Origin of the sequence: Stenotrophomonas nematodicola, assembly GCF_009467805.1 — a bacterium.
Classification (GTDB): Bacteria; Pseudomonadota; Gammaproteobacteria; order Xanthomonadales; family Xanthomonadaceae; genus Stenotrophomonas; species Stenotrophomonas nematodicola.
In genome coordinates this window covers 1-112,899 of the sequence record NZ_WIAY01000007.1, presented here as the reverse complement: position 1 = coordinate 112,899, position 112,899 = coordinate 1, and the positions used below count along the sequence as shown (strand labels likewise).

105 protein-coding genes and 2 pseudogenes (1 of these 107 only partly in view) are annotated in these 112,899 nt (G+C 66.6%); 52 read left to right on the top strand and 55 right to left on the bottom strand.

Translation table 11 applies throughout. The features are described from left to right. The 5 genes from GDJ08_RS17530 to lpdA form a co-directional block, all read left to right on the top strand. Window positions 1-508, top strand: the 3' portion of a protein-coding gene (locus tag GDJ08_RS17530) for a ribosomal protein uL16 3-hydroxylase (protein WP_153165381.1). The gene continues 935 nt to the left of window position 1, outside the view; 508 of the gene's 1,443 nt are visible here — the last part of the coding sequence; the start codon falls outside the window, past its left edge; the stop codon is at window positions 506-508. Between the two features lie 2 nt (window positions 509-510). Further along, window positions 511-1,419 (top strand): GNAT family N-acetyltransferase, encoded by a 909-nt coding sequence (locus GDJ08_RS17525; protein WP_153165380.1) that lies wholly within the window; start codon window positions 511-513, stop codon window positions 1,417-1,419. 186 nt (window positions 1,420-1,605) lie between these two features. After that, the gene (locus GDJ08_RS17520) at window positions 1,606-4,437 is read left to right on the top strand and encodes a 2-oxoglutarate dehydrogenase E1 component (RefSeq protein WP_136003364.1); all 2,832 of its coding nucleotides are present in this window, start codon (window positions 1,606-1,608) and stop codon (window positions 4,435-4,437) included. 43 nt (window positions 4,438-4,480) lie between these two features. Continuing rightward, window positions 4,481-5,686, top strand: a complete 1,206-nt coding sequence (sucB, locus tag GDJ08_RS17515) for a dihydrolipoyllysine-residue succinyltransferase (RefSeq protein WP_153165379.1) — start codon at window positions 4,481-4,483, stop codon at window positions 5,684-5,686. A gap of 61 nt (window positions 5,687-5,747) precedes the next feature. Beyond that, complete coding sequence (gene lpdA / locus GDJ08_RS17510; RefSeq protein ID WP_136003360.1) at window positions 5,748-7,184, top strand: dihydrolipoyl dehydrogenase; 1,437 nt, start codon at window positions 5,748-5,750, stop codon at window positions 7,182-7,184. 89 nt (window positions 7,185-7,273) lie between these two features. Here the strand turns inward: lpdA and GDJ08_RS17505 are convergent, their stop codons facing one another. The 9 genes from GDJ08_RS17505 to GDJ08_RS17465 form a co-directional block, all read right to left on the bottom strand. Continuing rightward, window positions 7,274-8,152 carry a YwqG family protein gene (locus GDJ08_RS17505; protein WP_153165378.1) on the bottom strand — a complete coding sequence of 293 codons (879 nt, stop codon included), beginning with the start codon at window positions 8,150-8,152 and terminating at the stop codon, window positions 7,274-7,276. Between the two features lie 78 nt (window positions 8,153-8,230). Beyond that, window positions 8,231-8,443, bottom strand: a complete 213-nt coding sequence (locus GDJ08_RS17500; RefSeq protein ID WP_017357568.1) for a hypothetical protein — start codon at window positions 8,441-8,443, stop codon at window positions 8,231-8,233. A gap of 256 nt (window positions 8,444-8,699) precedes the next feature. After that, a complete protein-coding gene (locus GDJ08_RS17495; protein WP_017357569.1) occupies window positions 8,700-10,124 on the bottom strand; it encodes a replicative DNA helicase in 1,425 nt (474 codons plus the stop codon). Between the two features lie 208 nt (window positions 10,125-10,332). Further along, window positions 10,333-10,893 carry an NADPH-dependent FMN reductase gene (locus GDJ08_RS17490; protein WP_017357570.1) on the bottom strand — a complete coding sequence of 187 codons (561 nt, stop codon included), beginning with the start codon at window positions 10,891-10,893 and terminating at the stop codon, window positions 10,333-10,335. Window positions 10,894-10,983: 90 nt separating this feature from the next. Next, on the bottom strand, window positions 10,984-12,927 hold the full coding sequence (gene asnB / locus GDJ08_RS17485; protein WP_153165377.1) for an asparagine synthase (glutamine-hydrolyzing): 1,944 nt from the start codon (window positions 12,925-12,927) through the stop codon (window positions 10,984-10,986). 3 nt (window positions 12,928-12,930) lie between these two features. Further along, the gene (locus tag GDJ08_RS17480; protein ID WP_153165376.1) at window positions 12,931-15,213 is read right to left on the bottom strand and encodes a thiamine pyrophosphate-dependent enzyme; all 2,283 of its coding nucleotides are present in this window, start codon (window positions 15,211-15,213) and stop codon (window positions 12,931-12,933) included. A 45-nt stretch (window positions 15,214-15,258) separates the two neighbouring features. After that, window positions 15,259-15,918: a glutathione S-transferase family protein gene (locus tag GDJ08_RS17475; protein ID WP_017356643.1), complete on the bottom strand. Its 660-nt coding sequence runs from the start codon at window positions 15,916-15,918 to the stop codon at window positions 15,259-15,261. Between the two features lie 95 nt (window positions 15,919-16,013). Next, entirely contained in the window at window positions 16,014-16,559 is a 546-nt protein-coding gene (locus tag GDJ08_RS17470; RefSeq protein WP_153165375.1) for a GNAT family N-acetyltransferase, read from the bottom strand. 122 nt (window positions 16,560-16,681) lie between these two features. Then, a complete protein-coding gene (locus GDJ08_RS17465) occupies window positions 16,682-17,512 on the bottom strand; it encodes a glycine zipper 2TM domain-containing protein (protein WP_153165374.1) in 831 nt (276 codons plus the stop codon). Window positions 17,513-17,672: 160 nt separating this feature from the next. On the opposite strand from GDJ08_RS17465, the gene GDJ08_RS17460 reads away from it, so the two are divergent. Both GDJ08_RS17460 and GDJ08_RS17455 read left to right on the top strand, forming a co-directional pair. Then, window positions 17,673-17,897 (top strand): DUF6116 family protein, encoded by a 225-nt coding sequence (locus tag GDJ08_RS17460; RefSeq protein WP_017356640.1) that lies wholly within the window; start codon window positions 17,673-17,675, stop codon window positions 17,895-17,897. Beyond that, window positions 17,894-18,655: a TatD family hydrolase gene (locus GDJ08_RS17455; RefSeq protein ID WP_153165373.1), complete on the top strand. Its 762-nt coding sequence runs from the start codon at window positions 17,894-17,896 to the stop codon at window positions 18,653-18,655. Before GDJ08_RS17460 ends, GDJ08_RS17455 begins: the two co-directional genes overlap by 4 nt. Window positions 18,656-19,007: 352 nt before the next feature. Here the strand turns inward: GDJ08_RS17455 and GDJ08_RS17450 are convergent, their stop codons facing one another. Further along, on the bottom strand, window positions 19,008-19,805 hold the full coding sequence (locus tag GDJ08_RS17450) for a tRNA threonylcarbamoyladenosine dehydratase (RefSeq protein ID WP_136003352.1): 798 nt from the start codon (window positions 19,803-19,805) through the stop codon (window positions 19,008-19,010). 95 nt (window positions 19,806-19,900) lie between these two features. On the opposite strand from GDJ08_RS17450, the gene GDJ08_RS17445 reads away from it, so the two are divergent. Beyond that, window positions 19,901-20,341 carry a cytochrome c gene (locus GDJ08_RS17445; protein WP_136003351.1) on the top strand — a complete coding sequence of 147 codons (441 nt, stop codon included), beginning with the start codon at window positions 19,901-19,903 and terminating at the stop codon, window positions 20,339-20,341. A gap of 118 nt (window positions 20,342-20,459) precedes the next feature. Beyond that, window positions 20,460-20,945: a glycine zipper 2TM domain-containing protein gene (locus GDJ08_RS17440; protein ID WP_136003349.1), complete on the top strand. Its 486-nt coding sequence runs from the start codon at window positions 20,460-20,462 to the stop codon at window positions 20,943-20,945. A 73-nt stretch (window positions 20,946-21,018) separates the two neighbouring features. Here the strand turns inward: GDJ08_RS17440 and GDJ08_RS17435 are convergent, their stop codons facing one another. Beyond that, window positions 21,019-21,228, bottom strand: a complete 210-nt coding sequence (locus tag GDJ08_RS17435) for a cold-shock protein (protein WP_136003348.1) — start codon at window positions 21,226-21,228, stop codon at window positions 21,019-21,021. Window positions 21,229-21,465: 237 nt separating this feature from the next. On the opposite strand from GDJ08_RS17435, the gene GDJ08_RS17430 reads away from it, so the two are divergent. The 3 genes from GDJ08_RS17430 (at window position 21,466) to arsC (ending at window position 23,610) form a co-directional block, all read left to right on the top strand. Continuing rightward, entirely contained in the window at window positions 21,466-21,951 is a 486-nt protein-coding gene (locus tag GDJ08_RS17430) for a DUF456 domain-containing protein (RefSeq protein ID WP_136003346.1), read from the top strand. A 142-nt stretch (window positions 21,952-22,093) separates the two neighbouring features. After that, the gene (locus tag GDJ08_RS17425) at window positions 22,094-23,260 is read left to right on the top strand and encodes a phospholipase A (protein WP_136003344.1); all 1,167 of its coding nucleotides are present in this window, start codon (window positions 22,094-22,096) and stop codon (window positions 23,258-23,260) included. Then, window positions 23,260-23,610, top strand: coding sequence for an arsenate reductase (glutaredoxin) (gene arsC / locus GDJ08_RS17420; protein WP_153165372.1), 351 nt, complete (start codon window positions 23,260-23,262; stop codon window positions 23,608-23,610). The genes GDJ08_RS17425 and arsC overlap by 1 nt, the downstream gene beginning before the upstream one ends. Window positions 23,611-23,637: 27 nt before the next feature. Here arsC and GDJ08_RS17415 read toward each other — a convergent pair whose 3' ends face one another. From GDJ08_RS17415 to GDJ08_RS17405, 3 genes are read right to left on the bottom strand one after another with little or no spacing between them, the layout of a single operon-like run. Continuing rightward, on the bottom strand, window positions 23,638-23,970 hold the full coding sequence (locus GDJ08_RS17415; protein ID WP_165699835.1) for a hypothetical protein: 333 nt from the start codon (window positions 23,968-23,970) through the stop codon (window positions 23,638-23,640). Between the two features lie 32 nt (window positions 23,971-24,002). Further along, window positions 24,003-24,365, bottom strand: a complete 363-nt coding sequence (locus GDJ08_RS17410; RefSeq protein ID WP_136003340.1) for a hypothetical protein — start codon at window positions 24,363-24,365, stop codon at window positions 24,003-24,005. 57 nt (window positions 24,366-24,422) lie between these two features. Beyond that, on the bottom strand, window positions 24,423-25,058 hold the full coding sequence (locus tag GDJ08_RS17405) for a glutathione S-transferase family protein (protein ID WP_136003339.1): 636 nt from the start codon (window positions 25,056-25,058) through the stop codon (window positions 24,423-24,425). Between the two features lie 174 nt (window positions 25,059-25,232). Here GDJ08_RS17405 and GDJ08_RS17400 point away from each other — a divergent pair, with 174 nt between their 5' ends. Continuing rightward, window positions 25,233-25,868 carry a LysE family translocator gene (locus tag GDJ08_RS17400; RefSeq protein ID WP_153165371.1) on the top strand — a complete coding sequence of 212 codons (636 nt, stop codon included), beginning with the start codon at window positions 25,233-25,235 and terminating at the stop codon, window positions 25,866-25,868. A gap of 21 nt (window positions 25,869-25,889) precedes the next feature. On the opposite strand, the gene GDJ08_RS17395 is transcribed toward GDJ08_RS17400, so the two are convergent. Then, window positions 25,890-26,465 carry a TetR/AcrR family transcriptional regulator gene (locus GDJ08_RS17395; RefSeq protein WP_153165370.1) on the bottom strand — a complete coding sequence of 192 codons (576 nt, stop codon included), beginning with the start codon at window positions 26,463-26,465 and terminating at the stop codon, window positions 25,890-25,892. Window positions 26,466-26,583: 118 nt separating this feature from the next. Between GDJ08_RS17395 and GDJ08_RS17390 the strand changes: the two genes are divergently transcribed. Next, window positions 26,584-27,132: an acyl-CoA thioesterase gene (locus GDJ08_RS17390; RefSeq protein WP_136003334.1), complete on the top strand. Its 549-nt coding sequence runs from the start codon at window positions 26,584-26,586 to the stop codon at window positions 27,130-27,132. 34 nt (window positions 27,133-27,166) lie between these two features. Here GDJ08_RS17390 and GDJ08_RS17385 read toward each other — a convergent pair whose 3' ends face one another. After that, window positions 27,167-28,684, bottom strand: a complete 1,518-nt coding sequence (locus GDJ08_RS17385; protein WP_017356363.1) for a fumarate hydratase — start codon at window positions 28,682-28,684, stop codon at window positions 27,167-27,169. Window positions 28,685-28,871: 187 nt separating this feature from the next. On the opposite strand from GDJ08_RS17385, the gene GDJ08_RS17380 reads away from it, so the two are divergent. The 5 genes from GDJ08_RS17380 (at window position 28,872) to GDJ08_RS17360 (ending at window position 33,689) form a co-directional block, all read left to right on the top strand. After that, window positions 28,872-29,768, top strand: a complete 897-nt coding sequence (locus GDJ08_RS17380) for an RNA polymerase sigma-70 factor (protein ID WP_153165369.1) — start codon at window positions 28,872-28,874, stop codon at window positions 29,766-29,768. A 35-nt stretch (window positions 29,769-29,803) separates the two neighbouring features. Continuing rightward, a complete protein-coding gene (locus tag GDJ08_RS17375; RefSeq protein ID WP_136003330.1) occupies window positions 29,804-30,247 on the top strand; it encodes a carboxymuconolactone decarboxylase family protein in 444 nt (147 codons plus the stop codon). Window positions 30,248-30,378: 131 nt separating this feature from the next. Continuing rightward, window positions 30,379-32,250: an ABC transporter ATP-binding protein gene (locus GDJ08_RS17370; protein ID WP_153165368.1), complete on the top strand. Its 1,872-nt coding sequence runs from the start codon at window positions 30,379-30,381 to the stop codon at window positions 32,248-32,250. A gap of 92 nt (window positions 32,251-32,342) precedes the next feature. Continuing rightward, the gene (locus tag GDJ08_RS17365; RefSeq protein ID WP_017355364.1) at window positions 32,343-33,122 is read left to right on the top strand and encodes a ferredoxin--NADP reductase; all 780 of its coding nucleotides are present in this window, start codon (window positions 32,343-32,345) and stop codon (window positions 33,120-33,122) included. Window positions 33,123-33,149: 27 nt separating this feature from the next. Further along, a complete protein-coding gene (locus GDJ08_RS17360; protein WP_153165367.1) occupies window positions 33,150-33,689 on the top strand; it encodes a TlpA family protein disulfide reductase in 540 nt (179 codons plus the stop codon). 4 nt (window positions 33,690-33,693) lie between these two features. Here GDJ08_RS17360 and GDJ08_RS17355 read toward each other — a convergent pair whose 3' ends face one another. Continuing rightward, window positions 33,694-34,176 (bottom strand): glutathione peroxidase, encoded by a 483-nt coding sequence (locus GDJ08_RS17355; protein ID WP_017355362.1) that lies wholly within the window; start codon window positions 34,174-34,176, stop codon window positions 33,694-33,696. A gap of 188 nt (window positions 34,177-34,364) precedes the next feature. Here GDJ08_RS17355 and GDJ08_RS17350 point away from each other — a divergent pair, with 188 nt between their 5' ends. Next, a complete protein-coding gene (locus tag GDJ08_RS17350; RefSeq protein WP_153165366.1) occupies window positions 34,365-36,536 on the top strand; it encodes a M3 family metallopeptidase in 2,172 nt (723 codons plus the stop codon). A 69-nt stretch (window positions 36,537-36,605) separates the two neighbouring features. Here the strand turns inward: GDJ08_RS17350 and cfa are convergent, their stop codons facing one another. From cfa to GDJ08_RS17335, 3 genes are all read right to left on the bottom strand, one after another. Beyond that, window positions 36,606-37,724: a cyclopropane fatty acyl phospholipid synthase gene (cfa, locus tag GDJ08_RS17345; protein ID WP_017355360.1), complete on the bottom strand. Its 1,119-nt coding sequence runs from the start codon at window positions 37,722-37,724 to the stop codon at window positions 36,606-36,608. Between the two features lie 10 nt (window positions 37,725-37,734). Beyond that, entirely contained in the window at window positions 37,735-38,589 is an 855-nt protein-coding gene (locus tag GDJ08_RS17340) for a DUF3298 and DUF4163 domain-containing protein (RefSeq protein ID WP_136003325.1), read from the bottom strand. 63 nt (window positions 38,590-38,652) lie between these two features. Next, on the bottom strand, window positions 38,653-38,967 hold the full coding sequence (locus tag GDJ08_RS17335; protein ID WP_017355358.1) for a GNAT family N-acetyltransferase: 315 nt from the start codon (window positions 38,965-38,967) through the stop codon (window positions 38,653-38,655). 266 nt (window positions 38,968-39,233) lie between these two features. Between GDJ08_RS17335 and GDJ08_RS17330 the strand changes: the two genes are divergently transcribed. Continuing rightward, window positions 39,234-39,413 (top strand): hypothetical protein, encoded by a 180-nt coding sequence (locus tag GDJ08_RS17330; RefSeq protein WP_037590960.1) that lies wholly within the window; start codon window positions 39,234-39,236, stop codon window positions 39,411-39,413. Between the two features lie 119 nt (window positions 39,414-39,532). On the opposite strand, the gene GDJ08_RS17325 is transcribed toward GDJ08_RS17330, so the two are convergent. Then, window positions 39,533-40,156 carry a rhomboid family intramembrane serine protease gene (locus GDJ08_RS17325; protein WP_017355356.1) on the bottom strand — a complete coding sequence of 208 codons (624 nt, stop codon included), beginning with the start codon at window positions 40,154-40,156 and terminating at the stop codon, window positions 39,533-39,535. 8 nt (window positions 40,157-40,164) lie between these two features. After that, window positions 40,165-41,727: a POT-type proton-dependent oligopeptide transporter gene (locus GDJ08_RS17320; RefSeq protein ID WP_017355355.1), complete on the bottom strand. Its 1,563-nt coding sequence runs from the start codon at window positions 41,725-41,727 to the stop codon at window positions 40,165-40,167. Window positions 41,728-41,901: 174 nt separating this feature from the next. Between GDJ08_RS17320 and GDJ08_RS17315 the strand changes: the two genes are divergently transcribed. Then, on the top strand, window positions 41,902-42,735 hold the full coding sequence (locus GDJ08_RS17315; RefSeq protein ID WP_051008579.1) for an endonuclease/exonuclease/phosphatase family protein: 834 nt from the start codon (window positions 41,902-41,904) through the stop codon (window positions 42,733-42,735). Window positions 42,736-42,803: 68 nt separating this feature from the next. Here GDJ08_RS17315 and GDJ08_RS17310 read toward each other — a convergent pair whose 3' ends face one another. Continuing rightward, a complete protein-coding gene (locus GDJ08_RS17310; protein WP_026070662.1) occupies window positions 42,804-43,415 on the bottom strand; it encodes a superoxide dismutase in 612 nt (203 codons plus the stop codon). Window positions 43,416-43,648: 233 nt separating this feature from the next. Here GDJ08_RS17310 and GDJ08_RS17305 point away from each other — a divergent pair, with 233 nt between their 5' ends. Further along, window positions 43,649-44,104, top strand: coding sequence for a guanyl-specific ribonuclease (locus GDJ08_RS17305; RefSeq protein WP_017355352.1), 456 nt, complete (start codon window positions 43,649-43,651; stop codon window positions 44,102-44,104). Next, window positions 44,101-44,529, top strand: a complete 429-nt coding sequence (locus tag GDJ08_RS17300; RefSeq protein WP_153165364.1) for a barstar family protein — start codon at window positions 44,101-44,103, stop codon at window positions 44,527-44,529. The genes GDJ08_RS17305 and GDJ08_RS17300 overlap by 4 nt, the downstream gene beginning before the upstream one ends. A gap of 25 nt (window positions 44,530-44,554) precedes the next feature. Here the strand turns inward: GDJ08_RS17300 and GDJ08_RS17295 are convergent, their stop codons facing one another. Next, complete coding sequence (locus GDJ08_RS17295; RefSeq protein ID WP_153165363.1) at window positions 44,555-46,327, bottom strand: hypothetical protein; 1,773 nt, start codon at window positions 46,325-46,327, stop codon at window positions 44,555-44,557. Between the two features lie 9 nt (window positions 46,328-46,336). Next, a complete protein-coding gene (locus GDJ08_RS17290) occupies window positions 46,337-46,936 on the bottom strand; it encodes an NfuA family Fe-S biogenesis protein (protein WP_017357208.1) in 600 nt (199 codons plus the stop codon). Between the two features lie 90 nt (window positions 46,937-47,026). On the opposite strand from GDJ08_RS17290, the gene GDJ08_RS17285 reads away from it, so the two are divergent. The 3 genes from GDJ08_RS17285 (at window position 47,027) to zupT (ending at window position 48,743) form a co-directional block, all read left to right on the top strand. After that, window positions 47,027-47,368 carry a 4a-hydroxytetrahydrobiopterin dehydratase gene (locus tag GDJ08_RS17285; RefSeq protein ID WP_017357207.1) on the top strand — a complete coding sequence of 114 codons (342 nt, stop codon included), beginning with the start codon at window positions 47,027-47,029 and terminating at the stop codon, window positions 47,366-47,368. Between the two features lie 4 nt (window positions 47,369-47,372). Further along, window positions 47,373-47,789, top strand: coding sequence for an energy transducer TonB (locus tag GDJ08_RS17280; protein ID WP_017357206.1), 417 nt, complete (start codon window positions 47,373-47,375; stop codon window positions 47,787-47,789). A 144-nt stretch (window positions 47,790-47,933) separates the two neighbouring features. Then, window positions 47,934-48,743 carry a zinc transporter ZupT gene (gene zupT / locus GDJ08_RS17275; RefSeq protein WP_136003318.1) on the top strand — a complete coding sequence of 270 codons (810 nt, stop codon included), beginning with the start codon at window positions 47,934-47,936 and terminating at the stop codon, window positions 48,741-48,743. A gap of 102 nt (window positions 48,744-48,845) precedes the next feature. Here the strand turns inward: zupT and GDJ08_RS17270 are convergent, their stop codons facing one another. Next, window positions 48,846-49,823 (bottom strand): RluA family pseudouridine synthase, encoded by a 978-nt coding sequence (locus tag GDJ08_RS17270; protein ID WP_423666301.1) that lies wholly within the window; start codon window positions 49,821-49,823, stop codon window positions 48,846-48,848. Window positions 49,824-50,226: 403 nt separating this feature from the next. On the opposite strand from GDJ08_RS17270, the gene rne reads away from it, so the two are divergent. Together rne and GDJ08_RS17260 are read left to right on the top strand one after the other, a co-directional pair. Further along, window positions 50,227-53,619 (top strand): ribonuclease E, encoded by a 3,393-nt coding sequence (gene rne, locus GDJ08_RS17265; RefSeq protein ID WP_153165362.1) that lies wholly within the window; start codon window positions 50,227-50,229, stop codon window positions 53,617-53,619. A 92-nt stretch (window positions 53,620-53,711) separates the two neighbouring features. Next, window positions 53,712-54,128 carry a hypothetical protein gene (locus GDJ08_RS17260; protein ID WP_136003311.1) on the top strand — a complete coding sequence of 139 codons (417 nt, stop codon included), beginning with the start codon at window positions 53,712-53,714 and terminating at the stop codon, window positions 54,126-54,128. Window positions 54,129-54,150: 22 nt separating this feature from the next. Here the strand turns inward: GDJ08_RS17260 and GDJ08_RS17255 are convergent, their stop codons facing one another. The 10 genes from GDJ08_RS17255 to GDJ08_RS17210 form a co-directional block, all read right to left on the bottom strand. After that, window positions 54,151-55,047, bottom strand: a complete 897-nt coding sequence (locus GDJ08_RS17255) for an endonuclease/exonuclease/phosphatase family protein (RefSeq protein WP_136003310.1) — start codon at window positions 55,045-55,047, stop codon at window positions 54,151-54,153. Next, complete coding sequence (locus GDJ08_RS17250) at window positions 55,047-58,223, bottom strand: discoidin domain-containing protein (protein ID WP_153165361.1); 3,177 nt, start codon at window positions 58,221-58,223, stop codon at window positions 55,047-55,049. Before GDJ08_RS17250 ends, GDJ08_RS17255 begins: the two co-directional genes overlap by 1 nt. Further along, entirely contained in the window at window positions 58,220-59,056 is an 837-nt protein-coding gene (locus GDJ08_RS17245; protein ID WP_017357393.1) for a carbohydrate ABC transporter permease, read from the bottom strand. Before GDJ08_RS17245 ends, GDJ08_RS17250 begins: the two co-directional genes overlap by 4 nt. After that, window positions 59,053-59,934, bottom strand: a complete 882-nt coding sequence (locus tag GDJ08_RS17240) for a carbohydrate ABC transporter permease (RefSeq protein ID WP_017357394.1) — start codon at window positions 59,932-59,934, stop codon at window positions 59,053-59,055. The genes GDJ08_RS17245 and GDJ08_RS17240 overlap by 4 nt, the downstream gene beginning before the upstream one ends. Beyond that, complete coding sequence (locus GDJ08_RS17235) at window positions 59,931-61,196, bottom strand: sugar ABC transporter substrate-binding protein (protein WP_136003442.1); 1,266 nt, start codon at window positions 61,194-61,196, stop codon at window positions 59,931-59,933. The genes GDJ08_RS17240 and GDJ08_RS17235 overlap by 4 nt, the downstream gene beginning before the upstream one ends. Window positions 61,197-61,229: 33 nt before the next feature. After that, window positions 61,230-62,834 carry a glucoamylase family protein gene (locus GDJ08_RS17230; RefSeq protein ID WP_017357396.1) on the bottom strand — a complete coding sequence of 535 codons (1,605 nt, stop codon included), beginning with the start codon at window positions 62,832-62,834 and terminating at the stop codon, window positions 61,230-61,232. A gap of 253 nt (window positions 62,835-63,087) precedes the next feature. Beyond that, window positions 63,088-66,147, bottom strand: coding sequence for a TonB-dependent receptor (locus GDJ08_RS17225; protein ID WP_017357397.1), 3,060 nt, complete (start codon window positions 66,145-66,147; stop codon window positions 63,088-63,090). Between the two features lie 84 nt (window positions 66,148-66,231). Continuing rightward, the gene (locus GDJ08_RS17220; RefSeq protein ID WP_017357398.1) at window positions 66,232-67,269 is read right to left on the bottom strand and encodes a LacI family DNA-binding transcriptional regulator; all 1,038 of its coding nucleotides are present in this window, start codon (window positions 67,267-67,269) and stop codon (window positions 66,232-66,234) included. Window positions 67,270-67,417: 148 nt separating this feature from the next. Beyond that, window positions 67,418-67,696, bottom strand: a complete 279-nt coding sequence (locus tag GDJ08_RS17215) for a BolA family protein (protein ID WP_153165360.1) — start codon at window positions 67,694-67,696, stop codon at window positions 67,418-67,420. Further along, entirely contained in the window at window positions 67,693-67,992 is a 300-nt protein-coding gene (locus tag GDJ08_RS17210; protein WP_017357400.1) for a YciI family protein, read from the bottom strand. Before GDJ08_RS17210 ends, GDJ08_RS17215 begins: the two co-directional genes overlap by 4 nt. Window positions 67,993-68,336: 344 nt before the next feature. Here GDJ08_RS17210 and GDJ08_RS17205 point away from each other — a divergent pair, with 344 nt between their 5' ends. Genes GDJ08_RS17205 through GDJ08_RS17195 form a run of 3 tightly spaced genes read left to right on the top strand, consistent with a single transcriptional unit; the run spans window position 68,337 to window position 72,093 of the window. Further along, window positions 68,337-69,242, top strand: coding sequence for a segregation and condensation protein A (locus GDJ08_RS17205; RefSeq protein ID WP_017357401.1), 906 nt, complete (start codon window positions 68,337-68,339; stop codon window positions 69,240-69,242). A gap of 15 nt (window positions 69,243-69,257) precedes the next feature. Continuing rightward, window positions 69,258-70,325, top strand: coding sequence for an SMC-Scp complex subunit ScpB (scpB, locus tag GDJ08_RS17200; protein WP_136003304.1), 1,068 nt, complete (start codon window positions 69,258-69,260; stop codon window positions 70,323-70,325). Beyond that, a complete protein-coding gene (locus GDJ08_RS17195; RefSeq protein ID WP_136003301.1) occupies window positions 70,318-72,093 on the top strand; it encodes a pseudouridine synthase in 1,776 nt (591 codons plus the stop codon). The genes scpB and GDJ08_RS17195 overlap by 8 nt, the downstream gene beginning before the upstream one ends. 76 nt (window positions 72,094-72,169) lie before the next feature. Here the strand turns inward: GDJ08_RS17195 and GDJ08_RS17190 are convergent, their stop codons facing one another. The 3 genes from GDJ08_RS17190 to GDJ08_RS17180 all read right to left on the bottom strand — a co-directional run bounded on the left by GDJ08_RS17190 (window position 72,170) and on the right by GDJ08_RS17180 (window position 74,737). Then, entirely contained in the window at window positions 72,170-72,604 is a 435-nt protein-coding gene (locus GDJ08_RS17190; protein WP_136003298.1) for a hypothetical protein, read from the bottom strand. Window positions 72,605-72,767: 163 nt separating this feature from the next. Next, window positions 72,768-73,589: an amidohydrolase gene (locus GDJ08_RS17185; protein WP_153165359.1), complete on the bottom strand. Its 822-nt coding sequence runs from the start codon at window positions 73,587-73,589 to the stop codon at window positions 72,768-72,770. Continuing rightward, window positions 73,589-74,737 (bottom strand): pyridoxal phosphate-dependent aminotransferase, encoded by a 1,149-nt coding sequence (locus GDJ08_RS17180; RefSeq protein WP_153165358.1) that lies wholly within the window; start codon window positions 74,735-74,737, stop codon window positions 73,589-73,591. Before GDJ08_RS17180 ends, GDJ08_RS17185 begins: the two co-directional genes overlap by 1 nt. A 134-nt stretch (window positions 74,738-74,871) precedes the next feature. On the opposite strand from GDJ08_RS17180, the gene ccmA reads away from it, so the two are divergent. The 12 genes from ccmA (at window position 74,872) to GDJ08_RS17120 (ending at window position 84,300) form a co-directional block, all read left to right on the top strand. Further along, window positions 74,872-75,531, top strand: a complete 660-nt coding sequence (gene ccmA / locus GDJ08_RS17175; RefSeq protein ID WP_165699834.1) for a heme ABC exporter ATP-binding protein CcmA — start codon at window positions 74,872-74,874, stop codon at window positions 75,529-75,531. After that, window positions 75,528-76,223: a heme exporter protein CcmB gene (ccmB, locus tag GDJ08_RS17170; protein WP_136003290.1), complete on the top strand. Its 696-nt coding sequence runs from the start codon at window positions 75,528-75,530 to the stop codon at window positions 76,221-76,223. The genes ccmA and ccmB overlap by 4 nt, the downstream gene beginning before the upstream one ends. A 94-nt stretch (window positions 76,224-76,317) precedes the next feature. Continuing rightward, entirely contained in the window at window positions 76,318-77,094 is a 777-nt protein-coding gene (ccmC, locus tag GDJ08_RS17165) for a heme ABC transporter permease CcmC (protein ID WP_017357316.1), read from the top strand. Then, window positions 77,091-77,276 carry a heme exporter protein CcmD gene (locus GDJ08_RS17160; protein WP_017357315.1) on the top strand — a complete coding sequence of 62 codons (186 nt, stop codon included), beginning with the start codon at window positions 77,091-77,093 and terminating at the stop codon, window positions 77,274-77,276. The genes ccmC and GDJ08_RS17160 overlap by 4 nt, the downstream gene beginning before the upstream one ends. Then, on the top strand, window positions 77,273-77,734 hold the full coding sequence (gene ccmE, locus GDJ08_RS17155) for a cytochrome c maturation protein CcmE (RefSeq protein ID WP_017357314.1): 462 nt from the start codon (window positions 77,273-77,275) through the stop codon (window positions 77,732-77,734). Before GDJ08_RS17160 ends, ccmE begins: the two co-directional genes overlap by 4 nt. Further along, the gene (locus tag GDJ08_RS17150) at window positions 77,735-79,648 is read left to right on the top strand and encodes a heme lyase CcmF/NrfE family subunit (RefSeq protein WP_153165357.1); all 1,914 of its coding nucleotides are present in this window, start codon (window positions 77,735-77,737) and stop codon (window positions 79,646-79,648) included. Between the two features lie 8 nt (window positions 79,649-79,656). Further along, window positions 79,657-80,271 carry a DsbE family thiol:disulfide interchange protein gene (locus GDJ08_RS17145; protein WP_136003288.1) on the top strand — a complete coding sequence of 205 codons (615 nt, stop codon included), beginning with the start codon at window positions 79,657-79,659 and terminating at the stop codon, window positions 80,269-80,271. Continuing rightward, window positions 80,240-80,719 carry a cytochrome c-type biogenesis protein gene (locus tag GDJ08_RS17140; RefSeq protein WP_229296569.1) on the top strand — a complete coding sequence of 160 codons (480 nt, stop codon included), beginning with the start codon at window positions 80,240-80,242 and terminating at the stop codon, window positions 80,717-80,719. Before GDJ08_RS17145 ends, GDJ08_RS17140 begins: the two co-directional genes overlap by 32 nt. Continuing rightward, window positions 80,713-81,744 (top strand): tetratricopeptide repeat protein, encoded by a 1,032-nt coding sequence (locus tag GDJ08_RS17135; protein WP_206147390.1) that lies wholly within the window; start codon window positions 80,713-80,715, stop codon window positions 81,742-81,744. Before GDJ08_RS17140 ends, GDJ08_RS17135 begins: the two co-directional genes overlap by 7 nt. Window positions 81,745-81,816: 72 nt before the next feature. Next, window positions 81,817-82,929 carry a homoserine O-acetyltransferase MetX gene (gene metX / locus GDJ08_RS17130; protein WP_153165354.1) on the top strand — a complete coding sequence of 371 codons (1,113 nt, stop codon included), beginning with the start codon at window positions 81,817-81,819 and terminating at the stop codon, window positions 82,927-82,929. Window positions 82,930-82,979: 50 nt separating this feature from the next. Continuing rightward, window positions 82,980-83,261, top strand: coding sequence for a DUF1294 domain-containing protein (locus tag GDJ08_RS17125; RefSeq protein ID WP_153165403.1), 282 nt, complete (start codon window positions 82,980-82,982; stop codon window positions 83,259-83,261). Between the two features lie 109 nt (window positions 83,262-83,370). After that, on the top strand, window positions 83,371-84,300 hold the full coding sequence (locus GDJ08_RS17120; protein WP_153165353.1) for a DUF6624 domain-containing protein: 930 nt from the start codon (window positions 83,371-83,373) through the stop codon (window positions 84,298-84,300). Window positions 84,301-84,397: 97 nt separating this feature from the next. Here GDJ08_RS17120 and GDJ08_RS17115 read toward each other — a convergent pair whose 3' ends face one another. Continuing rightward, complete coding sequence (locus GDJ08_RS17115) at window positions 84,398-85,720, bottom strand: S41 family peptidase (RefSeq protein ID WP_229296563.1); 1,323 nt, start codon at window positions 85,718-85,720, stop codon at window positions 84,398-84,400. 234 nt (window positions 85,721-85,954) lie between these two features. On the opposite strand from GDJ08_RS17115, the pseudogene GDJ08_RS17110 reads away from it, so the two are divergent. The 3 genes and pseudogenes from GDJ08_RS17110 to GDJ08_RS17105 form a co-directional block, all read left to right on the top strand. After that, a pseudogene (locus GDJ08_RS17110) lies at window positions 85,955-93,088 on the top strand (glucoamylase family protein); the annotation flags it as partial. 54 nt (window positions 93,089-93,142) lie between these two features. Further along, window positions 93,143-94,666, top strand: a complete 1,524-nt coding sequence (locus GDJ08_RS20495) for a GH36-type glycosyl hydrolase domain-containing protein (protein ID WP_425505117.1) — start codon at window positions 93,143-93,145, stop codon at window positions 94,664-94,666. Beyond that, entirely contained in the window at window positions 94,663-94,905 is a 243-nt protein-coding gene (locus tag GDJ08_RS17105) for a hypothetical protein (protein ID WP_017355098.1), read from the top strand. Before GDJ08_RS20495 ends, GDJ08_RS17105 begins: the two co-directional genes overlap by 4 nt. 190 nt (window positions 94,906-95,095) lie before the next feature. On the opposite strand, the gene GDJ08_RS17100 is transcribed toward GDJ08_RS17105, so the two are convergent. After that, window positions 95,096-95,785 carry a hypothetical protein gene (locus GDJ08_RS17100; RefSeq protein ID WP_153165351.1) on the bottom strand — a complete coding sequence of 230 codons (690 nt, stop codon included), beginning with the start codon at window positions 95,783-95,785 and terminating at the stop codon, window positions 95,096-95,098. A gap of 263 nt (window positions 95,786-96,048) precedes the next feature. Next, complete coding sequence (locus tag GDJ08_RS17095) at window positions 96,049-96,864, bottom strand: hypothetical protein (protein ID WP_153165350.1); 816 nt, start codon at window positions 96,862-96,864, stop codon at window positions 96,049-96,051. A gap of 288 nt (window positions 96,865-97,152) precedes the next feature. Between GDJ08_RS17095 and GDJ08_RS17090 the strand changes: the two genes are divergently transcribed. Both GDJ08_RS17090 and GDJ08_RS17085 read left to right on the top strand, forming a co-directional pair. Then, window positions 97,153-97,995, top strand: a complete 843-nt coding sequence (locus GDJ08_RS17090; RefSeq protein ID WP_229296562.1) for a BCCT family transporter — start codon at window positions 97,153-97,155, stop codon at window positions 97,993-97,995. A 432-nt stretch (window positions 97,996-98,427) separates the two neighbouring features. Then, the gene (locus GDJ08_RS17085; protein ID WP_229296561.1) at window positions 98,428-99,774 is read left to right on the top strand and encodes an alpha/beta fold hydrolase; all 1,347 of its coding nucleotides are present in this window, start codon (window positions 98,428-98,430) and stop codon (window positions 99,772-99,774) included. 141 nt (window positions 99,775-99,915) lie between these two features. Here GDJ08_RS17085 and GDJ08_RS17080 read toward each other — a convergent pair whose 3' ends face one another. The 5 genes from GDJ08_RS17080 to GDJ08_RS17060 all read right to left on the bottom strand — a co-directional run bounded on the left by GDJ08_RS17080 (window position 99,916) and on the right by GDJ08_RS17060 (window position 104,108). Then, window positions 99,916-101,346, bottom strand: coding sequence for a serine hydrolase domain-containing protein (locus tag GDJ08_RS17080; RefSeq protein ID WP_229296560.1), 1,431 nt, complete (start codon window positions 101,344-101,346; stop codon window positions 99,916-99,918). A 648-nt stretch (window positions 101,347-101,994) separates the two neighbouring features. Continuing rightward, window positions 101,995-102,579 carry a hypothetical protein gene (locus tag GDJ08_RS17075; protein ID WP_153165349.1) on the bottom strand — a complete coding sequence of 195 codons (585 nt, stop codon included), beginning with the start codon at window positions 102,577-102,579 and terminating at the stop codon, window positions 101,995-101,997. 115 nt (window positions 102,580-102,694) lie between these two features. Further along, entirely contained in the window at window positions 102,695-103,192 is a 498-nt protein-coding gene (locus GDJ08_RS17070; protein ID WP_153165348.1) for a hypothetical protein, read from the bottom strand. 13 nt (window positions 103,193-103,205) lie between these two features. Further along, on the bottom strand, window positions 103,206-103,595 hold the full coding sequence (locus GDJ08_RS17065) for a hypothetical protein (RefSeq protein WP_153165347.1): 390 nt from the start codon (window positions 103,593-103,595) through the stop codon (window positions 103,206-103,208). A gap of 180 nt (window positions 103,596-103,775) precedes the next feature. Continuing rightward, window positions 103,776-104,108 carry a hypothetical protein gene (locus tag GDJ08_RS17060; protein WP_136003271.1) on the bottom strand — a complete coding sequence of 111 codons (333 nt, stop codon included), beginning with the start codon at window positions 104,106-104,108 and terminating at the stop codon, window positions 103,776-103,778. Between the two features lie 168 nt (window positions 104,109-104,276). Between GDJ08_RS17060 and GDJ08_RS17055 the strand changes: the two genes are divergently transcribed. Beyond that, window positions 104,277-105,986, top strand: a complete 1,710-nt coding sequence (locus tag GDJ08_RS17055; protein ID WP_153165346.1) for a hypothetical protein — start codon at window positions 104,277-104,279, stop codon at window positions 105,984-105,986. 40 nt (window positions 105,987-106,026) lie between these two features. On the opposite strand, the gene GDJ08_RS17050 is transcribed toward GDJ08_RS17055, so the two are convergent. Then, entirely contained in the window at window positions 106,027-106,752 is a 726-nt protein-coding gene (locus GDJ08_RS17050) for a hypothetical protein (protein ID WP_136003269.1), read from the bottom strand. A 109-nt stretch (window positions 106,753-106,861) separates the two neighbouring features. Beyond that, on the bottom strand, window positions 106,862-107,131 hold the full coding sequence (locus GDJ08_RS17045) for a membrane protein (protein WP_017355080.1): 270 nt from the start codon (window positions 107,129-107,131) through the stop codon (window positions 106,862-106,864). A 287-nt stretch (window positions 107,132-107,418) separates the two neighbouring features. Here GDJ08_RS17045 and GDJ08_RS17040 point away from each other — a divergent pair, with 287 nt between their 5' ends. Further along, window positions 107,419-107,823, top strand: coding sequence for a hypothetical protein (locus tag GDJ08_RS17040; protein WP_153165345.1), 405 nt, complete (start codon window positions 107,419-107,421; stop codon window positions 107,821-107,823). A gap of 705 nt (window positions 107,824-108,528) precedes the next feature. Here GDJ08_RS17040 and GDJ08_RS20385 read toward each other — a convergent pair. After that, window positions 108,529-108,891 carry an RHS repeat-associated core domain-containing protein gene (locus GDJ08_RS20385; protein ID WP_484600341.1) on the bottom strand — a complete coding sequence of 121 codons (363 nt, stop codon included), beginning with the start codon at window positions 108,889-108,891 and terminating at the stop codon, window positions 108,529-108,531. Between the two features lie 255 nt (window positions 108,892-109,146). Here GDJ08_RS20385 and GDJ08_RS17030 point away from each other — a divergent pair, with 255 nt between their 5' ends. Then, on the top strand, window positions 109,147-109,320 hold the full coding sequence (locus GDJ08_RS17030; RefSeq protein WP_153165344.1) for a hypothetical protein: 174 nt from the start codon (window positions 109,147-109,149) through the stop codon (window positions 109,318-109,320). Between the two features lie 307 nt (window positions 109,321-109,627). Here GDJ08_RS17030 and GDJ08_RS17025 read toward each other — a convergent pair. The 5 genes and pseudogenes from GDJ08_RS17025 to GDJ08_RS17010 form a co-directional block, all read right to left on the bottom strand. Next, window positions 109,628-110,379: pseudogene (locus tag GDJ08_RS17025) on the bottom strand (transposase); the annotation flags it as partial. A gap of 137 nt (window positions 110,380-110,516) precedes the next feature. After that, window positions 110,517-110,726, bottom strand: coding sequence for a hypothetical protein (locus GDJ08_RS20060; RefSeq protein WP_165699833.1), 210 nt, complete (start codon window positions 110,724-110,726; stop codon window positions 110,517-110,519). Between the two features lie 40 nt (window positions 110,727-110,766). Next, a complete protein-coding gene (locus GDJ08_RS17020) occupies window positions 110,767-111,753 on the bottom strand; it encodes an RHS repeat-associated core domain-containing protein (RefSeq protein ID WP_153165343.1) in 987 nt (328 codons plus the stop codon). A gap of 59 nt (window positions 111,754-111,812) precedes the next feature. Beyond that, window positions 111,813-112,301: a DUF2247 family protein gene (locus GDJ08_RS17015; RefSeq protein WP_153165342.1), complete on the bottom strand. Its 489-nt coding sequence runs from the start codon at window positions 112,299-112,301 to the stop codon at window positions 111,813-111,815. A 69-nt stretch (window positions 112,302-112,370) separates the two neighbouring features. Then, a partial coding sequence (locus GDJ08_RS17010) for an IS3 family transposase (RefSeq protein ID WP_153165341.1) occupies window positions 112,371-112,899 on the bottom strand: 529 nt, incomplete at its 5' end.

The window sequence follows — 112,899 nt, the reverse complement described above, 5'->3', positions numbered from 1 at the left end:
CGAACCGGTGCCGCCCGAAGAGGTCGCTGCCGCCCTCGGCGCTGGCCTGGCGCTGCAGCGCCACCCCTGGTCGCGCATGGCCTGGCGGCGCGCCAAGCGCGGTGCCAGCCTGTACTGCAGCGGCCTGGAGTTCGCGCTGTCGGTGAAGGATGCCCAGCTGCTGGCCGCCACCGAACTGCTCGGCGCTCCGCTGTACCAGAAGCTCTCGGCCAAGGGCCGCGATGCCGTCCACGCGCTGCTGGCCGGCGGCCATTACCAGCTGCTCGACCCGAACGCCTTCGATGATGAGGACGAGGACGCGTACGACGACGAGGACCAGGGCGATGCCATTGCCGGGTACGCCATCCTCGACGCCAGCGACACCGTCGAGGTGGTCGAGGTCGAGGACGTCCGCGCCGATGTCCACGAAGTCACCATCCACGACGATGGCATCGAAGTGATCGTCGATTTCGACGACAGCGACGGCGAGGACGACGCCAGCCCCGCAGACGGCACCCCGCGCCGCTGAACATGGCCGGCCCCGCCTTCCAGGTCGAGGAGGTCCCCTACCCGGCGCAGCATGCCGCGCTGCACCGGGTGCGCCAGCGCGTGTTCGTCGACGAACAGGGGGTTCCCGCCACGCTGGAGGTCGATGCGCTGGACCCGCTCAGCGTGCATGTGCTGGCCCGCGACAGCGGGGGCCAGCCGATCGGCGCCGGCCGGCTGACCCCGGACGGCCGCGTCGGGCGCATGGCCGTGCTGGCCGGCTGGCGCGGCCGTGGCGTCGGCGAGGCCGTGCTGCTGGCTCTGGTCGCGGCAGCCCGGGCAAGGGGCTGGCGCGAGATTGCCCTGCACGCCCAGCTGCCGGCCCGCGCCTTCTACGCCCGTCAGGGCTTCCTGCCGGACGGGGACCTGTTCGAGGAGGCCGGCATCGCCCATCAGCACATGCGCCGCGTGCTGGACGGGGCGGCCACCATCACCACCTTCGACGAGGCCGTGGCCATCACCACCGCGCTGGTCCATCGCGCCCGGCGCCACCTGTGGATCCACAGCCGCCAGCTCGACCCGGGCCTGCTCGATGCCGCCCCGGTGATGGCGGCACTGCGCCGATTCGCCACCGCCCGCCACGACAAGCAGGCCTGCCTGATCGTGCATGACGCCACGGCCATCGCCCAGGGCGGCTCCCCTCTGCCGGGGCTGCTGCAGCGGCTGCCCAGCGTGTTCCGGGTCCGCCAGGTAGCGGACCCGGTGGACCGCGCCGTGGCCTCGGCCTGTCTGGTCAATGACAGAGGGGACTACTACTTTCGTCTTGCCGGCCATCGCGTCGACGGCGAAGCCGGGCTCGACCAGCCGGCACGTTCGCGACCGTTGCAGGACGGTTTGCAGCGCGTATGGGAACGTTCGCGTGAATGCACGGAACTGCGGGCGCTCGGCCTGTAGCTCACGCCGCGTGCCCGAACCTGTCTGGGAATGACACCGCAGCACCGCTGCGCGGCCCCCCGGCGCCCCTTCCTGTCCCGATGGGGGTACAATTTGGGGAGTTAGATACCGCCCGCGCAGGGCTATTCACTTTTCCTGCCGGTTCTCACCGAAGCCTTACCCCACAAGCGAATCCGACCCTCCATCGTGGACAATCTACTGAAGCAGTTTGCGCAGTCTTCGCAGCTCGCCGGCGGCAACGCCTCCTATATCGAGGATCTGTACGAGCAGTACCTCGTTTCTCCGGACAGTGTCGATCCCAAATGGAAGACCTACTTCGACGGCTTCAAGGGCCGCGAAGCCGGTGACATTCCGCACTCGGCCGTCATCGCCCATATCACCGAAGCCGCCAAGAACGCTGGCAACAGCGCCACGGCCACCGGTGCCGGCGACGAGCGCGAGCGCAATGTCGGCCGTCTGATCACCGCCTACCGTTCGCGTGGCCACCTCGGTGCCCGCCTGGACCCGCTGGGCCTGACCCCGCCGACCAACCCGCCGGACCTGGGGCTGCCGTTCCACAGCCTGTCCGAGAGCGACCTGGGCAGCGAGTTCAGCACCGGCGGCATCGCCGGCCAGCCGCGCATGAAGCTGCGCGACCTGCTTGAGCGCCTCCAGAAGACCTACACCGGGTCGATCGGTGCGGAGTTCATGCACATCTCCGAGGTCGAACAGCGCCAGTGGCTGTACCAGCGCCTGGAATCGGCCGGTGGCAACTACAACCTGGATGCCGACACGCAGCGTCGCACGCTGGAGCGGCTCACCGCGGCCGAAGGCCTCGAGCGCTACCTGCATACCAAGTACGTCGGCCAGAAGCGCTTCTCGCTGGAAGGCGGCGATGCCCTGATCCCGATGATGGACACCATCATCCGTGACGCCGGCAAGGATGGCGTCAAGGACGTGGTGATCGGCATGGCCCACCGCGGCCGTCTGAACGTGCTGGTCAACACGCTGGGCAAGAGCCCGCGCAAGCTGTTTGACGAATTCGAAGGCAAGTTCGATCACGACGAGCACGCCTCGGCGGGTGACGTGAAGTACCACATGGGCTTCTCGGCCGACGTGTCCACCCCGGGCGGCGCCGTCCACCTGGCGCTGGCGTTCAATCCGTCGCACCTGGAAATCGCCGACCCGGTCGTGGCCGGCAGCGTGCGCTCGCGCCAGGAACGTCGCGGCGACACTGCCCGCAAGCAGGTCATGCCGATCCTGATCCACGGCGACGCGGCCTTCTCCGGCCAGGGCGTGGTCATGGAACTGTTCCAGATGTCCCAGGCCCGCGGCTTCGCCGTCGGTGGCACGGTGCACATCGTGGTAAACAACCAGGTCGGTTTCACCACCTCCAACCCGCTGGATACGCGTTCCACGCGCTATGCCACCGACGTGGCCAAGATGATCGCCGCCCCGGTGCTGCACGTGAACGGCGACGATCCCGAAGCGGTGGTGTTCGCGGCCCAGCTCGCCTTCGAGTTCCGCCAGAAGTTCGCCAAGGACGTGGTCATCGATCTGATGTGCTACCGCCGTTGGGGCCACAACGAGGCCGACGAACCGGCGATCACCCAGCCGCTGATGTACCAGGTGATCCGCAAGCACCAGACCACCCGCGAGCTGTACGCCGCCAAGCTGGAAGCCGCGGGCGTGATCCCGGCCGACGGCGGCAAGGCGCTGGTCGATGCGTACCGCAACAAGCTCGACGCCGGTGAAGTCACCACCGAGCTGGCCGCGGTCGAGAAGACCCCCGCCACCAGCCGCATGTACGTGGACTGGCCGAAGCTGCTGGCCGGCAAGCTGTCCGATCCGGTCTCCACCGCCGTGGGCATCGACAAGCTCAAGCAGCTCGCGCAGCTGATCAACACCGTGCCGGAAGGCGTGGAACTGCACTCGCGCGTGGCCAAGGTCTATGACGACCGCCGCAGGATGGCCGCCGGCGAAATCCCGGGCGACTGGGGCTTTGCCGAGAACCTGGCCTACGCCACCGTGCTGGACGAGGGCAACAGCCTGCGCCTGGTCGGCCAGGACGTGGGCCGCGGTACGTTCACCCACCGCCACGCGATCCTGCACGACCAGAAGACCGACAACTACTACCTGCCGCTGCGCCAGCTGGTCGAGTCGCCGGAACGGGCCACCATCATCGATTCGCTGCTCAGCGAAGAAGCGGTGATGGCCTATGAGTACGGCTTCTCCACCACCGATCCGAACACGCTGTGCATCTGGGAAGGCCAGTTCGGCGACTTCGCCAACGGCGCCCAGGTCGTGATCGACCAGTTCATCGCTGCCGGCGAAGCCAAGTGGGGCCGCATCAGTGGCCTGACCCTGCTGCTGCCGCACGGTTACGAAGGCCAGGGCCCGGAGCACAGCTCCGCCCGCCTGGAGCGTTTCCTGCAGCTGTGTGCGCTGGAAAACATGCTGGTATGCGTGCCGTCGACCCCGGCGCAGGCGTACCACATGCTGCGCCGTCAGATGCGCATGACCACCCGCAAGCCGCTGGTGGTGATGTCGCCCAAGTCGCTGCTGCGCCACAAGCTGGCCGTGTCGACCCTGGACGAGCTGGCCAACGGCGAATTCCAGCACCTGATCGGCGACACCACCGCGAACGCCAAGCAGGTCAAGCGCGTGGTGCTGTGCTCGGGCAAGGTCTACTACGACCTGCTGGAAGACCAGACCAAGCGCGGCCAGGACGATGTGGCCATCATCCGCGTCGAACAGCTGTATCCGTTCCCGCGCGTGGCCCTGGCGGCAGAGCTGAAGAAGTACGGCAAGGCGGCCGATGTGGTGTGGTGTCAGGAAGAACCGCAGAACCAGGGTGCCTGGTACCAGATCCGCCACCACCTGCAGGCGTGCCTGGCCGATGGCCAGAGCATCCATTACGCAGGTCGCGCCCGTTCGGCATCGCCGGCCGCTGGACACATGGCTGACCACGTCATCGAGCAGCAGAAGCTGATCGCCGACGCGCTGGTCAACCCGTTCAACGACTCGGTCGCTGAATAACCTCCTCCCTCATTCTAGAAAAGACAAACCAGGAAGCTCCCGCATGGCCACCGAAGTCAAAGCCCCGGTACTGCCCGAATCCGTCGCCGACGGCACCATCGCCACCTGGCACAAGAAGGTCGGCGATGCCGTCAAGCGCGATGAAAACCTGCTTGATCTGGAAACCGACAAGGTCGTTCTGGAAGTGCCGTCGCCGGTCGATGGCGTGCTGAAGGAAATCAAGTTCGACGTCGGCGCTACCGTGACCTCCAGCCAGGTCGTGGCCATCATCGAAGAAGGTGCCGTGGCGGCTGCCCCGGCACCCGCCGCTGAAGAGAAGAAGGCCGCTGCCGCCCCGGCGGCTGCCGCGCCGGCCGCCGCCGCCGCCGCCGCTCCGGCTCCGGCTGCCAAGAGCGCCGCCGACGCCCTGCCCCCGGGCGCCCGTTTCACCGCCATCACCGAAGGCGTGAACCCGGCCGACGTGGACGGCACCGGCCGCCGCGGTGCGGTGACCAAGGAAGACATCGTCAACTTCGCCCGCAATGGCGGTGCCGGCAAGGCCGGTGGCGCACGTCCGGAAGAACGCGTGCCGATGACCCGCATCCGCAAGCGCATCGCCGAGCGCCTGATGCAGTCCAAGAACAGCACCGCCATGCTGACCACCTTCAACGAGGTCGACCTGTCCAAGGTCTCGGCCGCGCGCAAGGAACTGCAGGACGAGTTCGTCAAGGCCCACGGCATCAAGCTGGGCTTCATGAGCTTCTTCGTGAAGGCCGCCGCCAATGCGCTGCAGCGCTTCCCGCTGGTCAATGCCTCGATCGATGGTGACGACATCATCTATCACGGCTACTCGGACATCTCGATCGCCGTGTCGACCGAGAAGGGTCTGGTGACCCCGGTGCTGCGCAACGTCGAACGCATGTCCTTCGCCGACATCGAAAAGACCATCGCCGATTACGCCAAGAAGGCACGTGACGGCAAGCTGGGCCTGGAAGAACTGCAGGGCGGCACCTTCACGGTGACCAACGGCGGCACCTTCGGTTCGCTGCTGTCCACGCCGATCATCAACCCGCCGCAGAGCGCCATCCTGGGCATGCACGCCATCAAGGAGCGTCCGATCGCCCAGAACGGCCAGGTCGTGATCGCGCCGATGATGTACCTGGCGCTGTCCTACGACCACCGCATCATCGACGGCAAGGACTCGGTGCAGTTCCTGGTGGACATCAAGAACCAGCTGGAAAACCCGGGCCGCATGCTGTTCGGCCTGTAAGACCTCCCGCCCCTCCGCGCCTGCGCGGAGGGGTTCTGGTAAAGCAACAAGGACTATCTCAATGGCTGAACAATTCGACGTCGTCGTCATCGGTGCCGGCCCGGCCGGCTACCACGCCGCCATCCGCGCCGCGCAGCTGGGTCTGAAGACCGCCTGCATCGACGCTGCGCTGGGCAAGGACGGCAAGCCCGCCCTCGGCGGCACCTGCCTGCGCGTGGGCTGCATTCCGTCCAAGGCGCTGCTGGATTCCTCGCGCCAGTTCTGGAACATGGGCCACATCTTTGGCGACCACGGCATCAGCTTCAAGGACGCCAAGATGGACGTCGAGGCGATGATTGGCCGCAAGGACAAGATCGTCAAGCAGTTCACCGGCGGCATCGGCATGCTGTTCAAGGCCAACAAGGTCACCCCGTACTACGGATTCGGTGAGCTGCAGCCGGGCAACATCGTCAAGGTCAAGCAGCACGACGGCTCGGAAGTCGAGCTGAAGGGCACCAACGTCATCATCGCTGCCGGTTCGGACTCGATCGAACTGCCGTTCGCCAAGTTCGACGGCGACACCATCGTCGACAACGTCGGCGGCCTGGACTTCACCGAAGTGCCGGCCCGCCTGGCCGTCATCGGCGCCGGCGTGATCGGCCTGGAACTGGGCAGCGTGTGGAAGCGCCTGGGTGCGGAAGTGACCATCCTGGAAGCACTGCCGGACTTCCTGGCCGCCGCCGATGCCGAAGTGGCCAAGGTCGCCGCCAAGGAATTCAAGAAGCAGGGCCTGGACATCCGCCTGGGTGCCAAGGTCTCCAAGGCCGAGGTGACCGGCAAGGGCAAGAAGAAGGAAGTTGCCCTGACCTACACCGATGGTGAAGGCGAAAAGAGCCTGGTCGTGGACAAGCTGCTGGTGGCCGTTGGCCGCCGCGCCGCCACCAAGGGCCTGCTGGCCGAAGGCACCGGCGTCAAGATCAACGCCCGTGGCCAGATCGAAGTGGACGACCATTGCCACACCGGCGTCGATGGCGTGTGGGCAGTCGGCGACTGCGTGCGCGGCCCGATGCTGGCGCACAAGGGCTTCGAAGAAGGCATCGCGGTGGCCGAGCTGATTGCGGGCCTGCCGGGCCATGTCAACTTCGACACCATTCCGTGGGTGATCTACACCGAGCCGGAGCTGGCCTGGGTCGGCAAGACCGAACAGCAGCTCAAGGACGAAGGCATTCCGTACAAGGCCGGCAGCTTCCCGTTCGCCGCCAACGGCCGTGCCGTCGCCATGATCGAGCCGGCCGGCTTCGTGAAGGTGCTGGCGCACGCCGAAACCGACCGCATCCTGGGCATGCATCTGGTCGGTGCGAACGTGTCCGAGCTGGTCCACGAGGGCGTGCTGACGATGGAGTTCAGCGGCTCGGCCGACGATCTGGCGCGCATCTGCCATGCCCACCCGTCGCTGTCCGAAGTGGTGCACGACGCCGCGATGGCCGTCGGCAAGCGGTCGATCCACAAGGCTAACTGAGGGCGCTGCCGGCCACTGGCCGGCACACCCCCCGGTGCAACGTAAAACCCCGCCTTGGCGGGGTTTTTTGTGGGAGGGCCACGACTCGCTCAGCAGGACTGCAGGCGCATCCAGGTGCGCGACAGATCCCGCGCGGCCAGATCACTCTGGCGGATCCACCCGTACAGCATCCCGGAATCGCCCCACATCGCGTGATCATCGGAATCGAGCTGCAGCAGCAGGCTCCATTCCGCACCGCCCGCTTCCAACGCCGCACGGCGCGGGTCCTGGTAGCCGGTCTGGTTCCCGCAGTAGAGCCCGTGACTGACCAGCTCCGCTTCCAGCCGCATGTCACCCTGTACGTTGTGCGAGTACCCGCCCAGCCCATGCCGCTCGCCCGCAGTGGGCGCGCCATGATCGGCGACCGCATCCACCAGGTCGTAATAGTCGTCGGCGACCTCATCATCGTCCCAGTCGATGCCATCGCTCTGGAACGCCTCGACCATGCGTTCGCCATCGGCCGAGAACGGATGTGGCAGCCCCCAGCCCTGATGAAAGCCCAGCGCCGCCGGTGGCAGTGCCATCTCGGGATGGGGGGCAGGCAGGCGCTGCAGATCGCCCGCCTCCAGCAGCACGATGCAGTGGCCGTCTCCATGCGCAGGGTCGTAGCCCCAGGGTTGTTCCTGGGTATCGTAGAAGAACGACAGCAGCCCCTGCGCGGGCAGGTCCAGGCCCGACTGCAGGCCCTGCAGGTCGGCAAGATTGATCTGCAGCAGGAAATCCAGTGGTCGGCCGTTGCGCATGGGCCACTGGAAGTCCGCGGGCACGTCGGGCCCGCCGCCGATGCGCGATGCCCCGACCGGCGCGTCCGCATCGGCCGTGCGGCTGAAGCCGACACGCGGACGCAGCCAGGGCTGCAGGACAGCGGCGTGCTGCCCCAGCGCGTGCTGCTCGCACAGCGCGATGAACGCCTGATCGGACAACGTCATTCCACATCCCTGTTGGACAAAACAGCCCGCAGTCTAAAGGGGGCTGCTGCGCCGGGGCAACGTGGCCACCACCGGCGGTCACGCAGCCACGGGTCCCCCGCCCAGCAGCCGCGCCGGCAGCATCAACAGCGCGCGCAGGAACGCGAACAGTGCCGAGAAAGTAATGCCCACCAGGCGGAACGGCAGACTCAACAGCCAGACGAAGGGCCACGCCACCAGCGCCAGGACCGCCAGTGGCCAGCACAGCACGAACAGCAGGCACCACACACCGAGCGCGAACAGGGTCTTCATGACGGTCTCCAGGGCGGCACCTTGCCGCTGCGGTAGTACCGTGCCGCCCTGCCCGGCCGGCTTCAAGCTGTTTGCGACGAAACCCTCCGGTTCTCCGACGAACCCCGGATCGGTCTGGAGGAACAGCCCCGTGGTGCCGGCCGCTGGCCGGCAACCCCCCACGTCCGTCCGAGGGTCCATGAAGAGCCGGCAAGCGGCCCGCACGCCCGACCAGGCCCCCGGCACGCGTAGAACGAACCCCTCAACGCCATTGGCGTTATTCGAAGGAGCCGACCGAGTCGTGCGACAGGTTGTCGAAACGGGTGTATTCGCCGAAGAACTTGAGCTTGCACGAGCCGGTCGGGCCGCCTCGGTGCTTGCCGATGATGATCTCGGCCAGGCCCTTGTCTGGGGAATTTTCCTTGTTGTAATAGTCGTCGCGGTAGATGAACACGATCATGTCCGCGTCCTGCTCGATTGCGCCGGATTCGCGAAGGTCGGCCATCACCGGGCGCTTGTCGGTACGCGTTTCCAGCGAGCGGTTGAGCTGGGACAACGCGATCACCGGCACGTTCAGTTCCTTGGCCAGGCCCTTGAGCGAGCGCGAAATCTCCGAGATTTCGGTCGCGCGGTTCTCGCTGTTGCCGGGTACCGACATCAGCTGCAGGTAGTCGATCACGATCAGACCCAGGTCGTGCTCGCGCTTGAGGCGGCGGCACTTGGAGCGCAGGATCTCCGGCGATACACCCGGCGTGTCGTCGATGAAGATCTTGGTTTCCTTCAGCATCCGGATCGCGCCGGTGACGCGGCTCCAGTCCTCGTCCTCGAGCTGGCCGGTACGCAGGCGCTGGGCGTTGATGCGGCCGTTGGAGGAAATAAGGCGCATCGCCAGCTGCGAGGCCGACATTTCCATCGAGAACACCGCCACGCCCTTCTTGGACTTGATCGCGGCGTACTCGGCGATGTTCAGCGCGAAGGTGGTCTTGCCCATCGCCGGACGCGCGGCGAGGATGATCAGGTCGGTCGGCTGCAGGCCGGCGGTCATCGCATCGAAGTCGGCGTAGCCGGTCGGCAGACCGGTGATGTTGCCGCCGTTCTCGAAGCGGTTGCGCAGTTCCTCGAACGCGTCCTTCAGCGCACCCGGCATCGCCACGAAATCGGTCCGGCCACGCGCGCCCTGCTCGGCGATCGCGAACACGGACTTTTCCGCCGCCGACAGCAGCTCGCTGCTCTCGCGCCCCTCGGGCTGGAAACCGTCGTTGACGATGTCGGTACCGACCTGGATCAACTGCCGCAGCACGGCCTTGTCGCGCACGATCTCGGCATAGGCGGCGATGTTGGCCGCCGAGGGCGTGGTGCTGGCCAGTTCGATCAGGTACGCGCCGTCGCCGACCAGCTCCATCTTGCCCTGCGACTCGAACCACTCGCCCAGGGTGACCGCATCGAACGGCCGATCACGCTCGGACAGCTCGCGGATCGCGCGGTAGATCATCTGGTGATCGCGGCGGTAGAAGTCGGTTTCGGTCAACTGGTCGTTGACCCGGTCGTAGCTTTCCGGCGCCAGCATCAATCCGCCCAGCACCGCCTGTTCGGCCTCGATCGAATGCGGCGGAACACGCAATGCGTCGATGCGCATCTCGTCGCGGTCGAAACGGTCACCGCGGTCTTTGCGGTCGGAACGGAAGCCAGAACGGGCGGACATGGGAGCGTACTTCCTGCGGGGTATGAGGCGTTGGACATGGTAGGCACGCAGCGACTGCCGCAGCCATGCACAACTCTGTGGATAAGCAGTGGATGAGCTGGGGGCATGCCGGCGGCGGCCGGCCGCATCGGCCGGGGCCGGCGCCGTGGTGGCGACGGGCGCCGTTGCGGCACCCGTCGAGGGCCACATTATCGCAGATGCACCCGACTCAATGCTGACCGCCGTGCGTACCGGTCCAGGCCAGGAAGCGGTCCACGAAGCCCTGCAGGAATGCCTGCGTGCCCGCGTTGGTGATCGTGCCCTGTGCGTCGATCAGGCCCTCCTTGAAGTGCAGGAAGGCTTCCGGCTGGCCCAGCACCGGCATGTCCAGGTAGGCCAGGATGTTGCGCAGATGCTGCTGGGCCAAGGCCGTGCCGATCACCCCGACCGACGCCCCGATGACCGCGGCAGGCTTGCCGGCGAAGGCGCTGTCGCCATACGGCCGCGAGCCCAGGTCGATGGCGTTCTTGAGCACGCCCGGCACCGAGCGGTTGTACTCGGGGGTGACGAACAGCACCGCGTCGGCCTGGCGGATCTGCTGCTTCAGGCGCACGCCCTGCGCAGGATAGTGGCTGTCGAAATCCTGGTTGTAGAGCGGCAGGTCACCGATCGACACATAGTCGAACCGGGCCTTGTCGCCCGCGAGCTTTTCCAGCGCATGGGCCAGCGCCAGGTTGTGCGACCCCTTGCGCAGGCTGCCCACCAGCACGGCAATCTTGAATTCAGGCATGAAGACATCTCCAGTCGTGGGAAGGCCCAGCCTAGGCGGGGCGGCCTTCGCGAGTGGTGAAGGCCACGCCGGATGCGGCGCGACAGCCGGTCAGCCGCGCGCGACCCCTGCCCGGACCTGCTGCCAGTGCGCCTGCCAGGCCTGGAACATCAGCACATTCCACAGGTGCGTATGCCATTTGCGCTCGCCCTGCTGGAACTGCTGCCACCGCGGTGCCACCGCGGCCACATCGAACACGCCTTCGGCGGCCAGCCGCGCCGGGTCGAGCAGTTCGTCCGCCCAGCCGCGCAGGTCACCCTTGAGCCACTCGCTGACCGGGGCGCCGAATCCGCGCTTGGGCCGGTGCACCATGTCCTGCGGCACATAACGGCCCAGCACGCGCTTGAGCAGGTACTTGCTGACCCCGTCGCGGTGCTTGAGCGCCATCGGCAGCGACCAGGCGAATTCGGCCACCCGCCAGTCCAGCAGCGGTGCGCGCGCCTCCAGGCTCACCGCCATGCTGGTGCGATCCACCTTGCACAGCAGGTCGTCGGGCAGGTAGGTGCTGAAATCGGCCAGCATCATCGCATCGGCCGGCGAGCCGGCACCGTGCAGCGGGTCGGCCAGGTCGTAGAAGCTGCCCGCCGCCGTAGCGCCCGGCACCGCGGCCACCGGATCGCGCCAGCGCGTGATGCGGTTGCGGTACACATCCCCAATGCCGCGTGCGCCCGCTTCGGCCAGCAGCGCAGCAAGCCCGCCGGTACGCGAGGCCTCGCCCTGCCCGCGTGCGCGCGCGGCCATCCAGCGCCGCAGCGGCGCCGGCACCCGGCTCAGCATCGTCCAATTGCGCAGCGCGCGCTGATAGCGGCCATAGCCGAAGAACAGCTCGTCGCCCCCATCGCCGGACAGCGCCACGGTCACCTTGCCGCGCGCCAGGCGCGCCACCAGGGCGGTGGGTACCTGCGAGGCATCGGCGAACGGCTCGTCGAACATCGCCGGCAACGTCGGCACCACCGCCAACGCATCGGCGCCACTGACGTACAGCTCGGTGTGGTCGCACTGCAGGTGGGTGGCCAGCGCCTTGGCCAGCGGCGCTTCGTCGTGGTGGGATCCCTCGAAGCCGATGCTGAAACTGTGGATCGGCGTGGGCGACTGCGCCTGCATCAGCGCGGCCACCACCGACGAGTCGGTGCCACCGGACAGGAACACGCCCACCGGCACGTCGGCCACCATGCGCAGTGCGACGGCGTCGCGCAGGATCGCATCCAGCCGTTCTTCGGCCTCCTCATCGCTGCCGACGAACGGGGCTGCCAGCGCCTGCTGCATGCGCTCGCGCGCATTCCAGAACGGCTGCTGCATCTGGTCGGGGCGATGCGCGGCGGCGCCGGCGGCCACTGCCTGCGCATCCAGCCGCAGCACCCGGCCCGGCAGCAGCTTGAAGCAGCGCTCATGGATGCAGTGTGGGGCCGGGATGTAGTCCAGGCGCAACAGCAGGGTCAGCGCGTCGCGGTCCACCCCGTTGTCGAAGTCCGGGTGCTGCCACAGCGCCTTCAGCTCCGAGCCGAACACCAGCGCACCGCCGGCCCAGCCGTAGTACAGCGGCTTCTTGCCGACCCGGTCGCGGGCCAGCCACAGGCACTGCCCGGTCCGGTCCCACAGCGCGATGGCGAACATGCCATTGCTCCGCTGCAGGGTCTCGTCCAGCCCCCACTGGCTGATCGCGGCCAGCAGCACCTCGGTATCCGAATGCCCGCGGAAGCCGTGGCCCAGCGCCTCCAGTTCAGCGCGCAGCGAGGCGAAGTTGTAGACCTCGCCGTTGTAGGCCAGCACGTAGCGGCCGTCGGCCGAGGCCATCGGCTGATGGCCCAGCGGCGACAGGTCCAGGATGCTCAGGCGGCGGTGGGCCAGCGCAATGCCCGCGGCCGCATCTGCCCAGACCCCACTGTCGTCCGGCCCACGATGGACCATCGCATCGCCCATCGCGCGCGCCCGGTGTTCCAGTGTCGCCTGCTCCAGCCCGGGAGCGGGCAGCAGCATTCCTGCCAATCCACACATGCGTCAGAGATCCTGCGCCAACACCCGTGCGGCGCTCAGGACGGCATTGTCGCTTGGAAGCACCGAGATTGCTGCCCCCGCCAACGGCGTATAGGTGTCCGCGCCGCAGACCCGCTGCAGCGGCAGGTGGCCGAGACCGGCCTCGACCAGCGCGGTGATGACGCCCTCCCCCACCCCGGCGCTGTGGCGGCCCTCGTCCACCACCAGGATGCGTTGCGCGGTAGCGCCCTGCTCGGCGATGAAGCCGGCATTGAGCGGCACCAGCCAGCGCAGGTCGACCACGCGCACCTGCCAGCCCAGCGTCGCCTCGATGCCGCGCGCGGCACGCAGGCTCATCGGCACACCATTGCCGAAGGTGAAAATCACCAGGTCGTTGGCGTCCGGCGCGTACACGCGCCCCTCGCCGGGCAGCATCGCCGGCTGGCCCGGGGGGGGGTAGTCGAATACCCATTGGCCGTCGCCCGGCACGTGCAGGTCCTTGGTCATGTACAGCGCGATCGGCTCCAGGAATACCGCCACGCGGCCATCCACCTGGCCCAGCGCGGCCAGCGTGCGCAGCATCTGCACCGCATCGTCGCCCCGCGAGGGGCACCCCACCACCAGGCCGGGAATGTCGCGCAGCGCGGTGATCGAGTTGTCGTTGTGGAAGTGGCCGCCGAAACCCTTCTGGTAGCCCAGCCCGGCCACACGCACCAGCATCGGGTTGCGGTACTGGTCGTTGGAGAAGAACTGCAGCGAACACGCCTCGCCGCGCAGCTGGTCGATGGCGTTGTGCAGGTAGGCCAGGTACTGGATCTCCGGGATCGGCAGCATGCCCAGGTTGGCCAGGCCCTGGGCCATGCCGAGGATCATGGTTTCGTCCAGCAGCGTGTTGAACACCCGGCGCGGGCCGAACGCCTTGAGCAGGCCCTTGCTGACCGTGTACACGCCTCCCTTCTGCGCCACGTCCTCGCCAAACAGCAGGGTCGAGGGGTACTTGGCCATCAGCTCGTGCAGCGCCTGGTTGATCTGGATCGCCAGGTGGCGCGGCGGCAGGCGTTCGGGCAGCTGCGCCGCGCCGCCGTGGGCCGCTTCGCGCGCCACCGGGTCCGGCAGGCGCTCGGCTTCGGCGCGCACGGCCGCCGGCGAGTACGGCGCCAGCGGCGCGATGATGTCCTCCAGTGCGGACAGCTTCGGCCGGCGATCGGCCTCGTCCGCCGCCGCGAAGCAGCGCTGCCGCACGGCCTCGTACGCGGCCAGCAGCGCATCCGGCGTCATCCAGCCCGAGGCCAGTGCGATCTGCGCCGAGCGCAGCAGCGGGTCGGCTGCCTCGGCCGCGCAGAGTTCGGCCAGCGGCCGCCACTCGATCTCGAAATCGGTACCGGCATGGCCCATCAGCCGCGTGGTGCGCAGGTGCAGGAAGGTCGGCCGCCGCGTCTGCCGGCAATGCACCAGCGCGCGCTGGACCGCGTCATGCCCATTGGCCAGGTCCAGTCCATCGGCGAAGAAGTAGTCCAGGCCCGGCCGATGGCCGAAGCTCGCGGCGATCCAGCCCTCCGGTGTTTTTACCGAGATGCCGATGCCGTTGTCCTCGCAGACGAACAGGATGGGGGCCGGCAGCCGCTGGTGGGCGGCCCACGCAGCGGTGTTGAAGGCGGTCTGCGCGGAGGCGTGGTTGGCCGACGCATCGCCGAACGAGCAGATCACCACGCTGTCGTCGGGAATCGGCAGGCGATGGCCGATGCGCCGCCCGCTCTCGATCGCCATCGCCGTTCCCAGCGCCTTGGGCAGATGCGAGGCGATGGTGGACGTCTGCGGCAGCACCCACAGCGGCTTGCTGCCCCACACCTTGTGGCGGCCGCCGCTGGCGGGGTCGTCGCGGCTGGCCGCGAAGGACAACGCCGCATCCATCACCGGGTCCATCCCCGGCACCTTGCGGAACCGTTCGGCCATGAAGCCGCCGGAGCGGTAATGCAGGAACGCCGGATCGGTGTGCCGGGCCAGGCGCGCCACCAGCGCATTGCCCTCGTGCCCGGCCGAGCCGATCGTGTAGAAGACCTTGTTCTGCACACGCAGCACGCGCGCCATCAGGTCCAGGTGGCGGCTGATCAGCTGGGACTCCAGCAGCTCGCCGAAACCCTGGGCGTCCAGCGTGCTGCCGGGCAGGATCGGCGCGCCCGGATCGGGCCGCGGCACGGCCGGGCCGCGCCACTGCTGCACGAAGTCGATGAAGTTGGTATCGCAGATCTCGGCCCGGTTGAGGCCTTTCATGCGTGCGGGAATCGGATCGGGAACCACGGCAAACATCCATCACCCTCCGTGAGGTGCTGCGGAAACGATCAAACGTGCCGGTCAGGCCGGCTGTACGAGCAACGCCTGCACCTGCGGCGACACCGGCGGCATCGGCACGAAGCCTGGCTGCGCGCGCACGCGCCGCAGCCAGGCCAGCACGGCCGGATACGGCGCCAGCGTCACGCCGCCATCGGCGGCGACATCGGTGTAGGCGAACAGCGCGATGTCGGCGATGCCGTAGTGGCGGCCGCTGAACCAGTCGGCCTGCGCCAGGTGCTGCTCCATCACCGCCAGGGCTTGTGCCGCGCGCGCCTGCAGCTGCGGCAGTTCAGCGCGGCGCGGGGAATCGATGGCGGTCCAGCCGCGGATGAAGCGGGCCACGGCCACGCAGGGCTCATGGCTGTACTGTTCGAAGAACATCCAGCGCAGCGTCTGCGCGCGCTCCCAGCCGTCGGTGGACAGGTACGGCGTACCTTCGGCCAGCCAGAACAGGATGGCATTGGACTCGGGCAGCACCCGGCCGTCGTCACGCTGCACCAGCGGCACTTTGGCGTTGGGGTTGAGGGCCAGGAACCCGGGCGTGTGGGTCTGCCCGTTGGCGCTGTCCACTTCCACCCACTCGTAACGGCTGCCGAGGTGTTCGAGCAGCATGCGCACCTTGTGGCAGTTGCCCGACACGGACATGCCATACACCGTCAACGGAGCCCGTACCGACGTCATTGCCACCCTCTCGGATCACTGGCGGGCGGTCTGCCCGCAGCCGCGAGTCTGGCCGCAAGCAGGCGGGCTTGCCAAGCGCGGGTGCAGCATCCTGCTCACGCCTGCCGGCGCTGTCGCCATTGGGCGCGCGACTGGCCCCAGATTTCCATCGGAACGCCTGCATGCGGCGGCGGCAATTCGCCCATGCGCAGCAGCGTGCTGCCGAGCTTGCGCGCCACGGCCTGGGAATTGACGTTGGACGGCTCGATGGTATGGATCACCTCATCCCAGCCCAGTGTGTCGAAGGCCCAGTCGATGCTGGCCACCGCAGCCTCGGGCGCGTATCCCTTGCCCCAGCTGTCGCGGCAGATGCTCCAGCCGATCTCGGTGCCGGGCCAGTCCAGCGGCTGCCACGGCCCCATGCGCCCGACCCACGCGCCGGTCGCCTTCTCGATCACCGAGAACATCGAAAAGCCATACAGGTGCCAACTGCCCACCAGGCAGCTGAAGCTGCGCCAGGCCTGCGAGGGGGGCATCACGCCACCGAGGTATTGCATCACCTCCGGGTCGCTGCAGAAGCGCAGGAAGGCATCGAAATCCTCGACGCGCGGCGGGCGCAGGATCAGGCGGTCGGTTTCCAGGGCAAGATCGACAATGCTCATGCGGCGGTCCCAATGGCTACGCCGGCCATGATCGCAGAACGTGGGCCGCACGGCAGGCCCCACAACGCGGCACGCCGGCGCAGGGCCGGCGTGTCGTTCGATGCTTCGGGGAGAAGCGGCGCTTACTGCCGGTTGGCATCCAGCGACGCGGTCCGGGTGACCAGCTGACCATCGATCACCGGCAGGCGATCGCTGCTGGGCTTGTTGTCCATCTTGACGGTCTTTTCGACGCCGTCGTAGCGGTAGGTCACGTTGTAACCGGTGACCGCGTCGCTGGTGCCCATCGCAATGCGGTTGCCCGGCTTGCTGGCCATGCGCATGGTGCCGGTGGTGCCGTCTTCATTGCGGTAGGTCACGTTGTAGCCGGTGACGCGCGTCGACTCGGAGGTTGCCGTTTCGGTGTGGCACTGCCGCTCGGTGCGGTTGACCACACGGCCCCCCACGTGGCGCTTGTCCACCTGGTTGCCGATCAGGCCACCGGCCACCGCACCGGCGGCGGTCGCTGCCTTCTTGCCGTTGCCGCCGCCGACCTGGTTGCCCAGCAGGCCACCGATCACCGCACCGGCCACCGTACCGCCGACGTTGCCGTCGCGCTCGGGCAGGCGTTCCTGCACCACGACGTCCTGGCAGACCTCATGCGGGGTCTGGGTGGTCGAGGTCTCGCGCACCGGCTCGGTGCCGATCACGGTGGCGTAGGCCTTCTCCTTGCGGGTCAGCGGATCGACCTTGACCACGTCGGCGTATTCCAGCCTGCCGGCCTTGTCTTCCAGGGCCACGGCATCGGTGCGCGCACCGTCGTCGGTCAGCGGGGTGGTGTCCAGGGTGGGCCGGCTCTGTGCCGCGGTGGTCGCATCCGGGGAGGACGTGCCGCTCTTCATGAAAGCGGCGGTGGCGATACCGCCGACGAGCAGCGCGCCAGCGGCGACCAAAGCAGTGGTGGTTGTACTTTTCATAACCGGCTCCTTGCGGACCATCCGCAACGTTCTTGAGCGAATTCCAGCATGGCGTGCCTGAACGGAATCTCCACATTCCCTGCACACCGCGTTACCCCATTCAGGTTCTGTCGCAGCAAGGCCCGTGATAGCGTTTACAGCATCTGTCGAGGAGTGCGTCATGGCCAATCCCCTGTTGCTGCCCGTGCTCGAATGGGCGCGCCACCTGCGCTACCCCACCCTGTTCAAGCTCACCGCCGGGCTGTTTGCGTTGAGCCTGCTCCTGCCGGACCCGGTGCTGCTCGTGGATGAGATTCTGCTGGGACTGGGCACGCTGCTGCTGGCCAACTGGAAAACACGCGGCAACCGGACGCCGCCGCCGCTGCCCGCCAAACGCCGCGCGTGAACCTGGTCGACAGCCACTGCCATCTGGACGCGGGCAAGTTCGACGGGGATCGGCTGCAGGTGATCGAGCGCGCGCGTGCTGCGGGCGTGCGCACGCAGGTGGTGCCGGCGGTCACGGCTGCCAGCTGGCCGGCGCTGCGAGAGACCTGCCGCCTCGGCGACGGCTTGCATCCCGCCTACGGGCTGCATCCGATGTTCCTCGATCAGCACCGGCCCGAACATCTCGATGCACTGCGCACGTGGATCACGCGCGAGCGCCCGTGCGCGGTTGGCGAGTGCGGCCTGGACTTCTTCGTGGAGGGGCTGGACGTGCAACAACAGCAGTTCTACTTCCTCGGCCAGCTACGCCTGGCGCGCGAGTTCGACCTGCCGGTGATCGTGCATGCGCGCCGTGCGGTGGACGCTGTGATCGCCGCGATCAGACAGGTGGGCGGTCTGCGCGGCGTGGTGCACAGTTTCCCCGGCAGCCCGGAGCAAGCCGCGCAGCTGCACGCGCAGGGCTTCCTGCTGGGCCTCGGCGGCCCGCTGACGTACCAACGGGCCCAACGCCTGCAGCGCCTGGTCGCGCATATGCCGCTGGAGCAGCTGCTGCTGGAAACCGACGCTCCCGACCAGCCCGACGCGGGCATCCGTGGCCAGCGCAACGAGCCGGCGCGCTTGCCGGTGATCCTGGAGACGGTGGCGCGTCTGCGCGGCCAGCCAGCAGAGCACATCGCCGCGCAGACCACCGCAAACGCACGCCGCCTGTTCGCCCTGTAGCGCCGGGCTCTGCCCGGCTGCCGTTGGCGTACGATCCGAAACACCAGCACGCGCCAGCCCCGTAGAGCCGGGCTCTGCCCGGCTGCCGTTGGCGTACGACCCGAAACACCAGCACGCGCCAGCCCCGTAGCGCCGGGCTCTGCCCGGCTGCCGTTGGCGTACGACCCGAAACACCAGCACGCGCCAGCCCCGTAGCGCCGGGCTCTGCCCGGCTGCCGTTGGCGTACGACCCGAAACACCAGCACGCGCCAGCCCCGTAGAGCCGGGCTCTGCCCGGCTGCCGTTGGCGCACGATCCGAAATGCCTGAACACCCGCATACCACGTCGCGCGGCAGCCGGGCAGAGCCCGGCTCTACCGGGTTGCGGCCTTCTTCAGCAGCATGTCCAGCGCCTTGCCGACGGCGGCGAACGCGAAGGCGCCGGTGATGTGGGTGGCGGCCCCCAGGCCCGCGCCGCAATCCAGCTTCAGCGCCGCATCGGCGCCAAGGTTCGGGCGGATGCCGCACACGCTGCCATCCGCCTGCGGGTACTTCACGTTTTCCAGCGAGTACACCGCCGGTACGCCGAAGTACCGCGAGGCATTCTTCGGGAAATTGAAATCGCTGCGCAGCTTCTTGCGGATCAGCGCCATCATCGCGTCGTGCTCGGTACGCGACACGTCACGGATCCGCACCAGGGTGGGATCGGTACGGCCACCGGCGGCGCCCACGGTCAGGATCGGCAGCTTGCGGCGGCGGCACCACGCGATGGTTTCGACCTTGACCCGGAAGCTGTCGCAGGCGTCGATGACCAGATCGAAATCACGGTCCAGCAACTCGACCATGTTGGACACGGTCAGGAACGAGGCGACCGCATCGACGCTGATATCCGGATTGATCGCGCGGCAGCGCTCGGCCATCGCCTCGGCCTTGTTGCGACCGTACTGGCCGGCCAGGGCAGGCAACTGGCGGTTGGTATTGGACACGCAGATGTCGTCGGCATCGATCAGGGTCAGGTGACCCACGGCCGTGCGGGCCAGTGCCTCGACCACCCAGGAGCCCACGCCGCCCATGCCGACCACCGCCACCCGGCGGCTCGACAACAGGTCCACGGTGCCCACCCCATACAACCGGTCGATGCCGGCAAATCGTTCGCGCAGTACGTCATTCATCGGCACATTTTAAGGCCCATGACCCCGTACCGGTACGCGCCGTGGACAGGACGCGTCGTACCATCGCCGCAGCCACCCTCAAGGAAGCCCTCACCATGAACGATCCCGCGTCCCCGCCCCGCCGCCCCTCCGCCGCCTACCGTTACCTGTTCGTAGGCCTGCTTGGGCTGGTGATCGGGCTGATTGCCACGGTGATGGTCTCGCGTGCGATTCAGGCCCGGCAGGATCCCTTCCCGGATTCACTGATGCATGTGATGAACCGCCAGGTCGAGCTGCTGCAGGCCGCGCAGGCGCAGAACCGCTGCAGCCTGGCCGACACCGTGCCGCGTCTGCAGACGCTGCGCTCGCTGTCCAACGATCTGGACCTGGCCTTTCCCGGCCTGAAGGACAGCCAGGGCTTCCAGCAGCACGCCAGTGCCCTGCGCGCCACGCTCAACGAGGCGTTGGCGGCACCGCCGACCGACTGCCCGGGCATGGCCACGCTGGTGGAGAAGATCCAGACCGACTGCAAGGCCTGCCACCAGGATTTCCGCTGATTCATCTTCCAGCCACACTGGCGGCCCGGGATTGGCACGCTGTTCACGCTGCACAGGACACGATCTGCTCCATGCGCACCAGACGCATTCGATCATCCCTCTGGCCAGGAGATACACCATGAAGATTCAACTGATTGCCGCCGCTGCCGTTGCTACCGTCGCCCTGGCTGGCTGTGCCACCACCTCGCCGGGCTACGGCGGCGGTGGTTACAACAACGGTTACGGCAATTCCGGCGGCAACTACAACACGAACCGCTGCGCCGACTGCGGCATCGTGACCCGCATCAACCAGGTGGCATCGGGCCGCACCGCGCCGAGCGCGACCGGGGCGATCCTGGGCGGTATCGTCGGCGCCGTCGCCGGCCATGAGATCTCCGATCACACCGGCGGCAGCAAGGGCAACCAGAACATCGCCGCCGCCGCGGGCGCCGTGGGTGGTGCGTTGGCCGGCAACCAGATCCAGAAGAACGTCACCAGCGACACCTTCGACATCACCGTGCGCATGGATGACGGCCGTACCGTGGTGGTCAACCAGCGCGATCTGGGCGGCATCCGCGAGAACACCTATGTCCGCGTGGTCAACGGCAAAGTGATCCTGCGCTGATCGGCGCTGCCTGCCCGCACCATGAAAAAGGCCCGCTTGCGCGGGCCTTTTTCGTGCCGCCGCGTGGTCGACCTCAGGTCGGTTCCACAGCGTCGGCCTGCAGGCCCTTCTGGCCCTGCACAACCGTGAAGGTGACCTTCTGGCCTTCCTTCAGGCTTTTGAAGCCCTGGGTCTGGATCGCGCGGAAATGCACGAACACGTCTTCGCCGTTCTCACGGCTGATGAAGCCGAAGCCCTTGGCATCATTGAACCACTTGACAGTACCGGTCTCACGATCAGCCATCTCACTCACTCCCTGGTGACTCTGCTCTTGTTGTTGGATACGCCTGGTTGGGCGGCTGACAGCAAGGGGGAAGCGAGGTGCAACGATGCAGCGGATCCGGAAGATCTACCATCATCAGGCCACGATCCACGGTGACCTTGCCAAGCTCAGCGACCTCAACTTAACCCGGGCAAAACGAAAAAGCAACTGGCAAACCTTTCGGATGTCAACCCCATTTACCACACCATACTGGACAGCATGGACCTCTCATTCATCTTGTATCTGCTAGCGATCCTGCTGGTGCTCGCCGGCATCGCCGGGGTCATCCTGCCGGCGCTGCCCGGCATCCCGCTGGTGTTCGCCGGATTGCTGCTTGCGGCATGGGTGGACGGGTTCGCGCACGTGGGCTGGCTGCCCCTGGTCGTGCTGGGGCTGCTCACCGCCCTGTCCTTCGCGGTGGACATCCTGGCCACGGTGGTTGGCGCCAAACGGGTGGGGGCCAGCCGCAAGGCGCTGTGGGGCACGTTCATCGGCAGCATCGTGGGGCTGTTCTTCATGCCGCTGGGGCTGTTCCTCGGCCCGCTGGCCGGCGCCCTGCTTGGCGAGTACTGGCATGGCCGCGAACTGGGCCGCTCGACCAAGGTCGGCCTGGCCACCTGGCTGGGCATCCTGCTGGGCGTGGCATTGAAGCTGGCGCTGGCCATCGCGATGCTCGGCCTGTTCGCGTTCGCGTGGTTTTTCTGAAGGCGCTTTCACACCCTCGCCACGTCGTCGCCGGGCATAACGTCGCAGCAGCAGGTGATGGCCGCGCGCTGGCATGAAAACAGAGCACCGGCGACACTGTGGCGGCAATCCCATTCACTATTTGTCACCTGGCCCCGTGTTCATGACCCTTCCGCTCCCCCGTTCCGCGTTGTTCCTGGCCCTGGCCGCCTCTGCCACCAGCCTGCCGCTGGCCGCGCAGGAGGCGGCGCCGACCCCGGCCTCACCGGAAGCCTGTGCGCTGGTGGACACCGACGCCGCGCGACTGGCCTGTTACGACACGCTGTTCGGCCACACCCGCGGCGTCACCGTGGCCGCCGATGCGGCCGCCACGGCGGCCCAGCAGGCGCGCCGCGAGGAACGCCAGGCCGCCCGCAGCGCCGATGCCGATGCGCCCACGGGGCAGCGGGTCAAGCAGCGCTTCGGCGAACTGTTCCAGAACGATGGCCACCAGGCTGCCCTGGCCAACGCGGGCAAGGGCTCGCTGCTGGACAGCCGCTGGGAACTGGCCCAGGACTCCAAGCTCGGCGCCTTCCAGCTGCGCGCCTACAAGCCGGTGTACCTGCTGCCGGCGTTCTGGACCAGCGACAAGAACCAGACGCCGCAATCGCCCAACCCGGCCAACACGGTCACCACGCCGCAGCTGCTGGACAGCAACGAACTGAAGTTCCAGCTCAGCTTCAAGACCAAGATCGTGGAGAACGTGTTCGGCAACAACGGCGACATCTGGGCCGGATACACCCAGAGCTCGCGCTGGCAGGCCTACAACGCCGAGAACTCGCGTCCCTTCCGCGAAACCAATTACGAACCGGAAGTGATGATGATGTTCCGCAACGGCTACTCGATCGGTGGCTGGCGCGGTCGCATGAGCGGGATCAGCCTCAACCACATGTCCAACGGCCGCCCCGACCCGCTCTCGCGCAGCTGGAACCGGGTGATCGCCACCATCGGCCTGGACCGCGAGAACTGGGCGCTGGTGCTGCGCCCGTGGTACCGCATTCCGGAAGACCGCAAGGACGACAACAATCCGGACATCGAGGATTACATGGGCCGCGGCGACGCCACCCTGACCTGGAACCGCAACGGCCACGAAGTCTCGTTGATGGCGCGCCACTCGCTGCGCGGCGGCGATCGTTCGCACGGTGCGGTGCAGCTCGATTACGGGTTTCCGATCAGCAACCTGCTGCGCGGCCACGTACAGGTGTTCGACGGCTACGGCGAGAGCATGATCGACTACAACCACAAGGCCACCTACGTGGGCGTGGGCGTGTCACTGCTGGAGTGGTACTGATGGCGGTGACGATCTGGCACAACCCGCGCTGCAGCAACTCGCGCGGGGCACTGGCGCTGATCCGCGAGGCAGGCATCGAACCGACGATTGTGGACTACCTCGCCACCCCGCCCGACCGCACGACCCTGGCCGCCGTGATCGCACGCATGGGCATCGCCCCGCGCGCACTGCTGCGCAGCAAGGAAGCGGCATACACCGACCTGGGGCTGGATGATCCGACCCTGGACGATGCCGCCCTGATCGAGGCAATGGCTGCCCATCCGGCACTGATCAACCGCCCCATCGTGGAAACCCCGCGCGGTACGCGGCTGTGCCGCCCGCCGGAAACGGTGCGCGACCTGCTCGCGTAGCCACCGGCCGGCGGCCTGCCTGCCGGGTCAGCCGCACCCGGACATGCACGACGAACGCCGCTCTTCGCAGCCGATCTGCACGCCACTCTGTTGACACGCGTGCGCCTTGAGCTCGCAGGAGCGGCGCAGCTCGGGATGCTGGATGTCCTTGCAGCGCTTGTCCGGCTGCGGTGCCATCTGCTGCTCGCAACTGCGGTCGTGGATTTCCTTCGGCGTGGCCATGCAGCTGCGGTAACTGGCCTGGCACTGCATCGCGCACTGCGCGCCGGCGGTGAACCCGGTGTCGGCGGCAGGGTCGCCGCTGCTGGCACAACCGGCCAGCAGCAGTGACAGCACCAGCATGCAGACGTTCCGTGACATGGGCGTGCTCCTTGTTTCCGTCGAAGGGAGGGTCAGCGTTCGATCATGCGCCCGCCACACGCCAGCGCGCAGCGCTCCCAGCGCTGGGTGCAGGCCGACGTGTCGGGCGAGGGAGGCAGGCAGGCCGCACCGCCATTGGCGCTTTCGCAGCGACGCCGTTCGCTGTCGCTGGCGTATCCCGAGCAGCGGTCCTGCAGGCGTTCCTGGCCGGCCAGGCACATCGCGTGGCTGCTCTCGGCCTCCAGCCGCGCATCGGTGGAGCAGCGCAACGCCTGCGCGTCGCAGGGGACCATGCATGCCGTGCCGGCCGGCGTGGTGGGGCGCTCGATCTCATACGACCGGCACCCCGCAAGGGCGAACACGCCCACACACCACAGCACCGCAGTCCAGCGCATTCCGATCCTCCATGATGGCGCCCCGACTGTAGCAAATACGCGCGGGGCTGCCGCGCCTCAACGCCAGTCGGTGATGCCTTCGCGGCGGTACACCTCAACAAATGCCGGTCGCGCCTTGAGGCGGTCTGCGTAGGCCTTCAGTACCGGCCAGCGATCACTCGGTGCCGGCATGCCGCGCGACCAGCGCAGCAGCATCACCACCATGAAATCCACCACGCTCACCTGCTCGCCGAGCATGTACGGGCCGCTCGCTTCCACGTGATCGGCCAGCCGCTGCCACGCCGCTTCGAGGCGTTCGCGCGCGTGCCGCCGGGTCGCTTCAACATGCGCCGCGCCGGCCATTTCATGTGCGTAGAACCACGCCCGATATGCCGGCTGCACGCTGTTGGCGCACCAGAACATCCAGCGGTAGGCCTCGGCACGGGAGGCACTCCCCACCGGCGGCAGCAGGCCCGCCTGCGGGTGCAGATCGGCCAGGTGCAGCGCGATCGCCGCCGCTTCGGTCAGCACCTGGCCGTCCAGCACCAGCGTGGGCACCACGCCGGCCGGGTTCAGCGCGAGGTAGTCGGCCGTCTTGTGTTCGCGCGCCTCGAAATCCAGCAGCACCAGTTCATGCGGCAACGCCAGTTCCAGCAGCAGCCAGTGCACCACCAGCGATGCGGTGCTGGGCGAACCGTAGAGGGTGATCTGCATGGGCGCTGCCTGTCGGGGGAAAACGCCGAGTATGCGCTGCGGCGCCGGCCGATGCGATGCCGCGCCGACCGGGTACAGATGCCACGCGACATTGCAGGGGACTGTCGCTGTCGGCGCCCGATGCCGCCGCCTAGCATGTGCCGCCTCGCCCGTTCTTCTCCACGGTACAGCACCATGCCGGACGCCTCCGCCCTGCTCGCCTTCGCTCTGGTCGCACTGGTGATGGTGCTCACACCGGGCCCGAACATGGTCTACCTGATTTCGCGCTCGGTCAGCCAGGGGCGGGTGGCGGGCTGGATCTCGCTGAGTGGCATCGCGGTGGGATTCATGACCTACCTGGCCTGCGCCACGCTGGGTCTGACCGCGCTGCTGATGGCCGTGCCGTATGCCTACGACGCACTCCGCATTGCCGGTGCGCTGTATCTGCTGTACCTGGCCTGGCAGGCGCTGCGCCCCGGTGGCCGTTCGCCGTTCCAGGTGCGTGCGCTGTCACCTGACCGCCCACCGCGCCTGTTCGCGATGGGGCTGCTGACCAGCCTGTTGAACCCGAAGATCGCGGTGATGTACCTGTCGCTCCTGCCACAGTTCATCCAGCCCGGCGGACACGGCAGCGTTGCACTGCAATCGATGGCGCTGGGGTCGCTGCAGATCGCCATCAGCCTGGGGGTCAACGCGCTGATCGTGGGCGTGGCCGGCGGCATGGCCGCCTTTCTGGCCGACCGGCCGCGCTGGCAGGCGCTGCAGCGCGCGGTGATGGGCACAGTACTCGGCGGCCTTGCCCTGCGCATGCTGTTCGACGCGCGACGATGAGCGCCGCCCCCGCCGCAATGTTCAGGGCGTGGCGACCAGTGCCTCCAACTGCGCGGCAACGTGGTCGAAGGGTTCAATGCTCCGCTGCGCCCGGCACATCACGATGGCCCCTTCAACGCTGGCGATGATCAGGGTGGCCAGCCGCGCCGCAGTGGCCGCCGCGTGGCCCTGCACCTGCAACGCGGCGGCCAGCCGGCGCTGCCAGTCGCCGAACGCGGCGGCGGCGGCATCCAGCGCCTCCACGGCGATGTCGTCGATCGGCTCCTCCACCGCCACACCCATCACCGGGCAGCCGCGGCGGAACTCGGTGGCGATCAGGCTCTGCCGCCACGCCGCCAGATAGGCACGCAGCCCGGCAAGCGCCCCGTCCTGCAGGTGCCGCTCCAGACGCGCACCGACGTGCGCACCGGCGAGCTCGATCGCCTCCACCACCACCTGCTGCTTGCCGCCCGGGAAGTGATGGTAGGTGGAGCCCAGCGGCGCCTCGGCGCGCTTGGTCATCTCACGGATGCTGGTGGCATTGAGGCCATGCCGGGCCAGCATCTCCACGGCGGCCACGACCACGCGCCCACGCGGATTGGTGTGTCGATTGCGCATGCGGTGACCCTTGCCATGACAGTCGTCATAGCCTACCGTAATTGACTATTACACTCGTCATATTCGGAGCCTCCATGCGCCGTACCCCCGCTCTGCCCCGCCCTTCCGGCGTTCCGGCATGAATCTCTGGTTCCGTCTGCTGTGGCTGCTGCTGAGCTCCCTGTGGCGTCCGCGGCTGTCGGCCCCGGACGGGATCTCGCGGATCCGCTCGCGGGTGTGGCTCAACGACCTGGATGTCAACGGCCACATGAACAACGGCCGCTACTGGACGCTGTTCGACCTTGGCCGCATCGACCTGATCCTGCGCAATGGCATCGGACGGGCCGCCCTGCGCAACCGATGGGCGCCGATCGTCGGTGCCGGGGCGGTACGCTTCCGACGGGAGTTGAAGCTGTTCCAGTCCTTCACTCTGGAAACCCGCGTCCTCGGCTGGCAGGACGCGCGGATGGTGATGCAGCAGCGTGTACTGATCGGCAACGATGAGGTGGTCGCCACCCGCGCCCTGCTGCTGGCCGGGTTCTACGATCGTCGGGCACGCCGTTTCGTCAGCGCCGAGGACCTGCTCGGCGCGGTCGGGGTGTGCGATGCGGTTTCACCGCCCTTGAACGACCCCGCCCAGGCCTTGCTGGACCTGGACGCCTCAATGAAGGGCGACGGCGCGCTGTAACGGGGTGCCGGCCGGTGGCCGGCACCCCGCTGGATCAGGCAACGACCACCGGAATGCTGCCGATGCGGGCCTGCCATTCGCGCGGCCCGGTGATGTGCACCGACTCGCCGGTGGCGTCGACGGCCACGGTGACCGGCATGTCCTGCACGGTGAACTCGTAGATCGCCTCCATGCCCAGGTCCGCAAAGCCGACCACCTTGGCCGCCTTGATCGCCTTGGACACCAGGTACGCCGACCCGCCGACCGCCATCAGATAGGCGGACTTGTTGTCGCGGATCGCCTCGATTGCCGCCGGGCCGCGTTCGGCCTTGCCGACCATGCCCAGCAGGCCGGTCTGCTCCAGCACCTGGCGGGTGAACTTGTCCATGCGGGTGGCGGTCGTCGGGCCGGCCGGGCCCACCACTTCGTCGCGCACCGGATCGACCGGACCCACGTAGTAGATGAAGCGGCCCTTGAGGTCGACCGGCAGCGGCTCGCCCTTGTCCAGCATCTCCACCATGCGCTTGTGCGCGGCATCGCGCCCGGTGAGCAGCTTGCCGTTGAGCAGCAGGGTCTGGCCCGGGGTCCAGCTGGCCACGTCTTCCGGGGTGATCGTATCCAGGTCGACGCGGGTGCCCTTGGAGGCGTCGTACGTGATCTGCGGCCAGTCTTCCAGCGACGGCGGGTCCAGCATCACCGGGCCGCTGCCGTCCAGGGTGAAGTGTGCATGGCGGGTCGCCGCACAGTTCGGGATCATCGCCACCGGCAGATTGGCGGCGTGGGTCGGGAAGTCCTTGACCTTGATGTCCAGCACCGTGGTCAGGCCTCCCAGGCCCTGCGCGCCGATACCCAGCGCATTGACCTTGTCGAACAGTTCCAGGCGCAGTTCTTCGGCCCGGTTGGAGGCGCCGCGCGCCTTGAGGTCGTTGATGTCGATCGGCTCCATCAGCGATTCCTTGGCCAGCAGCATCGCCTTCTCGGCGGTGCCGCCGATGCCGATGCCGAGCATGCCCGGCGGGCACCAGCCAGCCCCCATCGTCGGCACGGTCTTGAGCACCCAGTCCACGATCGAATCGGACGGGTTGAGCATGGCGAACTTGGACTTGGCTTCCGAGCCGCCCCCCTTGGCCGCGACGATCACCTCGACGGTGTCGCCCGGCACGACCTTGACGTTGACCACGCCCGGGGTGTTGTCCCTGGTGTTGACGCGCTTGCCGGCCGGATCGGCCAGGACCGAGGCGCGCAGCTTGTTGTCCGGGTGGTTGTAGGCCCGGCGCACGCCTTCATTGGCCATGTCTTCCACGCCCATCGTGGCGTCGTCCCAGCGCACGTTCATGCCGATTTCCAGGAACACGGTGACGATGCCGGTGTCCTGGCAGATCGGCCGATGGCCTTCGGCGCACATGCGCGAGTTGATCAGGATCTGGGCCATCGCCTCCTTGGCGGCCGGCGACTCTTCGCGCTCGTAGGCTGCGGCCAGGCTCTTGATGTAGTCGACCGGGTGGTAGTACGAGATGTACTGCAGCGCGTCGGCGATGGACTGGATGAGGTCTTCCTGCTTGATCGATGTCACGACTTGCTCGCTTGCTGGAGGCTGGCGGGGGGTTAGCCCTCCATTTTACCCCCAGCGGTCCACCGATGCTGCCCCCGCGTGCCGACCGGAGCCACGGGTGAGAATGACTCGCAACGCTGCGATTTGAGGCACAGTGACAACCCCCAACCTCCTGTCACGGCAGCGCCCGCTGCGGCGTCCTCCCTGCATGCACACCCCCGATACCTTCCAGACCCATCGCCCGCGCCTGTTTGCCCTCGCCTACCGACTGCTGGGCAGCCGCAGCGACGCCGAGGACGTGGTCCAGGACGCCTGGCTGCGCTGGCAGGGGGCCGACACCACTGCCATCCGGGACCCGGAAGCCTGGCTGGTCACCGCCACCACCCGGCTGGGGCTGGACCGCCTGCGGGCCGCGCGCAACGCGCGCATCGACTATGTCGGCCCGTGGCTGCCCGAACCGCTGGAGATCGCCCTCGACCCGGATCCGATGCACGACCCGGCGCAGCGCCATGCCCACGCCGACGATGTCTCGGTGGCCTTCCTGGCGCTGCTGGAGCAGCTCAGACCCGACGAGCGCGCCGCCTTCCTGCTCAAGGACGTGTTCGACTACGACTACCCCGAGATCGCCCCGCTGCTCGACCACACCCCGGCCAACTGCCGCCAGCTGGTGCATCGCGCGCGGCAGCGCCTGCAGACCGGGCGGCCGCGCTTCGCGGTCAGCGCCGCGCAGCACCGCACGCTGCTGGAGCGCTTCATGCAGGCCACGGAACAGGGGGACCAGGCCGCGATCCTGTCGCTGCTGCACGCCAATGCGGAGATGGTGTCCGACGGCGGCGGACGGGTGACCGCCGCGATCCGCCCGCTGCTGGGCGCCGAGCGCATCGCCCAGCTGTTCTGGGCCATCGCCCGCCGCAACGGCTCGCACCCCGGGCGCATCGGCTGGGTCAACGGCGAGCCGGCGATCCTGCGGTTCGACGACGGGCATCTGCATTCGGTCACCACCGTCACCGTGGACGACGGGCGCATCGTGCGGGTGCTGAGCGTGTTGAATCCGGACAAGCTCGGCGCGGTTGTCACAGCGCGCCACGCTGCCGCGTCCTCCTGATGAAGACGGCCATCGGGGCCGTCACGGAGTCCACGATGTCCGCTTCTCCCCGCGTTCCCTACACCCGCCTGGCCGCCGACGCGTTCAAGGGCCTGCTCGCCACCAGCAAGGCCGTGCATGACAGCCCGGTCGATCCCACGCTGATGGAACTGGTGTTCCTGCGCGTGTCACAGATCAACGGCTGCGGCTACTGCATGGACATGCACGGCACCGCGCTGCGCAAGGGCGGCATCGAGCCGCGCAAACTGGACACCCTGCCGGCGTGGCATGAAAGCCGCTTCTTCGACGCGCGCGAACGCGCCGCGCTGGGCTGGGCCGAAGCGCTGACCCGCCTGCCCGACGGTGCACCCTCCGACGCGGCGTTCGAGGCACTGACGCCGCATTTCGACGAGAAGGGCATCAGCGACCTGAGCATGGGCATCGCGGTGATCAACGCCTGGAACCGCCTCGGCGCCGGACTGCTGCCGCCGCTGCCGTAAGAGATCCCGGCAGTGCCGGCCGCTGGCCGGCACTGCACGGTGCACGCCTTGCATCGCGATATCCGCAGGGTGAGGCGGGATTGCACCGCATTCATCGTTCCGCCACGGCGCAGGCGCGCACAATAGCGCCCATGCCCGCCTCCCCCGCTGCCGGCACTCCCGGCCAGAAGAACCCGAGCCTGCGCGAACGCTTCCAGGCGATGCGCAACCTGCCCCCCTTCCTGCGCCAGGTCTGGCAGACCAGTCCCGCACTGGCCAGCGCCAGCCTGGGCCTGCGCCTGATCCGCGCCTTGCTGCCGGTGTCGATGCTGTACGTGGGCAAGCTGATCATCGATGCGGCCCTGCACCTGAGCCAGCACGAAGCCGGGTTCCCGCCGTTCGGCGAGGCGCCGTCCAGCGGCCTGCTCAACCCGCTGCTCGGCCTGCTGGCGTTGGAGTTCGGCCTGGCGATCGTGTCCGATCTGCTTGGCCGCCTGGTCAACTACGCCGACACACTGCTCTCGGAACTGTTCACCAACGTCACCAGCGTCCGGCTGATGGAACACGCTGCCGAGCTGGACCTGGAAGACTTCGAGGACCCCGACCTGCAGGACAAGCTTGATCGCGCGCGCCGCCAGACGATGGGCCGGATGAACCTGATGAGCCAGCTGTTCGGCCAGGTGCAGGACAGCATCACCGTGGCCAGCCTCGCGGTAGGCCTGCTGGTGTATGCGCCGTGGCTGATCCTGCTGCTGGCCGTGGCGCTGGTGCCGGCGTTCATCGGCGAATCGCACTTCAACGCGGCCGGCTACAGCCTCAACTTCCAGTGGACGCCCGAGCGCCGCCAGCTGGAGTACCTGCGCCAGATCGGGGCCAGCGTGGAAACGGCCAAGGAGGTGAAAATCTTCAACCTCCACCGCTTCCTGATCGACCGCTACAAGACCCTGGCCGACAGGTTCTTCCGCGCCAACCGCGCGCTGGCGCGGCGGCGCGCGTTCTGGGGCACCCTGCTGGCCGCGCTGGGTACGCTCGGTTACTACGCCGCCTACGCCTACATCGCCTGGCGCACCGTGCGCGGCGATTTCTCCATCGGCGACCTGACCTTCCTGGCCGGCAGCTTCCTGCGCCTGCGCCAGCTGCTGGAGGGCCTGCTGATCGGCTTCTCGCAGGTAGCCGGGCAGGCGCTGTACCTGGACGACCTGTTCTCCTTCTTCCAGATCCAGCCGGAGATCCACTCGCGCGCCGATGCCATCGCCATCCCGCAGCCGATCACCCAGGGCTTTGTGTTCGAGAACGTCGGCTTCCGCTACCCCGATGCCGGGCAATGGGCCGTACGCCATCTCGACTTCGAGCTGCGCGCCGGCGAAGTGCTGGCCCTGGTCGGCGAGAACGGCGCCGGCAAGACCACCCTGGTCAAGCTGCTGGCGCGCCTGTACGACCCGGACGAAGGCCGCATCCTGCTGGACGGGCGCGACCTGCGCGACTACGACCTGGACGACCTGCGCGCCAACATGGGCGTGATTTTCCAGGACTTCGTGCGCTACAACCTCAGCGCCGGCGAGAACATCGGCGTCGGCCTGGTCGAGGCGATGGGCGATCAGGCGCGGATCCGCGATGCGGCCCGTCGCGGCATGGCCGACGAGGTCATTGCCGGCCTGCCCGGCGGCTATGACCAGCTGATCGGGCGCCGCTTCAAACTGGGCATGGACCTGTCCGGCGGCCAGTGGCAGAAGATCGCCATCGCCCGCGCCTACATGCGCGACGCGCAGGTGATGATCCTCGACGAACCGACCGCCGCGCTTGACGCGCGCAGCGAGTTCGAGGTCTTCCAGCGCTTCAAGGAGCTGTCCGACAACCGTACCGCCGTGCTGATCTCGCACCGCTTTTCGTCGGTACGCATGGCCGACCGCATCCTGGTGCTGGCCGGCGGCCGCATCGAGGCCAGCGGCACCCATGCCCAGCTGATGGCTGAAGGCGGCCGCTACGCCGAGTTGTTCGAGCTGCAGGCTGCCGGGTATCGTTGAGGCCCCTTCCGCATGCGTTTCCGGCCAGTCAATGAGAATTTATCTCATTTGAGATAAACTGGGCGGGACAACACAGATCAGACCCCACCCCCATGTCTTCCGCTTTCGGCGCCGAAACGGTGCTTGAGGTCCGTCACTGGACCGACGCCTACTTCAGCTTCACCACGACCCGCGACAGCGGTTTCCGCTTCGAGAACGGCCAGTTCGTGATGATCGGCCTGGAAACCGACACGCGCCCGCTGCTGCGCGCGTATTCGATCGCCAGCGCCAACTGGGAAGAGAACCTGGAGTTCTTCAGCATCAAGGTGCAGGACGGGCCGCTGACCTCGCGCCTGCAGCACATCAAACCAGGCGACAAGGTCCTGGTCGGCAAGAAGCCCACCGGCACCCTGCTGATCAGCGACCTGCACCCGGGCAAGCACCTGTACCTGCTGGGCACCGGCACCGGCCTGGCACCCTGGCTGTCGGTGATCAAGGACCCGGAAACCTACGAGCGCTTCGACAAGGTGATCCTCACCCACGGCGTGCGTTTCGAAAAGGACCTGGCCTACCGCGACCTGTTCGAGAAGGAACTGCGCGAGCACGAATTCCTCGGCGAGATGATCGGCGAGAAACTGCTGTACTACCCGGCCGTCACCCGTGAGCCGTTCCCGAACCAGGGCCGCCTGACCTCGTTGATGGAAAGCGGCGAGATGCAGAAGACCCTCGGCCTGCCGCCGCTGGACCCGGAAAACGATCGCGCCATGATCTGCGGCAGCCCGCAGATGCTGGCCGACCTGCGCAGCGTCCTCGATGCCCGCGGCTTCCAGACGTCCCCGCGCATCGGTACGCCCGGCCACTACGTGTTCGAACGCGCCTTCGTGGAAAAATAAGCGCGCCCGCGCAAGGAAGCATTGCCGATGATCACGATGATCCGCCCCGCCCTCGCGTGCCTGCTGCTCGCGATCAGCCTGGGCGCCAGCGCCGCCACCGCCGAGCCGCCCAAGGCCGGCGACCTGCCGCCCCAGCTGCTCGGCAAGGACCGCCAGGGCGAACCTGTCGACCTGGCCGCCCATCGCGGCAAGGTCGTCATCGTGACCTTCTGGGCGTCCTGGTGCGGCCCGTGCCGCAAGGAACTGCCGGTGCTCGGCCAGTTGCAGGACATCGTCGGCACCGACGCCCTGCAGGTGTTTGCGGTCAACGTCAAAGAACCGCGCGCGGACTTCCTGGCCATCGCCCGCGGTCGCAAGTCGCCGCCGCTGACCTGGATCCACGACAGCCGCGGCCTGGTCTCCGACCAGTACGGCATCGAAGCCCTGCCGCACATGTTCGTCCTCGACCATGACGGCCGCGTGGCCCACGTCCACCGGGGCTACTCTGAACAGGCCCTGCCGAAGATCCTCGAGGAAATCACCGCCCTGCTGCCCGACGAGGTCCGCAACCGCCGGGCTGGCGGCTGACTGCTCAGCCCAGCGCCGCCTCGATATCCCCGCGCAGCGACGCCGGCGTATCCGTCGGCGCGTACCGCGCCAGCACCTGTCCATCGCGTCCGACGAGGAACTTGCTGAAGTTCCATTTGATCCCGCGCGTTCCCAGCACCCCGGACTTCTCTGCCTTCAGCCACTGCCACAGCGGATGCGCCGCCGGCCCGTTGACCGCGACCTTGTCCGACAACGGAAAATCGACCGCATAGGTCAGCGAACAGAACTGGGCGATCTCGGCCGCATTGCCCGGCTCCTGGTGCCCGAACTGGTCGCAGGGAAACCCGATCACCACCAGCCCGCGCGACCCGAACTCGCGCCACAGCGCCTCCAGGCCCTCGTACTGCGGTGTAAACCCGCACTTGCTCGCCACGTTCACCAGCAGCAGCACCTTGCCCCGATACTGCTCCAGCGCCTGGGGCTGGCCCGAGAGATCCACGAACGAAAAATCAAAGGCGGTGGTCATGGACGGCGGCTCCTGCGGAAACCGGCATCTTAGCGCCGTGCGGGTTGGCGCGGCCCGACCCGGCCCGCGCCCGGCGGCAACCTCACCGCCGCCGCCGCCGCACGCCCGCATGCCATGTCTTTCGACACAAGCCCGGGCCCCTCACATCGCGGTAATCTCGGGCACTTGTCTGACCGGAGAATCCCCCCTTGACCACCCGTCTTGCCCTTGCCGTCGCCGTCACCCTCGGCCTGGCCCTGCCCGCCTACTCCGCCGTCGCCGCCACCCCGGCCGCGAACACCGCCCAGCAGGCCAATCCGTTCTTCGCCGACAGCCCGCTGCCGCTGCACTACCCGCAGTTCGACAAGATCAAGGACAGCGACTTCGCCCCCGCCTTCGACGCCGGCATGGCCCAGCAGCTGAAGGAAGTGGAGGCCATCGCCAACAACAAGGCCAAGCCGACCTTCGACAACACCCTCATCGCCCTCGAAAAGAGCGGTGACATCCTGGATCGCGCCACCACCGTCTTCTTCAGTCTGGTCGGTGCCGACACCAATGACGTGCGCAAGAAGCTGCAGGCCGACTATTCCGCCCGCTTCGCCGCCCACAGCGATGCCATCGCCCTGAACGGCAAACTGTTCGCGCGCATCCAGACCCTGTACGACACCCGCAGCCAGCTTGGCCTCGACGCCGAAGGCGTGCGCCTTGTCGAAAAATACTATGACAACTACGTCCGCGCCGGTGCCAAGCTCAACGACGCCGACAAGACCAAGCTCAAGGCCATGAACGCCGAGCTGGCCAAGCTCGGCACCACGTTCAGCCAGAACGTGCAGAACGAAGTGAATGCCTCCGCCGTCATCGTCGACGACGTCAAGCAGCTGGACGGCCTCTCGGCCGAGCAGATCGCTGCCGCCGCCGAAGCCGCCAAGGCCCGCAAGCTGGACGGCAAGTATGTCATCGCCCTGCTCAACACCACCGGCCAGCCGCCGCTGACCAACCTGCGCAACCGCGACCTGCGCCAGAAGATCTACGAAGCGTCCATCACCCGCGGCAGCCGCGGTGGCCAGTTCGACAACACCGCGCTGGTCTCGCGCATCATGCAGCTGCGCGCCGACAAGGCCAAGCTGATGGGCTTTGACAACTTCGCCGCCTACAACCTCACCAACCAGACCGCCAAGACCCCCGAAGCCGTCAACGCCATGCTCGGCCAGCTCGCCCCGGCCGCCGTCGCCAACGCCAGGCGCGAAGCCGCCGACCTGCAGGCCATGATCGACAAGGAACAGAAGGCCGCCGGCAAGCCGACCTTCGCCCTGGAAGCATGGGACTGGGCGTTCTACAGCGAGAAGGTGCGCCAGGCCAAGTACAACTTCGACGAATCCCAGCTCAAGCCCTACTTCGAAATGAAGAGCGTGCTCGAGGACGGCGTCTTCCACGCCGCCAACCTCGAGTATGGCCTCACCTTCAAGCAGCGTACCGACCTGCCCGTCTACCACGACGACGTCACCGTCTACGACGTGTTCGATGCCGACGGCAGCCAGCTGGCGATCTTCATCTTCGACCCGTACGCCCGCGCCTCCAAGCGTGGCGGCGCCTGGATGAACTCCTACGTCTCCCAGTCCGCCCTGACCGGCTTCAAGCCGGTGGTCGCCAACCACCTCAACATTCCAAAGCCGCCGGCGGGCCAGCCGACCCTGCTGACCTGGGATGAGGTGAGCACCACCTTCCACGAGTTCGGCCACGCCCTGCATGGCATGTTCTCCAACGTGAAGTATCCCTACTTCTCCGGCACCGCCGTGCCGCGCGACTTCGTCGAGTTCCCCTCGCAGGTCAACGAGATGTGGGCCGACAACCCGGTCATCCTGAAGAACTACGCCAAGCACTACCAGAACGGCAGCGCCATGCCCCAGGAACTGCTCGACAAGGTGATCGCCGCTGCCAAGTTCAACCAGGGCTTCGCCACCACCGAGTACCTCGGTGCGGCCATGCTCGACCAGCGCTGGCACCAGATCGGCCCGGACCAGGTCCCGGCCGCCAAGGACGTGATGGCGTTCGAGCGCGCTGCGCTGGAGAAGGACGGCATCTACTATGCGCCGGTTCCCCCGCGCTACAAGACCCCGTACTTCAGCCACATCATGGGCGGCTACTCGGCCGGCTACTACGCCTACATCTGGTCCGAAGTGCTCGACGCCAACACCCAGAAGTGGTTCCGCGAGAACGGTGGCCTGAGCCGCAAGAACGGCGACCATTTCCGCGAAACCCTGCTTTCCAAGGGTGGCAGCGTCGATGCGATGGAACTGTTCCGCAACTTCGCCGGGCACGAACCGCAGATCGAGCCGCTGCTCGAAAAGCGTGGCCTGACCGAGGGTGGCGGCAAGAAGTAAGGCCGGTCACAACAACGGCACGTAAATGAAAACCGCCCGGGACACCGGGCGGTTTTTTTTCAGGCGGGGCTAGCGCGGCGCCACATACCCCCCCGGCACGCCGCTGGGCGACAGCACCAGCTGCCACAGCTGCGCGTGGCGGCAGCGGAAACTGGCCATGGAACCGGCCAGATAGAAGCGCCACATGCGCTTGAAGCGTTCGTCGTAACGCTGCCCGTCCAGTCGCGGCCATGCCGCTTCGACGTTGGCGCGCCAGGCCTGCAGCGTGCGATCGTAGTCCGGGCCGAAGCTGTGCCAGTCCTCCAGCACGAACAGGCCCTCGCAGGCCGCCGTGATCTGCGCCGCCGACGGCAGCATCGAATTGGGAAAGATGTAGCGCGCGATCCAGGGGTCAGTGCGGTGACGCGACAGATTGCCACCGATGCTGTGCAGCAGGAACAGGCCATCGGGCTGCAGGCAGCGCCGGACCATCTCGAAGTAGCCGCGGTAGTTCTTGTCACCCACGTGCTCGAACATGCCCACCGACAGGATCGCGTCGAACGTCTCCTCGACGTCGTGGTAATCCTGCAGCCGGATCTCGATCGGCAGGCCCGCGCACAGCTCGCGGGCATACTCGGCCTGCTCCCGGGAAATGGTGATGCCCACGCCGGAGACACCGTAGCGTTCGGCGGCGAACTTCAGCGCCTCGCCCCAGCCGCAGCCGATATCCAGCACACGTTGGCCCGGACGCAGCCGGAGCTTGCGGCAGATCAGGTCAAGTTTGGCTTCCTGCGCGGCATCGAGGTCCTGTGCCTGCGCCCAGTAGCCGCAGCTGTACACCAGACGCCGGCCCAGCATCGCCTCGTAAAGATCGTTGCCGAGATCGTAATGGCGCCGCCCGACGTCGAAGCTGCCGGAGCCCGCCTGCAGGTTGAACAGCCGCGCCTTCAGCGCATCGGCCACCTCGCGCCAGCCGTGCACCCGTTCGTCCAGGTGCGCCTGCATCAGGCGCACCAGCAGCCCGTCCAGGCTGCCGGCATCCCACTGCCCGTCCATGTAGCTCTCGCCCAGCCCCAGCGACCCATGCGCCATCACCCGCGTATAGAAATGCGGATCGTGCACCTGGATGTCGTGTGGCTGGTCGCCGTCCACCTGGACGCCGGCCTCGTGCAGCAACTCCTGTACGCGTCGTTGCAGGCCAACGTCCATGCCGCCCCCGTCAGCCGCGCGCGAACAGGCCCGCGTAGGCGGCGCCGACATACGGCAGCAGCACGCTGGCAGGCACGTCCACCGACTGGGTGCCGTCCGAATACGGACCGACCTGGTACGGCGGGAACACGAACCGCACCGCAGTGATCTTGCCGTCGGTGCCGGTAATGGGCTGGAACTGGCTGAAATTCTCCACGCTCGCATCCGTGCCGTCGGCGATCATCCGGCTGGCGTTGCGCAGCGACTCCTGCATCTGCGCCGGTTCCAGGTCGTCCCCGCTCAGGCGCGTTGCAACGCGCTCGCGCAGCTGGTCGGCCACATACACGCTGACCGCCTTCCAGCCCTTGGCATCGGCCACCAGCTGGTCGGCCGTCAGCATCTGCTGCTGCTCGGGCAACCACACAAAACGCGCCACCAGCGGCTCGCCGTGGGCGCCACCGGTGTAGCGGCTGCCATCGGCGCCAACCACCACCAGCTGCGGGGTTTCCAGCAGTTTCTCAAAGCTCAGCGACAGCTCGTAGGGCATGGTCGGCGTGTCGTTGCCCAACCCGTCAACGGCCTGCTGCAGTTCGCCACGGGCGCTGTCGGCATAGGCCTTCAACGCCTTGGCCAGCCCGGGATAGCGGGCCAGATCCGGCGGGTAGCTGATACCCACGACCGCCTGCGGGGAGGTCTCGATGACATCGCGAAGCTCCACCGGCGCGTCGGCCGGCACGATGCCGGTGGCGGGCGCGGCCGGGGCGGTGTCGGCCACCGGTGCGGCCGGCGGTGGTGTATCGGTATCGCGTTGACACCCTGCCGCCAACATCACGGCCAGGGCCACGCCGCTGGCGCGCAGCGCGCGGCGGTTTACTGCGTTGTCCATCCTTACATCCCCTTGTTGTAACCCACCATCATGAGCGGTGTTGCCTGAAGCATGACCGGCTGCTCAACCCGCCAGCAGGTCGTCGTATTCCGCGTGCCGTTGCATGAAGGCTTCGGCATAGGCGCATGCAGGCACCACTTTGAGTTTCTGTTCGCGCGCATAGCGCAGCGCCACCCGGGTCAGCTCACCGGCGATGCCGCGGCCGCCGATCGCCTCGGGCACTTCGGTGTGCGTGATCACCATCCGCTTGCGCCGGTTGCGGGTCTGAATCTGGTAATCCAGCAACGCCAGATGACCCCGCACCCTCGCCTGGAAGCGATGCCGGACCTCATCGTGCTCCACCTCGTAGGCCAAGCCGGGCGGGGTGACCGAAGCCATGAGCGGTGTCTCCTGCGGCGACTGACGCGATAGTGCGCAGCCGGCCGCCATGATCGCGTGAAGCCTGAACAGGGACAACCACCGACGCGCTGCGTCACATCCTGCCGCGCGCACGGAGGTCAGCGCCTGGCCACGGTGGACTGCGTTTGCGTGGGATGCCGCTCAAGCCTGCCCGGTTCAAGCCGATATAGGGAACGGACAGGGCGTAAAAGCTGGCATGGCTTTTGCGAGACCTGCCTGCCCGACCGCGTTTTATGGAGGCCCTCATGGACAACGCACCGCAGCCCCCCGCTCTTCCCGTGGACGCCGACAGCTCGCTGCTGGAAGGCCTGTTCGAGCTGGCCGTCAACGGCCAGACCCAGGGCTGGGAATTCGACCAGATCGACAACGAGGTCTATGCGCGCCTGCTGAGCACCTACGGCGCGGACAGTCAACAGGCCGCCTGAGCGGCCTTCCGGTTTTCGCGCGTCTCGACCAACGGCCGTGACCTGCCGCGGGGTGCCGGTGATCCCGGTCCCGACAGGTACCGACCGTTGGCCGGCACCCGCCCTCCCCGCCCCGCCGATCAGCCCAGCGGGCGGAACGAGGGGTTGCCCAGCTCGCGCAGGAAGTGGTTGAAGATGCTCGGCTGCATCATCAGCATGAACAGCACGCCGAATGCGGCACCGGCCAGGTGCGCGCTGTGGTTGATGCGGTCGCCGCCGCGGCGGTCCATCCAGATGCTGTAACCCACATAGAACACGGCGTAGATGATCGCCGGCGCCGGAATGAACAGCACGAAGATCACGCTCCACGGGCTGAGCAGGATGAAGGCGAACAGCACCGCCGACACCGCGCCCGATGCGCCCAGACTGAGGTAGTTCGGGTTCTTCTGGTTCTTCAGGTAGCTGGGCAGGATCGACACCACCAGCGCGCCAAGATAGAACGCCGGGTAGGTCAGGTAGCTGCCGGTGAGCTGCACCATCACCCCTTCAATCTGCCCGCCGAAGAAGAACAGCGTGATCATGTTGAAGGCCAGGTGGCCAAGATCGGCGTGGATGAACCCGTAGGTCACCAGCCGGTCGTACTGGCGGCGGCGGTCCACCGCCGGCGGCCAGAGAATCAGGCGGTCGGCCAGGGCGCGGTTCTTGAACGCCATCCACGACACGATGACGGTGATGGCGATCAACAGCAGGTTGACGGGGGTCATGGCGGGGCTCAGGCGATCCGGTAGTTGTCGACCATACGATAGCGTCGTGCATACCAACCGAAGGCCAACGCCGCCAGGAACGCGAAGCCGGCGAAGAAGAACATCAGGAAGGCCGCCTCGCTCAAGCCGGTACTGGCGATCTGGTGGGTCACCGTATCGTTGCGCACCGCCGCGTTGGACAGCAGCACCCACAGGTTGCCGATGGTGGTGGTCAGGTTCCAGAAGCTCATCACCACGCCCTTCATCGCCTGCGGCGCCTGGCTGTAGGCAAACTCCAGGCCGGTTGCCGAGACCAGCACCTCACCGAAGGTCAGCAGCGCGTACGGCAGCATCTGCCAGAAGATGGACATGACGTTGCCGCCGTCCATCATCACCTGGATGCCACCGACCACAATCCAGGCCAGGCCGCTGAAGGCGATACCGGCGGTCATGCGGCGCAGCGCGGTCGGCTCGAAGCCGAAGCGGCGCAGCATCGGGTACAGCACCAGGTTGTTGAACGGAATCAGGATCATCACCAGCAGCGGGTTCAGGGCCTGCATCTGCGAGGCGGTGAACCACGACGGCATGGCCATCTGCTGGCCCTGCAGCACCCAGGTGGACGCCTTCTGGTCGAACAGCGAGAAGAACGGCGTGGTCAGCGCGAAGATCACCAGCACGCGCAGCACCGAGCGTACGCCTTCCACGGCTTCGGCCGGATGCACCGCCCGGGCCCGGTCGAGCTGGATCCAGGTTCCGCCCCCCACGCCGGCCAGCACCAGCACCAGCGCGATGCACAGGCAGATCACGATGCCCAGGCTGCCCACCAGCCCCATCGACGCCACCGCCAGCACGGCACCGAGGATGGCCAGGGTACGGCCCGGACGGCCCTTGCCCGGCACCTGCGCCGACAGCGCGGTCCGCACCACGTTGCCGAACGAATGCGGGTCTTTCGGCGGCAGCGGCACCAGTACGTAGCGCTTGCGGCCCATCCAGAACACGAAGGTGGCCACGAACATCAGAATGCCCGGGATGCCGAACGCCCACTGCGGGCCGAGGTTCTTCAGCGCCAGCGGAATCAGCAGCGAGGCGAACAGCGAGCCGAAGTTGATGATCCAGTAAAACGCGTCGAAGACCAGCTTGGCCAGGTGCTTGTTGCTCTGGTCGAACTGGTCGCCCATGAACGAGGCCACCAGCGGCTTGATGCCGCCGGCGCCCAGCGCGATCAGGCCCAGACCGACGAAGAAGCCCTCGCGGCTGTTCTCGAACACCGCCAGGCAGGCGTGGCCGGCGCAGTAGATCAGGCTGAACCACAGGATGGTGTGGTACTTGCCGAAGAATCTGTCGGCCAGCCAACCGCCCAGCAGCGGGAAGAAGTACACGCCGATCATGAAGCTGTGCATGATGTCCTTGGCCTCGCCGGCCCGGCCATCGGCCGTGATCTCCTGCAGCAGCAGCGAGGTGATCAGGAACTGCACCAGGATGTTGCGCATCCCGTAGAAGCTGAAGCGTTCGCAGGCCTCATTGCCGATGATGTAGGGAATCTGGCGCGGCATCTTTCCCTTGCCAGCGCTGGCGGCTGCGATCGTGCTCATCCTATGGGGCTGTCCTGCGAATACGAAAGGGCGCGAGCTTACCGGAAGCCCCACACCTGCGCACGCTGCGGCCCTACATGACAGCGGCCGGCGAACATGGCAGGCCAATGGCGACAGACGCTGCCGGAAGTCACGAGGCGTCGACGGACAAAGCGTAAACTTATCGTTATGCGCATGACGTCGACTGCTGTGTTGGGACGCTGGCCAGGATGGGTCCTGTTGCTGGCGCTTGTCGTGTCCGCTCCTGCGGCCAGCGCGCGCCAGGCCGAGGGCACCCGCCCGCACCTTCTCAAGATCGCCACCCTGGAACTGCCGGTCGCCGACGACGGCCAGTGGCAGCAGCGCCGCGACCAGGTGCTGCAGTTGCTGGAATCCCTGCAGCCGGATGTGATCGCGGTGCAACGGGTGCTGCAGAGCCAGGGCCGCAACCCGGCCTGCTGGCTGGCCACGCGCCTGCGCTACAGCTGCGACTTCGTCACCGCCGACCCGCCCAGCCAGGGCCTGCGCCACGGCAGCGCCATGCTTACCCGGCTGCCGGTCACCGAAGACGGCGTTACCCTGCTGCACCCGCCCGGCCAGTTCAGCGCGGCCGGCATGATGCGGGTCAAGGTGCAGGAGGAACTGGTCAACATCTACATTGCCCGGCTGCGTCCGGACCCGGACGAGCCGGACGTGCGCCGCCATCAGACCAGCGACCTGATGACCTGGATCGGCGCCACCTCCGATGGGCTGCCCTCGCTGATTGCCGGCGATTTTTCCGCCGAGGCCGGCGAGCTGGTCCGCAGCACGCCCGGCTTCCAGCCGGCGCGGAAGAACCCGGGCGAGCGTGTCGATCCGCCATCAATGGCCGGCGCGGCACGCGGCCACGGCCTGGACGTGCTGTTCCAGGTCAAGCACTTCGATGGCCTGCGCCAGGAAAACGTCAAGCTGCCGGCTGCCGAGGGCGAGACCGGCGCGCTGCGCCTGGGCGTGATGGCCACCCTGCGCCTGCAGGGCGAAACGCTGTAGCGCCTCCCGCTGAAACGACAACGGCCAGGCATTGCTGCCTGGCCGTTGCGTCATCCAATGCCCTGTGATCAGGCGATGGCATCCTGGTAACGACGCTCGACTTCGTTCCAGTCGACGACGTTGAAGAACGCGCCGATGTATTCCGGGCGACGGTTCTGATACTTCAGGTAGTACGCGTGCTCCCACACATCCAGCGCCAGGATCGGCGTGTTGCCGTCCATCAGCGGGCTGTCCTGGTTGGCGCTGCTTTCAACCACGACCTTCTTGTCCGGGGTCACGCTCAGCCACGCCCAGCCGCTGCCGAAACGGGTCAGCGCAGCCTTGGTGAAAGCATCCTTGAACTTGTCGAAACCGCCCAGCTGGGACTCGATCGCCTTGGCGACGTCACCGACCGGCGCACCGCCGCCGTTCGGCGACATCACGGTCCAGAACAGCGAGTGGTTGGCGTGGCCGCCGCCGTTGTTTCGCACCGGGCCCTGCAGGTTTTCCGGCAGCGACTTGGTCTTCTTCACCAGCTCTTCGACCGGCAGGTCGGCGAACTCGGTGCCTTCCAGCGCCGCATTGACGTTGTTGATATAGGTCTGGTGGTGCTTGGTGTGGTGGATCTCCATCGTGGCCGCGTCGATATGCGGCTCGAGCGCGTCGTAGGCGTAGGACAGCTTGGGCAGGGTGTAGGCCATGTGGTTCTCCTGGTAGCTCACTCACCCGGCGAAGACCGGGCGTTGCGGTGTCGATGATGGGGATGGTCTCCGAGCATACCAAGGGGCATGTAAAGGATTCTTCGTCGCGCGCGGTGTGCCGCGTGATTGTTATGCAGCGGTGACGGCGCATCCCGCAGGCAGTGCGCAGCGTCATCGGAGATGCAGGCCGATGGCGGTAGAGTACGCGTCACCTTTCCTGCCTTCCGCCCCTCATGCGCAAGCCCTTGCTGCTCCTGCTCGCCATTGTGCTGCTGATCGGCGGACTGGCCGCCATCAAGCTGGCCCAGCGTCCGCCACCGCCGCAGTTCGCCCCGTCGCTGACCCAGCCGGAGGCCGCGCCGGTACCGGCCGCCGCATCGACGCGACCCCGCGATGCGTTGCCGCCGTTCCTGCCACCCGAGGCGCGACGCACGCTCGCCCTGATCCAGCAGGGTGGCCCCTACCCGCACCGCCAGGACGGCAGTGTGTTCGGCAACCGCGAACAGCGCCTGCCGCAGCGCCCGCGCGGGTATTACCGCGAATACACCGTCGACACCCCGGGTGCCGGCAACCGGGGCGCGCGCCGCATCGTTACCGGCGGCAACCCGCCGACCGCGTGGTTCTATACCGACGACCACTATGAAACCTTCCGCAGTTTCGACGTACCACCGGCCGGGAGCTGGCAATGACACATGATGGATTCGAGCTGGGCCTGCACGACATCAACAATGCCGGCGTCTACGCCATCGGCAACGAAGACGTCGCCCCCCTCTCGGCCGCGATGCGCGATGCCGGCCTGCGCATCTGCCGGATCGACCTGGCCGGCTGCAGCGACAAGCGCACGCTGCTGATGCGGCTGGCCGCGCAGCTGGACTTCCCATCCGGCTTCGGCGGCAACTGGGATGCGCTCGCCGACAGCCTGCGTGATCTGCAGTGGCTGCCGGCCAACGGGTATGCGCTGTTCTTCAACGATGCCGACGACCTGCGCGCTGGCGCGTCGGCCGACTTCGACACGCTGCTGGACATTCTGGACGAGGCAAGCGCGCACTGGAGCGGGCAGAACGTGCCGTTCTGGGCCTTCGTGGCGCTGCAGGATGCCGTGGTGGAGCCGTAAGACAACTCCGTTGGGGCCGTTGGCCTCAACGGCTGCCGTTGTCTTCCTGCAGTTCCTTCTTGAACGGGATGTCCGGCGGCGGTCGCGCCACCGCCGGCTGGTCGTTCATGTTCGGATTGGTCAGGCCACAGCCGCCACCGAACTGCAGCATCGACACCACGCAGGAGATCTTGGTGCTGGTACCGGGAATCGGAATCTCCACCGCCTTGATGCCCTTGCGAACCCACTCGGCGAGCAGTGACTCGTTGGGCGCCCAGTACTTGTCGAACGAGGTCGGGGTGTAATCGTACGGCGGACGCTTCAGCCAGGTGCCCGACTGCGCGATGCGCTCGCGGCTCCAGCCATCTTTGTCACCGCCGGGCGCCCCCCGCTCATGGTCGCCCTTGCCGTCGTCGCCGGGCACGCGCACGCTGCCATCGGCATTGAACAGGCCGGTACCGGCCTGGTTGGCCTGCTGGGCGCCACGCCGCGCGCCATCGCGCGCCTGGGCGTCTGCACCCCAGTCATCGCCCCGCTGCGGCGTGGCCCAGCTGCCGGGCTGCGGCGCCAGCTGCGTACCCGCGCGCGAACTGGCCGGGGCCGACGCGGCCGGGCCATCGCGGACCGGCGCGGACGTGGTCGACGGGGACGACGTGGTCGCGGCACTGGTGCTGGTGCCGGCGGCAGCCACGGTCGGCGCGCTTGGCGCCGGCCGGGGGGCGGCATTGGGAATGCTGCGCTCCCGCACCTCGATTTCCGCTGCAGCGCCCCGCACGTTGACCTCGCGCTGAGGCACCGGGGCCATCGCCACCGGGGCGGTGGGCGCCGGCTGCACCTCGCGCTCGCGCACCTGCAGTTCGCGTTGCGGCACCGTGGCCTCCACCCGCGACTGCGGCATCTGCATCGGCACCGGGCGCTCGCTCATCAGCGTCACCTCGCGCTCGCGCACACTGACCTCCGGAGTGCGGTCACGCGGCGGCGTGGCAAGCGCCGGCAACGGGACGGCCGAACGCGCCACCGGCGTTTCCACCACCGCCACGGTGCGTTCGCGTACGGTTACGTCCTGCGGTTCGCGCGGCACCACGCGGACTTCGGTGCGCGGCACGCTCGGCGGCGGCACCACAAAATCGGTAGTGGCCTCCTGCACGACGGTGGCCTGCAGGGGTTGTTCGTTGGCCGGCGTCGCCTCGGCCGGGGGCGCCGGCTCGGCGGCCGCCGGTGGCGGCGCGGCGGCTGATGCACTGGCGTCGGTCGGCTCGGCCGCCGGGGACGGCGACAGCGTGGCGGCCTGCGCCGACGCCCCCGCTGCGGTGGCATCGATCTGCGTGGCCGGCGCATTGGCCGCCACGGCTTCGGCACTGGACGCGCCACCGCCATCCTCGGCCGGCGTGCCCTTGCCGACGAAGGCGACCTGGATACGGTTGCCTTCGCCACCCTCCTCCGGATCGACCGGGGTGCGCACCAGTGCCACCCACAGCAGCAGTACCGCAAACAGAACGTGCAGCAGCGCACTGATCAGCGCCGAGGTCCAGCGCATCCAGCGCTGGTCGCGGGGGGCCGGCTCCCAGGTCTGCCAGAACAGGCGGCGCACCGCCTGCACAAAGCCCAGCGCGGGCAGGCGACCGGTCGGCACAGGCGCGGGCCGCTGCAGCATCTCCGTCACGACGCCCGTGGCCCGTGGCGGGCGCGGCAGCGGCGTCAGCGCACGCAGCCACAGGCCCCAGCCATACGGCAGGCCCGTGGTTTTCTCCAGGATGCGTTCATCCGGCTGGCGTGCCAGCAACCAGTCGAGAATCTCGTCGGCTCGGCGCAAGGGCACGCAGTGCGGTCAGGCGGCCGTGCCGCGTGGAATGTACGGCGCGTCGCCACTCTCGTGGTCGGTCGCGTCGCGCACCGCGGTAATGCCGGGCACACGTCCCATCAGGGTCTTCTCGATCCCCTGCTTGAGCGTGACATCGGCCATCCCGCAGCCCTGGCAGCCGCCACCGAAGCGCAGCAGCACCACGCCATCGGAGGAGACTTCCTGCACGGCCACCTTGCCGCCGTGCGAGGCCAGCTGCGGGTTGACTTCGTTCTCCACCACCCAGCGCACGCGCTCGACCAGCGAGGCGGCATCGGTGGGCGCCTCGCCCTTGATCTTGGGCGCCTTGATGGTCAGCTGCTGGCTGCCGGCGGCGTTGGCGACGATGTCGATGTCGGCGCCGTCGAGCCAGGCCACACTGGCGGCATCGACGTACAGGGTGAACCCGTCGCAGTCCACCGCCCACTCGTCACCGAGCAGTTGGGTGGGTTCGGCGAATTCCAGCCGCGCGTCGGCGCGCGGCGTGCCGGCATCGACCGCGCTCAGGCGGACGCCCATGCCGGGCACGGCCTCACGCTCGATCAGCTTGCGGAAGTAGGACTGGGCAGTGTCGGATATCTGGATCATCAGGCTATTCTAGCCAATCGCTCGTTACGCGCTCATTCGGTTTATACACTGAACGGCGCATTGTTCAGACATCTAGATGTGGAGGATTGCATGGCCGACCTGATTCCCCTGGCGCAGGCCCATTGCGTGCCGCGCAAAGGCAGCGACCACAAGCTGGGCGCAGCCCGCGTGGCCGAGCTGCTGGCCCAGGTGCCCGGCTGGGAGCTGGCCGAACAGGGCCAGGCCCTGACCCGGACCTTCCGCTTCGATAATTACCACGGCACGATGGCGTTCGTGAATGCCCTGGCGTGGGTGGCCCACCGCGAGGACCACCACCCCGACCTGGGCGTGCATTACGACCGCGCCGTGGTGCGCTTCTCCACCCATGATGTGGGCGGACTGAGCGAAAACGACTTCATCTGCGCAGCGAAGGCTTCGGCCCTCACGGAGTGACCCCATGAAACTGTCATCCATTCTGTTGTCCAGCGTCGCCGTGGCCGCCCTGGCCGGCTGCAACAAGCCCGCCGAACCGGCCGCACCGGTTGCGCCGCCCACCGAGGTCGCGGCAGTGAAGACCCCGCCGCCGGAGTACCCGATCGAACTGGCCTGCCAGGGCATCGGCGGCACCAGCACCTTCAGGGTGGTGATTGGTGCCGACGGCGCCCCCGGCGAGGTGGCGCTGGTCACCGGCAGCGGCAACACCCAGCTCGACGAGCAGGCGAAGAAGGCGGTCCAGGCCTGGCAGTTCAAGGCCGCCACCCGTGCCGGCCAGCCGGTGTCCACCACGATCCAGGTGCCGATCAGCTTCAACCCACCGCAGCCCAAACCCGACCAGTGCTTCGCGATCGAAGAGCGGCTGCGTCAGGGCGGTTGACCGCCCCGTTCCTGCCCCCGGAAGCCAGCGCACGCCAGCTCCATCCCCCTGATCACGCACCGCCTGCCCCGCACGCCCTTTCCCCGGCGTGACGACTACAGGGGCGACGGCGCGTTGTTACCCGTGTAAAGGATGCGGTAGCGCATGCTGGATATTTCGAGCGACAACGTATGGATCGCCCTGCTGGTGACCCTGGCTGCCGGCCTGGCCACCGGCCTCGGCAGCCTGATGGTGCTGTTCTCGCAACGCCCCAATCCCCGTCTGCTGGCATTCGGGCTGGCCTTCGCCGGCGGGGCGATGGTGTTCGTGTCGCTGACCGAGATCCTCAACAAGGCCATCGATTCCTTCACCCTGGCCTACGACGCGCGGACCGGCTTCGCCTACGGCACGATGGCCTTCCTGGCCGGCGTGCTGCTGATCGTGCTGATCGACCATCTGATCCCGAACCCGCACGAAAGCCTGGACAAGCAGGACCCGCTGTTCCGCGACAACAACAAGGCCTATATCAAGCGGGTCGGCCTGCTGACCGCGATCGCGATCACTGCGCACAACTTCCCTGAAGGCCTGGCCACCTTTTTTGCCACTCTGGAAAGCCCGTCGGTGGGCATGCCGCTGGCCTTCGCCATCGCCATCCACAACATCCCCGAAGGCATCGCGATCGCCGTCCCGGTGTACTTCGCCACGCAGAACAAGGTCTACGCCTTCGGTGCCAGCCTGCTGTCCGGCCTGGCCGAACCGGTGGGGGCCGCGATTGGCTATTTCGCCCTGTCCGGCGTCCTCAACCACGCCACCTTCGGCTGGGTATTCGGCCTGATCTCCGGGGTGATGGTGTTCCTGGCGCTGGACGAACTGCTGCCGGCCGCCAAGCGCTACGCGAAGGGTCACGAAACGGTCTATGGCCTGGTGGCCGGCATGGGCAGCCTGGCCATCAGCCTGGTTCTCTTCAAATGGTAATGCCGTCCCGCAGCGCGTCATGCCGGCCGCTGGCCGGCTCCACGCGCTGCCGCATTCCGCGCGCACCCGGCCGCCCCTGACCGGGACGGCAACCACGCCCCATCAACGCAACCGGTTCAGCACCTCGGTCAACTCGTCGGCCAGCGGGGCGTTGAGCAGGTACGGGGTCTTGCCGTTGTCCAGCGCAAATTCCAGCGAGGCGGCGTGCAGGAACAGGCGCTTCAGCCCGATCTGCTCACGAAGCCGCTTGTTGACGTCCGGATCGCCGTACTTGTCGTCACCGGCCACCGGGTGGCCCAGGTGCTGGGCATGCACGCGGATCTGGTGGGTGCGCCCGGTTTCGATGCGCACCTCACAGTACGAATGGCCGCCCTTGCGCTCCAGCACCTTGAAGTGGCTGATGGATTCCTTGCCGATCGGATTGACCTGCACATGCCGCTCGCCGCCCTGGCGCAGCCCCACGTGCAGCGGCGCGTCCACCGTCATCGTGCCATCCGGCATGCGCCCCACCAGCAGGGTCAGGTAGCGCTTGCGGATGCCCGCACCGTGGTCCTCCCGCAGCAGCGCCTGCAGTTCGCTCAGCGCCGACCGCTTCTTGGCCACGATCAGCAGCCCCGACGTGTCCCGGTCCAGCCGGTGCACCAGCTCCAGCGTCCTGCCCGGGCGCAGGGCGCGCAGGGTCTCGATCGCGCCGAAGCTGATCCCGCTGCCGCCGTGGCTGGCCACGCCCGACGGCTTGTTCAGCGCCAGCAGCCGCTCGTCCTCATAGACGATGGCGTCTTCCAGGCGCTTCATGAAAGCAGCGGGCGGGCCCGCCTTGTCTCCTTCCTCGGTGAGACGGACGGGCGGCACCCGCACCTCGTCGCCGGCCTCGAGCTTCCGCTCGGCCTTGGCGCGGCCGCCATTGACCCGGACCTGGCCGCTGCGCACCAGCTTGTAGATCAGGCTGCGCGGTGCACCCTTGAGCTGGCCGAGCAGGAAGTTGTCCAGGCGCTGCCCGGCGCGGTCGGCCGGGACAGAGATCATACGTACGCTGGTCATGGCTTCAGCGGCTTTGGGGGTGGGCTCGGTAACGGTCATTGGCCTTTTATTCTGTTACACTCGGCGGGCGAGATAAGGGATTGATTTCGTTGGAAGTTGCTCTGGGCCAGAAGCCCGACTTCCCGCGATTCCGGCACAGTGCGCAGCCACCGCCCCCGGGGCGGCCATGTTAGCGGCTCACCGGCGGTCCCGGCCATCGCCGGATGCCTGACACGCATCTGCGCTGAACATGTCCCTGTGGCGCTCCAGCCTGGCTGAAAGCTGCCTCCGGCCCAGAAACACCCAAACCAAAACAAATGAAGCGCTCCCGCGGCCTGCCGTGGTGTCGTAGCGCTGGAAACCCAAGCCGCCCTCCCCGCGCATGCGCGATGGGCGTCGAAGCGTGACCAGAAGCGAAACCCCATGGCGTTCCGCGCGGTAGCAGCGCGCGAGGAACGCAAGTATGAAGCGAATGCTGATCAATGCCACGCAGGCCGAAGAGCTGCGGGTAGCCATCGTGGATGGCCAGACGCTGTACGACATCGACATCGAACAGCCGTCCAAGGAACAGAAGAAGTCGAACATCTACAAGGGCCGTATCACGCGCCTTGAACCGTCGCTGGAAGCGGCCTTCGTCGAGTACGGCGCGGACCGTCACGGCTTCCTGCCGCTGAAGGAAATCTCCCGCGATTACTTCCAGGCGGGCGTGGACCACAACAAGGCCGGCATCCGCGAACTGCTGCGTGAAGGCCAGGAAGTGGTTGTCCAGGTGGACAAGGAAGAGCGTGGCAACAAGGGCGCCGCCCTGACCACGTTCATCTCCCTGGCCGGCCGCTACATGGTGCTGATGCCCAACTCGCCGAGCGCCGGTGGCGTCTCGCGCCGGATCGAAGGCGAAGACCGCGCCGCCCTGAAGGACGCGCTGGACAAGCTGAACATCCCCGACGACATGGGCGTGATCATCCGCACCGCCGGCGTCGGCCGCGATGCCGAAGAACTGCAGTGGGATCTGGATTACCTGCTCCAGGTCTGGAAGGCCATCGCCGAAGCGGCGCTGACCAAGCCGGCCCCGTTCCTGATCTACCAGGAGTCGCGCCTGATCGTGCGCGCCCTGCGCGACTACCTGCGCGCCGATGTCGGCGAGATCCTGGTGGACACCGAGGAGCTCTACGAGACCGCCCGCGAGTTCATGCAGCAGGTGATGCCGCAGACCCTGCGCAAGCTCAAGCATTACAAGGACGACATCCCGCTGTTCAACCGCTTCCAGATCGAATCGCAGATCGAAGGCGCGTATGAACGCAACGTGCGTCTGCCGTCGGGTGGCTCGATCGTGGTTGACCAGACCGAGGCCCTGACCGCCATCGACGTCAACTCCTCGCGCGCCACCAAGGGTAGCGACATCGAGGACACCGCGTTCCAGACCAACCTGGAAGCCGCCGAGGAAGTGGCCCGCCAGCTGCGCCTGCGCGACCTGGGTGGCCTGGTGGTCATCGACTTCATCGACATGGCCTCCAACAAGCACCAGCGCGAAGTCGAGAACCGCCTGCAGAACGCGCTCAAGTACGACCGTGCGCGCGTGCAGCTGGGCCGCATCTCGCGCTTCGGCCTGATGGAAATGAGCCGCCAGCGCCTGCGTCCGAGCCTGGGTGAATCCAGCCAGATCGTCTGCCCGCGCTGCGACGGCCACGGCCGCATGCGCAGCGTCGAATCGCTGTCGCTGTCGATCATCCGCGTTGCCGAAGAGCATGCGATGAAGGAGAACACCGGGCAGGTGCTGGTCCAGGCCCCGGTCGAGATCGCCAACTACCTGCTCAACGAGAAGCGCAGCGCGCTGCGTGAGATCGAACAGCGCCATGACGCGCCGATCGTGATCGTCGCTGACGAGCAGCTGCACACGCCGCACTACGAAGTGACCCGACTGCGCGAGAACGAGCTGGGCGAGGAAAGCGGCAAGCCGAGCTACCAGCGCGGCACCCCGCGCAAGCTGCCAGTGCATGCCCTGACCAAGGCGCAGCTCAACATCCCGGTCGCCCCCGTGGTGACCCAGGTCAAGCACAGCCAGCCGGCCCCGGTGCGCGAAGCGCCCGAACCGGTCGTCGCGCCGGCACCGGTCGCCCCGGCACCGGTCGCCGCCCCGGCGGCCACCGGCGTGGTCGGTTGGCTCAAGCGCATCTTCGGTGGCGAACCGGCTCCGGCCGCCGCCCCGCAGCCGGGCAACCGCCCGGCCCAGGAGGGCAACCGCGCCAACCGCACCAAGGACCGCAACGGCAAGGACCGCAACGGCCGTCGCGATGAGCGTGGCGAGCGCGGCGGCACTGGCGCCGCGAACGGCCAGGCCCAGGGGCGTGGCAAGGACCGTCGCGAGGACCGCGGCGAGCGCGGTGAGCGCGGCCCGAAGAACGAGCGCCGTGACGAGCGTCGCCAGGACGTGGCCCCGGCCGCCGGTGCTGCCGCGCAGGTCCCGGCTCCGGGCCAGGGCAAGCCGCGCGGTGAGCAGCAGCCCAAGCAGCCGCGCAACGAGCAGCAGCCCAAGCTGAAGCAGCCCAAGCAGCCGCAGCAGCCCAAGCCGCAGCAGGGCGAGGAGAAGGCAGCCCGTCAGCCGCAGACCGACGCACCGAAGCCGGGCAACACCGCCGCGCCGGTCGCCGATGCCGCCGTGGTGGCCGCCGCAGCCGTGACCGTGGCCGACGCCACCGTCGTGACCTCGCCGGTGCAGGACGCTGCGGCGCTGGCCGCCGCATCGGCGGCAACCGAGCAGGCACTGACTGCCGGCGATGCCGCAGAGCAGAACGATGCCGCCGGCAATGGCGATGATGCCAATGGCGAAGGCGGCTCGCGCCGTCGTCGCGGCCGTCGCGGTGGCCGTCGCCGCCGTCGTGGCAATGGCGAGCAGGCCGCAGGCAACGATGGCCTGAACGATGACGGCGGTCTGGACGACGACGGCGACGAGCAGGACGGCGAGCAGGACGGTACCGACGCCGCCCAGGCCGAGCGTCCGGTTGCCGCCAACGGCCAGCCGCAGCCGGAGTTCGACTTCGACGATGAAGCTGGCTCGGCGCCGAACGCTGCGGCACCGGTCCAGGCCCCGCGCCCGGCACCGGCCGCCGCTGCTGCACCTGCGCCCGTGCAGGCCCCGGTCGCTGCCGTCGCCGCTGCCGCGCCGGTTGCCGCGATCAGCAGCCCGGTGGTGACCGCCGGCCACACCGAAGCCGCTCCGGCCGAGGAAGCCGCGGCACCGTCCTACACGGATCGCGTGCCGTTCGTGGAATCGCCGACGCCGGCCCCGGCCGTGGTCGCCGCCTCCGCACCGGTTGAACCGGTCCGTGCCGACGCCCCGGTGGCCGACGCACCTGTCGCGCCGACGCCGGCCGCTGCTCCGGATCCGGTGGCGAACGCGCCGGTGGTTGAAGCGCCCGTCGTGACCCCGGTGGTTGCCGAGGCACCGGCCGTTGTCGCACCGGCCGCCGCGACCGTCGTCGAGGCACCGGTGGTCGTGGACACCCCGGTCGAAGCCGCACCGGCCGCGCCGAGGGTGGACGCCGCGCCGGTCGTGGCCCGCAGCGAGACCGCCGAGACCGTCCGTCCGGTGCAGACCAGCATGCTGGATGCCGTGGATCCGGTGCCGGCGGCCGTCGAGAAGGTCGACGCCACGCCGGTAACCCGCGTTGAACCGGCGCCGGTCGCACCGGTGGTGCAGAACGGCCAGTTGTTCGACTCCGCCACCAGCGATGTCCCGGCCAGCACCGACGCGGCCGCACAGGCAGCGCAGGCCGAGGCCCGCGACGACATCCCCACCGATGCCGCGCAGACCGATGCCGCCCCCCAGCAGGACCCGGAAAAGACCGACAAGGCCTGATCCCGATCCAGCGGCATGTGCAACAACAGACAGCGGCCTTCGGGCCGCTGTCTGCGTTTGGGGTCACCGCCGGCTGTGGCATGCTCGGGCTCATGCGCCGATCCGTTCCCCTGCCCGTCTGCGCGCTGCTGTTGGCCTTGTCCGCCTGCCAGCCCGCACCGTCACCGCTCAGCGATGCCGCCATTGCCGTACGCGATGCTCCGCCCGAGCACCACTTCCGCGGCGCGCTTGGCGGCACACCGGTGGAGCTGCTCGTCCAGGACTGCAAGGTGTTCAAGGTCGTGCGCGGCACCGGCCAGACGCTGTCGCTGGCCGAGGTGCTGGCACCGGCGCCCTACCCGTTCTTCACCGCGTGCCAGCGTCAGTCGCTGCGCCAGGAAGACGATGCGGTGGTCGCCGTGCTGGGGCGCATGGCCCTGGGCGCCGGCGGCTGCTGCGCGACCGGCGGGACCTGGCGGACCCGCAATGGCCAGGCCTGGGAAAAGACCAGCGAACAGGCCGTCCCCTGAGCGCCTGCCACGCGGCCGTCGATCAGGGAGCGGTGGCCGCCGGAGCCGCCGCGCGCGGCGCGAACTGCAGGCGCGTCCACACGCCGTAGTGGTCCGATGCCCAGCGGCCTTCCGCATAGGGCTGATCGAACAGCAGCCGGGCTTCGCGCGCGATCAGCCGATCCTGCTGGAAGAAGATGTGGTCGATCCGCGAGGGCGCCTGGTAGTAGTGCCGGTTGAGCGTGCTGACCGCCGCGAGATCATTGACGTGCACGCTGCCGTAGCTGTCGCCGTAGTGGTTGCGCAGCGCGCTCAGATCGCCCGCATCGACCAGCGCGTTGAAATCCCCGGCGATCACCACCGGCGCGTCGTCGGACGTGGCGGCGATGAAGGCCAGCAGATCGGCCACCTGTTCGCCACGGATGCGGCTGCCGCTGTCATCGGAGCGCTCGTTGAGATGGGTGGCGTACACGTTCACCGGCTGGCCATCGACCGCGATCCGCAGGTGCGCCACCGTGCGGTAGTCGGTAAGCGGGGCGAGCAGATGGTCGTTGCGCGCCAGCACCGGGCGCGCGGTCAACAGTGCGTTGCCGTAGCGTTTGGAGGCACCTGGCGGGTCGGTGGAGACGAACTGGTAGTCGTACCCCAGTCTGCGTGCCAGCCACTGCGCCTGGTTGCGCACCTTCGGCTTCTGGATCACTTCCTGCAGCGCGATCGCATCCGGACGCAGTGCCTTGAGCTCGCGCAGGATCACCTCACGGCGCGCCGGCCAGTCCTCGCGGTCATGGTGCAGGTTGAACGTCACCATTGTCATGCCCGACGACGGCGCTTGTGCAGGCTCCGCTGCGGCGGCCGCTTCAGCCAGTGCCAGCAACGCCAGCAGACACACAGCGAGGCAACGGCTGCCGCGGCGTCCCCATCGGTTCAACAGGTGCGTCATTACGGTGCCTTGCGTTCTGCCCGGCGTACCGCCGCCGGAATGTCGATCTGGACGGTGGCCGGCAGCTGCATCACCCGCAGTTCCTTGCCTTCCCACTGGGCCGGTTCGCCGTTGATGGTGGTCCCGCCGGGTTCACCGCTGTACGGCCACGGCAGCACCACGCCACCGGGCGGGGCCACCAGGCCGGCCGTCACGGTGAGGGTCAGCTGCTTCTCGCTGCGGCTCAGTGCGTAGTTCAACTGGCCGTTGGGCGTGCGCAACCCCTGTACGGCGATGCCCTTGCCTTCCAGCCAGCGCACCGGCACGCCGGCCGCCAGCACCAGGCTGTCGTCGAGATCGCGGTTGTAGGCGAACATGTCCAGCGCCGAGCGGACGAAGTCCGAGGCAACCCAGGCATGCGGCAGGTCGCCGACAAAGAACGGTTTGCGCGGGGTGTGCGACACCACTTCGGCCCACTGGTTCCAGGCCTGCGGGGCGCGATCATTGAAGAAGAACCCGGTGGCCTGCCAGGCGCGGTCGCGCCAGCCCAGGCGTACGAACGCGGCGACATTGCGCCACTCGTACGGGGTGTAGTCCTTCCATTCCCGCTTGCCGTCGCGCCGTTCCACGAACTGGGTCCAGTAGCGCTCGAACGTGTTGTCCAGGTACGGCTGCGGCAGACGCCCCTGCTCACCGCCCGGTGCCAGCGCGATGGTGGTGGAGGTGGCGTCGAAGTCACCCAGTTCGGCCGAGCCAGGCAGGTAGTCGATCTTGTGCAGCGCGACCGCGGCCTGCAGCGAGGCCTGCAGATCGTCACGGAACTGATCGCGCGATTCGCTCATCTGCAGCGCTTCGGCCTTGCCCAGCGCCGTGGCGATGATCGCCGCATCCTTGTAGCCGCGCAGCGCCCAGAAGTTGTCCCAGTACGAATGCATCGGCTTGGCCGAATAGCCTTCGTGGCTGATCGAGGCCGGCATCATCCCGTAGAACGCCGGATTGCGTGCCCGGTTCTCTTCGGTGCGCTCGCTCAGGCGCAGCTGTTCCATGTAGTTGAACGCGCCCTGCACGTGCGGCCACATCTGCTCCAGGAAGGCGGTGTCGCCGGTGTAGCGCCAGTACTCGGCGATGTTGAAGATCAGCTCACCGTGGCTGTCGTTCTCCGGCACCGGGTCGCTGCCGCGCGCATCCACGCAGCACGGCACCTTGCCGTTGTCGAACTGGTACGGCGCATACCAGATCACGTAATCGCGCACCGCGTCATTGCGGCCCATGCGCAGCAGACCCTCGGAAATCATCGCGCCGTCGCGGATCCAGCTGCGCGAGTACGAACGCGTGCCCGGCTGCAGGCTCGGGCCGATGCGCGAGATCAGCATGTGCGCCAGCGCGGTACGCAGCGTATCCACCAGCGGCTTGCCGGCGTCGGGTACCTGCAGCTTCACCTGGTCCAGCCGGGTGCGCCACATCGAGGCCACCTGCTGCTGGGCCTTGGCGGCGTCGAACCCCTTGGGCATGGCCCAGGTACCGGTCTGCGGGAGGACCAAGGCCACCTCGCGGGTTTCGCCGGGTGCCAGCTTAAAGCGGTACAGCAGCGCGCCGGAGGCCAGCCCGGTGCTGTCCTTGACCTCGCGGGTCTCCGGAAGTTTGCCGCTGGCCAGGTGCATCACCTCCAGCTTGCTGTCGAAGGCGGTGGCGAAGGCCGCATCGGCCGGCTGCACGGCATGGATGCGCGGGGTACCGTTGACGTCGACATGGGTCGGGTCCACCGCGAGTGCGTCGATCCGGCTGAAGCCGCCCACGGTGTTGAGGAACTGGGTCGGCGGATTGACCTGCCACGGCCGCACGGCCAGTGCCAACGTGTACTCGTGGGCCACCTTGTCCGGGTTGCGCAGGGTGTAGCGGCCGATCAACTGCGCGTTGTCCGGCCGCCCCTGCACGAAGCCGGTCACCTGCAGCGCGGCCTTGTCGTGGGCCCAGTCCACGCTGGCGATCGGCAGATAGCCGTCCTGCAGCGATTGCCGGCTCTTCACGTCCGCCCAGGTGAGCAGCTTGTTGTCCACCAGCACGAACGGTTCAACGCTGAAGCTGGACTTCGCCACCTCCAGCGCGCCATCTTCGCCGATCAGCGCCTGTTCGCGGCCGCCGTCCAGCCCCAGCAGGGTCCAATAGGGCTGCTCGCCGCTGAAGCCGCGCGGCACCGAGCCACGCGGCAGGTCCGAACCGACCGACTGGATGAAGTCATTGGGGGTGTCGGCGAAATCCAGCGGCTTCAACCCGATGTCGCGGATGCCGTAGCGCCAGTTCGGGCCGCCCTTGAGGTCGAAGCGCAGGTAACGCGCTTCGGTTTCCGGCAGCGCCAGCCAGTCGCGGCCGCCGCCACCGGCGGTGACCTCGCGCAGTGTCTTCCAGCTGCGTCCGTCCTGCGAGGAGCGCACGGTGTAGCGCGTGGCCTCCAGCCCCGGCAACCACTGGATCACCGCGCCACCGAACTCGCGGACCTTGTGCAGGTCCAGGCTGATGGTCTGTTCGGCGACCCCGCCACTGATCCAGACCGTGTCCGGCTTGCCATCGACGATGCGGTTCTGCAGCGCGGTGGCGGTGTCGGCAATCACCGACGGCGTCAACGCACTGGTGTCTTCCGGTGGCAGGGCCTGCAGGGTGAGGCGGTCGAAGCACACCGTGCCCTTGCCGCCGACCTTGCTGTAGAGGGTGAACTCCACGGCGGCGCTGCGGGTCAGCGTCTTCTCGGTACCCGGCCCCCAGGCCTTGTCGATGTGGCGCTTGCGGTACTGCACGCCGGTCCACGCCTTGGGAAAGAAAAAACCGGGGCGGTTGACCCACCACACGTTGTCCCCGCTGGCATCGATCAGCTTGAACTGCAGGTCGTTGGACGGCGAATCGCCGCGCAGCTGGAAACCGACCTGATAGTTGCCCGGCCACTCCACGGTCAGCTCGCGGCGGATGCCGACATACCCGGAGACGTCATGGAAGTCGTAGTCCAGGCACAGCGCGCGCCCGCCCCCGAGGCCGGCGACGCTGCGCAGCGAGCCGCTGACCTGGTCGGACAGCACCAGCTTCCACGGCGACATGTCGTCGAAGCCGTCCAGCACCCGGGGTGCAGCCGGCGTCGCCGGCGGTGCGGCCGCGGCCGCCAGTGACCAGACCAGACCCAGACCCACCGCGACGACGACTCGCTTCACCCTTTGACACTCCCCAGCAGCAGACCTTGGATGTAGTAGCGCTGCAGCACCAGGAACAGTGCCAGCACCGGAACCACCGTGACCACCGCACCGGCCATCATCATTTCAACGTCCATGATGTGTTCGCGCGAGAGTGTGGCCAGGGCGACCGGCAGAGTGTAATGCTCCTGGTCGGTCAGCACGATCAACGGCCACATGAAGTCGTTCCACGAGCCCATGAAGGTGAAGATCGAAAGTGTCACGAGCACCGGCTTGAGCATCGGCAGCACGATCTGGAAGAAGATCCGCAGCTCCCCTGCCCCGTCAATGCGCGCCGCTTCCAGCAGTTCGTCCGGGATCGACCGGGCGTACTGACGGACCAGGAAGATGCCGAACACGGTGGCCAGCGCCGGCACGATCACCCCGCCGAAGTTGTTGACCAGGCCCAGCTGCTTCATCAGCAGGAACAGCGGCAGCATCGCCACCTGCGCCGGGATGACCAGCGCTGCCAGCAGCAGCTGGAAGATGCGCTCGCGGCCGACGAAGCGCAGCTTGGCGAAGGCATAGCCGGCCATTGTATTGAGCAGCAGCGAGCCCAACGTGATCGCCAGCGACACCAGCAGGCTGTTGACGAAGTTGTTGCCCATGCCGGTCCGCGCGAACAGCTCGTGGTAGTTCGCGGTGGTCACCGAGGACGGCAGCAGCGGCGGCGGGAAGTGCGCCGCCTCGCCGGTCGGCATGAACGACACCGACAGCATCCACAGCAGCGGCGCCAGGCTGACCAGCGCCAGCACGGTCAGGCCACCGTTGACCCACCATGCATGCCAGCGCGATTGACCGATTTCACGACTCATACCAACTGCCTCTTGCGGCCGAAACGCAGCATCAACGTGGTCACCGCCAAGATGATCAGGAACAGCAGGAACGCCACCGCGGAGGCGCGTCCCAGGTTCCACCACTTGAAGCCCTCTTCAAACATGAAATACAACACGCTCACGGTGCTCTGCAGTGGGTCGCCGCGGGTCATGACGTACGGTTCGGCAAACAGCTGGAAATAGCCGGACACGGTGATCACCCCGACCACCAGTAGCACCGGGCCGAGCATTGGCAGGGTGATGTGCAGGAACTGCTTCCAGCGCGAGGCACCGTCGATGCGCGCGGCTTCGTACAGATCGTGCGGAATCGCCTGCAGGCCGGCCAGGAAGATCACCATGTTGTAGCCGAAGTTCTTCCATACGGCGAACAGCATGATGGTCGGCATCGCCCAGTTGGGATCGCCAAGCCAGTCGATCGGGCTGATCCCCAGGTGCCCCAGGCCATAGTTCACCAGGCCGTAGCTGGTGTGGAACAGGTAGCGCCAGATCACCGCCACCGCCACCAGGGTGGTGACCACCGGGGCAAACAGCGCCGTACGGAACAGCGCCTTGAAACGGGCCGCCGGCGCGTTGAGCAGCATGGCCGCGCCCAGCGATACGCCGATGGACAGCGGCACACCCACGATCACGAAGTAGGTGGTGTTCCACAGCGACTTCCAGAACATCGGGGTCTGCAGCAGATCAATGTAATTGCCCAACCCGACGAACCGCAGGTTGGCGCTGTCCGACAGCGAATACAGGTCGAAGTCGGTGATGCTCAGCGCCAGCGCCGACAACACCGGCAGGCCGAAGAACACGCCGATCACCAGGATGGCCGGGCCGGCGAACATCCAGCCGGCAAGCGAACGCTGCTTCATGGGCGGGCCTCCTGCTTCTGCTCTTCAATCCAGCGTCGTTTGGCGAGGATCTTGTCCACGCGGTTGTCCAGTTCGGTCACGGCCGCATCCTGATTGAGTCCACCACGCACCACCTGCTCGGTGGTGATGCGCATTTCCTGCGCGATCCGCTCCCACTCCAGCACCTTCGGGGTCGGCTTGACCCGCTCGAGCTGGTCGCGGAACGGCTGTGCCAGCGGATCGTTGGCCAGCGAGGGGTATGCCCAGGCGCTGCGACGCGGCGGAAGATCGCCGATGATGGAATGGAAACGCTGCTGGATCTGCGGGCGCGAAAGGAACTCGATCAGCTTCCAGGACGCCTCCTTCTGCTGCGAGGAGCGGAAAATCACCAGGCTGGTGCCGCCGGCGATGCCGGCGCCCGGACCGTCCGGGCCCGGCAGTGCGGCGGTGCCCCACTGGCCTTCCAGCGCCGCCGGCTGCAGCTTCTTGAACTCACGGATGTTCCAGGGGCCCGAGACGTAGAACACATTGAACCCGCGGAAGAACTCGTCCCAGACATTGGAGATCTGGGTTTCGGACATGCGCGGCGCCCAGCCCTGGGCGAACATGTTCTCGTAGAAGGCCAGCGTGCGGCGGAAGCCGGGGCTGCGGAAGTTGCCACGGGTATCGTTGTCGCGCAGCAGCGGGTCCGGCTGCTGCAGGGCCAGCGACAACTGCTGCTCGAATTCGTTGATCGGCATCAGCACGGCGTAGCGGTTGGCGCCCTGCATCGTCTTGATAGCCGCCATCATCGCGTTCCATTCGGCCCACGTCCGCGGCGGATGATCGAAACCGGCCTTGGCCAGCAGGTCCTTGCGGTAGTACAGCAGGCGGGTATCGACATACCACGGCACGCCCACCAGTTCGTCGTGGATGACGTTGGTATCCCAGATGCCCTGGAAATAGTCGGTCGGGTCCACCACCGTGGACTTCGCCACATACGGCTGCAGCGGGGTCAGCGTGTTGAGCTCGGCGAACTCGGGAATCCAGGTGTTGCCGAGCTGGCACACGTCCGGCAACCCATCGGCGGCGAAGGCGGTCAGCAGCTTCTCATGCGCCGCCGTCCACGGAATATTCTGCACATCGACATGGATGCCCGGGTTCTCCGCCTCGAATTCGCGGATCAGGCCGGTCACGACCTCGGCCTCGCGGCCCATCGCCCAGAAACGCACGGTGACGCCTTCCGGCTCTTTCCGGCAGGCACTCAACAACAGGCTGCCGACCAGCAGCAGCAACAGACTCAGACCCAGCGTGGGGCGCGACGACAATGGCACTGCTTACTTCCCTTGAGGCTGGTTGCGGTTGGTGTTGTTCTTCTGTTCCTGCGCCGCGGCCGCGCGCGATTCGGCGATGCCGACCGATCGTGCCGACGCTGCTTTCTCATCCTTCTGCAGCGTCGTCGGCGCCGTCTCGCCTTCCGGGGTCAGCCAGCCGCCACTGAAACCGGCGCGCTCCAGCCCCTTGCGGATATGCGGGTTCTTCTTCATCACGTCCCAGACGAAATCGTTCCGGTAATTGGCGATCATGGTCAGGATCGGCCCCTGGTCGATGCCGATGTAGTCGCTGGCCACCCAGCCACGGTCCGGCACCAGGCGCCCGGTCTTGATCGGGATGTCGTAGTTGAAGCTGGGATTGAACGAGTCCAGGAAGCCGTAGCTGGAATAGATGTAGTCGCCGTAGCGCTTGTGCATCTCTTCGGTGGCCGGGATCACCTCTTCCGGCGCGAACACGATCGAGGCGATCGCCGCCGTCGGCGCGATGGTGCCGTCGTCGAAGTTCTCGCGCAGGCCGGCGCCGCGCGAGGAGTAGTGCCGGAACTGGCGCTGCTCGCCGCGATACTCCTGCGTGGTGTTCTGCGGGCCATCGCTGGCAGTCAGGCCCCACACGTTCTCGCCGTAGTCCTTCCAGTTCATCGGATTGGCGATGGCGTACTCGCGCTGGGCCAGCGCGGCCGACCGGCTGTTGAGGAAGTAGGTGCTGCCCCGCTCGCGCATGTAGGCGTCCTGGATGTCGCGGAAATCCACCCACACGTGCGTGTACTGGTGACCGAACAGCGGGCCGAAGGACAGGTATTCCTGGCCCTGGTAGACGCCCCAGTCGTTGTCGTAGGTGCGCGTCCACACCGTCCATGCGTCAGGACTGACCGGATGGGTCGGCGAACCGAGCGCGAGGATGTAGACCATCATCGCCTCGTTGTAGCCCATCCAGTCGTGGTCGATGAAGCCGCTCTCCGGGAACCAGCCCATCGAGATCAGCGGCGCACGCTGCTGCAGCCAGGGCCAGTCCACGCGCTTGTACAGCGTATCGGCGATCTCGCGGATCTCTTTCTCTCGCGGGTCATCGCCACTGTAGTAGGACTGCGCGAACAGCACGCCCATCATCAGCAGCGCGGTATCCACGCTGGACAGCTCGACCCAGCTGTCGTACCGGCGGCCCTGCTGCATGTCCAGGAAGTGGTAGTAGAAGCCCTTGTAACCGCCCTTGCCGGTGCGCTGCGGCCCCATCGGCAGGTCGCGGAAGAACTTCAGCGTCAGCAGGGTGCGGTCCACCGCCTGGGTGCGGCTGACCCAGCCATTCTCGATGCCGATCGGATAGGCGGTCAGCGCGTACCCCACCGAGGCGATGCTGGCGAATGGGCGCGACGGGAAGCGATCCGGGCTGAGTCCGTTGACTTCGTTGGTGGTGTCCCAGAAAAACTGGAAGGTGCGGCGCTCGATGTCGTCGAACAGCGGCGGCAGTTCGGGCTTCATCGGACGCGGCGGCGCATCGGCCTCCACCAGAATGACCGGAGGCTTGGGCTTGGCCGGTTGTTCCGGCGCCTTCTGGCAGCCGACGATCGCTGCGGACAGCAAAGTCAGCGTCACCACCCGACGTGCATTCATCGACCACCACCTTTTCGCATGTTCGTGCTGGAGAGCATAGCCTCAACCAGATTGAAATCGTTTACAGACCCGACGCAAAAAAAATCCGCGTGTCGAGGGCGGATCCAGTCTGTCCGGGCAACGCGGGCTACCTGCCGCACACGCGCTTGTCCATCGCCGATGGGCAAGCGCCTGTGCAGTCCGCCGGTCGGCCAGAGGCCGGCCGGCGGTGCTGCCCCGGCATCGCCTGCGAAGGCGATGCCGGGTAATGCGATCAGAAGCGGAAGCCGACTTCCGCCTTGACCTGACGCGGCGTACCAATGATTTCGCCGGTCTCGTTGTAGCTGGCCTCCAGCTTGCCGTTGGTCTTGACGTAGTTGTAGGTGGAGAAGTTGTCGAAGTTGAACACGTTGATGATGTCCAGGCGAGCGTACAGCTCGGTATCGCCCGCCATCTTGAACGTCTTCGTCGCCTGCAGATCGACCGAACGGTAGCCGAAGATCTTGCCACCCAGCAGGAACTTGCCATTGGCGTTGGGCACAGCCGCCTGCGGCGTCGGCAGGTTGTAGCCGCTGGCCTGCGGCACCGGGTACCAGTCGTTGACGGCGGTCGGGGTCGCCAGGGTGATCTTGCCACCGAAGGTGATGCCCCAGAAGCCGGCGTACGAACCGGTGACCACCAGGCGGTGGCGCGGCGCGCCGTTCGAGCGGATGGTCGGGTACTCGCTGATCAGGCCGCGGTCGAACGCGTACTTCTCATTGATGTCGCGGTTGTGGCGCGCGGTGGTCCAGGTGTAGGCGACCGAGGTGCCCCAGCCGCTTTCCTTGGTGAACGGCTTCTGCGCCGACAGCAGGACCTGGGTCGCACGGGTCTTGATGCCCTGCTGGCCGATGATCAGGCTGCCGAAGCCCGGCACGTTGCAGCTCCAGGCCTGGCTCAGGCCCGGGTCGGAACCGCCGCACAGGCGCGGGTCATCGAAGAACTGGCCGGTCGGGTAGCGGTTGCCCAGGGTGAAGGCGAAGCCGTCGTAGCTCAGCGTGCGGGCGATCGTGGCGTCGGTCAGCCACTCACCGATCTGGTTGCTCATGCCCAGGCTGAACTGATCCGAGTACGGAGCCTTCAGATTGTTGTTCAGCAGATCCACTTCCAGACCGGCATTGCTGGTGGCACCCACGAGGTTCTGCAGATTGCCGATGCCGTTGAGCAGGGCCGGGTTCCAGTCATAGCAGGCGGCCTGGCCGTTGATGCAGGTGCCGGTGGCCGGGTTGCGGAAGTAGATGGTCGGCTGCGGCAGCGCCAGCTTGGTGGTTTCCAGCTGCAGGTTGTCGAACAGGTCGCGATCGTACGAACGGCCGGCACCACCGTGGATCACGTGCTGCTCGTCGGCGTTGATGTCATACGAGAAGCCCAGGCGCGGCTGCCAGGCATCCTTGAATGCCTTGCGGTTCTTGCCGGTGCTGATGTAGTCGCTGATGTCCAGACCGCCCAGCGCCAGCGAATCGGCGTAGGTCTGGCCGGCGGGGGCGCGCGGATCCTGCGAGTAGATCGCGTCGACCACCTGCTGCGGGGTCACGAAGTCCAGGTAGGACGGGGTCTTCTCGTAGTCCCAGCGCAGGCCGAGGTTGAGCTGCAGGTGGTCATTGACCTGCCAGTCGTCCTGGATGAACAGGCCGATCTGCTTGGACTTCGAACGCACTTCGCCGGACACGCCCGACACGCCGGTTACCGGCTTGACGAACTGCGCCTTGTACGGAATGGAAGACGGGAAGTCCGGATCGCCCAGGCTGTAGGTGAAGGTCGGATTGATCTGCGCGGCATCGGATGCGTACAGGTCGATCTGCTTGTACTTCGCACCCATCTTGATGGTGTGGTCGCCCATCCACTGGATGCCGTCCAGGGTCAGGTTGTCTTCGATCGACCAGCCCTTCTGGCCCTTCACCTGAGAATCCAGCGCCGATGCGCCACCGATCTTCACCACGGTGCGGTCTTCGGTGCCGTCCGGTGCGGTGTAGGTGATGCCGTTGGCCAGGGTCAGCGGGGTCGGGTTGTTGAACGAATCTTCATGGGTGACCATCATTTCGTTGTAGTAACGCTCGCCGCTGTGATTCCAGCGCAGGGCGTAACGACGGTCGGTGTTGACCACTTCACGGCCGGCTTCCGGCGAGGTCTGGCCGCTGAACTGCGACTGGGTTTCATCGCGGTCCTGGAAGGTCAGCTCGATGCGATCGTTGTCGGTCGGCTCGAAGTCGATCTTGGCGAAGATCAGGTCCTGCTGGAACGGCTGGCTGGCCGGGCCGAGGCCGGCGGCGCCATCGGGCGGCAGCAGGCCGGCAGCACCGGTGACCGCGCCATCCGGCGCGATGGTGACCGGCAGGTCGAAGCGCTTGGCTTCATAGGTCACAAAGAAGTGGGCCTTGTCCTGGATGATCGGGCCGCCCAGGGCGAAACCGTATTCCTTCTCGGCCGACACCATCTTGTCGTTGCCGCCCTGGCGCTCGGCCGGGGTCTTGGCGCGCATGTCCTCATCGGTGTAACGGTAGAAGGTTTCACCCTTGAACTCGTTGGTACCGGACTTGGTCGCCGCGGTCACGGCCGCGCTGGAGACCTGGCCGTACTCGGCCTTGTAGTTGCCGCTGATGACCTTGTATTCACCGATCGCCAGCTGCGGGAACGGGTTGCCGGCGCTGCCGGACTGGCCGGCGACGCCGCCGCCCTTGACGTAGCTCTTCTGGCCCACGCCATCGATGTACACATTGGTACCGTCGGAGTTGGTGGCACCGCCGCGCAGCGAGGTGTTGCCCTTGGCGTCGCGGGTGAAGATCAGGCCCGGGACCGCGTCGGCGAATTCCAGGAAGTTGCGCGACACCTGCGGGGTGGTCTGGATCTGCTGCAGGCTGACGGTCTTGCCCACTTCGGAGGTACGCACTTCCTGCAGCAGGGTCGGCGCAACCACGTTGACCGTGTCCAGGTTGGTGGCATTGGCGGTGCTGCCGTTGGCCGGCGCGCCGCTGAAGTTCAGCGTCGCGGTCGAGGCCACGGTCACGGTCACTTTCTGGGTCTGGCCGTTGGCCACAACATCATAGGTACCCGGGTCCAGGCCCATCAGCGAGTAGCTGCCATCGGCACGGATGGTGCCGCGGCGCACGGTACCGGTGGCGACGTTGGTCGCGATGACTTCGGTGCCGGCCTCGGCCTGTGCAACCTGGCCACGCAGCGAGGCGTTGGCCGACTGCGCCATCAGGTCCGGCGCAGCGCCCAGCATCAGACAGCTGACCAGTGCGGTGGTCAGCAGGCGACGGGCCGGCGCACGATTGCGGTGATTGGAATACGTCATGTAACTCTCCGGGTGGTGGTGGCCGTCATTGCGGCCCCTGTATTGTTTTTTTGAAGTGGATGTACGCCCGGCCTCGCGGCCGGATTACTGCTCGGATCTGGACCTGCTCGAATCACGCACGATCAGGGTCGGCACCAGCGTCTGCTTGTCGCCGGCCCCTTCCGTGTTGTTGCCATCCATCAACTGCAACAGGCGCGTCGCGGCTCTATCGCCGAGGTCGGCGATACTCACCTGCATCGTCGTCAACGACGGGTGAACGAAACGTGCCAGCGGAATGTCATCGAAACCCGCCAGTGCGACATCGAGCGGAACACGGATGCCCGCCTGCGCGAAGGCGTACAGACACCCCAGCGCCATCATGTCGTTGGCGGCAAACACCGCATCGGGCAGCGTGCCGGCTGCCAGCAACTCCTGTCCGGCGCGATGGCCGGAAGCTTCGTCAAAGTCACCGGGCAACTCGATCCCGTCGGCAGCATCGCCGAATGCGGCCAGCGCATCGCGGAAACCGCGCAGGCGCTCACGGGCGTCGTAGTTGAGATCCGGACCGGAAATGAATGCGATACGGCGATGGCCGACCTCCAGCAGGTGGCGGGTCATGGCCATCGCACCGGCATGGTCATCGATGCTCAGCACCGGATGATCCTGCTCGGGCAGATAGGTATTGATCAGCACCGTCGGCAGGGACTGCGGCAGGTTGTCCGTCAGGAAGCCCGGGCTTTCGGCGTACGGTGACAGCACCAGCAGGCCATCCACCCGGCCGCGCATGGCGCGCAGCGCGGCCCCCTGCTGCTCCTGGTCGCCGTGGTAGCTGGACACCAGCAGGTGCTGGCGGCGCGCACGGGCCACGTTGTCGATGCCGCGCATCAGCTCGGAGAAGAACTCGCCGTACAGGTCGGGCAGCACCACACCGATGGTGTTGGTGCGCCGGCTGCTCAGGCTGCGGGCCGCCGCGTGCGGGGTGTAGCGCAGGCGCGCAGCCACCTCCAGCACCAGCTTGCGCACGGGCTCGGCGACATTTTCATGACCGTTCAGGGCACGCGAGACCGTGGCCACGGAGACCCGGGCTTCGCGAGCGACATCTTTGATTGTGATGGCTGCCTTGTTCACCTCGCCGCCCTCCACGGCTTAGAGATCTGGGCTTGGCGCGGAATGTAAGCGTTTTCAATCCTGAATGTAAACACTACGTTAGCCTCATGTCTCACGGCGGTAACGGAACGCTGTCCACGGCGGGTCCTTCCAGGACTCGCCAGGACAAGACGGGACAAGGGTTTCAGCGGTTTTCGGTCGGACTGCGGGCGTCGATGGACAGCGCGTGGATATCGGTCTCCATCATGGTCCCGACGGCCGCATAGACGGCCCGGTGGCGCGCCAGCGGCGCCATTCCCGCAAACGCCGTGCTCACCACGTGCACCGTGAAGTGGCCACGGCCATCGCGCGCGCCGGGGTGGCCGGCATGGCGGTGGCTGTCGTCCTCCACCACCAGCTGCTCCGGGGCGAAGGCCTGCTGCAGGGCCGCACGGATGCGCTCGACGCGCTCGGCGTTGCTCATGGCAGCACCTTGCGGAACGGGCGCACCTGGACCCGCTCGTACACCCCGGCCGCCACGTACGGGTCGGCATCGGCCCAGGCGCGGGCCTGTTCCAGCGACTCGAATGCGGCGATCACTACGCTGCCGCTGAAGCCGGCCGGGCCGGGATCTTCGCTGTCGATGGCCGGGCATGGGCCGGCCAGCAGCAGACGCCCTTCGTCCTGCAGGGCCTGCAGACGCGCCAGATGGGCCGGCCGCGCCGACTGGCGGGCAGGCAGTACGGCCGCGCCGTCATAGCCTTCAATCACATACCACACAGGAAACTCCCGAGACTCATATAAACAAACGGGACGATTCTAGCCCGGCTCGCTGGACACTGCCGGTGCAAAGCCGTACTCTTGTGTCCATTGCACGTGGCTGGATGCAGCGGCCCGTCGACCCCCGGCTCTCCCGGCCCCGTGTCGACCGACCCACTGCCCCACACCAGCTCACGTAGACGACCTCCCCGTAGTTCTGTCGCTGCCCATCGCGGCGCGCCTTGCTGTTTGAAGTGTGGAATCGCGCCGACAGCGGCGTGCCTTGGCCTGCCACCCTGCCACCTGGTTCTCCAGTGGCAGGCACGGTGCGGCGACCGGTCCGTTGCAATACTGACGTCAATTTGATGACTTCCGAACTCGCGCTCGACGCGAACCCGCAAATCCGGCCGACCGCCCCACAGCAGCAGGAAATGCCGCTGGCCGTGGTGCATGGGCAACCGGTCCTGCAGATTCCGCAGGACCTGTACATCCCGCCGGACGCGCTGGAAGTGATCCTGGACGCCTTCGAGGGTCCGCTGGACCTGCTGCTGTACCTGATCCGCCGGCAGAACCTGGACATCCTCGACATCCCGGTGGCCGAGATCACCCGCCAGTACGTCGAGTACATCAACGTCATGCAGGAGCTGCGCTTCGAACTGGCGGCCGAGTACCTGGTGATGGCGGCGATCCTGGCCGAAGTGAAGTCGCGGATGCTGCTGCCGCGGCCGCCCAGCGTGGAAGGCGACGAAGCCGACCCGCGTGCGGAACTGGTGCGCCGACTGCAGGAGTACGAACGTTTCAAGCAGGCCGCCGAGGACATCGACGCCCTGCCCCGGCAGGATCGCGACACCAGCCTGGCGCATGCCTTCGTTCCCGACCGCGCGGCCGTCAAGCTGCCGCCGCCGGTGGACCTGAAGGAAATGCTGATGGCGCTGCACGACGTGCTCAAGCGCGCCGAGCTGTTCACCGGCCATGCGATCAAGCGCGAGGCGCTGAGCGTGCGGCAACGGATGGGCGACGTGCTGGGTCGTCTTGAAGATGGCCGGTTCTACCGGTTTGAATCGCTGTTCACTGCCGAAGAAGGCAAGCTGGGGGTGCTGGTGACCTTCCTGGCCCTGCTGGAACTGGCCAAGGAGCAGCTGCTGGACATTGTCCAGGAAGCTCCGCTGGCGCCGATCTACGTCAAGTCCCTGGCCGCCGGCAATACCAACGAACCGCTGCAGTTCAACAGCGAGTTCGACGACAACGACGCCGCCAACGAATCCGACTGAGCACCCGACCCACGCATGGATCAACCGCTGATCAACCGTATTGTCGAAGGCGCGCTGCTGGCATCCAGCCAGCCGCTGACGCTGGCGCAGTTGCAGGGCCTGTTCCCCGAAGAGGAACCGGCGCCCCCGGGCAGCATCGAGCGCGCGCTGGAACTGCTGCGCGAGGGCTGCAGCGGGCGTGGCGTGGAGCTGGTCGAGGTCGCCTCGGGCTTCCGCTTCCAGATCACCAACGAGGTCCACGGCTACATCACCCGGCTGTGGACCGAACGCAAGACCCGTTACACCCGTGCCACCCTGGAAACGCTGGCGCTGATCGCCTATCGCCAGCCGATCACCCGCGGCGAGATCGAGCAGGTGCGCGGCGTGGCGGTCAGCAGCAACATCATCCAGGCACTGGAAGAACGCGAATGGATCCGCGTGATCGGACACCGCGACGTCCCCGGACGGCCGGCGCTGTTCGGCACCACCAAGGGCTTCCTGGACTACTTCGGGCTCAAGCGCCTGGATGAACTGCCGCCGCTGTCCGAACTGCGCGACCTGGGCGAGCTGGAACCGCAGCTGCCGCTGGACAGCGACGGCCAGCCGGCCGCTCGCCTGGCCGCCGGCGCCGCCAGCCCGGACCCCGACGGGGACAGCGACGCCGCCAATGACGACGGCATCCCGTCGCCGGCCACGGGTGAGGACACGGTGGAACCGGACGCCGACCAGCACGCCGACGAGGCCCCACCCCCGGCATCCGATCCGGCACAGGACCTCGACCCGGCCGCCGCCCGGGCCGCCGCGCGCGCTGCGCTGGCCGCCGCCCGACTGGCGGATCGGCCCGCAGATCAGGACAATAGCGAGGCGTCCGCCGATGCGGAAGCCGGTACCACCTCATCCCATGCGCCGTTGCCGCTCCGCGACGACGACGCTGATACGACCGCCAGCGATGGCGAACCCGTTACCGCGCCGGGAGAGCGCGCGGCGCACCAGAACGAAACCGAAGACAACGCCGTCGCGACGACGACCGTGGCTGTTGACGAAGCCGATCCCGAACCAGAGGCCGACGAAACCGTCGCCGGCCGGAGCCAAGTAAATGAGTGACACCCCCCGCAAGCTGTCGTTGAACAAGCTTTCGCTCAAGCGCGAATCCGACACCGATCAGCCCAAGCTCGAAGAGCGCCTGCACAAGGTGCTGGCGCAGGCCGGTCTCGGTTCTCGCCGCGCGCTGGAACAGCGCATTGCCGATGGCCTGGTCAAGGTCAACGGCGAAGTCGCCCAGACCGGTCAGTCGATCAAGAGCGGCGACAAGGTCGAACTGGATGGCCGTGGCTTCGTCGCCACCGCGCTGACCGAGACCTCGCGCGTGCTGGCGTACAACAAGCCGGAAGGCGAAGTGACCACCCGCGAAGACCCCGAAGGTCGTCCCACCGTGTTCGAAGCGCTGCCGGCCCTGAAGGGCGCGCGCTGGATCGCGATCGGTCGCCTGGACATCAACACCACCGGCCTGCTGCTGGCGACCACCGATGGTGAGCTCGCCAACGCGATGATGCACCCCTCCTACGAGGTGGAGCGCGAGTACGTCGTGCGCGTGCGTGCACCGGAAGGCGAGGAAAAGGTGCCTGACAGCATCGTCGACCGCCTCGCCCGCGGCGTGGCGCTGGAAGACGGCCCGGCCAAGTTCGACGAGATCGAACGCATCGGCGGCACCGACTCGCACGACTGGTTCCGCGTGGTCGTCAAGGAAGGCCGCAACCGCGAAGTGCGCCGCCTGTGGGAGTCGCAGGGCTGCCAGGTCAGCCGCCTCAAGCGCACCCGGTACGGCAAGGTCAGCCTGCCGCGCGAACTGCTGCGCGGCCAGTCGGTTGAACTGCCGGCCAAGCAGGTCGAAGCGCTGCGCGCCGAACTGAAGCTGGAAGAAGGCGCGCCGTCGGCGCTGACCCTGCAGCCGGTGATCGGCCAGCGCCGCGCCGCCAAGACCACCGTGCGCGTGTCGCGCGAAGGTGGCCGCGGCAACGCCTACGTCAACGGCCACAACCAGGCCGATGAAGGCCGCGAGCTGCGTCGTTTCGACAACGTGCGCGAAGAGCGCGGCCGGGGTCGCGGCGGCAAGGGCGGCGGCTTCAAGGGCGGCCTCACGGTCAGCGGCGAAGCGGCAGCCAAGCAGTCGCAGCGTCCGTTCAAGCAGCGTCCGGACAAGGGCAACCGCGCCCTGCCGGAAGGCAACCCGGCTGCATTCCGCAGTTGGTACGTGCCGGACGGTGTCAGCACCGGTCCGAGCAACCATCGCAATGCCGGTCCGGGCGCTGCCCGTGGTCCGGGGGCGCGCGGCCCGGGTGCCGGCGCAGGTGCCGGTGGCCAGGGGCGTCCCTACGGCAAGCCGAAGGGTCCGGGCGGCGCAGGCGGCCAAGGGCGCGGCGGCTTCGGCGGTGAAGGCCGTGGCGAAGGCCGTGGCGGATACGGCGGTGAAGGCCGTGGCGGCTTCGGCGGCCAGGGCCGTCCGGCCGGCGGCGGCAACCGCGGTGGTCAGGGCGGTCAGGGCGCGTCGCGCCACCCGTACGGCCATCCGGGCAATGCGCCCAGCTTCCCGTCCGACCACGCCAATCCGGGCGCCAGCCCGTACGGCAGCGCACGTCCGGCCGGCAATCGCGGTCCGGGTGGTCCGGGTGGCAACCGTGGTCCGGGCGGTCCCGGCGCACGTGGTCCCGGCGGTCCCGGCGGCAATCGCGGTCCGGGCGGCAACCGTGGCCCGGGTGGCCCCGGCGGTCGTGGCCCCGGCGGCCCGGGCGGTCGTCCGGGCGGCGCACGCCCCGGCGGCAGCCGCGGTCCCGGCGGCGGTGGTCACCGTGGTGGCGGCCCGCGCGGCGGCTGATCGCTGAACCGCAGAACACAAAAAACCCCGGCGTGAGCCGGGGTTTTTCGTTTGGCAGGTCGCTCCCGGGCTGCTGTCAGCGCCGCTCGATGGTGAAACGGCCCACACCCACGCCCAGATCCCAGCCCTTGCCCGTGCCGGCCAGCGCCAGCGAGACGTCGCCCTTGGTCATCACCTGCGCATTGCCGGATTTCTCCGCGCCAGCATGCGCTTCAACCGACGCGTAGGAGCCGAGCAGATCGTTGACCGCGTACGCGCCGGAGAACTTGCCCTTGCCATCAACGATCCTGGACTTGCCCACCGTCAGCCCACCACCCTTGGCGGTGATCTTGACCGGGATGCGCGCGCCGTTGTCGCAGGTGATGGTGCCGGTGCCCGACGCGGTCTTGTACAGCACAGACCAGCCCGCCAGGTTGTAGTGCAGCTTGCAGTCGATGTTGCCGGCGGCCTGTGCGGCGGGAACCGCGCCCAGGCTTGCCAGTGCAGTCAGTGCCAGGGAAAGCGTCTTCATTGCAGTGCACTCATGCGGAAAGGAACGGCCCAGAATCTAGCAGCGCGCGCATCGCGCCAGCATGTGGCCGCCTACGCGCATGCGGCCACCGTTCAGTAGCGCCGGCCGCTGGCCGGCTGCATCGGTTCGGCATGGCGTACGCGGCGCCGGCCAGCGGCCGGCATTACGCGCGGGTGTGGAGGTCAAAGCTGTCCGCGTCCAGCATCGCCGGAAAACGCGCGCGGTGCGCGGCCAGCGCCGCCGCCGAGATGGTGGTGGTGACTACCTGCTCGCGTTCGCGGATCTCCACCTGCGGCTGGCCGAGGCAATCGATCACCGCGCTGTCGCCGGCGTAGTGCAGGTCGTTGCCGTCGATGCCGACCCGGTTGACCGCGGCCACGTAGCACAGGTTCTCGATCGCACGGGCACGCAGCAGTGTGCGCCACGGGTAGGCACGCGCGGAGGGCCAGTTGGCGACGAAGATCTGCAGGTCGAAATCCAGGTCGTTGGCACGCTCCACGTTGTAGCGGTTGCGGCAGAACACCGGGAAGCGCAGGTCGTAGCAGACCTGCGGATTGATCCGCCAGCCCTTCCAGTCCACGCTCAGACGCGCGTTGCCGGCGGCATAGCGCAGGTGCTCGCCGCCGTAACGGAACAAATGACGCTTGTCGTAGTACTGCAGGTCACCATCCGGCGTGGCCCACAGCAATCGATTGAACACGCCCTCCCCCACCCGCAGCTGCACGCTGCCGGTGACCGCCGCGCCCAGCCGCGCCGCCTGCTCGCGAAGCCAGGCCACGGTCGGGCCGTCCATGTTCTCGGCCTTGTCGATGGCGTCGTTGGAGAAACCACTGGTGAAGGTCTCCGGCAGGATCACCAGATCACTCTGCCCGGCCAGCGGTGCCAGCAGCGCACCGTAGTGCGCTCGGTTGCCGGCCGGATCATGCCAGCGGGTGTCGCCTTGGACGAGGCTGACGCGCAGATCGGGGCGTTCGGCGGCGGTCATCACAGCCCCTGCAGACGTGCGATCGCCGCGTCCAGCGTGGCGTCGTTCTTGGCAAAGCACAGCCGCACCAGGCGCTGGCCTCGCGGCGCGGTCTCGTAGAACGGCGACAGCGGAATGGCGGCCACGCCCTTCTCGATGGTCAGCCACTTCACGAACTCGTGGTCAGGTAGATCGCTGATCGCCGAATAGTCGACCAGCTGGAAGTAACCGCCCGGCACCGGCAGCGGGGTCAGGCGGGTGGTCAGCAGCTGTTCGCGGAAGCGGTCGCGCTTGGCCTGGTAGAACGCGCCCAGTTCCAGGTGGTGTTCGGGCTCGTCACGGATCATCGCAGCGAAGCCGTACTGCGCCGGGCCGAAGCTGGTGAACGTGTTGTACTGGTGGACCTTGCGGAACTCGGCGCTCATCGCCGGCGGGGCGATGGCGTAGCCGATCTTCCAGCCGGTGCAGTGATAGGTCTTGCCGAAGCTGGAAATCACGAACGCGCGCTCGCGCAGCTCGGGGTAGCGCAGCGCCGATTCATGGCGGCGGCCGTCGTAGATGATGTGTTCGTACACCTCATCGGAGATCAGGTAGATGCCGGTGCCGCGCAGGACGTCGGCCAGCGCCTGCATGTCCCCGGCAGTCAGCATCGCACCGGATGGATTGTGCGGGGTATTGACCATCAGCAGGCGGGTCCGCGGGGTGATCGCCGCACGCACGCGGTCCCAGTCCACCGCGAAGCTCTGCGGGTCCAGCGGCACGTGTACGGCCACCGCGCCGGCCAGCGCGATGGCCGGCTCGTAGCAGTCGTACGCCGGGTCCAGCACGATCACTTCCTCACCCGGGCGCACCACGGCGTGGATGGCGTTGAAGATCGCTTCGGTGGCGCCACTGGTCACGGTGATCTCGGTATCCGCATCGACCTGCGCGCCGTACAGCTCCAGCGACTTCTGCGCGATGGCCTGGCGCAGCGGTGCCACGCCGGTCATCGGCGGATACTGGTTCAGCCCGCCGTGCATGGCCTTGACCGTTTCATCGATCAGGCGCTGCGGCGCGGAGAAGTCCGGAAACCCCTGCCCAAGGTTCACGGCACCGTGCTCGGCGGCCAGCTGAGACATCACGGTGAAGATGGTGGTGCCCACCTTGGGCAGCTTGGTCTGGGGTTGCATCGGCAAAGAATGAAGAGGAAAGGGGGAAAGGCCAGTGTACGCAAAACGTCCGCGGCCATGATGGCCCTCCCTCCACCCTGCCACCTCACCCCCGCTACAATGGCGGCCCTTTCCCGGTGTGAAGCCTGAGCCCCTTGAACGCTCCTCCGTTGCTGGCCGCGCAAGGCCTCGGCTTCAGTCGCAACGATGAACCGGTCTTCGGGCCGCTCGACTTCCATATCGATGCCGGTGAAGCCCTGCTGGTGCAGGGCGACAACGGCGCCGGCAAGACCACCCTGCTGCGGGTACTGGCCGGGCTGCTGCGCGCCGACAGCGGCCAGGTGCAGATCGATGGCCGCGTGGCCGGTCACAAGGAACGGTCGCAGTATGTGGCGTACCTCAGCCACCTGCCCGCACTCAAGCCGGACCTGGATACGCTGGAGAACCTGCATTTCCTGTGCGGCCTGCATGGCCGCCGCGCGCGCCAGATGCCCGGCAATGCGCTGGCCATCGTCGGCCTTGCCGGCTATGAGGACACCCTGGTCCGCCAGCTCTCGGCCGGCCAGAAGCGTCGCCTGGCACTGGCCCGGATCTGGCTGTCGCCGGCCCCGCTGTGGCTGCTCGACGAGCCCTACGCCAATCTCGACCTGGACGGCATCAACCTGGTGAACCGCATGATTTCCGCGCATCTGCGCAGCGGTGGGGCCGCTCTGGTCACCACCCACGGCGCGTACGCCGCCCCGCCCGTGCGCACCCGCCTGATCGACCTGACGCCCGCCGGGCACCCCCCGGTCGCCATCGGCGGTGCCGCATGATCGCGCCGGGCACCGAACCGGGCCTGTGGCAGACCGCCTGTGCCCTTGTCACGCGCGACCTGCGCCTGCTCTGGCGCCGCCGTGGCGACGCGCTGCAACCGCTGCTGTTCGCGCTGCTGGTGGTGGTGCTGTTCGCGCTGGCACTCGGCCGCGAGTCATCGCTGATGGGTCAGGTCGGTGCGGCGGTGCTGTGGCTGGCGGTGCTGCTGGCCGGCCAGCTGGCGCTGGATTCGCTGTTCCGCAGCGATGCCGAGGACGGTTCGCTGGAGCAATGGCTGCTGGCACCGGTCCCGCTGGCCTGGCTGGTGCTGGTACGGGTGCTGCTGCACTGGGCCACCACCGCGCTGCCGCTGATCGCCATCACGCCGCTGCTGGCCGAAATGCTGCACGTGCCACATGACCAACTACCGATCCTGCTGGCATCGTTGCTGCTGGGAACGCCGGTGCTGAGTCTGATCGGTGGCGTGGTCGCCGCGCTGACGGTGAGCATCCGGCGCTCTGGTATTCTCGTGGCGTTGCTGGCCCTGCCGTTGTACGTACCGGTGCTGGTGTTCGGTGCGGGCAGTGTCGGCGCTGCGGCACGCGGGCAGGATCCGGTCGGTGCGCTGCTGCTGCTGGCCGCCGGGCTGGTGGTGGCACTGGTGCTGGCGCCGCTGGCGACGGCTGCCGCCATCCGGATCTCGCTGAGTTGAGCTGCTGTTCCCGTGCCACCGTTCCAGTGTCATCGTTTAACGAGCCACTCCACGTCCGTTGGATCGTCGCCCTTCGTTGGATAGCCACTGCCGCATGCACCCGATAGTCCGCTGGTTCCATCAACTCGGTTCACCGCCCACCTTCGACCGCTTCGCCACGCGGTGGTCGCGCATCTTCTATGTCGCCGCGGTGCCGGTGCTGCTGCTCGGCATGTGGCAGGGCCTGTTCGTGGTACCTGCCGAGCAGACCCAGAACGATGCCTTCCGGATCATCTACATCCACGTGCCCAGCGCGTGGATGAGCCTGTTCGTGTTCGCCCTGATGGCCTTCTACGCGGTCATCGCCCTGGTGTGGCGGATCAAAATCTGCGAAATCCTGGCAATGGCCTGCGCGCCGATGGGCGCCGGCTTCACCCTGATCACCCTGCTCACCGGCAGCATCTGGGGCAAAGGAACCTGGGGCGGCTGGTGGGACTGGGACCCACGCCTCACCAGCGAACTGATCCTGCTGTTCCTGTACCTGGGCGTGATCGGTCTCTACCACGCCATCGACGACCGACGCAGCGCCGCACGCGCGGCCGGGCTGCTGGCCATTGTCGGCGTCGGCCTGCTGCCGGTGATCCGCTATTCGGTCGACTGGTTTGGCGGCCTGCACCAGCGCCAGTCGATCAACGTGTTCGGCACCAACGCAGTGCGCCCGGAGCTGATCGCCCCGCTGTGGTGGATGGTGGTGGCCACCAAACTCTGGTTCGTCGGTTCGCTGCTGGCCAAAGCGCGCGCCGACAACCTCGCGCGCGAGGCCGGCAAGGCCTGGGTCGGCGAGCGCTTCGGCGACACCGCGCCGGCCACATCCGAGGAGCTGCCGCGATGACGCACGTCCCCTTCATCATCGCCGCCTACGCGGTGTTCGTGCTGGTGCTGGGAAGCGACGCGCTCGGCTCCTGGCTGCGTCTGCGCGTGGCCCGGCGGCAGGCACTGCGGCGCCAGCAGCGGTTGCAGGCGCGCACCAAGGCGCTTCCCGACACGCCGCTGGCCACGGAGCTCACCCGATGACCCCGTCGCAGCGTCGTCGCATGGTCTGGGTGCTGCTGCTGCTGCTCGCCTCGGGGCTGGCAACCACGCTGGTGGCCTTCGCGCTGCAGCGGAACATCGCCTATCTCTATACGCCGTCGGAAGTGCTGCGCGGCGATGTGGATGCGCAGTCGCGCTTCCGGCTTGGCGGCATGGTGGTCAAGGGATCGTTCGAGCGCGCATCCGGTTCGCTCGATGCCCATTTCGTGGTGACCGACGGTGATGCCGTGCTGCCGGTGACCACTTCGCGCATCCTGCCGGACATGTTCCGCGAAGGGACCGCCGTGGTGGCCAGCGGCCGCCTGCAGGACGGCCGCTTCATTGCCGATGAAGTGCTGGCCAAGCACGACGAGAACTACATCCCCAAGGAAGTGGCCGACAAAATGGGCCAGGCGCATACCAGGCACGACGTGACCATGCCCGCTGCGGAGACCCGCTGAGTGCTGCCCGAACTGGGGCAGGTTCTGCTGGTGAGCGCCCTGCTGATGGCCCTGCTGCAGGCCGTGCTGCCGCTGTGGGGCGCCCAGCGCGGCCAGCAGGCCTGGATGGCGGTGGCGCGGCCGGCGGCCTTTGCCCAGCTGGCCCTGCTGCTGGGCGCGTTCGCCGTGCTGACCGTGGCCTTCGTGGTGCAGGACTTCTCGGTGCGGTACGTCGCCGAGAACTCCAACTCGCTGCTGCCGATGGCGTACCGTTACTCGGCGGTATGGGGTGCGCATGAAGGCTCCCTGCTGCTGTGGGCGCTGGTGTTGGCGCTGTGGAGCGGCGCGGTGGCGCTGTGGTCCAGACGGCTGCCGCCGGACGTGCGCGCACGCGTGCTTGGCGTGCTCGGCATCATCAGCATCGGCTTCCTGGCGTTCCTGATCTTCACCTCCAATCCATTCGCGCGGCTGCTGCCGGCGCCGCTGGAAGGCCGCGACCTGAATCCGCTGCTGCAGGACCCCGGGCTGATCATCCATCCGCCGATGCTGTACCTGGGCTATGTCGGTTTCGCCGTGCCGTTCGCCTTCGCCATCGCTGCCCTGCTGGAAGGCCGCGTGGATGCACGCTGGCTGCGCTGGACCCGGCCGTGGACCAACGTGGCGTGGGGCTTTCTGACCCTCGGCATCGCGCTGGGCAGCTGGTGGGCGTACTACGAACTCGGCTGGGGCGGCTGGTGGTTCTGGGACCCGGTGGAGAACGCCAGTTTCCTGCCGTGGCTGGCCGGTGCCGCGCTGATCCACTCGCAGGCGGTCACCGAGAAGCGCGGCAGCTTCGCCAGCTGGACACTGCTGCTGGCCATCGCCGCATTCGCGCTGTCGCTGCTGGGCACCTTCCTGGTGCGCTCGGGCGTACTCACCAGCGTGCATTCGTTCGCCGCCGATCCCTCGCGCGGCACCTTCATCCTGGTGTTCCTGGCCCTGGTCGTCGGTGGCGCGCTGCTGCTGTACGCGCTGCGCGCCGGTGCGCTGGGCAACGATGATCCCCGGCGCGGGTTCATGCCGACCTCGCGCGAGACCCTGCTGCTGGCCAACAACCTGCTGCTGGCCGCCGCCTGCGGCATGGTCCTGCTCGGCACCCTGTACCCGCTGCTGGCCGATGCGCTCGGGCTGGGCAAAGTCTCGGTCGGCCCGCCGTATTTCGGCACCCTGTTCGTGGTGCTGATGGCGCCCCTGGTGGCGCTGCTGCCGCTCGGGCCGCTGGTGAACTGGCAGCGCGACCAGGCCTCGCGCGCGCTGGCCATGCTTCCGCCGTGGGCCGCGCTGTCGCTGCTGCTGGGCGTCATCGCCTACTTCATGGCGCCGCAGGGCGCACTCAAGACCGCCGCCGGCGTTGCCGCTGCGGCCTGGGTGGCGCTGGGCACCGCGCGCTTCGTGTGGACCCGCCTGCGTGGCAACGGTCGTTTCAACGCCGAGATGGTCGGCATGCTGCTGGCCCACGGCGGCGTGGCGGTGTTCCTGGCCGGCGCGCTGCTGGTGGAGGCGCTCAACGTGCAGCGCGAAGTCGCCCTCGCTCCGGGCCAGGCAGTGCAGGTGGGCGCCTACGAACTTCGCTTCGAAGGCGTGGACCACCAGCAGGGCCCGAACTACAGCGCCGACCGCGGCCACGTCCGCGTGCTGCGCCACGGCCGCGAGCTGGCCCTGCTGCATCCGGAGAAACGCGCCTATGCCAGCGGCGGCCAGGTCATGACCGAAGCCGGCATCCACGCCCGCATCAGCGGCGATGTGTACGTGGCGCTGGGCGAGCCGCTGGGCAACAATGCGTGGGCCGTGCGCGTGCACATCAAACCGTTCGTCCGCTGGATCTGGCTGGGCGCGCTGTTGATGGCCCTGGGTGGCTTCGTCACCGCCGCCGACCGCCGTTTCCGTCGCCCGTAGGAGTTCCCATGTCCGATCCCCGCCCCACCCCGTCCCGCCCGCTGCCACCGGTTGCGATCGTGATCGGCGTGCTGTTCTTCTTCGGGCTGCTGGGTCTGATGGTGTATGGCGTGATGAAGTCCGGCGCGCCCGACCGCGATGTGCTGCCGTCCGCGCTGATCGGCAAGCCCGCCCCTGCTTTCCAGCTGCCGGTCCTGCACGATCCCACCATCACCGTGAGCAGCGCCGAGCTGCGCGGCGCGCCCTACGTGCTCAACGTATGGGGCAGCTGGTGCGCGGCCTGCCGTGAAGAACACCCGGTCCTGACCCGCTTCGCCGAAACCAAACGCGTGCGCGTGATCGGCTACAACTGGAAGGACGAACCGGCCGACGCGCTGCGCTGGCTGGAGCAGCTCGGCAACCCGTTCGTGCTGGTCCTGAGCGACGTCGAGGGCCGCACGGCCATCGACTGGGGCGTCACCGCCGCGCCGGAAACCTTCCTGGTCGACGCCAGCGGCGTGGTGCGCTGGAAGTACAGCGGCGCGCTGAGCCAGCGGGTGATCGATACCCAGCTGATTCCCGAACTGGACAAGGTGGAACGCGCCAATGCCGATGCCCAGCATCATCTGCCGGCCGCACCGTAACCCGCGCGCGCGGGCAGGCGCCGCGCTGCTCGCGCTGGCGCTGCTGGCGCCGCTGGCGGCGCTGGCGCAGGCCGTGTCCGACCCCACCCCGCTGCAGTACCGCAACGCCGCCGAGGAAGCGCGCTTCCATGCGCTCACCGCCGAACTGCGTTGCGTGCAGTGCCAGAACCAGTCACTGGCCGATTCGGATGCGCAGATCGCCCACGACCTGCGCCGGGAAGTGCTGGCGCTGATGCAGCAGGGCCGCGACGATGCCCAGATCAAACAGTTCCTGGTCGAGCGCTACGGCAGCTTCGTGCTGTACCGGCCGCCGATGGATGCGCGCAACGCACTGCTGTGGTTCGGCCCGCCGCTCGCGCTCCTGGCCGGTGCCGGCGTGCTGGTGTGGGTGGTGCGCCGGCGCGGCCGCCGCATCCAGCCTATCGAACAACGCGAGGATCACTGGTGAGCGAGTGGCTGATGGTGCTGGCCGGGCTGGTCGCGGCGGTCATGGCGATGGTGGTGTTGTGGCCGCTGCGCCGCACCGGCCGCGGGCCCTTTCTCGGTGGGGCGCTGGCAATGGGCATCGCCGGCGCGTCGCTGTATCTGCTGGTAGGCACACCGCAGGCGGCCGAGGAAGCGCAACGCACCGCCCCGGCGACGCTGCGCGACGGTGTGCAGGACCTGGAGCAGGCGCTGGCGCGTGACCCGCAACGCGCCGACGGCTGGGCACTGCTGGGACGTTCGCAGTTGGCGCTCGGCAACCTCGAGGCCGCCAACCGCGCCTATGCACGCGCCATCGCGCTCGCACCGGATGAGCCGGTGGTCCTGGTCGAAGCGGCGCAGGCACGCGCCCAGGCCGACCCGGACAAACGCTTCGACGATACCGCACTGACGTGGCTGCGCCACGCCGCCCAGCTCGCGCCCGAGAGCGAACGCGCCGGCTGGCTGATCGGCATCGCACAGCGCCAGCGCGGCCAGGATGCCGACGCTGCCGCCACCTGGGAAGCGCTGCTGCCGCGCCTGGACCCGGGCGCGGCCACTGCGTTGCGCGAGCAGATCGCCATCGCCCGGGCCAGCGCCGGGCTGCCGGCCGGCCCCGCCGGCCCCGCCGGCCCCGCCGGCTCCGCCGACGCCAGCGCCGCGCGCCCCGGCCTGACCATCAAGGTCATGCTCGACCCGCAGTTCGCCGCGCGTGCACGCCTGCACGGCGATACCAGCGTGTTCGTCATCGCCCGGGTACCGGGCGGCCCGCCAATGCCGGTGGCCGTGGAAAAACACCGCGCCGATGCACTGCCGCTGGTGGTCACGCTGGACGATGCCGACAGCCCGATGCCGACCCAGCCGTTGTCGGCGCTCGACGAGGTGGAGGTGTTCGCCCGGCTGTCCGCGTCCGGCAACGCCACCCGCCAGGAGGGCGACCTCGACTCGGCGGTGGTGCGCGTGAGCCTGCCCCATGCCGCCCCGGTGCAGCTGGTGCTGGGCTCGCCCTGAGCGGGCGATCACCGCGATACAGCGTGCCGCCAGCGGCACCGTGCACCGATTCGGGCGAGCTAGAATGCCCGCATGACTGAATTCATCCCACCGGGCACGCGCTACCACGCCTTGCCCTCGCCGTTCGCGTTCAAGCGCGGCGGCCAGTTGCATGGCGCCCATGTCGCCTATGAAACCTGGGGCACGCTGGATGCGCAGGCCGGCAATGCGATTCTGCTGGTGACCGGCCTGTCGCCGGACGCACATGCCGCCGCCAATGCGGGCAATCCGGCTGCCGGCTGGTGGGAGCCGATGCTCGGGCCGGGCAAGCCGATCGATACCAACCGCTGGTTCGTGGTGTGCGTCAACTCGCTGGGCAGCTGCAAGGGCTCCACGGGACCGGCCAGCATCGACCCGGCCACCGGGCAGCCGTATCGCCTGCACTTCCCGGAGCTGTCGATCGAGGATGGCGCGAACGCGGCCATCGATCTTGTGCGCGCGCTCGGCATCGACCAGCTCGCCTGCGTGATCGGCAATTCGATGGGCGGCATGACCGCGCTGGCCGTGCTGCTGCTTGCGCCCGGCATCGCACGCAGCCACATCAACATCTCCGGCAGCGCGCAGGCGCTGCCGTTCTCCATTGCCATCCGCTCGCTGCAGCGCGAAGCGATCCGCCTCGATCCGCGCTGGGATGCCGGCCAGTACAGCGAAGACAGCTATCCCGAATCGGGCATGCGCATGGCGCGCAAGCTCGGCGTCATCACCTACCGTTCGGCGCTGGAATGGGACGGCCGTTTCGGTCGCGTGCGGCTGGATTCGGACCAGACCGACGACGATCCGTTCGGCCTGGAGTTCCAGGTCGAAAGCTATCTCGAGGGCCACGCGCGTCGCTTCGTTCGCTTCTTCGACCCCAACTGCTACCTGTACCTGAGCCGCTCGATGGACTGGTTCGACCTGGCCGAGTACGCCGACGGCGACGTGCTGGCTGGCCTGGCCCGGATCCGGGTGGACAAGGCGCTGGCGATCGGCGCCAACACCGACATCCTGTTCCCGGTGCAGCAGCAGCAGCAGATCGCCGACGGCCTGCGTGCCGGGGGCGCCGATGCGCAGTTCATCGGGCTGGAATCGCCACAGGGGCACGACGCCTTCCTGGTCGATTTCGCACGCTTCGGCCCGGCCGTGGGCGACTTCCTCGGCACGCTGTGACGCACCTGCGACGCTACCTCGCCCTCGCTGCGGCCGGCGCCCTGATCGCCATGACGGTCACCGGCGCGCTGCCGCTGTGGGCCGCAGCCTGGTACGCGCTGACCAGCGCGGTGGCATTTACGCTGTATGGCGTGGACAAGCGCGCCGCGCAACGCGGCACTTGGCGCACGCCCGAACGCACCCTGCAACTGCTGGCCTTCGCCGGAGGCTGGCCGGGTGCCCTGCTCGGCCAGTCCTTGTTCCGCCACAAGCACCGCAAGACCGCCTTCCAAGGGATCTTCGTGCTATGCGCCGTGGCCAACGTCGCCTCGCTGGCCGCCCTGCTCAGATAGTACCGGCCGCAGGCGGGTACCACGACCAACGGCAACGGTGGATCTGCTAGCCTGCCCGTGCACCCGGCAACTCGGACCGGGCCAGGACTGCCGTTCAAGGAGGAATGCCATGCATCCGTGTTCGATCTCTCTGTCCCCCCTGAAGAAGGTCGTCTCCACGGCCCTGCTGCTGTCGGCACCGCTGCTTGCCGGCGCTGCGTCCCCGGGCACCTTCTTCGATGCCGTCGAACAATACGGCGCGGACAATTTTGCTGGCTGTACCCGGACGTTGGACACGCTGTACAACAGCGGCGGCGCGTTCCCCGCCGGTGGCGAACTGCTGCTGGTCGAATGCGCGGCAGCCTCCGGCGATCGCGCTGCCGCGCTGGTCTATATCGACGCCCTGCTGCCCACCGGCCGTCTGCCGCTGGACGACCTGCGCACCAAAGCGCGGCCTGGCCTGGACGCCCTGCGCGCCGATCCGGTCTGGCCTTCGGTGCTGCAACGCATCGCCGCCGAAGAACACAGACACGCCGCACAACGCGATGCTCCCCTGCGCGACGCGCTGCTGCAGCGCGAGGCGAAGGACCAGGCCGCCCAGCACGCGGCGGTCGCGGCCGGCGGCGGCAGCGCCTGGGCGCAGACCACGCCGGTAAGCGTGGAAAACGCCACCTGGCTGAAAGCAACGGTTGCCGAGAAGGGCTGGCCGGAGCGCTCGCGGGTAGGCGCCGATGGTGCCAAGGCCGCCTGGGTGATCGTGCAGCACGCCGATCATGACCCGGCCTTCCAGGCCGAGATGCTGCCACTGATCGAGACCGCCGCAAGGCGCGGTGAAGCCGACTTCGCCGACTACGCCCTGCTCACCGATCGCGTGCTGCTCGCCCAAGGCAAACCGCAGCGCTACGGCAGCCAGTTCAAGGAGAACGCCGACGGCATCTTCGAGCTCCAGCCCACTGCCGATATGGACGGGCTGGACGCACGCCGCCGCGAGGTGGGACTGCAGCCGCTGGCCGCCTACAAAGCCGTACTGGCAGAGATGTACGGCAAGCAGGTTCGCTAGCGCCGGCCGGAACGCCACCGCAGTCCGTCAGGCGACCTGGATGACCACCTTGCCGAATGGACCCTGCTGAAGCCGGGCGAATGATGCGCACACGCCCTCAAGGCGGCGAACGCAGCCACGCCGCTGCTGCCTCGAAGCCGCCCTGCTCACCCGATGCAGGCGTTTCCGGCCGTATGCCCTGCGGATACACATCCCCCTGGCGATCCACGAACATCGCGGTCGTCAACAGGAGTGCGCCGCCGTCGGGAAGTGGATAGGTTCGGTTGGAGGTTGCCCGCCCCGAGGTTGGCTCGCCGAAGAACCGGGTGTCAGGGCGGCCCCTGAATGCAACGGCGACCGCCTCACCAGAGCTGGCGGTCTTCGCGCCCACCAGCACGGCCACGCGACTGCGGGCCAGGTCGATGGTGCATGCCTTGGCGCCGCGAGAAGGCCAGCGGGTCACTGCACCGTCCCGGGTGCGGTTCGCGCCGATGTCGCCAGCGCCGAGCAGCGGACCCAACCCACTCAACATGGGCCACATATTGCCGCCGGTGTTCTGGCGAAGATCGACGATCCAGCCCTTGGACGACGTGGGCGCCAGAGTGGCGATCTTCTCGCAGAGTTCGGCGCTGAATGCGTCGCCGGCTGCGGCATCGGTTCCGCGCAGCCCCGGTACGAGCACGTAACCGATGTCCTGCATCTGCCGCGATTCAATAGCCGTCGATGCCACGGCGGTCGTGCGGGCCGTCGAGGCCTGACCCGGCACCTGCAGGAAACTGTGCCGGTCACCGAGCGCATTCAGCACCCGCTGCAGTCGGCCATACGCCTCCTGCGCAGGACGTTGCGCGAGGCCGGGGGCCCGCATCATCGCCTCCTGGGCTGACCAGTCCACATTGCCGGCGTTCAATGCGTTCGCGCGGATGATCGGAAGCGCATAGGCGATCATGTCGTACGCAGAAACACCTGCCGACACCGCAGGTTCCGACGTCAGCGTGAGTCGCTGGACGTTCACCCGCCCTGCCGCGTCCAGCGTGACGCCCAGCTTGAGGTGGGTCGCGTCCGACGGGATGTAGAGCTGCAGCTCCCTCGCCTGTGCTCCCTCACCGGCGCGGGCTGGGCTGGCCCCCGTGCTTGCGAACGCCAACCGTCCGTCCGGGCCGTCCGCACGCAGCCAGAGCGCAGCGATGCCGGTGCCCTCGGCGACCAGGAGCGAACCGGCCAGACGCACCTCCCGTCCCCGGAAGGCAGTGGCGTCCACTGACGTGATGGCACCGAAGAACGTGTCCTGCCCGACCGACTCGGCAGACACGGTGACCGCTCCCCCCTCGGGCGACAGGATATCGCCCGCGCCGCTGGTCCGCGCGTGGGGGCCGATGTTGTTCCAGACGGACCGCGCGGTGGCGCCGCCGCTGAGGAGCATCAACACAAGGAACGCAGCCATGCGCACCATACTCAACATCCGTGTCTGAGTGGGATCGCGATGCTAGTTCACGTACGTCTCATTCAACAAGCGGGGGTGTGGCCGTGGGAGACGCTCCCGCGCAACGTGAACGGGACCAACGGGGTAGCCAGGCCTCGTTTGCGCCGCAGGACGGCCAACCGGACCCGACCTTCACAGCTACCACGGCCGCACCAATGCAACTATGCATGACGCGACCTGCCTCCCCGGTAACCTATGCCCCACTTTCCTCGTCTTTTCGGCCGTTGGCTGCGCCTGCGTCGTCGCGTACGTTGGCGCTGGCGCGAACGCCAGGCGTCGGCCCCGGCCATCGAGGCCACCGAGGGCCCACTGCGTGCCGCGCTGTACAGCGTTGAACAGATGGAGGTGTATGGCCGCGCCCTCGCGCGCCAGCATCGCGTGAGGATGCGACCTGGCCCGGAGCGCCTGCTTGATCGACTGCAGGCCAACGAGCGTGTCCTGGAAGACGCCAACACGCTGCTCAGCAGCGTGGTGCGCGAACAGCGCCCGGTCACCCCGGCCGGGGAATGGCTACTCGACAACTACTACCTGATCGAAGAACAGATCCAGACCGCGCGGCGTCACCTGCCGCGCGGCTACAGCCGGCAATTGCCTTCACTGGCCTCGGGGCCATCGGCCGGGTTGCCGCGCGTGTATGAACTGTCGATGCAGGCCATCGCGCACGGCGATGGCCGCATCGACGCCGACACGCTGGGCCGTTTCATTGCCTCGTACCAGTCGCTCGCGCCCCTGAGCCTGGGCGAACTGTGGGCCGTTCCCATCATGCTGCGCCTGGCACTGCTGGAGAACCTGCGGCGCATGGCGGCGCGGGTGATGCGCGATGGCACTGACCGTCGCCTGGCGGCGCAATGGGCTGAGAGCCTCAATCGGGCGGCGTCCGACACGCCCACCGATGTGGTCCTGGTGGTGGCCGACATGGCACGGTCCGCGCCCCCCTTGACCGGCGCGTTCATCGCCGAGCTGACCCGCTCGCTGCTGGGGCGCGGTGGCGCATGGGCCATGCCCATCGCCTGGCTGGAACAGTGGGCAGGCGCAGCCGGTCAGCGCATAGACGAACTGGTCGCCGCCGAGGGGCAGCAGCAGGCGGCCGACCAGGTCTCCATCGGCAACAGCATCGGCAGCCTGCGCTTTCTCTCCACGATGGATTGGCGCATCTTTGTCGAAGACATGAGCGTGGTCGAGCAGCGGCTGCGGGAAGACCCGATGGCCGTCTATGCGCAGATGGATTTCGGCACCCGCGACGCCTACCGTCACGTGGTGGAGAAGATCGCCCGCGGCAGCCGCGTGGCGGAGGAGCGTGTTGCGACCATCGCGCTGGACCTGGCACGGGCGGCTGGACCGCCTGATGGGCCACGCACGCACGTGGGCTATTGGCTCGTCGGTGAAGGCCTGCACACCACCGCTGAGGCGGTGGCGCAGACAGCGCCGCGCCACCGCAAGGCACGGCCACTGGCGCATCGCGTGCCGCTTGCGCTGTACCTGCTGCCGATCACGCTGCTGGCGGTGCTGGCCACCGCGGGCCTGTTGGCCGCCGGCAGCGGCGCGGTGCCGGCCTGGCTGGCCGCGCTGCTCGGGCTGCTGGTGTTCAGCGAGCTGGGCATCGTCTTGGTGAACTGGACCGCGACGGTGCTGGTCACCCCCAGGCCGCTTCCGAAACTCGATTTCAGCGAGGGCATCCCTGCATCCTGCGCCACCGTGGTCGCGGTCCCGTCGATGCTGTCCAGCATCGACGGGATCGACGTTCTGAGCGAGGCACTGGAAGTCCGCTTCCTGGCCAACCGCGATCCTCACCTGCGCTTTGTCCTGCTGACGGACTTTCTCGACGCCGCGGCAGCCACCACATCGATGGACGACACCCTGCTTGCGCACGCCGTGGCGCGGATAGAGGAACTGAATCGCCGTTACGTGTCGGAACACGGTGATCGCTTCTACCTCCTGCACCGCCCCAGGCAATGGAACCCGGGCGAACGGGTATGGATGGGGCACGAGCGCAAGCGCGGCAAGCTGGCAGCGCTCAATGCCCTGCTCCGCCACGGCAACGCGGCCGCATTCATGCGCATCGTCGGTGACACGGCTGCCCTGGTCGGCGTCCGCTACGTGATCACGCTGGATGCGGACACGCAGCTTCCACGCGATGCCGCACGCGCATTCGTCGCCACGTTGGCGCACCCGCTCAACCGCCCGCGCTTCGATCCGACGCTGCAACGCGTGGTGGAGGGTTACGGCATCCTGCAGCCCAGCGTCGGCACCAGCCTGGGCAGGCGGCGCACCTCGCGTTTCGCCAGGATGTTCGGCAGCGAGCCCGGCATCGATCCGTACACGCGCATGGTTTCGGACGTCTACCAGGACCTGTTCGACGAAGGTTCGTTCGTGGGCAAGGGCATCTATGACGTCGAGGCCTTCGAGCATGCGCTCGAGGGCCGCCTGCCCGAGAACAGCATCCTCAGCCACGACCTGCTGGAAGGCTGCTATGCACGCGCAGGCCTGGTCAGCGACGTGCGCCTGTACGAAGACTATCCCGAGCGCTACGTTGCCGATGCCAAGCGCCGGGCGCGCTGGATCCGCGGCGACTGGCAGCTGTTGCCCTGGTTGTTGCCGTGGACACCGCGGCCGGCATCTGGATGGGAACGCAACCGGCTCAGTCTGCTGTCACGCGGCAAGCTGCTGGACAACCTGCGCCGGAGCCTGGTGCCGATCGCTGCCCTGGCCTTGCTGGTGGCCGGCTGGCTGTGTGCCGAACATCCGTCCATATGGACGGCGTGGGTGCTCGCGCTGTGGTTTGCGCCGCCATTGATCGGCATGCTGCGCGATGCGCTGAGCGTTCCTGAGGACACGCCGCTGGAAGCCCACTACATCAAGGTGGGGCGCGGAACGCTGCAGTCGTTGCTGCGCGCGTCCACCCAGGTCGCCTGTCTTCCCTACGAAGCGTTGCTGGCCAGTGGCGCGGTGCTGCGCACGCTCTGGCGCATGGCCGTCACACGCCGGCATCTGCTGCAATGGAACCCCTCCAGCGAAGTCGAGCGCCGCCTTGGCGGCGACCGCAGCGCGGAATGGCGGGTGATGGCGCCGGCATCGCTGCTGGCGCTCGCGCTGACGGCTGTCGTGGCCAGCGTGCGTCCGCAGGCACTGCCGCTCGCCCTGCCCTTGCTGGTGGCATGGACCTTCGCGCCTGCGTTGATGGCGTGGCTGGGTCGGCCGCCGGTCGCGAGCGTGGCGGAACTGTCGGTCAGCCAGCGGGCGTTTCTTGGCCGGCTGGCGCGGCGTACCTGGTCATTCTTCCAGGCGTGGGTGCGCGAACAGGATCATTGGTTGCCGCCAGACAACATCCAGGAGCATCCCGCGCTGGTGGTGGCGCGACGCACCTCGCCGACCAACATCGGCCTGTCCCTGCTGGCCAACCTGTCTGCGTGGGATTTCGGCTATCTCCAGCAGGACGCAGTGGCGGAACGGACAGCCCGCACGTTCGATACGCTGGACCAGCTGCCGCGCCATCGCGGTCACTTCCTGAACTGGTACGACACCGAAACCCTGGCGCCGCTGCCGCCACGCTACGTCTCCACCGTGGACAGCGGCAACCTTGCCGGCCACCTGCTTACGCTACGCCAAGGCCTGCTCGCACTGGTGGACGCGCCGGTGTTGGCGCCGCACACGTTCGACGGCCTGGCCGATACGCTCGCCGTGCTGGAAGAGGAACGGCAGCGCCATCGCCCCGATGACGCGCCCCTGGGCGACGCCCTCAACCACCTTCGCCAGCGCCTGGCGTCAACGCGTATCGACCCGCCCCGCGGGCCGGCGCAGGTGCTCGGCCGATTGCAGGAACTGGCCGGTCTGGCCGACGCGGTGCTGGTGCAGTGGCCGGAACCGCCATCGCCCGAGGACGGCGCGCTGCACTGGCCAGCCCTGTTCGCTGCCGAATGCCATGCCGCCCACGCCTCACTGGCCGGCATCCCTGCCGATGCCGGCGCGGACAGCGACGCGCCGCTGCCCAGCCTGCGCCAACTGGCCGACCTGCCCGGTACGGCCGGTGCGGATGCACGCGCGCGCATCGAGCAGCTGCAGGACCTGGCACACCGCGCCGGACAGTTCTCGCTGATGGAATACGGGTTCCTGTTCTACCGGACCCGCAACCTGCTGTCGATCGGTTACAACGTCGACGACCACCGCCTCGACAACAGCTTCTACGACCTGCTGGCCTCCGAAGCGCGGCTGTGCGCCTTCGTCGCCATCGCCCAGGGCCAGTTGGCGCAGGAGAGCTGGTTCGCGCTTGGCCGGATGCTCACCGAGGTCAACGGCACGCCCACGCTGTTGTCATGGAGTGGCTCGATGTTCGAGTACCTCATGCCGCAGCTGGTGATGCCGAGCTATCCGGACACGCTGCTCGACCAGACGACGCGGCATGCGGTCGAGGCACAGATCGTCTACGGGCGCACCCTGAACCTGCCGTGGGGCGTGTCCGAGTCGGGCTACAACGCCGTCGATGCCCGCCTGAACTACCAGTACCGCGCGTTCGGAGTGCCAGGATTGGGGCTCAAGCGCGGTCTGGGTCAGGATCGGGTCATCGCCCCCTATGCCAGCATGATGGCGCTGATGGTGGCGCCGGAGGCGGCGTGCCAGAACCTGCAGGCCCTGGACGCATTGGGGTTCTCCGGCCGCTTCGGCATGTACGAAGCCATCGACTACACGCCTGCCCGGGTGCCGCCGGGGCAGGATCACGTTCTGCTGCGTTCGTTCATGGCCCACCATCAGGGCATGGGGCTGCTGTCGTTGGATTACCTGTTGCGCGACCAGCCGATGCAGCGCCGCTTCGTTGCCGACGTCGAGTTCCAGGCCACCTTGCTGCTGCTGCAGGAGCGCATCCCGCGCATCGGCGTATTCCATCCACATGAGGTCGAAGCCCTGGGCGAGCACTCCGCCCTGGCCGAACACGAGACGGCCCTGCGCGTCCTGCGCGACCCGGGCGGCCCGCGTCCGGAAGTGCAGCTGCTGTCCAACGGTCGCTACCACGGCATGCTGACCCATGCCGGCGGCGGGTACAGTCGCCACGGCGATCTGTCGCTCACCCGTTGGCGCGAAGACGGCACTACCGATGCCTGGGGTACCTTCTGCTATCTGCGCGATGTGGACAGCGGCGAGTTCTGGTCGGCTGCATATCAGCCCACCTGCGTGCCGATGGACAACTACGAGGCGATCTTCTCCGACGCCAAGGCAGAGTTCCGCGGTGTGCGCCGCAGCTGCGAGAGCCACCTGCAGGTGGCCATCTCCGCCGAGGACGACATCGAACTCAGGCGCCTGCGCCTGACCAACCGCAGCCGTCGCCCGCGCACGGTGGAGATCACCACCTATGCCGAAGTAGTGCTGGCACCTGCAGCGTCCGACGACGCCCACCCGGCCTTCAGCAACCTCTTCGTGCAGAGTGAGATCCTGGCCGCCAAGCAGGCCGTGCTGTGCACCCGCCGACCACGCTCGCACGACGAGGTGCCACCGTGGATGTTCCATCTGGTCGCGGTGCATGATGCGGAGGTGGTGGCGATCTCATACGAAACCGACCGTGCGCGCTTCCTGGGGCGTGGCAACACCCCGCGGGCGCCGCAGGCGCTGACTACCGATACCGACCTCTCCGGCACTGACGGCTCGGTGCTGGACCCGATCGTGGCAATCCGCGTGCGTGTCGTGCTTGAGCCCGAGCAGACCGTGCAGCTGGACATGGTGTATGGCATCGGCGCCGACCGCCCCGGTTGCGAGGCGCTGGTGGACAAGTACCGTGATCGTCGCCTGGCCGACCGCGTCTTCGACCTGGCCTGGACGCACAGCCAGGTGGTGCGCCGGCAGATCAACGCAAGCCAGGCCGAAGCATCCCTGTACGAACGCTTGGCCGGCCACGTGTTGTACGCCAATGCGCTGCTGCGCGCCGGCACCGGCGTTCTCCAGCAGAACCAGCGAGGCCAGTCCGGGCTGTGGGGCCATGCCATCTCGGGCGACCTGCCCATCGTCCTGCTCAAGGTCACCGACGTGGAGAACGTGGAACTGGTCAGGCAACTGGTGCAGGCGCATGCGTACTGGCGCCAGAAGGGACTTCACACCGATCTGGTGATCTGGAACGACAGCAAGGCCGGCTATCGGCAGAAACTGCAGGACCAGATTCTGGGAATGGTGGCGGCCAGTTCGGAGACCGGCCTGCTCGATCGCCCGGGCGGTATTTTCGTCCGGCCGGTGCAGAACATGAGTCATGAGGACCGCATTCTGCTGCAGGCGGTCGCCCGCGTGGTCATCAGCGACGAGGACGGCACGCTGGTCGCGCAGGTGGGCCGCCAGCCCCTGCCTGCCCGCCGCATCCCGCCCCTGGTGCCGCAGGTGGAGCAGCAGGAACTGGCGTTGTCGATGGAGGCGACGCCCGGGCACCCCGCCATCACCGGGGCCGGACCCGAGCCCGGGATGCCCCCGGGTCCCGAGCAGGATGAAGAGGTGGACGACCCGTGGCCCTTCCTTCCGTACCGCGGCACCGGCCAGTTCGACAACGGTACCGGCAGTTTCAGCGAGGACGGCCGCGAGTACGTCGTGGTGGTGCGCGAAGGTGCCCCGACGCCGGCGCCGTGGGCCAACGTGATCGCGAACGCCCGCCTGGGCACGGTCGTCAGCGAGAGTGCGCCGGGCTACACCTGGTTCGAGAATGCACACGAATTCCGCTTGACGCCCTGGCTCAATGATCCGGTGTCCGACACGGGCGGCGAGGCCTTCTACCTGCGCGACGAGGAGACCGGCCGTGTCTGGTCACCGATGCCGCTGCCGTGCAGGGGCACCGGTGCGTACCGTACGCGTCATGGATTCGGCTACACGGTCTACTAGCACAGCGAAGACGGTATCGTCAGCGAATTGTGGGTGTTCGTCGACGTCACCGCGCCCCTCAAGTTCTCGGTCCTGCGTCTGCACAACCTCTCGGGCCGGCCACGGCGGCTGTCGGCCATCGGCTACGTTGAATGGGTCATGGGAGACCTGCGCACAAAGTCACGCATGCACGTGGTCACCGAACGCGACCCGCAGACCGGCGCGCTGCTGGCGCGCAACAGCTACAGCACCGAGTTCGGCGGCCGGGTGGCGTTTTTCGACACCGATGCAGAAGGCTGCGGCTGGACCTGTGATCGCCTGGAGTTCATCGGCCGCAACGGCAGCCTGCATGCGCCGGCGGCGTTGCGTCGCGAACGTCTGGATGGGCGGATCGGTGCGGGCCTCGACCCCTGCGCGGCGATCCAGGTGCCACTCACGCTGGGGCCGGGCGACCGGAGTGAAACGACGTTCCGCCTTGGCGCGGGGCGCGACCGCGAGGAAACGCTCGCGTTGGCACACAGCCGCCAGGGCGCCCATGAGGCAATCGATGCGCTGGACGCAGTGCGCATCCACTGGCGCAACGTGCTGGCCACGGTGCAGGTGCGCACGCCCGACCCGGCATTGGACGCGCTGGCCAACGGCTGGCTGGTCTACCAGACCCTGGGCTGCCGCTACCTGGGACGCAGCGGCTACTATCAATCCGGCGGTGCATTCGGCTTCCGCGACCAACTGCAGGACGCGCTCGCGCTCGTGCACGCTCGCCCGGATCTGACCCGCGAGCACCTGCTGCAATGCGCTGCACACCAGTTCACCGAAGGGGATGTGATGCACTGGTGGCACCCCCCGCAAGGTCGCGGCGTGCGCACCCGCTGCTCGGACGACTATCTCTGGTTGCCCCAGGGCGCATGCCGCTACCTGGAGGTCACTGGCGACGCCAGCGTGCTGGATGAAGTGGTCGGCTTCATCGAAGGGCGCGCGGTGACACCGGAAGAGGAAGGGTATTACGACATGCCCACACCGTCGGTGCAGCGCGGCACTCTGTATGCCCACTGCATCGTCGCGCTCGACCGCGGTTGCCGGTTGCTCGGCGAGCGCGGTCTCCCGTTGATGGGCAGCGGCGATTGGAACGACGGCATGAACCGTGTCGGCGACCAGCAGCGCGGTGAAAGCGTATGGCTCGGATTCTTCCTCCATGACACGCTTCGCCGCTTTGCTGTGCTGGCCGACGCGCGTGGCGACGCCACCCGCGCACAGTGGTGCCAGCAGCAGGCCGAGAGCCTGCGCCGGAATCTGGAACACCACGCTTGGGACGGGGCATGGTATCGCCGCGCCTGGTTCGACAACGGCGCCGCCCTGGGCTCGGCAGAGAACCGGGAATGCCGCATCGATTCGATATCCCAAAGCTGGTCGGTGCTGTCCGGCGTTGCCGCGCCAGAGCGTGCCCGCCAGGCATTGGATTCGCTCTATACGCATCTGGTGCGGAAGGATGCCAAGCTGATCCAGCTCCTCGACCCGCCCTTTGACAAGACGACGGAGGACCCTGGCTACATCCGCGGGTACGTCCCGGGCGTGCGTGAGAATGGTGGGCAGTACACCCACGCGGCAGTGTGGGCGGCGATGGCATTCGCACAACAGGGAGATGCGGTGCGCGCCTGGGAGCTGGCCGGCATGATCAACCCTCTCAATCACACCCGAGACCCGGCAGCGGTGCAGACCTACCGCGTCGAACCCTACGTGTTGGCGGCCGATGTATACGCCGTGTCGCCGCACGTCGGACGAGGCGGCTGGACGTGGTACACCGGCTCGGCCGGGTGGATGTATCGCCTGCTGGTCGAATCCCTGCTCGGCATACGCCGCCAGGGCGATCGTCTGTCGCTTGCACCGTGCCTGCCCGATCACTGGCCGTCATTCGAACTGAGCTACCGCTTCGGCCGAAGCTTCTACGAGTTCGTGGTGACCCGCAGTGCACAGGGTCAGCCTACGCTGCAGGTGGACGGGATCCCGCAGCCGGACCTGACCGTGCTGCTCCGCGATGACGGTCATCATTACCGTGTCACGCTTGACCTGGGGGCGGCTCCCACATGAGCCTGCGCCCCGAAATACAGGTACAGCTTGATGCGCTCGGCGACATGCTGGTCCACTGGTTGGATCAGGTGCGGCATCCGGCGCAGTTCTGGCCGCAGTTTGAAGCGTTGGCGGCAGAGATTCTGGACCAATGCGAGCATGCGGAGCGGGACCAGGCGCACGCGCACATCCACGCCATGCTCAAACGCCACGCGCTGGAGCTCCCGGCCGGGTACGAACGTGACGACAACCTGGAGTAGGTCAACGGCCGTGCTTGAGGACCGTCAACCTCTTTGCGCCAGCACGCCCCGCCTCCTTTCCTGCCAGCGACCGCTTCCGGCCAGAAGCGGACATCAGCGCCCCCTGAATTAAGCTGCGTCGCGAAGAGGTAGCCAAGCACCGGATGAGCTGGACCGCCGAGAAGGCATGGACGTCGACTTGAAGTGCCAGTTAGATCTTTGGATCAAACATTTTAAAGAGACGCTCATCGTCACCGCTCCAGTGGGCTTTACACGTGCAGTGGGCTCTGCACCTTCTACGCTCAATGGGAGCATCGATGTTGGCATCTTGCATCGCAAGCCGAAGAGCCCCCACTGCCATGCTATAGATGTTGACGTCCTCATTGGTTTTTAGCTTTGGATCATCAAGGATAATTTTCTTCAGATGCTTCCCGAATGGCAGCGATCCGCCACAGTGCCGCAATACAATCATCTGATCGAATCTTCCCCTGACGAAATCACCATTCAATTCTTTTTTACCCTGAAACCACCTTTCTTCGTCCGACTTCCCGGCCCATTTTGTCGGATTCTCTTTGGTTACCCAAATTCGGCCTGTCTTGTTTCGATAAATTAGTGCGAGATCGAAGACAAATAGAACGGGGCCATAGGCATTGGCACGACTTGCTCTCGCATGAATATCTACTGAGTCGAGAAAGACATCAAACCAGATGCTGTATCGCCTATCTACTTCGTCAGAGGACTGCGCAGTCTGCGTCAATCCCATTCGCTCCACGGTGCCGCGAGACATCAGAGCTTTGCTTCTTAGGAACTGGCAAGCAGTCGCGACACTATTAGCATGATGTAGCTCGTCTACGCCTTTCCCTGAAAGCGCCTCAAAAACATGCTGAGATGGGATGTCCATTGAGATCTATCTTCCTAATAGCCGAATCCCGGGATTCGGTTAGAGCACTTATCCATAGCGCACCACGTGCGGCGCTATCCCCCTTAATACGGCTCGATCTTAGAGTTATCGCGTCCGGCTAACAAGCTGACGTATAGCCGGACCCAGCTACCGGACGGCATCCTATAGGTTTGGACATGGTCCGCTTTGGGTCGATAGCGGGCTCTAGCATTCTTGGTCACGTTGTCTGGTGCGGCACGTCTGCTTTTGGCCAAAAGCGGTCATCAACGGGCGTCGTATCGAACAGGGAAGCGCGTCTCATGCTCAGGGAATAGATCGCATAGAAAGAACTTCCGGCGAAAGGCGTCGAAGAATTCCCGATTTCGTTCCGCCAAGGCCTGGGCAAATATTTCTGGCTGAAGAGGTGGACCGACGTAGTCGGCGGGGGGATTGGCCGCCATTTTTATGCCGCGCTCCAGACGAGCCTCTGGCGTTTCATGTGTTTCCTGATAGTGATCCCACACGTACTGAAACAGCCATTGCGCTGCGCGATAGACGAAGGTGTCAGGCGTGGCACGAAGCATCGCTTCCACTGCCTCCCGCGCTGATCGAGTACGTATGAGCGTCCCATAGAGCTCAAGATACGCACGCATCAATTCCTCCGGCGTGACCGCGCTCGTCGGCCCGATGAGACCGTGAACAGGTGCTCGATCAACCAGTCCGAGCGTCGATGTGAGTGCACTTCCATCGCACGCAGCAACAACCACGAGCAAGTTCATTGCCGTCGCAATATTTAGGGTAGTCAGCGGTCCCTTCAGATCGACCCAAGTGACGAATGAGCCGTCCGAGAATGCTAGGCCGTCATCGTTCCCATGGCACTCGATGTGGAGCACAGGAATATCTCCAGTAGCCGATGCCGCCGCAGCCAGCTCTGGGAGCAACGTCAAGAATTCGTCTTGGCTTTCAACGCGCCGATAGCGGACTTCCGGTGCGGGCGCGGATACTTGGGCACGAAGTCCCACGTCCTGATATAGCTCGCGAGCTGTGTTGCGCTCTCCGGCGGGTATAGAGTCGACAATCAAGATCTGGTTGAAGCGCACGTTATGTCCTTTGGCGCTAAAGGCGTCTGCGTAGGGCTGGAAGCACCCGGCGCAATTCGGCTTGGAGCAGCCCTTCTTTGAAAGCAGCAGGGATGGTCGCCAGAATTGAAAATCTATCGGTCGGTCTGGCAGAACACGTGCACGCCGCCACCGTCCCAACACAGCGTGAGTTGAACGAGTGGCTGCACTCCATTAATCGAGCGACTCCGGTGTATTGGGCACTTGAAAGCGCCTATGCCCAAGGTCAGGTTGAATACTGGCATAGGAAGGATAAGAACTGGACCGCCAATGACGCAGGGTGTACAGGAGCTCGTCAAGGCCGTGTCAGATGACAGCTCGATGGCGTTGTTTGAGTTCTTGCGCCATCTTCCTCTGACGATGATCACCTCTTCACTCGCCGTTGTCCTCGTCGCGCTGTTCTTTGTCACCTCCGCCGACTCCGGCGCGCTGGTCATCGACATGCTGACGTCCAAGGGAGAGGAAGAGTCTCCGGTCTGGCAGCGTATCTTCTGGGCGCTGCTGGTTGGCGGCATCGCTGTCGCCCTGCTCATCGCAGGCGGTCTTGAGTCTCTCCAGGCGGCAACCATCGCCAGCGCCCTTCCCTTTACGATCGTCATGATCCTGATGTGCTGGGGGCTTCTCAAAGCGATGCATCTGGACGCCACCAAGCGCTCGATCTCCCGTGAAGCACGACTGCTTCCGGGCACCAGCGATGACTGGCGCGCCAGGCTCAGACTGCTTGCTCACAACCCCATCAGGATCGAGGTTGTTGGCTTCATCAGGGATCACGTGCTGCCGGCACTGCAGGAAGTTGCAGTGGAGCTGCGCAAGCAGGATCTTCCGGTTGAAGTTACCGAAGGAGAAGATGGGCGAGCCTGGCTTCGCGTAGGTCATGGCGAGGAGATGGACTTCTTCTACTCCGTGCGTCCCCAGCCTTACGCCCCCCCCACCTTCGCGTTGCAGGACCCGCGTCGCCCAGTGAGCGACGGCACCCGCCACTATCGGGCTGAAGTCTACCTGCGCGAGGGCGGACAAGACTACGACGTCATGGGTTGGCCGAAGGTGCAGTTGATTCACGATGTGCTGGATCAGTACGAGCGCCACCGCCAGTTCCTGGATCACGTTCGTTGATCCATGTCCCGGCCAACCGGAGCCGGTTGGCCGGGACGTCAAGCAAGGCGCCTTGGATAGGAATGGGCGACCTGTTCCAGATTCTGGGTGCAAACCTCAGTACAACCGCTCCCGGCAGCTCAGAAAGCAGCGATCCCGGCAGGATGCCGACGTTGGCATCGTCAACGAATGCTGGGACCCAAGGTCAAAGGGCCCCGTATTCGGCATGACCGAACGGAACAACTGGTCAGGCGTGGACTCCCCTGTCGGAAGGTGTATATGCCGTGTCCAGGGCGTGGCGGTGGCAGCACGCGCCTGCCCCTCTCAGCCGGAAGCAGACAGAGACGGCAGTCCAGGGTTACTTCCGGCATTCGCCTCGATCCCGCGGCCGGTTCATCGTAGTGGCCAGATCACCCAGGGGGATAGCCGATGTGTCGCAGTATGGTGTGGGCGATGTTGCTTGTGGTCGCACCGTTGGCTGCCACTGCGGCGGTGCCGGAGGCGCATGCCTGCGAGGATGACGCATCACCCGCTTTACGCGGATCGCAGTGCGCATCGATGGATGTGCCACTGCGCCATGCCGACCCATCAGGCGAGCACATATCGTTGTTCCTGCGGCGCATACCCGCCAGCGCCGACACGACCAGACGGGGCGAGGTCTGGCTGCTCTCTGGTGGTCCCGGCGAGTCAGGGGCATCCCTGTACCCGTTGATCCAGACCTACCAGCGCGCGTTTCCCGGATTTGATCTTGTGATTCCCGACCACCGGGGCACAGGCCGATCCTCGCGGATCTGCCCCGTCCAGGAATCACCCGAAAGCCCGGAAGGCACGGGGCTGGCGGGAACGGAATGGGGACCCTGCATCGGCGCCATGTACGCCAACCTGCAACGGACCTCGGCCTTCTCTATTACCGAGGCCGCGCAGGACCTTGGCATCCTGATGTCAGACGCAGATCGCAGCGGCCCGGTGCTCCTGTATGGCGTTTCTTACGGCACTCAACTGGCGTTGCGCGCGCTCCAGGTCAACGACCTTCGCGTGGATGGCCTCATTCTTGACGGACTGGTGCCGCCCGAAACCACTGAAACGTTCGATCTCAGCCGGCGCACAGCGCTTGTCGACCAGGTGGGCCGGGACAGCATGGATGAACGTAGCCTCGAGCGTTATCGGACGCTGCTGGCCGTGAAGGATGCGGGCTGGCAGAAAGAGGTGCCGGGCGGCGACGTGCGCCGATTCTTCGCCGCGCTGCTGAGCTTCCCTGCGTTGCGCGATCGAATCCCGAGGATCGTGCAGGATCTTTCCGCCGGCGACGACCGCTCGCTGGTTGCCACGGTAAAAGACTGGAACGTTGCGCTGGCACAGCTGGGACAGGGTGGAAACAATCAACCGGCCTTGCCGCTGGTGATGCTCATTGCCGCCTCGGAAAACAACGCCCGGCCGGAGCTCGGCATGGCCACTGTCAACGAAGAGGCCAAGGACGCGCTGTTCGTCAGCCCCATTCCCGGTCTGCTGGTGAATGGCAGCGTTCCGCGCTACCCACGCGATGCATGGTTCGGAACGAGTCCGCGCACCCTCCCGCGGACGCTGGTGATTCAGGGAACACTGGACCCGAATACCGCGTACGCCGGCGCCAAGGAACACGCTGCCACGCTTGGCAGGTCAGGGCCTGTCACGTTCCACACGGTGGACCGCGGCGCCCATCTGCTGGCACTGGTGGCGCCTCGCTGCTTTGTAGCGGCTGTCGACAGCTTCATTGAGGGCGCCGTGATCAGCGAGCGCTGTGCAGAGCCCACGCCAGAGTGATGGCGCTTCCCCGAGCGGATCACGTCGACAGCACGCCCTCTGCAATCGCGCGCCAGGCAGCCCTCTGCGTGCCGATCACGCCCTGCCCCCTCCCATCCGGGTTCGGCCAATGGCGGACCCTGGACAGCAGTGGCTTACCCGCTATTGCGCTGGGGTGGCGATATAGGTGTTGTTTCCGCGCTTCAGCAAAAAGCCGTTTTCCTTGTCCTTACCTACCTGCTGGAACTCAACCGTCATGTCTTGTGCGGTCATGAAAAACCGGGTCTTGGACTGTGCAAACAGCTCTATCGGTCGCTCGCCGAACAATTCGCTCCGGAGATACAGCCGATCGCCTTCGGCAATGACCTGTGCAGGTTTCTCCACCAGGATGTAGTTGCCCACAAGCATCGCGTTGCCAACCGGATCGGATCGCAGCGCGACCTTCTCGGTGATCTGGAACTCTGGCCAGCCATATTCGGCGGCAACGCTCACAAGAATCTCGTCAATCAGGGCGGCACCGTTGTCGCTGTTGGTCATCACCACCACGCCTTGCCCCGTGTGGGTGTAGCCATACAGCTGCGAGCGGAACCCGTCGGTGCCGCCCGAGTGCGCGAAGCTGACGCCGTCGCCCAGCTGTTCAACGTAAAACCCCAGGCCGTACTCGCCCAACCCACGGCTCAGCATCGTGGCAATCATTCCACTGGACAGCAGCTTGCCGGGCTTGCCGGACTGCGTTTGCTGGATATCGACGACCACCCTGGCCAGATCCGTCGGTGTGGACCAAAGCGCGGCCGCCGCCGATTCGGGGTACACATGCCACCCGCCGGAAACGGGCGCCCCGTTGGTGTGATGCCCCATTGCGGCCCGTGCCTGCAACGCCGGCGCCAAGGTCATGGCGAACGTACTGTCCCTCATCTGCAGTGGGTCGAGGACCAGCTCCTGCATCAGCTCGGGAAACGGCTTGCCACGCGTTTCGGTCATCATCAGTTGAACAACGCTGTAGCCGCCTCCGGAGTATTTCCATTCTGTGCCGGGTATCGCCTCTACGCGGACCGGTTCGGAGTTGGCTGGCGCCACGCCATCCAGCACCTGGAGCAGTGAAGGTACTGCTTGACCTTGGGCGTAGCCGTGGAAGCCATGTATGTTCATGCCCGCACTGTGGTTGAGTAGACCGCGTAACGTGACAGGACCTTGCTGGGTGAAGTGGTTGTCCGGGATCTTCCAGCTGCTGAGCTGCCCGTTCGCAGGATCGTCCAAAGACAACACGCCCTGCTCAACCAGGTGCAGCGCGCCCAGTGCAGTGATCGACTTGCTGACCGAGCCAGCCTGGAACAGGCTTGCTGTCGTGGCGGGCCGCCGGCTGGCCGCATCGAGCACGCCGTAGGCACGTGTCCATTCGACGCGTCCATTATTGATGAGGGCAATGCTGACAGCAGGAACGTCATGGAACGCCATGCGTTCGACAAGCGACATCTTCTGGCCGGGTGCGTCCTTGACGACCACACGAGTCGAAAGGCCCTGTTCCACTCTGGCAATCCGGGATTCGTCGGCAGGCGACAACGCCTGCGCGGATACGGACAGCGCGGCCGACATCAGTACGATGGATACCACCCTGAGGCGGATTTGGCGTGGACGTGGAACCCGAGTTACAAGGGCTTTGCGGGTAACCCTGAGCATCAAAGATCCTTCCACGACAGTGAAATCACAGGACTGGAGAACCGGCCGCTCGACTGCTGCCCGAACGACCGGACGCCGAGGATACGGGGCGTGAAGCAATGAGCTTACGGACTTTCCGTTCCGGAGGCATCCAGGCCTTCGGAGCGCTGTAGATCGTTTCGGGGTCGATGGGGACTTCCGGCCAAGGGCGGACCTGCCTGCCCCGGTTGCCCGCGCGCGGGGCGATGCGGATCAACGTCGCGTCCGCAGCCGGTTATCGCCCAGGCGATACGGTGTCGATCACGAGGGAACCCAATGCCTGCTGGGTCGGCCCCGAGGGCATCGATACCGCACGATACCGATGGACGCCCAGCGACTACGCCATGTTGTGCACCATTGGATCTGGGAAGTTCCCGCCTGAGGAACCAGCGGGGATGGTGCAGTCGATGGGCCAGGTGACGACACCTCGCAGTCTCTATCTGCAACAGTTCCGTGATGGACGCATCCGGGACAGTCTGGCCGCTGGTGCGGGGGAATGGCGTACGTATCAACGCGAGCTCACTGACGCGTCACCTGGGCCACGACCTACGGTGTTGCCGAAATGACCGTCAAGGCCGTGACATTCCGGTTCAGGCAGCCCTCCCAGCCCAGCGACTTCGCCGGCGGGAACGTGATCGAACCCACCTGCTGCGCCTGCACGAGCGGCGCGCTGATCTTCGGATACGCGGTCAGAATCGTCGCGCCCTGATCCAGCGCGACGTCAGGATCGCTGCCCATGTCGTTGAGCACATCACCAAGCGAAATGACGTTGGTCTTGCCCGCAACGATACGGAACACGCCCGCCCCCTTGGCATAGCAGTGCTCTGTCTGCAGATTGCCCTGCAGATCCCGCCTCGCCGCATAGGCATAGTCGCCGGGCACCACGGAACGGGCACCGAAACGCAGCGTCGTATTGAGACCTTCTGGCTTCTTCAATTCGTCGACGACGAACGTGCCCGCTCCGCCGTCGAAGGTAATGGAGAACCACTCCGGCAGGAAGGTTGAAGACTGCAGGTCGACCCTGCTGAAGACGAAGCTGTGGCTGCTCACGCCCCGATCAGGCACGTTGTCGGCAGCGACCAGGACAAATGCGTTGCCATCGCTGCCATCGAACGTGGTCTTCTGGTCCACGGTGGCGCATCCGCCCAGGACTGCACTTGTGATTACGGCAAGAACCGCGCGCTTCATGACGCCCCCCTGATGGGTTCCCGTGGACCGGATCGGCCCGAATGGATGGTAATCCAGATCACTGATGCGTTTCGCAACGCTCTCGTTGGCCGGATGCCGACCGGAAGCAGACTACGGTGCGCCAGGGCGCCATCCTCCCCGGGCCGCAGGTAGTCGGCACCCGCGAATGCCAGCGGTGCACCTCATGCAGCTTGCCGGTGTAACGGCATTCGTCGGTGGAAATCACCGAACGTACGGAGACGTCAAACGAGACGATCCGTTTGCGGTTGGTAGCGAGGCGATCCGTGCGGATCTCGGCCACCACCTGTGCCGACGACAGAGCCTGAACGGGAATCTGGATGACGTTCAGGCGATGGTGGAACCATGCCTGCAACTCGCCTGCGATACGGAGGTGGACAGCTCCCGCCGCACTGTGGATGGCGGTGCCTGCGAGGACATCAACGACGAGCGTGCCATCCGGAAGCGCTGCAAGGACGTCAAAATCATCGCCCATGCGCCAGCCGACCAGCATGTGGCAAAGCGTGTTGGCAACATCCTGGAGGATCGTTCGACGCATTGGTTGACAGCACTCATGCCTGGAAGCGCGACGCAACAAGCGGGTGATAGGACAGGGCGACACCGCACAGCCACGCTGACGCAGCGGCAGCAAATAGCGCGATGCCAAGTCCACTCACCTGCCCCATCAGTGGCGATTGTGCCAGCAGCCCTGCCGCCAGGACGATCAGGGCAGAGGCAACGATGGCGAGCGGACGCCCCCACCGCCTGAACCGCACGAGCCCTGTCCATGCTGCGGCGCCAGTGACCACGCCCACCAGCAGCACAAACGCACCGAAGACCCACATTGGAGGCGGTTGATCCAATGAAAATTCCACGTGCACGGAGCGTTCCAGGGGCAGAAGCAACGCGCTCGATAGAAGAGCAACGGAGAGGACCATCAACACGCGGATGACAGCAGCCATGAGCGAAACCCTTCCAATGGATGGACCCGGAAGCCACTTGCACGACGTGCCCAGACTGTCGCGTAGACGGGCGCTTACCTGACGCGGCTCGATCATAGAAGGGCCGCCGCCGTCCAACAAGCGGGGGGATGAGCGGACCCAGGCGCCGGGGTCGGCGCCAGGCTCGATTCGGGCACGGGGCTAGCGGAACCGCACCTCCGACCCGTACACCGTTTCACCTGCGTTGACCCGCACCTCGACGTCCGTGAGGCGCTGATGGATTCTGCGCCAGTGCAGAATCCAGCGCACGAGGAGCGGCAGGCCGAACAGCAAATAGCTCACAACAGCTAGAACGACAGCCACGGATACCCCACCCGGATGCAGCCAAAGCCACGCCGTGGCCAGAAGCGCACTGAAGATGGGTCCACCCGCAGCGGCTGCAAGAATTGATCGTGAGCGCATGACCGCTACGGCCTTGCGAACATCTGACAGATCATCAAGCGTTATGCGATCAGCACTTTCCATATGGGTCAAGGGCCTGACAGGCCTCCTCCTGCGTCAGAGTGGAAACGACAGGTTCGATCCTGGGGCTGCCGGGCCCCGCTGGCAAGCCGACGCACTATCGGTCCTGCGATGCCCGCCGGCACCCCGCAGTGCATTGCTACCATCAGCGCCTGCCCGTTCACGGATGAAACCACCCGAATGCGCCCGTTGCCGCCGTCCCGCAGAATCGCCGCGCTTGCCTTGATCGCCTTCGCCGCGTGCGCGCCCACGGTGCTGCACGCCGCGGATGGGCCCGGCTCCACCGCATTCTTCACCCATCCCATCAATACGGCCGCAGACGCGCCGCTGGTCGCACCAGGCAGCAATGGCCGATTGCGCTACGGCATGTACCGCGAGCGCGGTGGCACGCAGGCCCGGCATATCGTTCCGGACTTCTCGCGCGCCGGCTACCGCGGCGGTGGCGTAGCGCTGCCTGCGCCCGCCTCGCTCCCCGTCCGCGTGGTGCTTGCTCCCTCCGCTGGCGGCGACGACCACGCGCGCATCCAGCAGGCCATCGACACGGTGAGTGCGCGCACGCCCGATGCGCACGGCATGCGCGGTGTCGTCCTGCTCACGCGCGGGCGCTACACCGTCTCGAACGGGCTGGTCATCCGCAGCGGCGGCGTTGTGCTGCGCGGTGAAGGGCGCGGCGGCAACGGCACGATCATCCGTTCGACCTACACCGGCCGGCAGGGTCGGATCATCGAGGTGGGCAACCGCGAGCCCTCCCGGTTGGTGGACACTGCCGGCCTGCCGTCGTCCACCATCAGCGCCGCGTTCGTGCCGGTGGGGGCAATGCGGGTGCCGCTGGCCTCCACCGCCGGGTATCGCGAGGGCGACACCCTCATTCTGCGTCGCACGCCCAATGCCGCCTGGCTGGGTGCCGACGGGATCGATACCGCCCGCTATGGCTGGACGCCCGACGGCTTCGCGATGGACTACACGCGCGTGGTGGCCGCCGTGGATCGCGACGCACTGGTGCTGGACGCACCGGTGGTGGATGCGATCGAGCGCCGCTTCGGCGGCGGCACGGTGTATCGCGTCGCTGTGCAGCGCATCGGCGAGGTCGGCATCGAGGACCTGCGTCTGGAAGGCAACCCGCACACCGGCACGGCTGTGGGTACGCCCGATAGTGGGCCGTACACAGCCATCCGTTTCAGCGGTGTGCGTGATTCATGGGTGCGCAATGTCACGCTGCGCTATGTCTCACACGGCATCACCGCGCACGACGGCGCCCACTTCAACACGTTCCAGGATCTGGCTTATCTGGACCCGCGCTATGGGCAGACCGAGGGCATGCGCCGCTACGCGTACAACTACGAAGGCAACGCGTCGTTCAACCTGACCCAGCGCTGCTATGCCGAGCACGCCCGGCACAGCGTCGTCACCGGCGCGCTCACCCCCGGGCCAAACGTTTTCCTGGACTGCCTGGCCGTGGACGGCACCAACGACAGCGGCCCGCACCATCGCTGGGCCACCGGCACGTTGTACGACAACACCCGCGACACTCAGCTTCGGGCACAGAACCGGCGTCGCAGCGGGTCCGGCCACGGCTGGGCCGGCGCGCAGCAGATGTTCTGGAACACGGGCAGCGCGCACTACGTGCTGCAGGCGCCGCCGCATGCGATGAACTGGAGCGTGGGAGAGATCGGGAATGCCGTACCGGGCAAGTTCCAGCCCGAAGAGCCCGCCGGCATCGTGGAGCACCCGTCACAGGTGGTGATCCCGCGCAGCCTGTATCTGCAGCAGTTGCAGGATCGCCTTGGTGCGGGAGCGGTCGAAGCGGTGACAACCCCGGCACAGCGGCGCGGCCGGGTGTGGGAGGCGCTGGCCTGCCAACCCGACGCATGTCCTGGAGATCACAAGTAACCCTAGCCCACCCCGCCCGCTTCAGTGGTGACGCGTCGGTTTACCTGCGAGCGGAGCGCGTGCGCTTTCCGTCTTCGTCCTGCGATGCCGCGCGACTCTTCGCGAACGCGGGGAAGGTCTTCTCGATCGGGTCGGCATCCGGGAGGATGTAGAACACCCCGCCCCGCTGGAACGTGGTGCTGATGATCTGCTCGTAGAACCCGGGCGAGACGTTGATGCAGCCATGCGTGACGCGGTTGTCGTCCGGCGAGGCGGACGCAAGGCGTTCCACCCGCTTCTCGGCCGGGACACCGGTCGCGGTGGGATGGATGGAAACGGCGGACTCGTAATCCACCCACAGGACGCGGCCGGCGTCGATCGACGGGCCGTAACCGCCTACGAAGCGGCCTGCCGGCGTGGTGCGGTCCCGACCCGGAATTTCGCGCAGCGCCAGCCCGGCGACACCGGGGGCGGTATGGTCCCCGGTCGCCGAGCCGAACAGCCCTGGCGCCGCGCCGCGCAGCCGGCCCTCGCCGTCGAACACCAGGATCTGTGCTGCGGCCTTGTCCATGATGGCGAACGGATAGCCCTGGCTGTCCTTGGTGGCGACAATCCACCCCGCGAGCTCGATCACGGTGTCGGAGACGTCTTGGCCTTTCGGCAGTTCATCGACGGCGGCGACCGGTTGCGGGGCGGCATCCTTGGCGCTGGCAACGCCGACACCTGCAAATGCCAGCGCCACGGCGAGCGCACCAGAGGCGGCACGTCGTGCTGCGTGTGAGTACATAACGATGGGACGATTCCTTCGGATGGAACGATGGGCTTAAACGAAACCAGTGGCCAACAACGGCCACCGGTTCCACTTCATACCCTGCACACCAGGTGTGCAGGCGCGATCAGCCGCGTGGCTGGCGACGGGGCGCCTTTTCGAGCTGCTGGACGCGGCCTTCGATCTGATCCAGACGTTGGTTGGCCTGCTGCGCGGACTGGTTGGCGGACTCGGCGCTCTGGGCAGCGCCCTGCACCTTCACATCAAGCTGGTCGAGGCGTGAGTTGATCGAGGCGAACTCGTCTTTGTAGGTGGCGCAGCCGCCAAGGCCGACGGTGGCGATGATCGCCACGCCGAGCGTACGGGCGAGCGTCAGGTGATGCTTGGTCATGGTCATTGCAGTCCCTCCTTTGTCTGGGGAGACTGGAATATAGCTGCCTTTTTGTTGGCGCCACGAGAGGCTTTCAGTTCTGGTTGGAAGACGTGGAGAGGGCGTGAAGAGGTCGTAAAACGCATGCTCACACGGCGTTTTTTCTTCAGCACCGATCGCCATACCTGCCCTGTCGTCAGCGTGGCCCGGCGCTTGCCTACCAGAGCCGACCATCGTCCAATACCCGCGTGCTAGCCTGAAACCGCAAGGACGCCGCACCCTTCCGCCATCGTGTTCCGTTCCAGGCAGACCTCATGAAGACGCCACGCCAATCCGCCGCCACTACGAACAGCACCGCAGCGGAAACGCAGCCCAACCTGTTCGCCGCGCTGCGGAGTCTTATGATTCCCTACCGGAGCAGGCTTGACGTTGTGCACGATGAAGACGACCACTTCTACGCAAACTGCCGACACCTCGACGCCAAGGGCAAGGCGCAGTTCTTCGGGGCAGTGAAGGTCTCTGGCCGCAAGCATGTCGTTCACTTCATGCCGGTCTACGATTTCCCCGAGCTGCTGAGTGATATCAGCCCCGCACTGAAGAAGCGCATGCAGGGAAAGTCCTGCTTCAATTTCGATGCTCTGGACCCGGCCCTGCTGCAGGAACTGCAGCACGTTGTGGAACAGGGTGTGGCTCGCTACGAGAACGCAGGCAAGCTCTGAGGACCTGACACTAACCACTCACACCACAATCAGAAAGCCCCAAGCAAGGCGGGACTTTCTGCTGTGTCTGGCACCGGAAATGGTAGTTGAACCTGCGACTTACTTCCGGCCCAAATTCATCTCAAACACCTCACCATCTTCAATGCAAAGTTGCACTTTGTCATCGGACGAGAGCCGCATGTCCAGCACCCACACTTGCGGAGCACCCGCAAGTGCATTGCACAAATCGGCCGAGGACACTTTTACGGGTCCGTTCGCCACTCTATCTCGAATGTCATTCAGGACTGTGAAGTCGCCAGTTCCCGAAGGTATATCCATATAAGATATCTCCCATACTTCATTCGCACTGAATTTGCTCAGTATTTCCTCTGCCACTCTGCTCCCTGTGATGGGGAACCCCCAGTCTATTTCTGACATAGCTATCAACCTCCATCGAGTGGTCGCGGTGGCCAGCGCTGAGGCGTGCCTCCTGTAGCACTGGGTACATAAGGATGTTCGTGCGGGTTTGTATGATCACGCGGGGGACCGTGGTCAGTAAAATCAATGATCCTTACTGCTTTCCCTTGCCCGTCGAACTCTCTGGCTTGATCGTACTTCTCTTTGCTGCCTTGTCGTTGGCCAAGTTGGGCATGCGGACCAGCCGCGTCCGGATCTGGCGCAGGCTCACCGTTTGATTTCGTGAGCAATGGCCTGTCCGGAAAGCGATTAGGGACTGGCTGGCCGTCCCGCCGCCCGGCGAACCGTGTCCCTGCCTGTAGGCCGACCCGTCGGACTTGAGGCCGGCCTCCCACTCGGCCCGCTCTCACGACTCCCGCCAGATGCATCGTCGTTCCGTTGGATGTTTCCACCGGCATTGGGCAACCGATACCGATTGAACTGTTCCAAAGGCTTCGCGTACGCCGTCACGGGATCAACGCTCAGGAACACGCCCAACTGCGGATCCATGTACCGCTGCTGCATGTGGCCCAGTCCGGTAGCGCCGTCCATGACGTGCCCGGCATACCCCGGCCGGTCCACCACCTTGCCGATCGGCGCACCATAAGGCTCGTAGTGCGTCCGCTCGACCACCACACCCGCCTGGCTCGTACTTGCCACCGGGCTTCCCAGCGCGTCGGTATGCAGGTACGTGATGGTTGCGCCTGCAGCGTTGTACTCACGCTGCGCGATCAGGCTTCCTGCGAGATGCACGAACTCCCGGCCGACGCCCTTGGGCCCATCGCTCTGGAACACCAGGCGACCATCTTGGGCGTAGTGGGAAAGCACATTCCCCGCCGTGGGCGAGTAGGCAAGAATGCGACGCCCCAACGGGTCATAGTTCCTTTCATGCCCATCTACGTGTTTCCCGAGCTGCTGAGCGATATCAGCCCCGCACTGAAGAAGCGCATGCAGGGAAAGTCCTGCTTCAACTTCGATGCTCTGGACCTGGCTCTGCTGCAGGAATTGCAGCGTCTTGTGGAACAGGGTGTGGCTCGCTACGAGAACGCAGGCAAGCTCTGACGAACTGAATCATCATTGCGCCTGTATCAGGCATCGGCCAACAACCCCATCGGGCAGCATCCCCACTGTCGCATCTCACGCCTGCTTTCGTCCAATCAATCGAACAAGGGTGATGCTCCAATGGCTTTTTATCTCGCGCATGGTGCGTGCTGAATTTTGCCCTGCATCGGCCTTAAGTTCGCTTCCCACGGGTCGAGAATTCACGAGCACCCCGCCTTCAGCGCCCAGAGCTCTTGACGCCGCCACGCCGACTCCACACGACTCCCCTGGACTGAGTAGAGGCGCGATTTAGAGCCCCGGTGCTGATGTTATCCCTCTTGCCGGCCAACTGTGCGGCACAATGAGCGGGAGCCAGCCCGCCAAGCCTTCGTCTAGGCCTTTCTTCGTTTTGGTCGCGCCGCCCACTTTCGATACTGGCTCTGGCATGGAGCAACGTCTGCAACCAATGCCGTTTGGGCATTCGTCCCGGAGCCGCCCGTTGAAGCTTCATAGGTAGCGTCGTCCACGAAATCAATAGACCACACTTTGAAAGCCGCTCCACGCGCCTGTAGTTCACGGCAAGCCCCTTCTGTCGCAGCTTAGGATGGATCATGCCCACGCCGTAGCGTCTGTGACGGTGCGCCAGTGCAGCGATCTACTCGCGCAAATCAACGTTGTGGTCCGGCCTGGGCTCGTAGCAAAGCGCACTGGCGCTCATCCGCGCAACGAACAACGCACGCCGCTCACTCAGCCCTTTATTGAACATCTACCGCACCAGCAACCTACGTGCCGGCGCGGTCACCACTTTATTCGAAACGCATCCTTGATGACGTCGTTCTCGAACACCGGCTCGGCCGGTAGCTTCTTCAGCCGCGCGTTCTCCGTCTCCAAGTTCTTGAGCCGCTCGACATCAGGCAAGCTCATGCCACCGAACTTGCTGCGCCAGAGGTAGTACGAGGCCTCGCTGAAGCCATGCTGGCGGCAGAGGTCCTTGATGGGCATGCCGGCCTCAGCTTCGCGTAGGAAGCCGATGATCTGCTCTTCGGACAAGCGCTTCTTCACGTCCAATCTCCTTGTCATTGAGGACCGGACTCCAAACCGCTTCGCTACTCAATCTCGGGGGACGTCGACATACAACCAAGCAGTTGGACGCGGTTTTCAAGTAATTCAGACCGCCTAGAGCGCGGGGCCAGCCAGAAACTAACGGCCTGACAAATTCAGGAAGCGATTCCACGCAGCTCCGAGCATGCATCCTCAACGACTTTGAGGAAGTCAGGCAATGAGAACTTCATATTTACATTGGCATTAAGAATTCTAGTTAGATGAAAGAATTCAACCTCAAACACGCCGTCAACCCGCTCCTGATCAATACGACAAAGAATTTGTGACTCAAACGAGATCTCAGCAGCAAGCGAATTGAAACTCATCGGGCTCACAAAATCAATTGAGAATTTTTCCATATTGCGCCTACCTCTTGGGATCCAAGAATGTATTAAACGAACCGTCTGCCTCGAACCGCACCCCCTGACCACTCGCCCCTCGGTACTCAGCTCCTCCGCCACTCAGGGATGTTTTGACGGTATCTGGGCTTTTCAGAAGCCCCTCTACCACCCGTCCAGCAGCTTCATTCTTCTGTGCCACACTTCCCGTTGGAGCAGCGAAAGTACCACCTGGGCGCGTAGCGTGATGCTCGAGCTTTCGTGCGGCAACTGAAAGGCCGGTTGCATTGAACGGCTTGTTGGCAGCCCGCAATAGCGGACCCACCTCCTTGGCAGCAAGGCCAGCGGCGCCAGCGGCCCCGGTGACTCCAGCCGCCTCCGCAGCGATGTTGGTGGCAGTGGCCACTGCACCAGGGTTGGTCATTATAGCTAGACGAACCTCTACTACTACAGGAGTAAGCATTACCGCTGTAGCAGCGATAGCATATGGCTGGAGTGGCGCATACACTGCACCGTTACCGGCCTCCATGTCCTCGCGATGCTGTTCGACAAAGCGCTCTGATGCTTGTCCCCCATCCGGATCCGAGAACGTGTACGGATTTCCGTTCGCATACCGATAGCGATTGAACTGCCCAACCGGCTGCTCATACGCAGTCACCGGATCCACCGACAGGAACACCCCCAACTGCGGGTCCATGTACCGCTGCTGCATGTAGCTCAGCCCAGTGGCGCTATCCATGACATGCCCGGTATACCCCGGCCCGTCCACCACCTTGCCGATCGGCGCTCCATAAGGCTCGTAGTGCGTCCGCTCGACGACAGCCCCCGCCTGGTTCGTACTTGCCACCGGACTTCCCAACGCATCGGTATGCAGGTACGTGATGGTTGCGCCTGCGGCGTTGTACTCACGCTGCGCGATCAGGCTACCCGCAAGGTGCACGAACTCACGGCCGACGCCCTTGCGTCCATCGCTCTGGAACACCAGGCGCCCATCTTCGGTGTACTGGGACAGCACGTTACCGGCCGTGGGGGAGTGGGCAAGAATGCGACGCCCCAACGCGTCATAGTTCCTTTTCAGCCCGCGGAGTCCAGGAATCTCTTCCAGTTTTCGAAGAGACGTTCAACATTTTGATCAAGGGAGTGCTCAGCGGGAGCGCATCCATCAGTGGCGGGCATGTATCTGACGAAGCTCTCCATGCGCTCCGGATAGTCAAAATCCGCATATATCCGCTCAACCTCGCCGAGCGGATCATCAACTTCATTGCGGTTGGCATAGAGATCCGTGAGAACTGCGACAAGCCACTTCCATGAAATGCTGTCGTGATCCATATCTCCGTCCTGAACGGTGAGTCGTAGAGCCTCCGCTCCTCTCTCTTCAGGGGCAATTCTCTCCAAGTGACGTACCAGGCCCACCAAGTCCAACTGCCCTTCAAACGCAGCTTGCCCCAGTTCGCATTGCTTCAGAGCATCAAGATCAATCAGATTTCGATCCAAACCCCACGCCAACTCGGCCAGAGTCCATGACCCGGAAGTCCGAATCCACTCATAGCTTCTCATGGTCATAGTCACTTCTTGTTCGGCATTCCATTCATACTGCCACCGACGTCCCCCCGGCTTGAGTAGTGGGCGGGTTTAGAGTCCGGTGCTGATGGTATCTCTCTTTCCAGCCAACTGTGCGGCGTACTGGGCGGGCGTCAGCCCGCCAAGAGCCCGCTTAGGCCGTTCTTCGTTGTAGTCACGCCGCCAGCTTTCGATACTGGTCCTGGCATGGAGCAACGTCGGGAACCAATGCTCGTTCAGACATTCATCGCGCAGCCGCCCGTTGAAGGACTCAACGTAAGCGTTTTGGTTCGGCTTCCCCGGCTCGATCAGGCGCAGGGCAATTCCCTTCTCGTGAGCCCACGCCACCATCGCTTTTCCGCAAAGCTCCTTGCCGTTGTCTATCCTGATCACCTGCGGCAAACCGCGCTGAACGGCCAATCTGTCCAGCACCCTGGCAACGCCTTGCCCGGAAATAGCTCGTTCAACCTCAACGGCCACGGCCTCGTGAGTGGCGTCATCAACGATGGTCAAACACTTGATTACTCGGCCTTCCGCGGTGCGGTCGAACACAAAATCCATCGACCACACCTGGTTGGCGGCGGACGGGCGCAGCAAGGGC

Excerpts from the sequence above, each read along its gene's own strand:
- GDJ08_RS17375 (WP_136003330.1), top strand. The coding sequence starts at position 29,804 with ATGTCCGCTTCTCCCCGCGTTCCCTACACCCGCCTGGCCGCCGACGCG.
- lpdA (WP_136003360.1), top strand. The coding sequence starts at position 5,748 with ATGGCTGAACAATTCGACGTCGTCGTCATCGGTGCCGGCCCGGCCGGC.
- GDJ08_RS17405 (WP_136003339.1), bottom strand. The coding sequence starts at position 25,058 with ATGCAGATCACCCTCTACGGTTCGCCCAGCACCGCATCGCTGGTGGTG.
- GDJ08_RS17425 (WP_136003344.1), top strand. The coding sequence starts at position 22,094 with ATGACCCTTCCGCTCCCCCGTTCCGCGTTGTTCCTGGCCCTGGCCGCC.
- GDJ08_RS17120 (WP_153165353.1), top strand. The coding sequence starts at position 83,371 with ATGCATCCGTGTTCGATCTCTCTGTCCCCCCTGAAGAAGGTCGTCTCC.
- GDJ08_RS17085 (WP_229296561.1), top strand. The coding sequence starts at position 98,428 with ATGTTGCTTGTGGTCGCACCGTTGGCTGCCACTGCGGCGGTGCCGGAG.
- cfa (WP_017355360.1), bottom strand. The coding sequence starts at position 37,724 with ATGGACGTTGGCCTGCAACGACGCGTACAGGAGTTGCTGCACGAGGCC.
- GDJ08_RS17255 (WP_136003310.1), bottom strand. The coding sequence starts at position 55,047 with ATGACGCACCTGTTGAACCGATGGGGACGCCGCGGCAGCCGTTGCCTC.
- GDJ08_RS17225 (WP_017357397.1), bottom strand. The coding sequence starts at position 66,147 with ATGACGTATTCCAATCACCGCAATCGTGCGCCGGCCCGTCGCCTGCTG.
- GDJ08_RS17240 (WP_017357394.1), bottom strand. The coding sequence starts at position 59,934 with ATGAAGCAGCGTTCGCTTGCCGGCTGGATGTTCGCCGGCCCGGCCATC.
- GDJ08_RS17080 (WP_229296560.1), bottom strand. The coding sequence starts at position 101,346 with ATGTCGGCCGCGCTGTCCGTATCCGCGCAGGCGTTGTCGCCTGCCGAC.
- GDJ08_RS17325 (WP_017355356.1), bottom strand. The coding sequence starts at position 40,156 with ATGACCCCCGTCAACCTGCTGTTGATCGCCATCACCGTCATCGTGTCG.
- rne (WP_153165362.1), top strand. The coding sequence starts at position 50,227 with ATGAAGCGAATGCTGATCAATGCCACGCAGGCCGAAGAGCTGCGGGTA.
- GDJ08_RS17305 (WP_017355352.1), top strand. The coding sequence starts at position 43,649 with ATGCGCAAGCCCTTGCTGCTCCTGCTCGCCATTGTGCTGCTGATCGGC.
- GDJ08_RS17100 (WP_153165351.1), bottom strand. The coding sequence starts at position 95,785 with ATGGACATCCCATCTCAGCATGTTTTTGAGGCGCTTTCAGGGAAAGGC.
- GDJ08_RS17045 (WP_017355080.1), bottom strand. The coding sequence starts at position 107,131 with ATGACCATGACCAAGCATCACCTGACGCTCGCCCGTACGCTCGGCGTG.
- GDJ08_RS17015 (WP_153165342.1), bottom strand. The coding sequence starts at position 112,301 with ATGACCATGAGAAGCTATGAGTGGATTCGGACTTCCGGGTCATGGACT.
- GDJ08_RS17215 (WP_153165360.1), bottom strand. The coding sequence starts at position 67,696 with ATGAGCAACGCCGAGCGCGTCGAGCGCATCCGTGCGGCCCTGCAGCAG.
- ccmC (WP_017357316.1), top strand. The coding sequence starts at position 76,318 with ATGCACCCGATAGTCCGCTGGTTCCATCAACTCGGTTCACCGCCCACC.
- GDJ08_RS17440 (WP_136003349.1), top strand. The coding sequence starts at position 20,460 with ATGAAGATTCAACTGATTGCCGCCGCTGCCGTTGCTACCGTCGCCCTG.
- GDJ08_RS17330 (WP_037590960.1), top strand. The coding sequence starts at position 39,234 with ATGGACAACGCACCGCAGCCCCCCGCTCTTCCCGTGGACGCCGACAGC.
- GDJ08_RS17315 (WP_051008579.1), top strand. The coding sequence starts at position 41,902 with ATGACGTCGACTGCTGTGTTGGGACGCTGGCCAGGATGGGTCCTGTTG.
- GDJ08_RS17525 (WP_153165380.1), top strand. The coding sequence starts at position 511 with ATGGCCGGCCCCGCCTTCCAGGTCGAGGAGGTCCCCTACCCGGCGCAG.
- GDJ08_RS17065 (WP_153165347.1), bottom strand. The coding sequence starts at position 103,595 with ATGGCTGCTGTCATCCGCGTGTTGATGGTCCTCTCCGTTGCTCTTCTA.
- GDJ08_RS17450 (WP_136003352.1), bottom strand. The coding sequence starts at position 19,805 with ATGAATGACGTACTGCGCGAACGATTTGCCGGCATCGACCGGTTGTAT.
- GDJ08_RS17185 (WP_153165359.1), bottom strand. The coding sequence starts at position 73,589 with ATGACCGCCGCCGAACGCCCCGATCTGCGCGTCAGCCTCGTCCAAGGC.
- GDJ08_RS17360 (WP_153165367.1), top strand. The coding sequence starts at position 33,150 with ATGATCACGATGATCCGCCCCGCCCTCGCGTGCCTGCTGCTCGCGATC.
- GDJ08_RS17040 (WP_153165345.1), top strand. The coding sequence starts at position 107,419 with ATGAAGACGCCACGCCAATCCGCCGCCACTACGAACAGCACCGCAGCG.
- GDJ08_RS17335 (WP_017355358.1), bottom strand. The coding sequence starts at position 38,967 with ATGGCTTCGGTCACCCCGCCCGGCTTGGCCTACGAGGTGGAGCACGAT.
- GDJ08_RS17105 (WP_017355098.1), top strand. The coding sequence starts at position 94,663 with ATGAGCCTGCGCCCCGAAATACAGGTACAGCTTGATGCGCTCGGCGAC.
- GDJ08_RS17470 (WP_153165375.1), bottom strand. The coding sequence starts at position 16,559 with ATGAGCATTGTCGATCTTGCCCTGGAAACCGACCGCCTGATCCTGCGC.
- GDJ08_RS17415 (WP_165699835.1), bottom strand. The coding sequence starts at position 23,970 with ATGTCACGGAACGTCTGCATGCTGGTGCTGTCACTGCTGCTGGCCGGT.
- GDJ08_RS17410 (WP_136003340.1), bottom strand. The coding sequence starts at position 24,365 with ATGCGCTGGACTGCGGTGCTGTGGTGTGTGGGCGTGTTCGCCCTTGCG.
- GDJ08_RS17190 (WP_136003298.1), bottom strand. The coding sequence starts at position 72,604 with ATGAAGACGCTTTCCCTGGCACTGACTGCACTGGCAAGCCTGGGCGCG.
- GDJ08_RS17310 (WP_026070662.1), bottom strand. The coding sequence starts at position 43,415 with ATGGCCTACACCCTGCCCAAGCTGTCCTACGCCTACGACGCGCTCGAG.
- metX (WP_153165354.1), top strand. The coding sequence starts at position 81,817 with ATGACTGAATTCATCCCACCGGGCACGCGCTACCACGCCTTGCCCTCG.
- GDJ08_RS17280 (WP_017357206.1), top strand. The coding sequence starts at position 47,373 with ATGAAACTGTCATCCATTCTGTTGTCCAGCGTCGCCGTGGCCGCCCTG.
- GDJ08_RS17460 (WP_017356640.1), top strand. The coding sequence starts at position 17,673 with ATGGCCAATCCCCTGTTGCTGCCCGTGCTCGAATGGGCGCGCCACCTG.
- GDJ08_RS17445 (WP_136003351.1), top strand. The coding sequence starts at position 19,901 with ATGAACGATCCCGCGTCCCCGCCCCGCCGCCCCTCCGCCGCCTACCGT.
- GDJ08_RS17320 (WP_017355355.1), bottom strand. The coding sequence starts at position 41,727 with ATGAGCACGATCGCAGCCGCCAGCGCTGGCAAGGGAAAGATGCCGCGC.
- ccmB (WP_136003290.1), top strand. The coding sequence starts at position 75,528 with ATGATCGCGCCGGGCACCGAACCGGGCCTGTGGCAGACCGCCTGTGCC.
- GDJ08_RS17070 (WP_153165348.1), bottom strand. The coding sequence starts at position 103,192 with ATGCGTCGAACGATCCTCCAGGATGTTGCCAACACGCTTTGCCACATG.
- GDJ08_RS17340 (WP_136003325.1), bottom strand. The coding sequence starts at position 38,589 with ATGGACAACGCAGTAAACCGCCGCGCGCTGCGCGCCAGCGGCGTGGCC.
- GDJ08_RS17115 (WP_229296563.1), bottom strand. The coding sequence starts at position 85,720 with ATGGCTGCGTTCCTTGTGTTGATGCTCCTCAGCGGCGGCGCCACCGCG.
- GDJ08_RS17195 (WP_136003301.1), top strand. The coding sequence starts at position 70,318 with ATGAGTGACACCCCCCGCAAGCTGTCGTTGAACAAGCTTTCGCTCAAG.
- GDJ08_RS17290 (WP_017357208.1), bottom strand. The coding sequence starts at position 46,936 with ATGATCCAGATATCCGACACTGCCCAGTCCTACTTCCGCAAGCTGATC.
- GDJ08_RS17205 (WP_017357401.1), top strand. The coding sequence starts at position 68,337 with ATGACTTCCGAACTCGCGCTCGACGCGAACCCGCAAATCCGGCCGACC.
- GDJ08_RS20060 (WP_165699833.1), bottom strand. The coding sequence starts at position 110,726 with ATGAGTTTCAATTCGCTTGCTGCTGAGATCTCGTTTGAGTCACAAATT.
- GDJ08_RS17380 (WP_153165369.1), top strand. The coding sequence starts at position 28,872 with ATGCACACCCCCGATACCTTCCAGACCCATCGCCCGCGCCTGTTTGCC.
- GDJ08_RS17495 (WP_017357569.1), bottom strand. The coding sequence starts at position 10,124 with ATGTCCGCCCGTTCTGGCTTCCGTTCCGACCGCAAAGACCGCGGTGAC.
- arsC (WP_153165372.1), top strand. The coding sequence starts at position 23,260 with ATGGCGGTGACGATCTGGCACAACCCGCGCTGCAGCAACTCGCGCGGG.
- zupT (WP_136003318.1), top strand. The coding sequence starts at position 47,934 with ATGCTGGATATTTCGAGCGACAACGTATGGATCGCCCTGCTGGTGACC.
- GDJ08_RS17475 (WP_017356643.1), bottom strand. The coding sequence starts at position 15,918 with ATGACGTCGGTACGGGCTCCGTTGACGGTGTATGGCATGTCCGTGTCG.
- GDJ08_RS17465 (WP_153165374.1), bottom strand. The coding sequence starts at position 17,512 with ATGAAAAGTACAACCACCACTGCTTTGGTCGCCGCTGGCGCGCTGCTC.
- GDJ08_RS17230 (WP_017357396.1), bottom strand. The coding sequence starts at position 62,834 with ATGAATGCACGTCGGGTGGTGACGCTGACTTTGCTGTCCGCAGCGATC.
- GDJ08_RS17395 (WP_153165370.1), bottom strand. The coding sequence starts at position 26,465 with ATGCGCAATCGACACACCAATCCGCGTGGGCGCGTGGTCGTGGCCGCC.
- GDJ08_RS17050 (WP_136003269.1), bottom strand. The coding sequence starts at position 106,752 with ATGTACTCACACGCAGCACGACGTGCCGCCTCTGGTGCGCTCGCCGTG.
- GDJ08_RS17390 (WP_136003334.1), top strand. The coding sequence starts at position 26,584 with ATGAATCTCTGGTTCCGTCTGCTGTGGCTGCTGCTGAGCTCCCTGTGG.
- GDJ08_RS17500 (WP_017357568.1), bottom strand. The coding sequence starts at position 8,443 with ATGAAGACCCTGTTCGCGCTCGGTGTGTGGTGCCTGCTGTTCGTGCTG.
- GDJ08_RS17125 (WP_153165403.1), top strand. The coding sequence starts at position 82,980 with ATGACGGTCACCGGCGCGCTGCCGCTGTGGGCCGCAGCCTGGTACGCG.
- GDJ08_RS17355 (WP_017355362.1), bottom strand. The coding sequence starts at position 34,176 with ATGACCACCGCCTTTGATTTTTCGTTCGTGGATCTCTCGGGCCAGCCC.
- GDJ08_RS17370 (WP_153165368.1), top strand. The coding sequence starts at position 30,379 with ATGCCCGCCTCCCCCGCTGCCGGCACTCCCGGCCAGAAGAACCCGAGC.
- GDJ08_RS17055 (WP_153165346.1), top strand. The coding sequence starts at position 104,277 with ATGCGCCCGTTGCCGCCGTCCCGCAGAATCGCCGCGCTTGCCTTGATC.
- GDJ08_RS17145 (WP_136003288.1), top strand. The coding sequence starts at position 79,657 with ATGTCCGATCCCCGCCCCACCCCGTCCCGCCCGCTGCCACCGGTTGCG.
- GDJ08_RS17140 (WP_229296569.1), top strand. The coding sequence starts at position 80,240 with ATGCCCAGCATCATCTGCCGGCCGCACCGTAACCCGCGCGCGCGGGCA.
- GDJ08_RS17090 (WP_229296562.1), top strand. The coding sequence starts at position 97,153 with ATGACGCAGGGTGTACAGGAGCTCGTCAAGGCCGTGTCAGATGACAGC.
- sucB (WP_153165379.1), top strand. The coding sequence starts at position 4,481 with ATGGCCACCGAAGTCAAAGCCCCGGTACTGCCCGAATCCGTCGCCGAC.
- scpB (WP_136003304.1), top strand. The coding sequence starts at position 69,258 with ATGGATCAACCGCTGATCAACCGTATTGTCGAAGGCGCGCTGCTGGCA.
- GDJ08_RS17480 (WP_153165376.1), bottom strand. The coding sequence starts at position 15,213 with ATGTTTGCCGTGGTTCCCGATCCGATTCCCGCACGCATGAAAGGCCTC.
- GDJ08_RS17365 (WP_017355364.1), top strand. The coding sequence starts at position 32,343 with ATGTCTTCCGCTTTCGGCGCCGAAACGGTGCTTGAGGTCCGTCACTGG.
- GDJ08_RS17490 (WP_017357570.1), bottom strand. The coding sequence starts at position 10,893 with ATGCCTGAATTCAAGATTGCCGTGCTGGTGGGCAGCCTGCGCAAGGGG.
- GDJ08_RS17180 (WP_153165358.1), bottom strand. The coding sequence starts at position 74,737 with ATGCAACCCCAGACCAAGCTGCCCAAGGTGGGCACCACCATCTTCACC.
- GDJ08_RS17505 (WP_153165378.1), bottom strand. The coding sequence starts at position 8,152 with ATGACGTTGTCCGATCAGGCGTTCATCGCGCTGTGCGAGCAGCACGCG.
- GDJ08_RS17270 (WP_423666301.1), bottom strand. The coding sequence starts at position 49,823 with ATGACCGTTACCGAGCCCACCCCCAAAGCCGCTGAAGCCATGACCAGC.
- GDJ08_RS17260 (WP_136003311.1), top strand. The coding sequence starts at position 53,712 with ATGCGCCGATCCGTTCCCCTGCCCGTCTGCGCGCTGCTGTTGGCCTTG.
- GDJ08_RS17435 (WP_136003348.1), bottom strand. The coding sequence starts at position 21,228 with ATGGCTGATCGTGAGACCGGTACTGTCAAGTGGTTCAATGATGCCAAG.
- GDJ08_RS17245 (WP_017357393.1), bottom strand. The coding sequence starts at position 59,056 with ATGAGTCGTGAAATCGGTCAATCGCGCTGGCATGCATGGTGGGTCAAC.
- asnB (WP_153165377.1), bottom strand. The coding sequence starts at position 12,927 with ATGTGTGGATTGGCAGGAATGCTGCTGCCCGCTCCCGGGCTGGAGCAG.
- GDJ08_RS17300 (WP_153165364.1), top strand. The coding sequence starts at position 44,101 with ATGACACATGATGGATTCGAGCTGGGCCTGCACGACATCAACAATGCC.
- GDJ08_RS17400 (WP_153165371.1), top strand. The coding sequence starts at position 25,233 with ATGCCGGACGCCTCCGCCCTGCTCGCCTTCGCTCTGGTCGCACTGGTG.
- GDJ08_RS17285 (WP_017357207.1), top strand. The coding sequence starts at position 47,027 with ATGGCCGACCTGATTCCCCTGGCGCAGGCCCATTGCGTGCCGCGCAAA.
- ccmE (WP_017357314.1), top strand. The coding sequence starts at position 77,273 with ATGACCCCGTCGCAGCGTCGTCGCATGGTCTGGGTGCTGCTGCTGCTG.
- GDJ08_RS17430 (WP_136003346.1), top strand. The coding sequence starts at position 21,466 with ATGGACCTCTCATTCATCTTGTATCTGCTAGCGATCCTGCTGGTGCTC.
- GDJ08_RS17030 (WP_153165344.1), top strand. The coding sequence starts at position 109,147 with ATGCCCATCTACGTGTTTCCCGAGCTGCTGAGCGATATCAGCCCCGCA.
- GDJ08_RS17160 (WP_017357315.1), top strand. The coding sequence starts at position 77,091 with ATGACGCACGTCCCCTTCATCATCGCCGCCTACGCGGTGTTCGTGCTG.